This window comes from Plesiocystis pacifica SIR-1 (assembly GCF_000170895.1).
In the GTDB taxonomy this organism is placed as follows: Bacteria; Myxococcota_A; Polyangia; order Nannocystales; family Nannocystaceae; genus Plesiocystis; species Plesiocystis pacifica.
The window spans coordinates 1-84,123 of sequence record NZ_ABCS01000037.1 but is presented as its reverse complement, the minus strand read 5'-3'; the positions used below and the strand labels follow the sequence as shown (position 1 = coordinate 84,123).

General features: G+C 71.1%; 61 protein-coding genes and 2 pseudogenes. 25 read left to right on the top strand and 38 right to left on the bottom strand.

All coding sequences use genetic code 11. From position 1 onward, the window contains the following. Positions 1 to 45 precede the first annotated feature (45 nt). The 3 genes from PPSIR1_RS19755 to PPSIR1_RS19745 all read right to left on the bottom strand — a co-directional run bounded on the left by PPSIR1_RS19755 (position 46) and on the right by PPSIR1_RS19745 (position 2,039). Positions 46 to 498, bottom strand: coding sequence for a hypothetical protein (locus PPSIR1_RS19755; protein WP_006972897.1), 453 nt, complete (start codon positions 496 to 498; stop codon positions 46 to 48). Between the two features lie 10 nt (positions 499 to 508). Next, positions 509 to 904 (bottom strand): RCC1 domain-containing protein, encoded by a 396-nt coding sequence (locus PPSIR1_RS19750; protein ID WP_006972896.1) that lies wholly within the window; start codon positions 902 to 904, stop codon positions 509 to 511. A gap of 136 nt (positions 905 to 1,040) precedes the next feature. After that, complete coding sequence (locus PPSIR1_RS19745; protein WP_006972895.1) at positions 1,041 to 2,039, bottom strand: alpha/beta fold hydrolase; 999 nt, start codon at positions 2,037 to 2,039, stop codon at positions 1,041 to 1,043. A gap of 56 nt (positions 2,040 to 2,095) precedes the next feature. Here PPSIR1_RS19745 and PPSIR1_RS19740 point away from each other — a divergent pair, with 56 nt between their 5' ends. The 3 genes from PPSIR1_RS19740 (at position 2,096) to PPSIR1_RS48060 (ending at position 6,807) form a co-directional block, all read left to right on the top strand. After that, positions 2,096 to 3,700 carry a SulP family inorganic anion transporter gene (locus tag PPSIR1_RS19740; protein ID WP_006972894.1) on the top strand — a complete coding sequence of 535 codons (1,605 nt, stop codon included), beginning with the start codon at positions 2,096 to 2,098 and terminating at the stop codon, positions 3,698 to 3,700. Positions 3,701 to 3,913: 213 nt separating this feature from the next. After that, complete coding sequence (locus PPSIR1_RS46325) at positions 3,914 to 5,116, top strand: serine/threonine-protein kinase (protein WP_006972893.1); 1,203 nt, start codon at positions 3,914 to 3,916, stop codon at positions 5,114 to 5,116. Beyond that, the gene (locus tag PPSIR1_RS48060; RefSeq protein ID WP_006972892.1) at positions 4,999 to 6,807 is read left to right on the top strand and encodes a tetratricopeptide repeat protein; all 1,809 of its coding nucleotides are present in this window, start codon (positions 4,999 to 5,001) and stop codon (positions 6,805 to 6,807) included. Before PPSIR1_RS46325 ends, PPSIR1_RS48060 begins: the two co-directional genes overlap by 118 nt. Positions 6,808 to 6,828: 21 nt before the next feature. Here PPSIR1_RS48060 and PPSIR1_RS19725 read toward each other — a convergent pair whose 3' ends face one another. From PPSIR1_RS19725 to PPSIR1_RS19710, 4 genes are all read right to left on the bottom strand, one after another. Further along, positions 6,829 to 7,035, bottom strand: a complete 207-nt coding sequence (locus tag PPSIR1_RS19725) for a hypothetical protein (RefSeq protein ID WP_006972891.1) — start codon at positions 7,033 to 7,035, stop codon at positions 6,829 to 6,831. A 96-nt stretch (positions 7,036 to 7,131) separates the two neighbouring features. Beyond that, positions 7,132 to 8,370, bottom strand: a complete 1,239-nt coding sequence (locus PPSIR1_RS43240) for an STAS domain-containing protein (RefSeq protein WP_006972890.1) — start codon at positions 8,368 to 8,370, stop codon at positions 7,132 to 7,134. After that, positions 8,367 to 9,557, bottom strand: coding sequence for an FIST signal transduction protein (locus PPSIR1_RS19715; protein WP_006972889.1), 1,191 nt, complete (start codon positions 9,555 to 9,557; stop codon positions 8,367 to 8,369). Before PPSIR1_RS19715 ends, PPSIR1_RS43240 begins: the two co-directional genes overlap by 4 nt. 302 nt (positions 9,558 to 9,859) lie before the next feature. Continuing rightward, the gene (locus tag PPSIR1_RS19710; RefSeq protein ID WP_006972888.1) at positions 9,860 to 13,888 is read right to left on the bottom strand and encodes a serine/threonine-protein kinase; all 4,029 of its coding nucleotides are present in this window, start codon (positions 13,886 to 13,888) and stop codon (positions 9,860 to 9,862) included. Between the two features lie 351 nt (positions 13,889 to 14,239). Between PPSIR1_RS19710 and PPSIR1_RS19705 the strand changes: the two genes are divergently transcribed. Further along, complete coding sequence (locus PPSIR1_RS19705; protein WP_006972887.1) at positions 14,240 to 16,045, top strand: AMP-dependent synthetase/ligase; 1,806 nt, start codon at positions 14,240 to 14,242, stop codon at positions 16,043 to 16,045. A 37-nt stretch (positions 16,046 to 16,082) separates the two neighbouring features. After that, a complete protein-coding gene (locus tag PPSIR1_RS19700) occupies positions 16,083 to 17,606 on the top strand; it encodes a phosphodiester glycosidase family protein (protein WP_006972886.1) in 1,524 nt (507 codons plus the stop codon). Between the two features lie 15 nt (positions 17,607 to 17,621). Here the strand turns inward: PPSIR1_RS19700 and PPSIR1_RS19695 are convergent, their stop codons facing one another. Next, positions 17,622 to 18,959, bottom strand: a complete 1,338-nt coding sequence (locus PPSIR1_RS19695) for an ICP22 family protein (protein ID WP_006972885.1) — start codon at positions 18,957 to 18,959, stop codon at positions 17,622 to 17,624. 83 nt (positions 18,960 to 19,042) lie between these two features. Then, a complete protein-coding gene (locus PPSIR1_RS19690; protein WP_006972884.1) occupies positions 19,043 to 19,924 on the bottom strand; it encodes a hypothetical protein in 882 nt (293 codons plus the stop codon). A 38-nt stretch (positions 19,925 to 19,962) separates the two neighbouring features. Here PPSIR1_RS19690 and PPSIR1_RS19685 point away from each other — a divergent pair, with 38 nt between their 5' ends. After that, positions 19,963 to 20,979 carry a DUF4003 family protein gene (locus tag PPSIR1_RS19685; protein WP_006972883.1) on the top strand — a complete coding sequence of 339 codons (1,017 nt, stop codon included), beginning with the start codon at positions 19,963 to 19,965 and terminating at the stop codon, positions 20,977 to 20,979. 3 nt (positions 20,980 to 20,982) lie between these two features. Here PPSIR1_RS19685 and PPSIR1_RS19680 read toward each other — a convergent pair whose 3' ends face one another. The 4 genes from PPSIR1_RS19680 to PPSIR1_RS19665 all read right to left on the bottom strand — a co-directional run bounded on the left by PPSIR1_RS19680 (position 20,983) and on the right by PPSIR1_RS19665 (position 24,736). Next, the gene (locus PPSIR1_RS19680; protein ID WP_006972882.1) at positions 20,983 to 21,852 is read right to left on the bottom strand and encodes a hypothetical protein; all 870 of its coding nucleotides are present in this window, start codon (positions 21,850 to 21,852) and stop codon (positions 20,983 to 20,985) included. Between the two features lie 139 nt (positions 21,853 to 21,991). Further along, a complete protein-coding gene (locus tag PPSIR1_RS19675; protein WP_006972881.1) occupies positions 21,992 to 23,305 on the bottom strand; it encodes a hypothetical protein in 1,314 nt (437 codons plus the stop codon). A 40-nt stretch (positions 23,306 to 23,345) separates the two neighbouring features. Continuing rightward, entirely contained in the window at positions 23,346 to 24,191 is an 846-nt protein-coding gene (locus PPSIR1_RS19670; protein ID WP_006972880.1) for a hypothetical protein, read from the bottom strand. Then, the gene (locus tag PPSIR1_RS19665; RefSeq protein ID WP_006972879.1) at positions 24,188 to 24,736 is read right to left on the bottom strand and encodes an RNA polymerase sigma factor; all 549 of its coding nucleotides are present in this window, start codon (positions 24,734 to 24,736) and stop codon (positions 24,188 to 24,190) included. The genes PPSIR1_RS19670 and PPSIR1_RS19665 overlap by 4 nt, the downstream gene beginning before the upstream one ends. 124 nt (positions 24,737 to 24,860) lie before the next feature. Here PPSIR1_RS19665 and PPSIR1_RS19660 point away from each other — a divergent pair, with 124 nt between their 5' ends. Beyond that, positions 24,861 to 25,262 (top strand): SpoIIAA family protein, encoded by a 402-nt coding sequence (locus PPSIR1_RS19660; protein ID WP_086001512.1) that lies wholly within the window; start codon positions 24,861 to 24,863, stop codon positions 25,260 to 25,262. An 18-nt stretch (positions 25,263 to 25,280) separates the two neighbouring features. Here PPSIR1_RS19660 and PPSIR1_RS19655 read toward each other — a convergent pair whose 3' ends face one another. The 3 genes from PPSIR1_RS19655 to egtB all read right to left on the bottom strand — a co-directional run bounded on the left by PPSIR1_RS19655 (position 25,281) and on the right by egtB (position 29,808). Next, on the bottom strand, positions 25,281 to 26,414 hold the full coding sequence (locus PPSIR1_RS19655; RefSeq protein WP_006972877.1) for a hypothetical protein: 1,134 nt from the start codon (positions 26,412 to 26,414) through the stop codon (positions 25,281 to 25,283). A gap of 322 nt (positions 26,415 to 26,736) precedes the next feature. Further along, the gene (locus PPSIR1_RS19650; protein WP_006972876.1) at positions 26,737 to 28,401 is read right to left on the bottom strand and encodes a hypothetical protein; all 1,665 of its coding nucleotides are present in this window, start codon (positions 28,399 to 28,401) and stop codon (positions 26,737 to 26,739) included. Between the two features lie 45 nt (positions 28,402 to 28,446). Then, positions 28,447 to 29,808 carry an ergothioneine biosynthesis protein EgtB gene (gene egtB, locus PPSIR1_RS19645; RefSeq protein WP_006972875.1) on the bottom strand — a complete coding sequence of 454 codons (1,362 nt, stop codon included), beginning with the start codon at positions 29,806 to 29,808 and terminating at the stop codon, positions 28,447 to 28,449. Between the two features lie 151 nt (positions 29,809 to 29,959). On the opposite strand from egtB, the gene PPSIR1_RS19640 reads away from it, so the two are divergent. Continuing rightward, positions 29,960 to 30,574 carry a hypothetical protein gene (locus PPSIR1_RS19640; protein ID WP_006972874.1) on the top strand — a complete coding sequence of 205 codons (615 nt, stop codon included), beginning with the start codon at positions 29,960 to 29,962 and terminating at the stop codon, positions 30,572 to 30,574. Positions 30,575 to 30,592: 18 nt separating this feature from the next. Here PPSIR1_RS19640 and PPSIR1_RS19635 read toward each other — a convergent pair whose 3' ends face one another. Continuing rightward, a complete protein-coding gene (locus PPSIR1_RS19635) occupies positions 30,593 to 31,876 on the bottom strand; it encodes a hypothetical protein (RefSeq protein WP_157595735.1) in 1,284 nt (427 codons plus the stop codon). A 48-nt stretch (positions 31,877 to 31,924) separates the two neighbouring features. Continuing rightward, entirely contained in the window at positions 31,925 to 33,007 is a 1,083-nt protein-coding gene (locus PPSIR1_RS19630) for a prolipoprotein diacylglyceryl transferase (RefSeq protein ID WP_006972872.1), read from the bottom strand. A 302-nt stretch (positions 33,008 to 33,309) separates the two neighbouring features. Here PPSIR1_RS19630 and PPSIR1_RS19625 point away from each other — a divergent pair, with 302 nt between their 5' ends. Next, positions 33,310 to 34,671 (top strand): TlpA disulfide reductase family protein, encoded by a 1,362-nt coding sequence (locus PPSIR1_RS19625; RefSeq protein WP_157595734.1) that lies wholly within the window; start codon positions 33,310 to 33,312, stop codon positions 34,669 to 34,671. 39 nt (positions 34,672 to 34,710) lie between these two features. On the opposite strand, the gene PPSIR1_RS19620 is transcribed toward PPSIR1_RS19625, so the two are convergent. The 3 genes from PPSIR1_RS19620 to PPSIR1_RS19610 are packed head-to-tail and all read right to left on the bottom strand — an operon-like array spanning position 34,711 to position 39,375. Continuing rightward, complete coding sequence (locus PPSIR1_RS19620) at positions 34,711 to 35,682, bottom strand: trypsin-like serine peptidase (protein WP_006972870.1); 972 nt, start codon at positions 35,680 to 35,682, stop codon at positions 34,711 to 34,713. Then, positions 35,679 to 37,496, bottom strand: coding sequence for a hypothetical protein (locus PPSIR1_RS19615; RefSeq protein ID WP_006972869.1), 1,818 nt, complete (start codon positions 37,494 to 37,496; stop codon positions 35,679 to 35,681). Before PPSIR1_RS19615 ends, PPSIR1_RS19620 begins: the two co-directional genes overlap by 4 nt. 58 nt (positions 37,497 to 37,554) lie before the next feature. Then, positions 37,555 to 39,375: a choice-of-anchor I family protein gene (locus PPSIR1_RS19610; protein ID WP_006972868.1), complete on the bottom strand. Its 1,821-nt coding sequence runs from the start codon at positions 39,373 to 39,375 to the stop codon at positions 37,555 to 37,557. Between the two features lie 231 nt (positions 39,376 to 39,606). Between PPSIR1_RS19610 and PPSIR1_RS19605 the strand changes: the two genes are divergently transcribed. Continuing rightward, the gene (locus tag PPSIR1_RS19605; RefSeq protein ID WP_006972867.1) at positions 39,607 to 40,926 is read left to right on the top strand and encodes a lycopene cyclase family protein; all 1,320 of its coding nucleotides are present in this window, start codon (positions 39,607 to 39,609) and stop codon (positions 40,924 to 40,926) included. A gap of 24 nt (positions 40,927 to 40,950) precedes the next feature. Continuing rightward, entirely contained in the window at positions 40,951 to 43,959 is a 3,009-nt protein-coding gene (locus tag PPSIR1_RS19600; protein WP_006972866.1) for a hypothetical protein, read from the top strand. Between the two features lie 327 nt (positions 43,960 to 44,286). Here PPSIR1_RS19600 and PPSIR1_RS19595 read toward each other — a convergent pair whose 3' ends face one another. Next, complete coding sequence (locus PPSIR1_RS19595) at positions 44,287 to 46,524, bottom strand: hypothetical protein (protein ID WP_045116351.1); 2,238 nt, start codon at positions 46,522 to 46,524, stop codon at positions 44,287 to 44,289. 454 nt (positions 46,525 to 46,978) lie between these two features. Here PPSIR1_RS19595 and PPSIR1_RS19585 point away from each other — a divergent pair, with 454 nt between their 5' ends. Together PPSIR1_RS19585 and PPSIR1_RS43235 are read left to right on the top strand one after the other, a co-directional pair. After that, positions 46,979 to 47,599 carry an alpha-ketoglutarate-dependent dioxygenase AlkB gene (locus PPSIR1_RS19585; protein ID WP_006972864.1) on the top strand — a complete coding sequence of 207 codons (621 nt, stop codon included), beginning with the start codon at positions 46,979 to 46,981 and terminating at the stop codon, positions 47,597 to 47,599. A 56-nt stretch (positions 47,600 to 47,655) separates the two neighbouring features. Continuing rightward, complete coding sequence (locus PPSIR1_RS43235; RefSeq protein WP_006972863.1) at positions 47,656 to 48,666, top strand: EF-hand domain-containing protein; 1,011 nt, start codon at positions 47,656 to 47,658, stop codon at positions 48,664 to 48,666. Positions 48,667 to 48,720: 54 nt separating this feature from the next. Here the strand turns inward: PPSIR1_RS43235 and PPSIR1_RS19575 are convergent, their stop codons facing one another. From PPSIR1_RS19575 to PPSIR1_RS19565, 3 genes are read right to left on the bottom strand one after another with little or no spacing between them, the layout of a single operon-like run. After that, positions 48,721 to 49,341, bottom strand: a complete 621-nt coding sequence (locus tag PPSIR1_RS19575; protein ID WP_006972862.1) for an RNA polymerase sigma factor — start codon at positions 49,339 to 49,341, stop codon at positions 48,721 to 48,723. A 46-nt stretch (positions 49,342 to 49,387) separates the two neighbouring features. Then, complete coding sequence (locus PPSIR1_RS19570; RefSeq protein ID WP_006972861.1) at positions 49,388 to 49,804, bottom strand: hypothetical protein; 417 nt, start codon at positions 49,802 to 49,804, stop codon at positions 49,388 to 49,390. Positions 49,805 to 49,861: 57 nt separating this feature from the next. Then, positions 49,862 to 52,297, bottom strand: a complete 2,436-nt coding sequence (locus PPSIR1_RS19565) for a protein kinase domain-containing protein (protein ID WP_157595733.1) — start codon at positions 52,295 to 52,297, stop codon at positions 49,862 to 49,864. A 203-nt stretch (positions 52,298 to 52,500) separates the two neighbouring features. Between PPSIR1_RS19565 and PPSIR1_RS19560 the strand changes: the two genes are divergently transcribed. The 3 genes from PPSIR1_RS19560 to PPSIR1_RS43230 all read left to right on the top strand — a co-directional run bounded on the left by PPSIR1_RS19560 (position 52,501) and on the right by PPSIR1_RS43230 (position 60,353). Continuing rightward, the gene (locus PPSIR1_RS19560) at positions 52,501 to 54,378 is read left to right on the top strand and encodes a caspase family protein (RefSeq protein WP_006972859.1); all 1,878 of its coding nucleotides are present in this window, start codon (positions 52,501 to 52,503) and stop codon (positions 54,376 to 54,378) included. A 120-nt stretch (positions 54,379 to 54,498) separates the two neighbouring features. Further along, on the top strand, positions 54,499 to 58,956 hold the full coding sequence (locus tag PPSIR1_RS19555; RefSeq protein ID WP_198154556.1) for an nSTAND1 domain-containing NTPase: 4,458 nt from the start codon (positions 54,499 to 54,501) through the stop codon (positions 58,954 to 58,956). Continuing rightward, the gene (locus PPSIR1_RS43230) at positions 58,953 to 60,353 is read left to right on the top strand and encodes an SIR2 family protein (RefSeq protein ID WP_006972857.1); all 1,401 of its coding nucleotides are present in this window, start codon (positions 58,953 to 58,955) and stop codon (positions 60,351 to 60,353) included. The genes PPSIR1_RS19555 and PPSIR1_RS43230 overlap by 4 nt, the downstream gene beginning before the upstream one ends. Here PPSIR1_RS43230 and PPSIR1_RS19545 read toward each other — a convergent pair. Beyond that, the gene (locus PPSIR1_RS19545) at positions 60,341 to 60,694 is read right to left on the bottom strand and encodes a hypothetical protein (protein WP_006972856.1); all 354 of its coding nucleotides are present in this window, start codon (positions 60,692 to 60,694) and stop codon (positions 60,341 to 60,343) included. The two genes, PPSIR1_RS43230 and PPSIR1_RS19545, sit on opposite strands and share 13 nt — an antisense overlap. A 311-nt stretch (positions 60,695 to 61,005) precedes the next feature. Between PPSIR1_RS19545 and PPSIR1_RS19540 the strand changes: the two genes are divergently transcribed. Beyond that, positions 61,006 to 62,259, top strand: a complete 1,254-nt coding sequence (locus PPSIR1_RS19540; protein ID WP_006972855.1) for a hypothetical protein — start codon at positions 61,006 to 61,008, stop codon at positions 62,257 to 62,259. Between the two features lie 187 nt (positions 62,260 to 62,446). Here the strand turns inward: PPSIR1_RS19540 and PPSIR1_RS48055 are convergent, their stop codons facing one another. Next, positions 62,447 to 62,917, bottom strand: a complete 471-nt coding sequence (locus tag PPSIR1_RS48055) for a hypothetical protein (RefSeq protein WP_006972854.1) — start codon at positions 62,915 to 62,917, stop codon at positions 62,447 to 62,449. On the opposite strand from PPSIR1_RS48055, the pseudogene PPSIR1_RS51290 reads away from it, so the two are divergent. Then, positions 62,904 to 62,978: pseudogene (locus PPSIR1_RS51290) on the top strand (hypothetical protein); the annotation flags it as partial. The gene PPSIR1_RS48055 and the pseudogene PPSIR1_RS51290 overlap by 14 nt on opposite strands. A gap of 120 nt (positions 62,979 to 63,098) precedes the next feature. Then, positions 63,099 to 63,977, top strand: coding sequence for a hypothetical protein (locus PPSIR1_RS19530; protein ID WP_006972853.1), 879 nt, complete (start codon positions 63,099 to 63,101; stop codon positions 63,975 to 63,977). A gap of 222 nt (positions 63,978 to 64,199) precedes the next feature. Here PPSIR1_RS19530 and PPSIR1_RS19525 read toward each other — a convergent pair whose 3' ends face one another. Both PPSIR1_RS19525 and PPSIR1_RS19520 read right to left on the bottom strand, forming a co-directional pair. Then, complete coding sequence (locus PPSIR1_RS19525; protein WP_006972851.1) at positions 64,200 to 66,239, bottom strand: hypothetical protein; 2,040 nt, start codon at positions 66,237 to 66,239, stop codon at positions 64,200 to 64,202. A gap of 28 nt (positions 66,240 to 66,267) precedes the next feature. Further along, complete coding sequence (locus PPSIR1_RS19520; RefSeq protein ID WP_006972850.1) at positions 66,268 to 66,873, bottom strand: hypothetical protein; 606 nt, start codon at positions 66,871 to 66,873, stop codon at positions 66,268 to 66,270. 47 nt (positions 66,874 to 66,920) lie between these two features. On the opposite strand from PPSIR1_RS19520, the gene PPSIR1_RS43225 reads away from it, so the two are divergent. Beyond that, on the top strand, positions 66,921 to 68,747 hold the full coding sequence (locus tag PPSIR1_RS43225; protein WP_086001506.1) for a cellulase family glycosylhydrolase: 1,827 nt from the start codon (positions 66,921 to 66,923) through the stop codon (positions 68,745 to 68,747). Between the two features lie 56 nt (positions 68,748 to 68,803). Continuing rightward, positions 68,804 to 69,607 carry a hypothetical protein gene (locus PPSIR1_RS49425; RefSeq protein ID WP_198154555.1) on the top strand — a complete coding sequence of 268 codons (804 nt, stop codon included), beginning with the start codon at positions 68,804 to 68,806 and terminating at the stop codon, positions 69,605 to 69,607. A 9-nt stretch (positions 69,608 to 69,616) separates the two neighbouring features. Here the strand turns inward: PPSIR1_RS49425 and PPSIR1_RS19505 are convergent, their stop codons facing one another. Further along, the gene (locus PPSIR1_RS19505) at positions 69,617 to 69,931 is read right to left on the bottom strand and encodes a hypothetical protein (RefSeq protein WP_006972847.1); all 315 of its coding nucleotides are present in this window, start codon (positions 69,929 to 69,931) and stop codon (positions 69,617 to 69,619) included. 67 nt (positions 69,932 to 69,998) lie between these two features. On the opposite strand from PPSIR1_RS19505, the gene PPSIR1_RS19500 reads away from it, so the two are divergent. From PPSIR1_RS19500 to PPSIR1_RS19485, 4 genes are all read left to right on the top strand, one after another. Continuing rightward, a complete protein-coding gene (locus PPSIR1_RS19500) occupies positions 69,999 to 70,421 on the top strand; it encodes a CoA-binding protein (protein ID WP_045116356.1) in 423 nt (140 codons plus the stop codon). A gap of 48 nt (positions 70,422 to 70,469) precedes the next feature. Further along, complete coding sequence (locus PPSIR1_RS19495) at positions 70,470 to 70,907, top strand: rhodanese-like domain-containing protein (RefSeq protein ID WP_006972845.1); 438 nt, start codon at positions 70,470 to 70,472, stop codon at positions 70,905 to 70,907. 9 nt (positions 70,908 to 70,916) lie between these two features. Beyond that, positions 70,917 to 71,438, top strand: coding sequence for a hypothetical protein (locus PPSIR1_RS19490; RefSeq protein WP_006972844.1), 522 nt, complete (start codon positions 70,917 to 70,919; stop codon positions 71,436 to 71,438). Between the two features lie 114 nt (positions 71,439 to 71,552). After that, a complete protein-coding gene (locus PPSIR1_RS19485; RefSeq protein ID WP_006972843.1) occupies positions 71,553 to 72,779 on the top strand; it encodes a hypothetical protein in 1,227 nt (408 codons plus the stop codon). A gap of 483 nt (positions 72,780 to 73,262) precedes the next feature. Here PPSIR1_RS19485 and PPSIR1_RS19480 read toward each other — a convergent pair whose 3' ends face one another. The 8 genes and pseudogenes from PPSIR1_RS19480 to PPSIR1_RS19445 all read right to left on the bottom strand — a co-directional run. Next, positions 73,263 to 76,409 carry a tetratricopeptide repeat protein gene (locus tag PPSIR1_RS19480; protein WP_157595729.1) on the bottom strand — a complete coding sequence of 1,049 codons (3,147 nt, stop codon included), beginning with the start codon at positions 76,407 to 76,409 and terminating at the stop codon, positions 73,263 to 73,265. Then, positions 76,397 to 77,485, bottom strand: a complete 1,089-nt coding sequence (locus PPSIR1_RS19475) for a CHAT domain-containing protein (protein ID WP_006972840.1) — start codon at positions 77,483 to 77,485, stop codon at positions 76,397 to 76,399. The genes PPSIR1_RS19480 and PPSIR1_RS19475 overlap by 13 nt, the downstream gene beginning before the upstream one ends. Next, positions 77,482 to 77,871, bottom strand: coding sequence for a hypothetical protein (locus tag PPSIR1_RS19470; RefSeq protein ID WP_006972839.1), 390 nt, complete (start codon positions 77,869 to 77,871; stop codon positions 77,482 to 77,484). The genes PPSIR1_RS19475 and PPSIR1_RS19470 overlap by 4 nt, the downstream gene beginning before the upstream one ends. A gap of 122 nt (positions 77,872 to 77,993) precedes the next feature. Further along, a complete protein-coding gene (locus PPSIR1_RS19465) occupies positions 77,994 to 78,629 on the bottom strand; it encodes an N-acetylmuramoyl-L-alanine amidase (protein ID WP_006972838.1) in 636 nt (211 codons plus the stop codon). Next, on the bottom strand, positions 78,629 to 81,928 hold the full coding sequence (locus PPSIR1_RS43220; protein WP_157595728.1) for a hypothetical protein: 3,300 nt from the start codon (positions 81,926 to 81,928) through the stop codon (positions 78,629 to 78,631). The genes PPSIR1_RS19465 and PPSIR1_RS43220 overlap by 1 nt, the downstream gene beginning before the upstream one ends. Before the next feature lie 566 nt (positions 81,929 to 82,494). Further along, positions 82,495 to 83,352 carry a hypothetical protein gene (locus PPSIR1_RS19455; RefSeq protein ID WP_045116348.1) on the bottom strand — a complete coding sequence of 286 codons (858 nt, stop codon included), beginning with the start codon at positions 83,350 to 83,352 and terminating at the stop codon, positions 82,495 to 82,497. After that, positions 83,349 to 83,771 carry a hypothetical protein gene (locus PPSIR1_RS19450; protein ID WP_006972835.1) on the bottom strand — a complete coding sequence of 141 codons (423 nt, stop codon included), beginning with the start codon at positions 83,769 to 83,771 and terminating at the stop codon, positions 83,349 to 83,351. Before PPSIR1_RS19450 ends, PPSIR1_RS19455 begins: the two co-directional genes overlap by 4 nt. Continuing rightward, positions 83,768 to 84,123: pseudogene (locus tag PPSIR1_RS19445) on the bottom strand (hypothetical protein); the annotation flags it as partial. The pseudogene PPSIR1_RS19445 and the gene PPSIR1_RS19450, both read right to left, overlap by 4 nt.

Sequence of the window (84,123 nt, the reverse complement as noted above, 5' to 3'; positions counted from 1 at the left end):
CCTCCATGTCAGGGCCGGTCCGGTCCGGGCCGGTCTGGGCCGGGCCTAGCTCGCGGCGTCGAGGCGACGCTCGAGCGCTTCGTACTCCGCGAGGCGCTCGGGGCAGAGCTCGGCGCGCATGAGCGACAGGGCGTCCGTCGCTTGCTCGAGCGCAGGCGGGTTCATGGCCAGCGCCTCCTCGAAGCGGACCATCGCCTCGGACAGCCGCTCCTCGTCGTCGAGGGCGTCGTAGTCGTCCTCGGGCTCCGAGGGCTGAGCGCCCTCGTCGCGGCGCTCGGGCTCGGCCGTGGCCGACTCGGGTCGAGTCGAGTTCGCCTCGTCGACGCTCCGCCCCGGGATGAAGGCCCGGGGGCGGGGCTGGGGCCCCTCTTCATCCGCTGCGAGGGCTCGGCCGTCCGCGGCGGGCTCGGCGTCCGCGCGGGCCCCGAGGGTGAAGGTGACGGTGAGGGCGAGGCCGAGGCCGACGACGCTGGTGAGCATGAGCTTGCGCTGGTTCATGGCTTCGCTCCTACATGTTGGCGAGCACGCAGGCGGTGGAGGTCTGGGGCGAGACCGCGGTGATCGGCTGGCCCAGGTCGATGAGCGGGACCGCGTTGGCGGGCTCGTCGTCGCCGTAGTAGGCCTCGGGGAGGGCGAAGCCGAGGCGGCCGTGGTCGTTGCGGCCCCAGCAGCGCAGGTGCTGGTCTCCGAGGACCGCGCAGGTCTTGGCTCCGCCTGCCGCGATCTGCGGGGTGAACTCGCCGAGCTGGCCGGGCTCTACGGCTGCGCTCGCGCTCGCCTCGTCGCTCTCGAATGCTTCGCTCGGCTCGTCCCCGCAGGCCAACAGGCCGAGGCACGACAGGGCGAGGGCGAGACCGGGTGAGCTCCAAAACGTGGGCGAGACGCGACGGGGTGGGGTGGCCATGACTTCTCCTCGAAGGGGGCTCGGCTTGGGCGGCCCCGGTTCACAGGAGGAGTTAGACGACGTCTAAGAAGATTGATCCCCGTAGATGAGTGAGAAGGCTCAACGAGTTGTGAGCCGGTCCCAGACTCGTCGCTCGCTAGTCCTCGTCGTGGTCCCAGCCCGTAGCCCGACCGCGCTCGGGCTCGTCGTCCGCGCTCGAGGGCGCGGCGGCCTCGGCTGGCTCGGCGGCGCGGCCGAGCCAGCCGGCGACCCAATGCCACGCGAGCTTGTTGGCGGGATCGGTGACCAGCGCCATGTGGCTGGGCCGCAGCTTGGCGAGCTCGCCGGGGGCGTCGTCGCGCCCGAGCACGACCAGCTCGCGGGTGGCCACGGGGGCGGTCCAGCGGCTCGCCGACTGCGGCCGGCCCATGATCCAATCGCCCTCGGACACGAGGTGCAGCACGGGGACGTCGAGGGCTTCGAGGGCGGCCCAGTAGTCCGTCTTGCCGTCGACGGAGCACCATCGGTTGCTGCGCAGCCACGACCAGGCCTGGCGCCAGTAGCTGCGCGGCTCGTCGGCGGAGCCAAAGCGAGCCCAGCGGATCGGCAGGTAGCCGACGAGCTCGATGATCATCATGGGGATCCAGTAGAGCAGGCGCTTGAGCAGGCGCCGCCACCACGAGGGCTCGAAGCGGCGGTTCCACATGTCGCAGGCCAGGGCCGCGATGGCGTGGACCCGCGGATCGTTGCGCGTGCCTTGCCAGGCCAGGGAGACCTGGCCGAACAAGCTGTGGCCGACGAGCAGCACGGGCAGCTCGGGCTCGACGGAGGCGGCCAGGTCGACGTAGTGGCGCACGTCGGCGATGAGGTCGTCGTAGGTCCAGTCCCCGCCGTCGCTCGCCACCGGCCCGCTCTCGCCGTGGCCGCGCAGATCCGGGACGAGCACGCGAAAGCCCGCGGCGACGAGCACGGCCGCGAGGGTCGGGCGATCGTCGCGGCGCAGGGTCCAGCTGTCGACCATCATCGCGTGGCCGAGGACGACCACCGCCCGAGCGGCCCGCGGCGCGGAGAAGGCCGGGCGGTAGTCCCACACGCGCAGCAGCCAGCCGTCGTCGGCGCTCAGGGAGTGGAGGACCGGAGGGGGCAGGGGCTGCACGCCGTGGTTGTACTGCGATCGTCTGGACCTGGATAGCCCCGCCTGCGCCCCCAAACATGCTATTTGGGGGCGTGCGCCCCTTTGTCCGCGGAGACGTCGACGGCTTCTTTGGCCTGGCCCTCGACAACCTGGTCCAGCTCCTGCTCATCGACGCCCTGTGCCGCTCACCCTACGTGCTCGGCTTCAGCGACGAGCTCGTGCGCGGGACCATCCTGCCCGGCGCGGCCATCTCCTTGGTGGTCGGCAACCTCTTTTACTCGCGCCAGGCCCTCAAGCTCGCCGAGGCCGAGGGCCGGGACGACGTGTGCGCGCTGCCCTACGGCATCAACACGGTCTCGCTGTTCGCCCACGTGTTCCTGGTCATGCTCCCGGCGAAGATGGCGGCGGAGGCGGCCGGCGTCGACGATCCCTCGCGGGTCGCCTGGCAAGCCGGCCTGCTCGCGTGCCTGGGCTCGGGCCTCATCGAGCTCGGCGGCGCCTTCGTGGCGGACAAGCTCCGGCGCATCACCCCGCGCGCGGCCCTGCTCTCGACCCTCGCCGGCATCGCCCTGGGCTTCATCTCGCTCGGCTTTTTGTTCCGCACCTTCGCCCACCCCATCGTCGGCCTGGCGACCCTGGCGATCGTCTTGCTGACCTACTTTGGCCGGGTCAAGTTCAAGGGCGGCCTGCCCGGGGGCTTCGTGGCCGTGGCCGTGGGCACGGCGCTGGCGTGGGCCATCGGCCTGGCCCCGGACGGCGAGGCGCCCACGGGCAGCGTGGGCCTGATGCTGCCCGTCCCGGTGATCGGCGACGTGTTCGCGGCCCTGTCTCGGCCCGGGATGCTCGCGGCCTACTTCGCCGTCATCATCCCCATGGGGCTGTTCAACGTCGTCGGCTCCCTGCAGAACATCGAGTCGGCCGAGGCCGCCGGCGACCGCTACGAGGTCGTGCCCTCGCTGGCGGTCAACGGCGCGGGCAGCATCGTCGCCGCGCTGTTCGGCTCGTGCTTCCCGACCACGATCTACATCGGCCACCCGGGCTGGAAGGCCATGGGCGCCCGCGCCGGCTACTCCGTGGCCAACGCCGTGTTCGTGACCCTGGTGTGCCTGTCGGGGACCCTGGCGTGGATCACCTGGGCCGTGCCCGTGGACGCCGGCATGGCGATCGTGCTGTGGATCGGGCTGGTGATCACCGCCCAGGCCTTCCAGGCCACGCCCAAAGAGCACGCCCCCGCCGTGGTCATCGGCCTGCTCCCGGGGGTCGCGGCCTGGGGCGCGATGATGGCCAAGAGCGGGCTGCGAGCCGCGGGCATGGGCAACCCGGACCAGCCCTTCAACGAGGCCCTGATCGAAGCCTTCCCGGCGGACACGTGGATCGACGGCGCCTTCGCCCTCGAGCAGGGCTTCATCTTCACGGCGATGATCCTGGCCACGGTCACGGTGCTGATCATCGAGCGCAAGTTCACCGTCGCCGGGCTGTGGCTGGTCGCCGCGGCGGCGCTGGCGAGCACGGGGCTGATGCACGGCTACCGCTGGACCATCGGCGACACCGTGCTCGACGTGTTCGCGCCCTGGCGCCACCCCGAGCGCCTCGGCTGGGCCCTGGGCTACCTGGCCATGGCGGCCGTGCTGTTCCTGGCGCCGACGGTGACCGAGCCCGACGACGCCGCCCACGGGCCGTGACCTCTCCGCCAGGGCGACATCACCGGGGGCGACTCGACCCTGGTGTTGCCGAGAGGTCGTGTGTCATGATTCGCGCCTGCATTGATTGTTGACACTCGAAGCCCGGTGAGGCGTGGGGGCGAGCCCGCTCGGGTCTGCGCGCGCGAGCTCGCGATGGAGCGCGTTCGGCTTGGAGTGTAGCCATTGCATTGCTAGGGGCTGCTACGATGGGTCGTGGGCGCGAAGGTGGGGAGGCAGCAGGCGCGAAAGCGCGAGCGAGAGCTGCTCGAGGGCATCGGCGACTTTGAGGTGCTCGAGCGCCTCGGGGCCGGTGTCATGGGCGCGGTGTGGCGGGCCGTCGATCGCAAGCTCGGTCGGCCCGTGGCGATCAAGCTGCTCTTGCCCCACAAGCGCGGGACCCGGGCCCAGTCGCGCATGATTCGCGAAGCGCGGGCGCTCGCGCGTCTGGTCCACCCCAACGTGGTCGCGGTCTACGAGGTCGGCCTCATCGAGGACGAGGACCCCTGCCGGGCGCCGGTCTACATCGTGCTCGAGTTCGTCGCGGGGCAGACCATGGACGAGTGGATGGTCGAGCGCCGCGGCCGTCGGCGGCCCGGGGGATGGCGCGCCGTCGTGTCCATGTACCAGGGCGCGGGCGAGGGCCTGGCCGCGGCCCATCGCGCGGGGCTGATCCACCGGGACTTCAAGCCCGCGAACTTGCTCATTGACCACGGCACCGGCGCGGTCAAGGTCGCCGACTTTGGCCTGGCGGCCGTCGGTGACCTGCCCGAGTCCGCGGGCTCGACCCTCGGCGGCGGGGTCGACGAGGAGGGCTCGAGCTCGGGTCTGGACCACTCCCGGGACCACGCCCGGCTGACGCGGATGGGGGCCGTGCTCGGGACGCCCGCGTACATGGCCCCAGAGCAGCTCCTGGGCGAGCCCGCGACGGCGGCGAGCGATCAGTTCGCCTTTTGCCTGTGCCTGTGGGAGGCCGTACACGGCGATCGTCCGTGGCGCCATGGCTCCCTCGAGGAGCTGCGCTCGGCCGCGGCGCGGCGCAGCCTCTCGCCGGGGCGTCCGCTGGAGAGGGTCCCGCGCTGGCTCGACCGCGCGCTGCGTCGGGGCTTGGCCCTGGAGCCCGAGGATCGCTTCCCCAACATGGAGGCGCTGCTGCGCGAGCTCGACGAGGGCCCCCGGCGGCCGCGTCGTCGGTGGACGGCGGTCGCGCTCGGGGCCTCGCTGGCGGTGGTCGCCGGGGCGAGCTCGTGGTGGACGGCGGAGCGGGCCGAGCGGACCCCGAACGCGCCCGACCTCGGCGCGTGCGAGGCCGCGCGTTCGCACCTCGCCGAGAGCTGGAACCGGCTCGGGCGCAGGCGCTGCTCGGGGCCTTCGAGGCCCTCGGCGGGCCCTCGGCGCGGCCCGAGGCCGAGGCGGTGAGCCGCTTCGTCGACGCCCGCGTGGCCGTGTGGGCCGAGGAGTACGAGGGCCTGTGCGCGCGCGCGGCCGAGGCCCCGATGAGCGAGACGGACCGGCGCATCAGCGCGTGCCTCGAGCTGCGCAGCGCGGAGCTCGACGCGATCTTGGGGGTGCTCTCGTCCGGGGAGGAGGGCTCCACCGACGGCGGCGTCAGCCTGGCCCACGAGACCCTGACCCTCGGGCCGTGCACGGACTCGAGCTTCCTCCCGCTGCTCCCCGAGGACCCCGAGCTGCGCGCGCGCTTCATCGAGCTGCGCGCTCGCGTGGCTCAGCTCGCGGTGCTCCAGGGCAAGGTCAGCCCGGCCGAGCTCGCGGGCCTGCGGGCCGAGGTCGAGCTCCTCGACCACCCGCCCTTGACGGGGGCTTACGCCCTCGTCGAGGCGCGCTATCGCGAGGTCCAGGGGGACGAGGAGGGCTACGAGCGCGGGCTGATCCGGGCCTACGAGGCGGCGGCCCTCGGCGGCCACGAGCCCCTCGCGCTCTTCGCCCTGGGCCGGCTCGTGTTCCTCATGGCCAAGCAGCGCCGCTTCGACGAGGCCGAGTGGGTGCTGCGCCAAGGCGAGATCCTGGACGCGCGCTGCGGGGCGGCGAACCCCCACGAGTCGGGCACGTGGAAGAACGGCCGGGCGCTCATGGCCTTCCTCAGCGGCGACAAGGAGACCGCGGCCGAGGTCTGGAGGCAGTCGTGGGAGCGCTACTCCAAGATCCCCGGCGGGGAGAACCTGGGCCTGGGGACCCTGGGCAACTACGCCACGGCGACGCGCCACCTGGGCCGGCGCGGCGAGGCGCGGGGGCTCTACCTCCGGGTCATCGAGCTCGAGCGGAAGCTCTACGGCGACGACGACCCCAGGCTGTTTCCGCCCTACCTGGGCCTTTCCCTGGTCGAGTGCGAGCGGGACACCGAGGCCTCGAGCCTGTGGCTGGACGAGGCCGAGGGCGTCGCCAAGATGTCCTCGCAGCGGGCCCTGGTCCTGGCCAACCGCGCGGAGCTCCACCTCGGGCGCGGGGCCTACGGGCAGGCCCGCGACGCCGCGTTGGCTGCGACCGAGGCCTACGCGGCCATCGACAAGCGCGGAGAGCAGGCCTGGGTCGGCTCGGGCCTGTTCGAGGCGGACGCCCTGGCCATGCTCGGGGACTACCCGGCCGCGAGGGCGCGCCTCGAGCAGACGCGCGCCGAGGCCGACGCGACCTACGACGGCGACCTGCCCTACCCGGAGCTCTTCGTGCTGCTCGACGCGACCTTGGCCCTCGAGCAGGGCAAGCTCGAGGCCGCCGAGGCGGCCCTCGAGCGCGGCCGAGGGATGGGCGTGGACGCCATGGACAGCCTGTCCCGAGGGGGGCGCTTTGACTTCCTGGCGGCGGAGCTGGCCCGGCGCCGGGGAGCGTGGGCCGAGGCCGAGGCCCACGCGCGGGCCGGCCTCGACAGGGGCGGCAGCGTCACGGTCAACGTCCACGTGCTCCAGCCGCGCTTGCAGCTGTTGCTGGCGGAGGTGTTGTGGGCGCGGCCCGAGGCTTCGCCCTCCGCGGAGCGCGAGGGCGAGGCGCGGGCGCTGGTGGAGGGGGCCCGGGACCAGCTGCAGCTCGCCGCCCCGACCCCAGGACGCGCGGCGCTGCTCGCCGAGGTCGAGGCGTGGTTGGGCGCGCACGGCTGAGGCTCCGGGGCGCGGCGGCGTTCAGTCGTAGAGCTCCACGGCGCGCCCTTGCAGCGAGGGCCGGCACGGGCGCTCGAGCAGGAGCCGGGCGAGGAGCTCGCGGTAGGCCGCGTCGTAGAGCGCCATCGCGTCCTCCCACTCCTGGTTGCGGAAGTGGGCGTCGACCTCGGCGTAGGGCTGCATGGCGCGCTCGATTCGCTGGGCGTCGGTGATGGGCTCGGGGGGCACCAGCGGGGGCTCGGGGGCGCTCGGCCGTAGTCGGGGGAGGCCGAGGAGGGGAGGGGGGCGGCGGTCGCGCTCTCGACATGCGGGGCCGAGGCGGCCTCAGCGGGCTCCGAGCCGAGTGGCGAGGGCGGCCTGGACCGAAGACAGGGTCTCGACGTCGGACAGCTCGACGCCGAGGCTGGCGAGGGTCAGCGCGACCGCGGGGGTGATGCCGGTGAGGATGCAGTGCGCGCCGATCAGCCCGAGGGCGCGGGCGAGGCTCGTGAAGTGGTGGACCGTGTTGGTGTCCATCGTCGACAGGCCGGTGAAGTCGATGATGACCTCGCGGATCTGCCGGCTGGCGACGGCGTCGAGCAGCTCCGCGGTGATCTGCATGGCGCGCTCGTCGTCGACGGAGCCGATGATCGGGAGGCAGACCATGTCGGGCCACACCTGGATGATGGGCGTGGACAGCTCGGCGATGAGCGCGTCTTTTTGGGCGGAGGCCTGGGCGAGGTCGGCGTTGAGGGCTCGGGCCCGGTAGTGCGCGGCGATCAGGTCGGTGAACAGCACGAGGAAGGCGGCGTCCGCGTCGTCGAGCCCGCTGCGACGCTCGACGACCACGGCGTATTGAGTGGGGAGCCGGTCCGTCGCGCGCGAGTAGTGAAAGTTCTGGCGGAACACCGTGTCGTCGACGGGCGCGTCGGCGCCGGGCGGCCCGAGCCTGTCCGCCTCCCCAGCCATGGCCAGGCACTCCCAGCCCTCGGCGCAGGCCCGATACATGGCGGCGCCCGAGAAGGTCAGGGGCTTGGAGGTCAGGAAGGAGACGGCGGCCGTCGGGAGGGCGTCCGTGTCGATGTCAGCGATTCCCTGGGCGCCAAAGTTGACCAGCGAGGCCATGGCCTCCGTCGTCCACATCGTCCGCGCGGCGAGGTGATCGCGGAGGCTCTGGGTCTCGCGGTCGAGCTTCTCGGCGAGGATCGAGCGATCGTGTCGCTCCCGGGCGAGCTCGAGCTCGCGGTGACCCAGGGCGTCGCGCAGCGCGTGAACCTGGGCAGACTGCTCGAGCCAGGCGTCGGCGAGCTCCGCGAGCACGGGGACGCTGGCCTCGCTGACCTCGAGGCGCCACAGCTCCGGACCCAGCTGGGTCTTTCGCCGGGGCTCGCCCGGGCACAGCAGGACGCCCCGGAGCTTGCTGAGCAAGGGCCCGAGGCGTCGCTCGACCCCCGCCGGGTCGCGGCTCCACAACGCGATGGGCCCCGAGCGCAAGATCCGGCGAGACGGCTCGGGGAGGTGCTCGAAGCCCGGAGGCGCGTCGGCCTCCATGCTCAGGTAGCGGTGGGCAGCTGGCTTGGTCATGGAGCTCGGTCGGGCGTCCTGGGACGACCCAGGAGCGCGACCACGAGTGAGACGTTGTGGAACAGGTTGGTCGAGTAGCTGCCGTCCGCGCGGCGTCGGGGCGCGATCTCTCCGAGGGAGGGGAAGCCGATGAAGGGCAGGTCGGGCAGGTTGTCGCGGATGACCTCGGCCTCTTCGCCGTAGCGCTGACCGAGGAACCACTTGCGGCCGGCGCAGCTGATGGCCAGGCCAGCGACGGGCTCGAAGTCGAGGCGCTCGCGGTCGAGAGCGTCGAGCACGCTGCGCGCACCGGCGAGCAGCTCGTCGCTGGTGACCAGGGCCACGCGCACGTGCTGGCCGACCTCGACGGGGCCGAAGGTCTCGAGGGCGCCGTCGCTCCGCTGCCAGTTGGACACCGAGCGGTACTGCGGGTCGGCCATGTCCGCCGAGGACGCGCACTCGAAGTTGAGCACGCCGATGTCCTGGTTGGTGAAGGTCGAGGCGTCCTTGGCGAGGCGCTTGGCCGTGAACTCGATGGCCGGGAGCCCCTCGATGCGCTCGAGGGTGTTGCCCGTCGCGGCCTCGACGACGCCGCTGGCTCCGACCGCGCTGGCCCCGTTCTCGACCCCGAGGGCGAAGGCTAGCTCGCCGGTCAAGCCGAGCAGGCCGACGGCGTTGGCGCGGGCCTGGTCTCGGTGGATGACCAGGCTGCGCTCCATCTTGCGGTCGTCGGAGGTGATGCCGCCAAACACGGGGCAGTCGAGGACCTCGTTGATGCCCTCGACGACCCGGTTGTCCCCGCACTCGAGCCCGTCGTAGAGGACCATGGCCAGGCGCACGGGGGCCTCGCCGGCCGAGCGCGCGATGGCCTCGGCGGCGCGGCGGGCTACAGCCCGAGAGTCGGCGCCGAGCTCGGGCTCGACGTGGACGTGGACACCGAGGGCGCCCGCGCTGGCGATGCCGAGGGCCGCGACGCCGATGTCCGCGGCCGCGCGGGTCTCGAAGAAGCCGTCGCCGGTCCCCCCGAACACCTCGACGTCCTCGCGCCCGAGGCCGTCGACCAGGCCCTCGTGAAAGTCCACGAAGTCGTAGTGGATCGAGGCGAATACGACGACCAGCTCGGGGGCGAGCTCGGCGAGCTCCCGGCCGACCTCGAAGCCCGCGTCGTAGCTGTCGAGCTTGGTCGAGCTGGCTGAATGTGCACGCATGCTGTCTACCTCCGGGCGATCACAGCACGGCGGGGGAAGCGAAGCAATCCTGACCTCGGGACGGGGGGCGAGGTCTCGAGGCGGTGGCGACCCTCTATCGACTAAAGCTGTCGTGGACGACGCCACACCCTCCCTGTCCCACGTCCACGACCCTGATCAGAGCCGATGAGTGATTCGCCCCCTTGGGGGCGACCCAACGCCCATGCGAAGGCACGAACGTCATTGCCCACCAAGCCAGAGCGGAGGAGCGGACAGCGACGGAGCGCCCCGGTCTCCAGCTCCCTGTGGGGGCAGAGCAGAGCTCAGCGGCGGTAGAGCGGGCTGACCCACTCGACGAAGCGCCGCGGGTCCTGGATCCCCTGGAAGCGCAGGTAGCTCTCCCCGGCCTCGCGCAGCTCCGCCGACTCGTGGCCGTGGGTCATGTCGGCCAGCCGAAGCTGCGCCGCGGCCAGGCGGGATTGCATGCCGAAGCGCTCGAACTCCCCCGCCGCCCGCCGCAGGCTCCGACGGACCAGGTCCTCGTCGCCGCGCAGGGAGTGGAGGGCGGCCCACATCAGCTGGGTCTCGCCGCCCTGGAGGGGGTCGACCTCGTCGGAGCGTTCGCCGAGGGCGCGCTCGAAGGCCTGGACGCGCTTGCCGTCGCCCGGGGCGCGCAGGGCCGCCCGCATGGCGCAGCGGCCTCGGGCGCCGACGACCTGCTCGCGGATCAGCGGGACGTGGTGCATGCCCGAGGCGCGGAGCTGACCGGCGACGCGCTCGGCGAGGGCGAAGGCCTGGTCGAGCTCACCGGCGAACAGGTGGACGTTGATGCCGGACAGGTCGAGGGTCAGGTCGGGGATGGTGTAGCGGGAGGCCTCCCACACCTCGCGGCCCTCATCGAGCAGGCGCTGGGCGGCCTCGCCGTCGTCGAAGTCGAGCATCACCGTCGCCCCGATGCCGGCGAGGGACGCGAGCTCGTGGAGGTTGCCGTGCTCGCTCGCGGTCGTCAGCCAGCGGGGCAGCTCGCGGCGCAGCTCGGCGAGCTCGCCGGTGTAGACGCAGGTCTCGGCGTAGCGGATCGCGGCGTAGGCCCGGACCCAGTCGGCCCCCGGCGCGGCCTGCATGCGCCGGCTCAGCTCGGCGAGGCGCTGGCGGGCCTCGGGCATGCGGTGGCTGAACCACTCGACCATCGCCTCGGCCAGATCGATGGCGCGGTCGAGCTCGGGATCGCGGACCTTGGCCGCGAGCTCGCGGGCGTCGACCAGGCCCAGGCGCGCGCGGTGGAGTTGGCCCGTGGCCGCGTGCACGACGTGCTCTTGGGACAGGACCAGGCCCAGGCGCCGGGGCTCGCCGGCCTCGCGGGCGAGGACCAGGGCGCGGGCGTGGAAGGCCTGGGTCAAGATCACGTCCTGGAGCGCCAGGCCCGTGGCGACGTTGAGCAGCACGTCGAGGCGATCGAGGAGGGCCTTGGGCACCTCGGACTCCTCGCGCAAGATCTGGGGCCTGCGCCAGCGGTCCCGCCACCACAGGCGCAGGCGCTGGCGGAGGATCATCCACACGGCGGCGCGGAAGCTCCGGGGCATGGGCTCGCCGACGTCCTCGAACAGGCCGCGGCTCAGGTCCAGGCCCTCGTCGAGGCGACCGGCGCGGAGCAGCTGCTCGGCGGCGCGGCGGTGCAGGCCGCGGGCTTGCTCGGGCTTGGCGACCACGGCGAGCTCGAGGATGATCTCGGCCGCCGCCGCGCCGTGGCCGAGGTTGATGCGCTGCTGGGCGAGGGCCAGGCGCAGGGCTCGACGCTTGGCCCCGGGGGCCGTCGGCGGCAGCAGCTCGAGGGTGCGCTCGTAGAGCTCGACGGCGCGGGCGAAGGCCAGGGCGTCGGCGGCCGCCTTGGCGGCCTGCTCGGCGAGGGCGGCCGCGCGCTCGGCCTCGCCGCCGCGGGCGAGGTGCTCGGCGAGGGTCTCCCGGTCCGCGCCCAGGGGCTCGATGGCCTGGGCGAGCTCGAGGTGCAGGCCGCGGCGCTCGTCGGCCTCGAGCTCGCACAGCACGACCTCGCGGATGCGGCCGTGGGCGGCGTCGATGGCCTCGTCGCTGGCCTCGCTGGCCAGGCTCAGGGCCGCGCTCCCGCGCAGGTCGAGGCTCCCGTGGGTGCGCGTGCGTCGGAGCAGGCCGAGGCGCACGAGCTCGCCGAGCAGGGCGTCGAGGACGACGACGTCGTTGCCGTGGAGCGCGTCCAGGGCCGGGCGGGGCAGGGGACCCCCGGCGATGGCGACGAGGGCGATGAGCCGGCGCAGCAGGGGGTCGAGGTCGACGATGCGCCGGGCCACGACCTCGTCGAGGCTGACCTGGACCCGGCCCTCGCCGCCCTGGCTGGGGTGGAGGTCCGAGCCGATCGCCAGCTGCCCGAGGAAGAAGGGGTTGGCCCCGGTGCGCTCGACGAGCGCGCGCGCCTGGGCGCGGTCGGTGCCCTCGCCGAGCAGCTGCACGGTCAGCTCGAGGGCGTCCTCGGGGGCGAGGGCCCCGACGTGGAGCTCGCGGACGTCCCGGCCGGCGACGGCGCTCGCCGAGCGCAGCTCGGCCATGGCCTCCGAGCGCGGCTCGAGGTCGTCGCGGAAGCTCAGCACCAAGAGCACGCTCGGCGGCTCGGGGGGCCGCATCAGCGCGGTCAGCAGGCGCACGCTGTCGAGGTCGGCCCACTGAAAGTCGTCGATGGCGAGGACCAGCGGGCGGCGCTGGCTCATGCGCTGGAGCAGGGCCCGGAGCGCGCCGAGGCCCAGGCGGCGCAGCTCCGCGGCCTCGGCTTGGGGCGGCGCGGGGGCAGGGGCCCCAGGCTGGCCTTGGCCTTGGTCCTGGCCCTTGCGCCGCCACACCCCCATGAGCACGGGGAAGATGCGCGTCAGCGCGGCGAGGTTGGGCGGCTGGAGGGCGGCGAGCTCGTGCTCGTGCATGCGCCGCAGCTGCACCGACAATGCGTCGATGAGGGCGTCGACGCCCTTGTAGGGCACGGACTCGCGCTCGAGGCAGCGGCTGCTCAGGATCAGCGCGTCGGACTTGCGCCGGGCTCGGGACAAAAAGCGGCTCAGCAGCGCCGACTTGCCGAAGCCGCTGGCGCCGTGGAGGTGGACGGTCACGGCGGAGCGGGCCTCGCTGAGGTCGCGGAGCGAGGCCTCGAGGTGGGCGAGCTCGGCCTTGCGGCCCACGAAGGACACGCTCGGCCCCGGCCCGCTGACGGCCACCGACATCGACGCGCCCGGGCTGGGCGTGCGCGGCCCTCGGGCGAGGGTCCCCAGCTGGCCCGACGCGCTGTCCCCCGCGCTGCTGCCCGAGGACGACTGCCCGCCCTCGGCGTGGACGAGCGCGGCCATGGCCTCGATCAGCTCGCGCCCCGAGGGCCGGCTCTCGGGATCGAGGGCCATCATCCGCATGCACAGCTCGCGCAGGGGCTCGGGGATGCCGGTCACGCGCGCGCCGGGATCGGGGATCTCGCCGGCTTGCTTGTCGAGCATGACCTGCAGGCTCGAGCCCTTGAAGGGCAGCTCGCCGGTCAGGCACTCGAACAGCATCACCCCGATGCCGTAGATGTCCGCGGCGGGGCCGGCCGTGCCCGAGAGCGCCTGCTCCGGGGACATGTAGGCCGGCGTGCCGATCAGCGCGCCGTCGTGGGTCAGGCCCTCGTCCTTGCCGGTGAGCTCCGAGACCAGGCCAAAGTCGAGCACGACCACCCGGCCCTCGCGGTTGACGAGCACGTTCGAGGGCTTGAGGTCGCGGTGCAGGAACTGCGACAGGTGCAGGTGGTGCACGCCGTCGAGGAGCTGGCGCAGGGCCCGGGCGAGGCGGACGAGGTTGGGCAGCTGCCCCGGCGGCGTACGCCCGCGCACGTACTCCGTGAACGGCGGCCCGTCGACGAGCTCCATGGTGAAAAAGGGCTTGCCCTCCCGGGGGACGACGAGCTCGACGAGGCTGATGAGGTTGGGGTGCTCGACGTCGGCGAGGGCCCGGAACTCGCGCTTGAAGCGGTACAGGGCCGTGGGGCTCGCGCGGCCGAGGACCTTGAGGGCGACGAGGTCGTCCGCGTCCGTCCCGAGCAGCGCGCCGCTGAGCCCCTCTCGACGCCCGAGCCCGCGGCGCTTCGAGGGTCGGGCGGCGTAGACCTCACCCATGCCGCCGGCCCCGAGGCGGCGCACGATCTCGTAGTCGCCGAGGCGATCGCCGATGGCGATGTCGGCCCCGACCGCCGCGCCGCTTCGGGCGATCGATCCAGGGGAGCTCCCCGTCGGGGTGACGTCGAGTGTCCCATGGGCGGTCTCATCGGCCGCCATGGTCTCGTCGGCAGGGTGCTCGGTGCGCTCGCGCATGCGAAAGGGGGCGCGAGCCCGAGGGAGGGCCCGGCCGGGGGTGGGTGCGAGTTTATCGCGGCGAACTCCCGCGGCACGACGTTGGCGCCTCGGTGGGTGTTGCGGGAGGCCAGTCGCGGATCGAGGCAGGCGAGCTCGCGGCGCCCCTGGCCACGAGCGGGCGCTCGCGGCCCTGGAGCGGGCTGTGGTCCCGAGCACGGGAACGCGATCTGGCTATCTCGTGAACCATCCTCACCCTCGCGCAACGCTGTTTGTTCGCCCAGAGGCCTACAAACTACACTTGAATACCCCATCCCTTGTCGGCTAGATCACGCGTGCACGTCTTTTCACGTGCGCAGCTGAGACTCCGCGATGGCCAAGAACTCGATCCTCGACCTCCTCCTCGATCAAACCAAAAGCCGCGGCCAGGAAACGGCGTGCCTCGTCAAGGCCGACGGGAAGTACGGCCCGGTGACCTGGAACCAGCTGTGGGCCGACGCGCGCAAGGTGGGCAAGGCCTTGATCGCCGCGGGCATCGAGTCGGGCGACCGGGTCAACGTCATCGCCCACACCTGCTACCGGTGGATCAGCACGGACATGGGCATCCTCGCCGCGGGCGGGGTGACCGTGCCCATCTACCCCTCCAACTTGCCCGACGAGTGCCAGTACGTCACCGACCACAGCGGCGCGCGCCTGGTGTTCGCCCAAAACGCCGACCAGGTCGCCAAGTTCATCGAGCAGCGCGACAACCTCGCGGGCGTCGTCAAGGTCGTGCAGTGGGAGGGCGAGGTCGCCAGCGACGACGGCTGGGTCATCACCTGGGACGCCTTCCTGGCCGCCGGTGAGTCCGTCAGCGACGAGCAGCTCGACGCGCGCAGCGCGAGCCTCAGCCCCGACTCGATCCTGACCATCATCTACACCTCCGGCACCACCGGGCGGCCCAAGGGCGTGGTCCTGACCCACTCGAACATGCTCTACGAGGCCAAGGCGACCGCCGAGATCGGCCTGCTGCGCACCGACGACATCCAGCTATTGTTCCTGCCCATGGCCCACGTGTTCGCCAAGGTGCTCGAGATCGGCTGGCTGGGCACGGGCCACGTGCTCGCCTTCGCCGAGAGCATGAACACCATCCGCGACAACCTCGGCGAGGTCCGGCCCACGCTCATGGCCGGCGTACCCCGGGTCTACGAGAAGTTCTACGCCGCCGTCGTCGACAAGGGCATGGCGGCCGAGGGCATCAAGAAGAAGATGTTCGAGGGGGCCATGCGCGTCTCGGCGCTCAACGGCGAGCTCGAGGAGAAGGGCGAGAAGCTGGGCCTGATCGACAGCGCCAAGTTCGGCCTGCTCAAGAAGACCGTGTTCTCCAAGGTCGGCGAGGGCATCCAGGCCATCCTCGGCGGCCGCATGCGCGCGATGGTGTCTGGCGGCGCCCCGCTGTCCAAGAAGATCGCGTGGTTCTTCCGCGACGCCGGCATCGTGCTCGTCGAGGGCTACGGCATGACCGAGAGCTCGGCCGCGACCACCATCGGGCGCCCGACCAACAACCGCATCGGCACCGTGGGCGAGGCCATGCCCGGCACCAAGATCAAGATCGCCGAGGACGGCGAGGTGCTCATCCAGGGCCCCGGGGTCATGCGCGAGTACTGGCGCAACGAGGAGGCCACCAAGGAGACCATCATCGACGGTTGGCTGCACACCGGCGACATCGGCGAGCTCGACGACCGGACCCAGACCCTGCGCATCACCGACCGCAAGAAGGACCTGATCATCACCGCGGGCGGCAAGAACATCCCGCCGCAGCGCATCGAGAACGCGGTCAAGGTCCACAAGCTGATCTCGCAGTGCGTCGTGCACGGCGACCGGCGCAAGTTCATCTCCGCGCTGATCACCCTCGACGAGCAGCACCTGACCAGCTTCGCCAAGGACAACGGGCTCTCGGGCAGCTACGCCGAGCTCAGCCAGGACCCCAAGGTCCGCGCCGAGATCGAGCGCGTCGTGGCCGAGTCCAACGCCGAGCTGGCCAGCTACGAGACCATCAAGAAGTTCAAGATCCTCGACGCCGACCTGTCGATCGAGACGGGCGAGCTGACCGCCAAGCTCTCGGTCAAGCGCAAGGTCGTCAGCAGCAAGTTCGGCCACATCTTCGACGGCTTCTACGCCGAGTCGTTCAAGAAGTGAGGGCCTCGGCCCCGGCGTTCGCGGACGGCGGGGCCCGATGAGCGGCGCCGACGGGCGCTCCTGGCTCGAGCCCTGCGCCGAGTTTTGTCGGGCCGAGGGCCTCGAGCCCAGCTTGCTGAAGCTCCTGGACGGCTTTCGAGCCCCGGACCCCCGGGGCGGTCCGCCGCCGCCCCCCGAGCCGCGGGCCCACGGAGACTTCGCCGCGCTCGAGGCCGAGCTCCTGGTCGAGCCCGTGTTCGAGGACCTCGCCGGGGAGCTCGTCGGGGTCGACGCCAAGCAGGCGGCGATGTTCGCCCGGCGCCTGCGCAGCCTCGACGGGGCCTTCGCCGAGGCGCCCGAGGACGCGGGCGCTCGCTTGCTGCGGGTCGGCTTTCGCCAGCGCCTGCGCGGCATCGTCCACGCCCCGGGGCCGCGGGCGCTGCGGCTGCGGGCCCTGGGCGACTTTTACTACAGCCACCTCGCGCGTCACCGCCACCGTCGCCGGGACCTGCCCAGCGTGGTCGAGCGGTTGGGGGCCCTCGCCTTCGAGGCCGTCGCCCCGGGCCTCGAGCACGCCCGCGTCGCGCAGGCCTGCGCCGAGGGTCCCGTGCACCTCAACGTGCTGCGCGTCGATCCCCAGCGCGTGCGCCTGGCCGTGGACGACCGCCGCGAGGGCGTGCGCGCCGGCCAGCCCTTCACCGAGTGGACGCGCCAGCGCGGGGCCACGGCCGCGGTCTCGGGGGGCTTTTTCCTGTACTCGGAGCCGGACATCGAGGCTCCGAGCGCGCGCTACGACCCGGTCGGGCTGCTGCTCGGCGAGGGCCGCTGCCTCAGCCCGCCGGTGTTCGCCCGCGGGGCCCTGCTCCTCGACGCCGAGGGCGGCGTGGCCATCGAGCCCCTGGGCCTGGGCGGGACCCACCTGCGGCTCGCGGATGGCAGGCCCCTCGACGCGGCCGAGGCCGCCCGCTGGAACCGCTCGCGGGCGCGGATCGGTCCCGACGCGCCGAGCCTGGCGATCGTCGGGCGCCGGGTCGTCGCGGTCGGCCGCGGCTTGCCCGTCCCCCTCAACGGCTTCGTGGTGCCGACTCCGGAGACCGTCGAGGTCGGGGCGGAGGTCGCCTACGAGCCCCTGCGCGGCTCTGGAGGGCGCCCCCTCGTCGCCGGGATCGCGGGCGGCCCGATGCTCCTCGAAGGCGGCGCGCTCACCTTGGATCTACGCCGCGAAGACTTTTGGGGCTCCGCGCCGCCGGTCACCTTCTCCCAGGACGAGACCGGCGACCAGAACCTGCTCCCGCGCCTGGCCGTGGGCCTCGACCACGCGCAGCGTTTGGTGTTCGTCGCCGTCGACGGCCGAGACTTTGGCCGCGCCCTCGGCATGACCCTCGGCGGGGTCGGCGAGGTGCTCCAGGCCCTGGGTTGCCACACCGCGACCAACCTCGACGGGGGCGCGTCCAAGCGCATGGTGTTGCGCGGGCGGGCGCTGGATCTGTCGAGCACGGAGCTCCAGGGCAGCGGCGACACGGCGACGGCGGGGCGGGTCCGGCCGGTGCACTCGGCGATCTCGATGTTCGCGGATCGTTGAGCGACTGGCTGAGCGCTAGTCGCCCTTCTTCTTGCAGCCCGAGTACCCCGCCTTGACCTCCCCGCCGCGCTGCTTGGGCGCGTCGGTCCAGTCGAGCAGGCGCCCGTTGTTGCCCAGGGCCTCTTGAATCACCGGGTTCTTGAAGGTGCAGTTCATGCCCTGGGCGATGGTGTGGATGCGCTTGGCGGCCTCGAGCTGGCGGTCGAGGGGGCTGAGGACCCAGCGGGTCAACGAGCGCGGGTCCTTGCGCTGGATGTCGATCCACACGTTGAGGTGCGAGGCTCGCTGGGTGTCGCCGCGGCGGAAGATCACCAGGTTGACGGTCTTGGGATCGACGTTGTTCTCCATCTCGATCAGCCCGGTGTAGAAGTTGCTCGAGCACGCGAGGTTGGTATAGGGGAAGCCGCCCACGCCGTAGATCGGGCCCATGTCGTCGCCGCAGTAGAGCACCCGGGGGGTGCCCAGGATGTCCGCGCCGCCGAGGAAGTAAAACAGCGGCGCGCTCGACAGGTCGGCGTCGGCGTAGGCGAGGAAGATCGAGACCGGTGAAAAGCGCCGGCCCTTGCCGCGGCGCAGGCGGGCGGCGGTGATCAGGTCGACGCGCTGGACGGCGTCGGCGACCGCGGCCTTGGCCGGGAACAGCGAGCGGTACAGGCCCTTGACCGACTCGACGGAGAACAGGACCTCGTTGAAGTCGAAGATCTTGCCGGAGTGCGAGACCTTGGCGTAGCGCTGGTCCTCGGGCATGGCGTAGACGTCGAGCTGGTGGATGTTCCGCCACTTGCGGATGTAGATCGGGGCCTCTCGACGGGCGCGCAGGCGGACCCGGACGGTGCGCACGTGGCCGGTGAAGTCGGACTTGATCGGCTTGTGGCGGCGGTGCGCGCCGTAGAAGTCGTAGACGGCCAGGGGCGCTTGCCAGCTGCGATCGGTGCCGCTCGGCTTGGACTGGATCGGCTGGCTGACGCCGTGGTCGTTGGGGGTGTTGCCCGCGGGCGGGCCGTCGTCGTTGCCGGCGTCGGGCAGCGCGGGTTCGACGGGTTCTTGCGCGTGCTGGCCGTAGTCGTGGCCGTCGGGCTCTTCGAGGTCGTCGGGCGCTTCGTCGAAGCCCGGGTGCGCCCCGAGCCCGTAGCCGCTCGCTGGCAGGGCGTCCTCGGTGTCGCCGTGGACGTGGGCGTCTCCGTGCTCTTGGGGCTCGGGCGTGTTGAAGGCGTCGATGTGGTCTTGTTCGACGCTCTCGTCGAGCTCGGGGAAGGCGTGGTCGAAGCACTCGGAGAGCTCAGCGAGCTCGGGCTTGTCGTTGCCCGAGCCGTACCCGTACCCGTAGTTGTCTGGCGTATCGTCCTGGCCCATGCCCCATCATCGGCCAGGATGGCGCTGGAGTGGAGTTTTCGGCGTTCCTGGGCCCTCACCCCGCGCGCGGGCGGGGTGTTGGCTCAGCGCTCGGGGAGCAAGGCGAAGCGTCGCTGGCGGTGGGGCCAGCGCGCGAGCAGCTCGGGCGTCCCCGCGAGCACGCACCGACGCAGCCGCTGGAGCCGGCTCCAGTCGGCCGCGTGGCGCTCGACGTCCTCGATCTGCGCGAGCAACAAGAGCGCGTCGCTGCGTCGATATTCGTCTTCGAGGGCCCGCTCGTAGTGGGCCTGGGCGGCGCGCTGGTACTCGTCGGGGTCCATCCCCGGGAAGGGGTTGATGGGCATGAGCACCGGCAAGATCATGCCCAGGGCGTGGCCGGCCTTGGCGATGTAGGGGCCGTGGCCGTGGCCCGGGAGGTTCTGGGCGCGCTCGTGGAAGGCGGCCTCGACGGTGGGCAGGGCGTCCGGGCAGGGCACGACGAGGGCGTGGGCGGTGGCCGGGGGACCTCCCGGGGCGCAGACCTCGTGCATCCACGCCGGCCCGAGGCGGACGCGGTCGCGCGGGAGCAGCAGGCCGTGGGCGCCGAGGGCCGACCACAGCGCGTCCGCGGAGGTGTAGGCGCTGCTCCAGTCGACGTGGGCGAGGACGAAGGGTCCCTGGCGCGGGGCCCAGCCGGGGGGCTCGAGCACGAGGCCACGGACGCGGTGGTCGGGGAGCATGGCCGCGGCCAGCTCGGCGGCGCGGGCCTGGGCGCGCTGGGGGGGCGAGGGCTCGAGGCTGAGCGCCAGCCACTCGCCCGCGGGCTCGCCCTTGGCCAGGAGCCAGTCCGCGACCACGGACCAGCTCGGGCAGCTGCCCGCGGCGTCCAGGGGGCGGGCGGACAGCTCTCGGCCCAACGCCGCGAAGATCGGCTCGGCCTCGCGCCAGCGTTCCGGCACGGGGGGGCGCGCGCTCTCGGGGGCCATGGCCGCATGCTACCGCAGACCGCGTCTATGATTGCGCCATGCCTCCCTTTCGCGACTCCGAGCGAGGACCCTCGAGCTCTCCCGACTTCGATCCCCTGCAGCGCTTCCGCGCGCTCTCGGAGGCCTTCGAAGCGGACGCCGGGATGCTCACCGACCGGGTCCCGCTGCGCTTCGTGGCCGTGAACCTGGTGCTCAACCCCCGCGAGCCCGCCGAGCTCGCGGCGGAGGTCCGCGCCCTCCAGGCCCAGTTCGACGCCAACTTGCCGTGGTACTCGGGCATCGCCCCGCCCGTGCGCACGCTGATCGCCGGGGTGATGATCGAGCGCGGCGACGACCCCGACGCCTTCCTCGCCGAGGTCGATCGGGTCCGGCCGATCATGCGCGAGGTCGGCATGCGCCGGCAGGAGATCTATCAGGTGCTGTCGATCCTCGCGCTGCGGGTCAGCAACGAGCTGGGGCCCATCGAGCGCGCCCAGGTCGAGCGCATGCAGGCCATCTTCGAGGCGATGAAGAAGCACCACTGGATGCTGACGGGGCCCGAGGACCTGCCGGCCTGCGCGTTCATGTCGACGCGCAAGGAGGGCGCGGAGGCCCTGGCCCAGCGGGCCACGGACATCTTCTCGGCGCTGCGCAAGACGGCCGGGCTGTGGCGCGGGGACCCGCTGCAGACGGCGAGCAACATCCTCGCGCTCAGCGGCGTGGACGCCCAGTCCATGGCCGCGCGCTTCCGCCTGCTCGCCGAGCAGCTCCACAAAAGGGGCGTGCGCGTGGGCACGGCCGAGTACGACGACGTCGCCGTGCTGTGCTTCCTGCCGCAGCCGGTCGAGCGCGTGGCCGAGACCGTGGCGAACTACCGGGACGTGCTCCGCAAGGACCTGCGCTGGAGCGAGCGCTCGCTGGCGATGAGCCTGGCCGTCAACCTGGCCTTCGTGCGCCTGGTCGGTCAGGACCCGGAGCTGGCGGCCCTGGCCGACGCCAAGAGCCTGCTCGACATGCAGACCATCGTCGCCGCGCGCCAGGCCGCGGCTGCTGCTGCGGCCGGCGGGGCGCGCTGAGCTTTACTGGCGCACGAGCATCCACGACTCGCGGTCGAACTCGCCGTCGGAATTGACCTCGCTGGGCGGAGAGTAGTGCGCCATCGGGACGTGGACCTGATAGTCGACGCCGTCGATGCTCAGCACGCCGATCTCGCCCTCGCCCAGGGTCACCGAGTCGTTGGCGGCGTCGAAGGTGAGCTCGGAGGCCGCCCACCACTCGCAGGCCGCGCCCTCGCCCAGGGTCTGTCGGGTGACCTCGTAGCCCGCGCCGACGAAGGCCTGCCACCAAAAGGGGTAGTTGCGGTGGCTGGTGATCACGAGCTCGCCCTGATCGTCGTAGATGTCGACGTCCTCGATCACGCACATCGTGGGGATGGGCGGCGGCTCGATCAGCTTGCGGCCGATGTGGATCGACAGGCAAGCGGGGAGCTCGGGCTGCCAGTCCTCGTTCCACAGCTCGATGACGAAGGTCTGCGGGTCGGGGACGAGGCACTCTTGCTCGCAGGGGCAGGTGTCGAGCTCCCAGACGCCGGGCTCCGGGTTGCCCGTGACTCGCCCGCTGAACACGAAGTCCTGGCAGTCGTCGGCCACGACGGAGCCCTCGAAGCTGTGGTCGTGGGTGGACTCGCAGGGGCCGTCGCCGCCGCGGGAGTCCGTGGTCGATTCGGACTCGGTCAATTCGCTTTCGGCCCCGGTCGATTCGGACTCGGTCGATTCGGCCCCGGTCGATTCGGACTCGGTCGATTCGGCCTCGGTAGTCGAGCCGGTCTCGGTGGTCGAGCCGGGCCCGTCTCCGGTGCTCGAGGACGCGCCGTCCTCTTCGCCGAACTCGTCGTCGCCCACGGGGACGACCGCGTCGCCGCACCCGCCGAGGGCGAGCGCGCTCCACAACCCGCACGCCCCCACCAACACTCTCGTCCGTTCGCCGATTGATCGCACCGCCTGGTCTCCCGCTCCCCCCATGGTAGAGGAAGACCAGGCGCTGCCGTCCCGAGCGGTGTTGGCGGGGGCGTGTGGCTTGCTCCAACTGTCAGTCGATGAAGGTGTTGGCCATGGCCGCGAGGGCCACGCCGTAGCCCTCGATGTCACACACCGAGTGAACCCCAGCCTCGAAGCCCTGGATGGCCTCGAGCATGCGGACCGGGGGCACGGCCTGGAGCGGGTTGTCGACGTCGAAGGGATCGGGGCCCTCGCAGCCGGGGCCAACACCGAAGCTGTCTTGGAACGCGGGGTCCGTGGCCGAGACGTCCGCGTAGTGGGGGTGGCCGCTCCCGTCGACCCCGGTGATCAGGCCGACGCGCACGGGCAGGCCCTTGTCCGAGGCCAGGGCCTGGAGCACCGCGGTGTAGTTGCTGGGCGGGCTGAGCACGGCGTTCGCCACGTTCGAGGGCTGGCCCTGAGTGTTCTTGTTGGCCGCCTGGCAGTCGAGGTCGTCGGCGTCCCCGGAGCAGTCCACGCCCGCGTTCCAGCACACCGCGCTCGTCGGGAAGGGCGAGTTGGGGTCGGACCAGAACGCCTTGTCGCCGTCGGCGTCGAAGATCGAGTTGGCCACGTCGTTGCCGTTCACCGAGCAGTCGACCTCGTCGGTGATGATGATGATGAGCAGGCCGGCGTCTTCACGGATGAAGCCGAAGCTGCTCTCGCCTTCGCTCACCGAGCGCACGATCGCGAGGTGGGCGGACTCGAGGGGCGACTCGAAGCCGCAGCCGTTGACGCCCTGGGGCAGCAGGCAGTCGAGGGCGGCGATGGCGTCGTCGCCGGCGATGTTGAGCTCGCCGTCGACGCGCTCGAGCCAGGGCTTGCCGTTCGTCGTCGACAGCTCGCCCGGGCTCAGGTCGCACAGATCCGAGCAGCCGACCTCCGTGATGTCGATGGTGTCGGCGAACAGGAAGTCCTGGAGGCGATCGGTGCAGGCGCTGTAGACCAGCTGCCCGCCCTCGGGGGTGCCCTGGCCGCCGGGGCACCAGGGGTTGCCGTTGTCCGTGGTCGTCACGCCGATGCGCCAGTCGACGCCGGCGGCGTCGAGGGGGTCGATGAGGCTCGAGACCGACTTGACGAAGTTGGTCTGGATCGCGCCCATGCTCCCCGAGTTGTCGAGGACCACGAGGATGTCGAGGCTATCGGCCGTCTGGGCGCCGGTGGTCGTGGTGTCGCCCGCGGTGGTGCCACTCTCGGTGGTGTCGCCCCCGGTCGTGCCGTCTTCGCTACCGTCACCGGTGCTCTCGTCGGCGACGTCGTCGGTGCCCTCGTCGTCGATGTCACCGAGGCTCTTGTCCACGATGACGCAAGCGCCGAGGAAGGCGAGGGACAGGATGGGTGTGAGGCTGAGAATGGAACGAGTCATGGCTCGCCGGTGCCATGCGCGGGCGCGGGCGAGTCCGTGGTTATTTTTTTCCGCCGTCACACGCGAGCTCGACCTGGCGGCGCAGCAGCGCGCTCGGCTTCCCTGCGTCGAAGGGCTCTCGGGCGCGCTCAGCCTCGGCGTAGCGGCCGACAGAGCACAGCCGAGCGATGCGCAGGGCCTCGCGCTCGTCGGCGAGGGTGCTGCTCGGAAAGCGCTCACGGTGCTGCTCGAGGAGAGCGAGGGAGCGGGCGGCGGGCGCCTCGCGGGCCTCGCGGAGCAGCGCCAGCTCGGCCGCGAGCTGGGGACCCGCAGCTTCGCTCGCGGCGCTGCGCGGGGCCGCGGGGGAGGGGTGCTCGGCTTCGGTCTCGGGGCTCGGGCTGGGCTGGAGCTTGGGGGCGGGAGGCGCGGGCGCGTCGGCGAGGGGGATCGTCGTCGTCGTCGGCTCGGTCGCCCCCTCCGAGGCGCTGACTTCGGGCGCGCTCAGGGTCGCTTTTGTGGACGCCGGAGCCGTCGGCGCGCGCATGGGGGCCGCCGCCAGCCACAGCGCGCCGAGGCCCGCGGTCGTCAGCCCCGCGAGGGCGCCCGCGGCCTTGGCGAAGTAGAGGACCTTGCCCGCGCCGCCGAGGCTGCTCGCGCCCGGGCTCGACGCGAGCTCGAGGGGCGGGCTCGCGTCGAGGCCCGGATCGAGGTCGAGGTCGGCACCGAAGTCGCCGTCGAAGTCGCCGTCGAAGTCGCCATCGAACTCGGAGCTGGGATCGCAGGTCCCGGCCACGGCCAGCCGCGCATGAAAGTCCGCGAGCATGCGCCCCTCGGCGCCAGGCGGGGGATTCCAGGTCTGCGAGAGATCGTCGATGGCACGCTCGAGGTTTGGATCCGTCGGCGTCATGGCTGCCCTCCTCGGGCCTGGAGCTTCTTGGTGACCTTGGCCCGCGCGGTCCGCAGCCGCCAGTACACGGTGTTGAGCTTCTCGCCGACGAGCTCGGCGATCTCGGGCCCGGTCATGCCCTCGAGCTCGGCGAGCACAAAGACCGTTCGGCTGCGCTCGTCGAGCTCGTCGAGGGCGCGCTCGAGCCGGGCGAGGGCCCGGCGGCGAGCGGTCCGCTCATCTGCGGGGGCCTCGGCCTCGGCGACCAGCGCCAGATCTGGGGGCCGCGATTCGCGGGCCTGTCGGCGACGATGGTTCGCCGCGACCCGTCGGGCGATGCCAAACAACCACGAGCGCGGGGCGAGGGCCCGACTGTCGGCCTGCCAGTCTGCCCACCGCCGGTAGACCACCATGAACACGTCCTGCACGGCGTCCTCGATGCGCGCCTCGGGCACGCCGTGGGCCCGGAGCATGCGCCACACGTAGGCGAACTCGCGGCGGTAGAGCGCGTCGAACTCGAGCAGCTCGGGCTGCGCGGGGCGCGGGCTGGGACTGGGGGCGGACATCGGGTGCTGGGGCCATGCCGGAGGCGGGCGCAATCCGTGGTTAAAAATTTAGCAGGTCGGCGAGTTTCTCTCGTGCGCCAGTGGGAGGGCCCCCACGAGGCCCTGGGGCCCGATCTTCGCTAGCATGCCCGCGAGACGGAGCCCCGACATGGAGCATCGCGTGGACTTGGAAGAGGGCGGCATCTTGCACATCCGCGTGCGCGGGACGCTCTCGCCCGAAGACGTCACCCAGATCGCCGCGCGCATGCGCGAGGCCTTCAGCGGCGGGGACCAGCGCCTGGTGCTCATGGATCAGCGCGAGGCCGAGCCCCGCTTTAGCCGGGAGGCTCGCAAGGCGATCCAGCGCGAGGCCCCGGAGCTGGTCTGGGACCGCGGCGGGCTCTACGGCCTGACCCACTTCAACCGGATGATCTCTCGGGTCATCGTGGGCTTGGTCGGGCGCTCGAAGGAGACCCGGTTCTTCGACACCGAGGACGAGGCCCGGGCCTGGCTGCGCGCGGGCATGGCCCCGCGAGACCCGCCCTGAAATTTGTTCGCGGGCAGGTCAGCGCGGGCGGGGGTCGAGGCGGAGCTCGACGACGGCCAGGGCCCGCACGCCGACGGGGGCGTACTGCCGGACCTGCGAGCCGTCGAGGCTGAAGCCGGTCGCAAACAACGAGGCGACCGCGTCGACCTCGGCGCCGATGGCCACGCGCGCGGGGGCGCTTTGCGGCCCTGGGACCCAGCGCAGGCCGGGGCCGGCCTCGATGGCCAGCCAGGGCTGGTTCGCGTCCCGGGAGCCCGCCAGGGTGTCGAGGGGGCGGCCGCGCACGGCTCCGACTTCGATCCCGGCGCATAGCGGGAAGGACAGCGCGGGCCCGGTGCGCGGCTCGCCGCAGCCCCGGGTGCCGACGAGCCAGCCGTCGAAGTGGGCGCTCCAGCCCTGGTCGAGGTCGAGGAGCACCGGCGGCAACCAGGCGCCGCGCAGCTCCCACCGCCACCCGCGATCGGCGACGATGAAGGCCCCCGCGATCACGCCCGCGCCTGCGCGCAGGGGTCCGTAGCCGCCGCCGCCGAGGAGGGCGAGGCCAAACTCGGGGAGCGGGGTCGAGGGTGCGTCGGCGCTAGCGCTCTCGCTCAGGTTGAGGGCGGGGAAGGGGCGCGCGTCCGGGGGCCCGAGGGGGTCGCGCAGGCGCGGCTGTGGCGTGGCCTCGGGCGACTGTGGCGTGGTCGCCTCGGGCTCGACCGTCGGTGGGGGGGATTGGTCCCGCTGCCGGGGGCGCTGCGTCGGCGGGCGAGCGGTGAGGGCCTCGAGCTGCGTCGCCACGGCGACGGGGTCGAGGAGCACCGCGATCAGCAGGGCCGCCGCGTCGGCCGCGACCGCGCAGCTCTCGGCTTCGAAGGCCTCTCGGTGGCGCCCGATCGGGGTCTGGAGCTCGAGGGTCGTCCGCCAGCGCTCGGCCTGGCCAGGGCTCGCGTCGTGCTCGAGGGTGACCTGGGCCTGCAGGGGGCTGGTCGTGTCGTCTGTCAGCTCGAGCGCGGGCGCGAGCTCGCGCAGCTGGAGCTCGAAGTCCTCTGCGCTCGGACACCCCGGAGCGGCGGGCCAGTCGACGGCGAGTCGCGGCTGGGGCTCAGCCCCGGCAGGCGGGCCCGCGGGAGCGAGCAGGCCCAAGCCCAGCACGAGCGTCCGAAGCAGCATGCGGGCTGGAGACTAGCAGGTCGGGGATTGTCTCGGCGCGGGCCACAGTGCGTCGCCGGCGTGCGAGACCGCGAAGCCAAGACGAAGCTGTACCGGGTGTACAGCGAGTTTTTGGCGACAAAGGACTCGCGCGTTGGGGGCGTGCTGTGGCTCGTGTCGAGGAAGTCCCCGGCCTACCGAGAAAGGCAGCCGCCCACGGGTTCAACGCCAGCTGAGTCCGTGGACGATGCTTTCGTGGATCATGGGTCCCGGCGCGGCCGGGGTGGGCGACTGCTAGCCCATCGACGCGGGGCCGCCAGGGTCGCGGTGTTCGCGGGCGGGGCTAGCCCTCGAACCACTCGAACAGGTGCACGCCCGCGTGCGGGATGTCGAAGATCGCGTTGCCGGCGAGGTCGACGATGGACCAGCCCTCGCCCCAGGGCCCCTGGAAGTCCTTCATCTGCGAGTAGGCGACGCAGCGACCCTCGGCGTCGATGCGGTGCGAGCGGGCGTCGGGGGCCACGAAGGTCACCGGGCCGCGGATGTACTGGGCGCTGTCGTCGGTCAGGGCGTTCGCGGGCGGGCGGCCCCAGGGTGTGTCGCAGAAGTTGTTGTTGCTGAACTTCGAGTGCAGGTAGTGGCTCTCGCCAAACTCGCCGCCGCCCATCCAGCCGACGTCGTGCATGGGCAGGCCCAGGGTCGTCCAGGTGTCGGGGTCGTCCTGGCGCATCATGCTGGCGGCGTCGCCGTCGAACCACACCATGAGCAGGCGCCCGAGGTGGTCGAGGTTGGGGGTCGTGCACTTGGGCAGGACCGTGCCGGGGGGCGGGGTCGGGGTGACCTCCTCGAGCTCGTTGTCCGGGCTGAGGCGGAAGAAGCGATCGCTCTCTCCGGGCTTCCAGGTCCGCAGCAGGGACCACTCGCTCACGAACTCGTAGGGGCGCAGCTGCCAGTCGCCGTGCTCCCACTCGAAGGTCCCGTACCAGCCCTCGGCGAACAGGGCCTCGATGGCCGGGGCGGGGATCAGCTCGATGCTCTCGGGGGCCTCGACGACGATGGTCCAGTCGCCGTTGATCTCGGCCGCGTAGACGAGCTCGCCGCTGGGCGTGAACCGGGCCTGCCAGGCCGCCAGGGGGTAGGTGGGACCGAATTCCTGGCCGGTGCTGACCTTGCGCCAGGCGTAGAACTCCTCCGGGGGCGGCTCTTCTTCGGCGCTGTTGTGGGGGCGGTAGATCGGCAGCCAGTCGTTGGCGCGGATCGTCAGGTGCACGGGCTCGCCCTCGCCCTCGTCGAGGAGCGCGTCGTCCTCGAGCACGACGAAGTGCGGATCGGTGTCGCCGCAGTCGTAGCTCTCGATGACCACGCGGCCGTCGGGCTGGACCGCCGAGCGGGTCACGGTGTGGGGGATGGGCAGGCCCTCCCAGATCGCGTCGCCGGTGTTGCGATCGACCAGGGCCCCGAGCGAGCTCGACGCGCAGTCGTCGGGCATCTCGGCGATGAAGGCCCACTGTCCGGCGCCCGACACCTGGTACTCCACGACGACGTCGTCGCGGACGAGCAGCTCGCTGCCGTCGGCGCGTTGGAAGCGGACCTGGCTGATGTCGTCGTCGCTGCGGGCGCCCGAGCGCACGAGCGCGCCGATGACCTGCCCGGGATCGGCGTCTGCGGACAGGCAGGGCGTGTCGGCCTCGCAGGGTTCTTCGCAGGGCTCGACGCCGCCGGTGTCGGTGTCGGTGTCGGTGTCGGTGTCGGTTTCCGTCTCCGTATCGGTCTCGGTGCCAGTCTCGGTCTCGGTCTCCGTGCTGGTATCGGTCTCCATTCCGGAGTCGGTCTCGGAGCCGGTGTCCGTGTCCGTGCTGGTGTCCGTGTCGCTCCCGGTCGAGTCGCTCTCCGTGTCCGAGTCCCCGACCTCGTCGTCCTGGCCGTCGCCTCTGTCATCCGCGGGGCAGCCGAGGGTGAGCAGCGAGGTCGAGAGCAAGGCGAGGGGAGTCCGCGGGCGCACGCGCATGCGCGGACTGTACCCCGCGCTCACTCGCGCGATGCTGGCGATGGGTTAGCTCAGATCGCGAGCCAAGCGCACGCCCGTGAACTGCCAGCGCTTGGGCGCGTGGAAGAAGTTGCGGTAGCCGACGCGCACGTGGTCCGCCGGCGTGACGCACGAGCCCCCGCGCAGGACCATCTGGTTGCACATGAACTTGCCGTTGTACTCGCCCACGGCCCCGGGCGGGGCGCGGTAGCCGGGGAAGGGGGCGTAGGGGCTGGCGGTCCACTCCCACACTTCGCCGAACACCTGGGCCAGGCCGCTGGTCTCGTCGTCGGCCTCGCGCAAGCTGGCGGCCTCGGGGTGGAGGGCGGCGCTGGCCAGGCCCTCGCCGGTGAGCGGCAAGAGGTTGGCGGTCGCGCGCAGGTCGGTGCCGGCGCGGGCCCGGACCACGCCATCGACGACGCGCTCCCACTCGGCCTCCGAGGGCAGCCGGGCCTCGGACCAGCGGGCGAAGGCGTCGGCCTCGTAGTAGCTGAGGTGGGTGACGGGCTCGTCGAGGCCGAGGGGGCGCTGGCCGTCGAGGGTGAAGATGGACCAGGACCCGGGATCCGTGTCGCTGGGATCCGTGTCGCTGGGGTCGGCGGCGCGCCAGTAGGCCGGGGCGGTCCAGCGCTCGGCGCAGACCGTGTCCCAGCCCTCGGCGAGCCACAGCTGCGGCCGCCGGTAGCCCCCGTCGGCCATGAAGGCCAGGTACTCGCCGCAGGTCGCGGGCCGGCTGGCCACGGCGAAGGGCTCGAGCCACCGCTTGTGCCGCGGGCCCTCGTTGTCGAAGCCAAAGCCGGCCGCGGGCGCGTCGAGGTCTCGGCCGACCTCCACGAGCCCGCCGGGGTCTTCGATCCAGCGCAGCGCCTGGGCTTCGCTCGGCGAGGGCGCTCGGGGCTCGCGGCGGTAGCTGGGCGCGAGGGGGTTGGCCGAGAGGACGTGCAGGATGTCGGTGAGCAACAACTCCTGGTGCTGCTGCTCGTGGTGCAGGCCGAGCTCGACGAGTCGCAGTTGGGCGTCCGAGGCTCCGCGGGCGAGGAGCTCGAGGACCCGCTCGTCGACCCAGCGGCGGTAGCTCTGGATCTCGGACACGGTCGGGCGCGAGAGCAGGCCCCGCTGGGGCCGGGCGTGCATCTCGCCGACGGTCTGGTAGTAGCTGTTGAACAGGAAGTCCCAGCCCGATCGGTACGGGGCGAAGTCCGGGCCGGCGAGCACGAAGGTCTCGAAGAACCAGCTGGTGTGGGCCAGGTGCCACTTCGTCGGGCTGACGTCGGGCATGCTCTGGATGCACTGGTCCTCGGGCTCGAGGGGCTCGGCGAGGGCCAGGCTCAGGTCTCGGACCCGGCTAAAGGCCGCGGACAGGTGTTCGGGGTCGAAGCGGGCCGCCATGGCGGGTCCAGCTTTGCCGTCGTCGACATCCTCGTCAAGCAAGCAGGTCTGCTAGGGCGTGCAGGTACACGGACATCCGGGGAGGAAAAAGTCCGAGTTTTTCGTGACGGGATCACCCGGCGCCGGTTACTGATCCAAAGGGAGACCGAGCATGCCGACCCATCAAGGCCAATCGCAGACTGACATCATTCTCAACGGCGGTGGCAACTCGATCACCGAGGACACCAGCTTCGACTTCAACGCCACCTACGGCCAGCTGGGCGACCTCCAGGTCCTCGACCTCGCGCCGGGCAGCGATCGTCAGTACATGGCCTACGAGCTCAGCGTGCGGGATGCCACGGGGGCGACCGTCGCCACCTTCGCCGCGCGCTACAAGGCCTGGGTCGACCGCGGCTCGGCCGACGGGCGCAAGAGCATCACCATCAACAACACCTTCAACCCCGTGCCCGACGGCGACAGCCCCAATTGGCCGTCCACGGCAGACACCACGGCCGAGCGGGTGTGGAAGGTCGACACCTTCGACGACTCGGGCAACCTGTTCGGCACGGCCCAGGCGAGCTGGCAGGTGCGGACCACCGTCGAGCGCGGGGCGCGGGTGATCCAGACCGTCGTCGACCAGGACGCCAACTTGCTGCGCCTGCACCTGGTCTACCTCCAGGGCAACGTCGTGCTCCTCGACGTGGTCACGACCATGGACGGCGCGGTCACGACCCAGGGCACCGTGGTCGCCGATCCGCCCGACGTGACCGACCGCTTCACGCCTTGAAGTCTGGGCGGCTCCGGGTCAGCTTGGGTCGATGCGGGCCTCGAGGATCACGTGGCGATCGTCGGGGCCGGCCTCGCGCAGCCCCTCGGGGCTGAACTGCAAGCTCGCGTTGGCGAGGTACCAAAAGCGGGTCGCATCCACGAACGCGCCAGTCGTCGGCCCGCCCATGCGCGGGTGGGTGTCGTCGAGGATGCGCGCGCGGACGAGGGCGCGCCCGCTGGCGTCGAGCTCGATGGCCCACACGCGGCCGGGGGAGAAGAGGTTCTGGACGCCGACGAGGGTCGTGCCTGAACGCGCGAGGCCGTCGATGCCGCCCAGCGTGGCCACGCCCGCGCCCTCGGGCAGGGCGAGGCGCTCGACCGCGCCGCTGGTGTCGACGCGGTGGATGCCCTCGAAGTCGGCGACGTAGACGACCCCGGGCTCGGGTCCGGCGACGATGCCGTTGGCGCCGAAGAAGGTGCCGGGCGCCGCCAGCTCGACGAAGCTCCCGGTCGCGCTGGGGTCTTCGCCGGGGGTGTGGACCCACAGGGCGCCAGCGCCCGAGTCCGTGGCGACGACGCGGCCGTCGGCCAAGACGGTGAGGTCGTTGAGGCCCGGGTGCGGCCCGAGGGCGCGGCCGAGGAAGCGGCCCTCGTCGGCCGGGTCGAGCGAGAAGCCCCACACGCCGCCGAGGCCCTGCTCGGCCTCGTCGAGGCTCGGAACGAAGGGGGCGCCGACGGCCACGACCCACAGCTGCTGGCGGCTCGCGTCGACCTCCATGCCGAGCACGCCGAGCAGGCCCTCGGTCCGCGGGGCGACGAGCGCCCGGGTCTGCCCGCGGGTATCGGCGGCGTAGACCGCCCGCTCGTAGAGGCTCCCGACCAGGAGCTCGTTCGTCCGGGGGTTCCAGGCGACGCCTTCGGGGAGCAGGTCGAGGCGGTCGAGCTCCATGGCGACGGCCCCGTGCTCGACCGCCGGGGCGCGAGCCGAGAGCTGCGCGGCGATGGCCTGGAACTCGGGGGTGTCGGCGAGGGCGCCAAAGTCCGAGGCCTCGAGGGGGTAGTCCCAGGTGGGGACGGCCGCGAGGCGCTCGAGGTGGGCGAGGGCCTCGGCGTGCTCGCCCCGGGCCGCGGCCGAGCGGGCGAACACGTAGAGCACCCCGCCGTGCTCGGGGTTCGCGGCGAGCATGGCCTCGAGGCGTGCGCGGACCTGGGCCTGCGGATCGGCCTCGTCCGTCGGAGCGTCCGTCGGCGGCGGAGCGTCAGGCGACGCGCACGCGAGCGAGGTGAGCAGCATCAACGCGAGAGGGCCGGCAGAGCGCATGCGCACTCTCGGCCGACCCTCCGCGGACGGTGAAGGTTTCAGGGACGACTATTCGGCGTCCTCATCCTCATCCTCGCCATCGCCTTCCGGTTCGTCTCCCGGTTCCTCTTCGGCCTCCGACTCGTCCGCGGCGTCCTCGCCCTCGTCCTCGTCGTCGTCCTCTTCGTCGTCGTCCTCTTCCTCGTCCGCGGCGGCCTGGGCCTCGGCCCACTCGATGTCCGCGATGGGACCGTCGGCGGAGGCCTTGCGGCCCACGAAGATCAGCACGATCGCCGCGCCCACGACGAACAGCGAGATGAACTGGCTGGTCGTCATCATCAGCGGGACGCTGGGGTCGAGGCCGAGCTTGGTGGCCATGGCGGCGGTGTCGACCTCGAACACGTAGCCGCGCACGGCGTCACCCCGGAACATCTCGAGCACGAAGCGCGCGATGGGGTAGAGGATGACGTAGTGCAGCATCACCTGGCCGTGGAACTTCTTGTTCCGGGTCAGGTAGAAGTACAGCCACACGAAGATGCTGAACTCGATGACCGACTCGACCATCGGGATCGGGTAGCGCCCCATGCCGCCCGGGATGTGGGCGCCCGTCGCCGCCTCGGGGTAGTGGAGGGAGAAGGGTCCCTCGTGGGCGGCGCCGTAGCAGCAGCCCGCGAACACGCAGCCGATGCGGCCAAAGGCGTGGGCGAGGGCCAAAAAGGGCGCGCCGAGGTCGAAAAAGCGCAGCATCCGGGTCCAGCCCTGACGCATGGTGATCGGGCCGATCTCCTTGACGACCTCCTCGGTCTCCGTGGGCGGGTGCCGGCGGATGACGAAGTGCCAGATCAGGTACCCGACGGCGCCGAGGGGCCCGCCGTAAAACACCAGGCCACCCTCCCACAGCGCGATCAGCTTCCACGCCGGCCCCGCCATGAAGCGATCGAGCTCCGTGAGCACGTAGAGCATGCGCGACGCGAGCAGGCCCCAGATCACGGTCCACAGCGCGACCTTCTCCCACAGCTCGGGGGTCATGAGCTTGATGCGCTCGTTCTCCCTGCCGCCAAAAATGATGGCGAGGAGGAGGCCGGTCGCGACCATGATGCCGTAGGGCGCGATGCCGAAGTCGCCAAAAATTGGAATCTTGTCGGGATACATGGTGGCGAGCGTCTGTTAGCGAAAAGCGCGGGCGCCGTCCAGCGGGCCGTGATCCGCCTGGCCCCCGGCGGGCTGCGCTCGCTTTCGTCCGGCCTACGTGGGCTCTGAGGCGGTGTTACCCGGTGTTGAGGCGGCCCCCCGGCCAGGTGGCCCCCGGCGGCTCCTGGCGGCCGCGCACCCCGCGGGATGGGGAGGCAGGCCCAGGGGAGCCTCGCTCCGGGTGATCGCGCTGCCCCAGCTGGTGTGAACGGGCACGGATGGTCTTTCCTCCAGGGGCGCTGGCTCGTGCGAGCATGGCCGCCATGCCTGCGACGCCCGCGTTCACCCTTCGGGCCTTCGCGCTGGTCGCGGGCTTGGTGTTGGGCTCGGGCTGTTCGCCGCGCGAGGCCTCACCCGACGCGAGCCCGGAGGCGCGCAGGACCTCGAAGCGGGAGGCGGCGCCGTCCGAGCTGAGCCCCGAGGCCGTCATCCCGGCGCGCTTTCACGGCACCTGGCGCTTCGTCCTCGACAGTCCCGGGGGCCGCCTGCCCTTCCTGGTCGAGATCGACGCAAAGGGAGGCGCGCTCGTCGACGAGCACGAGCGCTTCGCCTTCGACGCTGCCGAGGTCCGGGACCAGCAGCTCCGCCTCGAGCTGGCCCACTACGACTCCGTGCTCGAGGGGCGCTGGAGCGTCGACGAGCGCGAGGAGGCGCAGATCGTCGGGACGTGGCGACGCCGAGCCCCGGGTCCGGGCGGGCTGACGCAGATGTCCTTTCACGCCGAGCCCAACGCCCACGAGCGCTTCGTGGTCGAGCACGAGCAGCTCCGCCCGCTGTCCGGGCGTTGGTCCCTGACCTTCTCCGAGGACGACGGCAGCACCTACGCCGGCCTCGCCGAGCTCCAGACCCGCCACGGCCCCGGGGCCGAGCCGTGGGTCGAGGGGACGATCCTCACCGACACGGGGGACTACCGCTACCTCGAGGGGGCCCTGGTCGAGGACCAGCTGCAGCTCGCGGTCTTCGACGGCGCGCACGCCTTTTCGTTTCGGGCCAAGCTCGACGAGGGCGAGCTCGTCGACGGTCACTTTTGGTCCCGGGACAGCTACCACGCGACCTTCGCCGGGACCCCCGTCGAGGCCGGCGCGAGCACGGGGTTGGCCGATCCCTTCGAGATCGTCGAGCTGACCGCGAGCGACGGCCGCTTCCACTTCGACTTTCACCAGCTCGGGGGCGGGAGCCTCACCCAGGACGACCCGCGCTTTGTGGGCAAGGTCGTGCTCGTGGAGCTGTTCGGGACCTGGTGCCCCAACTGCAACGACCAGGCGCCGCTGATGAGCGAGTGGTACGCCGCGTACCGCGGGCGCGGGCTCGAGATGGTCGGCATCGCCTTCGAGTTCTCCGGCGACGAGCAGTCCGACATGGACATGGTGGAGCGCTACGCTCGGCGCCACGACGTCGACTATCCGCTGTTGCTCGGGGGGACGAGCGACAAGAAGTCGGCGGCGCTGCGCGTGCCGGACTTGTCGGAGGTGGCGGCCTATCCGACGACGATCTTCATCGGCCGGGACGGCAAGGTGCGGCGGGTCTACAGCGGCTTTTCGGGGCCCGCGACGGGGGAGGCCTTCGAGGTGTTGAAGACGGAGTTCCGCGAGGAGATCGAGGGCCTGCTCGCGGAGTCGCCCTGACGTGGGTGGCGTCGGCTTTCCACCTCGAGCCGAGCGCCGCTAGCCCGCGTTGCCCTCGGCGACCCAGCGGCGAATGTTCGCCAACACCTGCGCCGTGATTCGCGTCGCCGAGTTGCCCAGGCTCGAGCCGCTCGTATGGATCCCGACCACGCGCCGCCGGCAGCGGTGGTCCAGCATCCACACCGGCGCGCCGCTTTGGCCGATCGCCGTATCGATGTCGTAGTGCAGCTGGTCCGCGTCGACGGTCTTGGCCCGCCGGGCCATCCACCACGCGGTACCCAGGGGCTTGTCCGCCGGGTAGCCCGCGAGGTTGAGGTAGGCCCCGCGCAGGCACGCGTCGGAGTAGACGCCAGTCGCGAAGCTGCCGACCTCGGGCAGGCCCTGGCCCTTGGGCAGCAAGATCGCGCCGTAGTCGTGGCGGCTGTGGGCGTCGACGGTCCAGCCCCGGACGCTGCGCAGCTGGGTCGCGCGGATGCTCGAGTAGGGGCGGTCGTCGCCGTCGCGCCCGGGCACGAGCTCGACGCTCGCCGCCCAGCCGCCCATGCGCTCGAGGTGGACGCAGTGGCCGGCGGTGATCACCGTGTGGGGTCCGGCGAACCAGCCCGTGCCGGCGAACACCTCGCCGGTCTTGGCGTGGATGCGCAGCTCGCAGATGGCCCGCCAGGGGTAGCGGTGGGTCTGGTGCAGGCGCACGCGCTCGTCCTTGCCGATGACGGACTCTTGGGCGTAGCCGTCGGCGGGCGCGAGCAGGCTGTCGATGGCGCGGGGTCGCCAAACGTCGCCCTCGACCTCGTGAGACTCGGCGCGCAGGCGATCGGGGTCGGCGCTGAGCAGCCGGGCCATGGTCCAGCCCGGGAGGGTCTCGAGGCCCAGGGCGGCGAGGGTGCCGGGGGCGAAGGGCGAGCCCTGGGGGTCGTCGCCGCCCTCGCCCTCGTCGGCGTCGTCGCCGTCGAGCTCGATCATCGCGTTGCTGACGGGCGCGTGGGGGTCATCGGGGTGGGGGCGGGTCATGGCGGGGCTCCGAGCGGGGTGGAAGGGCTTGGGAGGCCGGGCCAGGCGAGCTGGAGGCGGCCGTCGGTGTAGACGCGCTCGGCCTCGGACAGGCCGGTGGACGCCTCGCCGTCGAGGCGGCGGTGGACGGTCTCGACGGGGTCGATGACGGGGTCGCGCCCGCGGGTGAAGCTCTGCTCGCGGACGAGGACCAGGTAGGCCTTGTCGAGGAGCAGGGCGCGCGCGCGGGAGGGCATGACCAGGGCGGCGAGGTCCTCGGCGTCGGCGAGCGCCGCTTCATCGAGGGCGCCCCCGTCGACGAGCCAGCGGGCGATCATCTCGCGGTCGCCCCGGAGCGCGTCCCCGGCCAGGGCGCGCTCGAGGTAGACCGCGACCTCGCCCCGCCTCATCCCGACTTGCGGCGCGTCGGGCATGCCCGCGAGGCTCTGGTAGGCCCAGCCCGCGGCGCCCGGGAGCTTGCGCGGGAGGCTGAAGCTCTGGTCCGCGGGGACCCCCAGGCCGGCGTGGCAGCCCACGCAGGCGAAGTGCTCCTCCTCGGTCTGGACCCGCAGCCGACCCTGGTCGTCCTCGATGAAGGCCTGCAGCACCCAGCCCAAGCCGGTGCTCACCCCGTTCAGGGGGCCGCCGCCGTAGGCGGGCAGGGTGCCCTCGGCTGTGCCCTCGGTCCTTTGGCTGCGGGCGGCGAGGATGCGCGAGTCGCTGAGCTCGCGCTTTTTGTAGCTGTAGCGCAGCTCCTTCATGCGCGCGGCGACCATGCCGGGGGCGTCGGGATCGAGGTAGCGGATCGATTGGATGAACTCGGTGCCCTCGGGGTAGATCCCGCGACGCACGCGGTGGCGGTGGGCCCCGCCGACGTAGCGCTCGGGCAGGCCCGCGAGCTCGGTGATGGTCTTTTCGAGGAAGCCGTCGCCGTCGAGGTCGACGCCCGCGACCGTCTCGTCGAGGGGCTCGGTCGGCCAGCGCAGGGCCTCGTCGGCCAAGCCCGGGTCGCTGGCCATGCTCGCCTCGAGGATCGCCAGGTTGATGGCGTAGACGGCCTGGGAGGCCTCGCCCGCCTCGGTCTGGCGGTAGCGCTCGGGCAGGCGGACGGCGACGTCGTGGGTGCTGCCGTGGGTCGGCCAAGAGGAGCCCGGGAAGGGCTTGAAGCGGAACGCTCGCCAGCCGCTGCCGTCGACGGCCCAGCCCCGCTCGTCGAAGCCGGCGACGAAGTCGAGGTCGGGCCGGTAGCCGCGGTAGCTGCCCCGCCTGGGGTCGTCTTTCACGGCGGCCATGAACTCGCGCAGCGGCGTGTAGTTGTCCTCCCGGACCCACGCGAGCACGGTCGCGTCGTCGATCGCCTCGACGGCCGCGCGGCGATCTTCGAACAGGTTGGTCCAGCGGTTGACCTTGCCAGCGTCGGAGAAGGCGTAGCTGGCCTGGCGCTGCCGGTCGTGTCGTCGGTCGGGCAGGCTCGAGCTGCCGTGGCAGACCCAGCAGGGGTTGGCGAGGGCGCCGGACTCGGTCCGCGTGCGCGTGTAGCAAGCCGGGGGGACGGGCGCGTCGGGGTTGGCGCGCTGGCCGATGGTCTCGCGGGCGCGGCGGAGCGGGTCGTCGTCGAGGGGCGGCCCGTCGTAGGCGGGCGCGTCGGGTGCTCGGGGCTTCACCGAGGGAGGGGCGGTCGCCGGGCCTTTCGTCGCGCCGTCGTCGTCGATGCTGTCCACGCGCGTGGGCGCGGGCGCGCTCCCGCTCCCGCCACAGGCCGAGGGTCCCAGCCCAGCCAGGGCCACGGCCGAGAGCAGGACCGGGAGGCCCAGAGACAACGAGGAGCGCGCCATGGCGACCCCAGGGTCGCGCGATGACGGCTCCTCGGCAAGGTCCGGGGACCTGCGCCGACTACTCGGCGAGGATGGTGTAGACGCTGATCGTGCCGCTGACCTCGTTGGCCACGACCAGCAGGGGCTCGCCGGTGGGGCTGTCGTCGGCGAGCACGACCTCCAGGCCCTCGGGGCCCAGGTCGCCGCCCTCGCTGGCCTCGGCGTCGCCGTCCCACTCGCGGGTCGAGTTGTCGTAGACCACCAGGGCCGGGGCCTGGGGGTCGCTCAGGTCGTAGACGACCACGCCGCCGACGCGCTCGAGGCCGACGAAGGCGTAGGGCTTGCCCCACAGCGTGGCGATGGTGGTGCCCTCGGGCTCGGGGCCCTTGTTGTCGCTGCGGCTCTCGAAGGAGTCGTTGTCGTCGTTGTTCGAGTTGAAGTAGTCGGGCAGCGCCGCGGCGGTGGTCTGCTCGAGCTCGTCGCCGCTGTCCCAGACCAGGTTGCCGCTGGCCGACCACACCGACACGGAGCGGCCGCCGAAGGCGTAGAGCTGCTCGTGCTCGCCGTCGTTGTCGGGGTCGCCCATGAGCTCGCTGACGGTCAGGCGGCCGAGCTGCTCGTCTTGCTGGAGCGCGTCGGCGTCGGGGAACACGACCGGATCGAGGGTCAGGTCCTTGACGCGGACCTCCTCGTCGAGGGCGTCGTAGCCCCGGCCGTCGCCCTCGTTGGCGCTGAACACGTAGGTCTGGCCGTCGACCTCGAAGGTCGCGATGGCGTCGGGCTGGTACATGCCGAACACGGGCCAGTTGGCGATGGCGATGGCGCCGTCGTCGTCGCTGGGGTCGAGGCCCTTGCCGGGCTGGCTGTGGTTCTTGAAGCCCAGGGCGACGAGGGCGGTGACCGAGCCTTGGGCGATGTCGACCACGGCCAGGGCGTTGTTCTCCTGGACGGCGACGTAGGCCGTGGTCGAGTCGGCCGAGACGGCGACGTACTCGGGCTCGAGGTCCTGGGCCACGCTCGAGCCCGGGCCGAAGATGCGGATCGCCGGGTCGATGTTGGCCAGGCTAAAGGCGTTGAAGTCGGCGATGACCACGTCGCCGTCGGTCAGCGCGGCGACGTCCCCGGTGACGTCGACGATCGCCACGGAGCCCTCGGGGTCGCTGAGGTAGTCGTCGTCGGGCTCGCCCTCGTTGGCGGTCAGGACCTTGGTCCCGTCGGGGGTGAAGGTGATCATGTCGGGCATGGCCCCGACCTGGACGTCGTTGATGTAGCCGAGGTCGTCGGCGCTGAAGAAGGCGACCACGCCCGGGTCCTGGGCGACGCTGCCCTCGACGGCGACGGCGACCAGGCCGTCGTGGACCGCGACGGAGTTGGCCCCCGCGCCGTAGGCGGTGACGTCGATGGAGTCGATCAGGCTCAGGTTGGCCGGGTCGCCAAAGTCGAACACGTCGACGGTGGCGGTGAAGCCGTTGACCACGAACAGGCGCTGGGTCCCGACGTCGTGGGCGGTGATCTCGGCGGCGCTCTCGTCGAAGACCTCGGTCGCGTAGGTGCCGAGGAGCTCGAGGCCGGTCAGCTCGAGCTCCATGCCGCCGGTCTCGCCGGTGTCGGTCTCGGTGTCCGTCTCGGACTCGGTGGTCTCGGTGTCGGTCTCGGTGTCCGTCTCGGACTCGGTGGTGTCGGTGTCCGTCTCGGACTCGGTGGTGTCGGTGTCGGTCTCCGTAGTGGTCGTGTCGGTGCCCGACTCGGTGGTGGTGTCTTCGGTGCCGACCTCGTCGTCGGTGCCGGTGTCCGTCGAGTCGGCGGCGCCGTCGTCGGTGGTGTCGTCGCCGCAGGCGGTCAGGAGCGAGAGCGCGAGGCAGGGGAGGGACAGGAGCAAGAGGGGGTTGCGCGAATGCATGGTGGTCTCCGAGGGGGCTGAGGCCGCTATTTCGAACACCCCGGTGGCGCTGGCGGGTCTCCTCGATGACGCAGGGGTGAACTCGCGCGCGCTCCGTGAACCGCGCGTAGCGATTGGCTCGCGGCCCGTTGTTGTCCTTTTTGCCGCTTCTCCGAGCTCGCGGCTTGCGAGCGGTGTTTTCGCGGGCCACGCTCGCCCCGTGCGACTTCGCGTCCGCAGCGCGGTGACTCCATGACCGATCTCGACCGAGACCTGTGGGTGATCGGCGCGGGCCCGGCTGGGCTCGCCTTGGCCGAAGCTTGCGCACGCTGCGGGATCCGCCTCGGCGTCGTCGACCCGACGCCCGAGCGCCCCTGGGTCCCCAACTACGGCCTGTGGCTCGACGACGCCGAGGCCATCGGGGTGCGGGAGTTCGTCGGGGTCGAGTGGCCGCGGGCGCGGATCGAGCTCGGTAGCGGCGGGCGGAGCCTCGAGCGGGGCTACGGGTTGATGGACGCCGATGGCCTGCGCGCGGCCTGGGTGGCGCGCTGTAGCGAGGCCGGGGCGGCCTTCGTGGCGGGCTCGGTCGAGGGCGTCGAGCACGACGCCGCCGGGGTCACGCTGGCCCTCGCCGACGGCAGCTCGCTGCGCGGCAAGGTGGTCGTCGACGCGAGCGGGCACGGCTCGCGCTTCGTCGCGAGCGAGCCCGGCCCTGGCCCCGGCTACCAGGTCGCGTGGGGCGAGCTGTGGCCCGTGTCCGCCGTCCCCGAGGCCATGCGCGAGACCATGACCTTCATGGACTGGCGGGCGGTCCCGGGCGAGGAGGCCCTCGACGACGGGCTGCCGCCGACCTTCCTCTACGTGATGCCCGTCGCCGCCGACCGGGTGTTCGTCGAGGAGACGGTATTGGTCGGCCACCCCGAGGGCGAGCCAGGGTCGTGGTTCGAGCCGCTGAAGACGCGCCTGCACCAACGGATGAACCAGGCGCCCGCGGGCAGCCCCCTCGCTGAGCTCCGCGGGCTGCGTTTGGGCGAGGTCCTCGAGGTCGAGCGCTGCGTCATCCCCATGGGCGTGGCGCTGCCCGTGGCGAGCCAGCGGACCCTGGCCTTTGGGGGCGCCGCGGCCATGGTCCACCCGGCCACGGGCTACATGTTCACGCCGACCCTGCGCCGCCGCGACGGCGTGGCCCAGGCTCTGGCGGCGGCGCTGTCCCAGCCCGAGGCCGCCCTCGCCGAGGCCCTGGCCACGGGTCGGCTGCACCGCGCGATGTGGGCGGCGATCTGGCCCGCCGACCGCGTCCGAGCCTGGCGCCTCTACACCTTCGGCATGGGTATCCTCGCCCAGATGGATCGCCCGGCCATCGACGCCTTCTTCACGGAGTTCTTCGAGCTCGACGACGCGCGCTGGCGATCCTTCGTGTCCGCCAGCGCGCCCACGCCGGAGCTGATGGCGACCATGCTGCGCTACTTCGGCGCGGCGCCCTGGGGCATTCAACGGCGCCTGGGGGGCGCCCTGCTGGGCGGCTCGGGGCTGCGCATGGCTCGGGGCTTCGCGGGCTTGCGGCGTCGCTGAGCTCGATCGGAATCCAAGGGGGACATGGCGAACAAAGCACAGGTCGAGCCAGCCCCCGAGTCAGCCCCCGCCGCGACGCTCCGCGAGGCGCTGGAGGCCGCGCTGGAGGCCCTCGCCGGTCCCGAGCTCGACCGCGCCGCGGCCCTCGATCACCTGCTCCGGGCCTGGCGCGCGAGCGGGCGTCACCCCGAGCTCGCCGAGCTCGTCGAGGCCCTGTCCGACGAAGCGCTGCGGGCCGTGGACGGGATCCCCGAGGGCCTGGGCAACGACGACTTTCACGCGACCTGGCTCGCTCGCGCCCGGACCATCACGCCCCTGGAGCTGGGCGCGCTCTTGCCCGGGATGCTTCGCGGGCCCCTGGGCAAGGCGATCCGCGCTCGCTTTGATCGCCTGGTGGTCCACGCGGACGACCCCCGAGTGCTGCGCACCTTCGGCGAGATGATCACCGAGCCCCCGGTGATGTCGCAGTCGAATTTTCCGCTGTGGACCCAGCTGTTCGCGGCCGTGGAGGCCCACCCGGATCCGCGCCTGGTCCCGGTGCTGTGGGCGCGCCTCGACCGCCCGCCGGGTCGCTCGCAGTTTTGGCCGCTGTTTTATCAGCGCTGCCTCCAGACCCTGCGCCGGGGTCTGGGCGAGGCGGGGCTCGACAGCCTGACGCCGCCGGGGGAGCTGGCGGGGGCGCTGGGGGCACGCATCGCCGAGCTGTGGGCGGCCGCGCCAGCGAAGGCCACGACCCACGACTCAGGGCCCGACGAAGGGGCGCGGAGCCGGCAGCGGGCGGCCCGGGTCGAGCTGCTGTTCGCGGCGGTCCACGCCGAGCCCGAGCGCGCCGAGCATCGCATGGTGCTCGCCGACCTGCTCGCGGCCGAGGGCGATCCCCGGGGCGAGTTCATCCAGCTCCAGCTGACCCACGCGCGGGCGCGGGCGGCCGGGCGCGAGCCGAGCCCGGCGAGCCTGGCCCGGGAGGCGCGCTTGCTCGCCGAGCACCGCGACGCCTGGCTCGGCCCGCTGATCGAGGTGCTCGAGGAGGCGGTGTTCAGCGAGGGCTTCCTGACCCGGGCGCGGGCCTACTTCGCGGCCGAGACCCAGCGCGGGGTGCTGGCCTCGCCGCAGTGGTCGACGGTCCGGAGCCTCGAGACCGACGACCTGGCGCTGCTTGGAGATCCGCGCCTGCGCGCCCTCGAGCGCGCCGGGGGCTTTGGCGGGGCCGCGCTGGTGGGCTTGATCTGCGGGCAGCCGGGGGACGCGGCGCTGGCCCGGTGCGCGACCTTGGGGCCCGTCGACCTCGGCGCCGACGAGCCCTCGGAGGCCGATCGCGTCCGGGTCCGCGAGGCCTCGGGGGCGCGCCTGCCCGCCCTGCGCCAGCTGTGGATCGCCCACGTCGATCGCAACACGGCGCCGACCCCCGGGGGCTACGCCTGGCTGCTCGACTCGGCCCTGGGTCGACGCCTCGAGCTCTTGCGGATCAGCGCTCACCCCTGGGCCCAGGGCGGCGCCCGGGGGCGGGCGTCGGACGGATTGCTCGAGGGCTGGGTCCGCGCCCTCGAGCGCTGGCCGGCGCTGCGTCGCCTGGAGCTCGAGCTGCGTCGCTGGCCCATGGCCCTCGTGCGCGGCGGCGGCGGAGCGGGCCCGCGCCGCCTGGAGGTGACCTTGAGCGATCCGCGGACGCCCCAGGGGCGAGCGTCCAAGCGCGAGCTCGTCGAGGGTCTGTCCCGGCAGCTGCGTCCCTTCCTCGCGCACTTCGATCACGTCGAGCTGCGCGTGCCCGAGTCCTCGGCGGGGGTGCTCGGCGGGAGCCGGGAGCCGGCCCTGCGCGAAGCCTTGACGGCGCTCGGCTGCACCACGCTGCGGGTCCAGGTGGGCGCCGAGCCGGGCCCCTTCGGGCCTTCGATGCCGGCTTTTCCGCGTTGGCAGGCGCGCTGGCGCGAGGCCGAGGCGCGGCAGCGGTTTCGTCGTCGGCTCGCGCGCAGCCGCCGAGAGCTCGCCGGTGAAGTGCGCCCGCGGGCGTTGGCCAGGCCGGCGGTCCCCGAGCTGGGCGCGGCGGTGCTGCGCCACACCGCCCTCGACGCGGCCGAGGCCGCAGCCGAGTTCGTCCGCCCCAGCTACGACTGCCCCGGCCTCGCCTTCACCCCGCCGCTTGCCAACGACGTCGTCTTGCTCGCGCACCTCGGCGGGCGCGTGTTCGCCTTCGACGCACAGCTGCGCGGGCGCTGGCTGCTCGAGTACGCCCCCAACGAGTGGCCGAGCCTGAGCGCGATGACCATCGACGCCCGCGCTCGCCTGTGGCTGGGCACGGTCGACGGCGCGGTCGCGGCCTGGGACCTCGCCACGGGCCGCGAGCTCGGCTGGGCCCGCTTCCACGCTGGCGCCGTCTCGGCCCTCGCCACCCTCGAGGGCGCGCACGGGGTCGTGCTCGTCAGCGTCGACGAAAAGGGCATCGTGCACGCGTGGCCCACGGGCATGGGCGGGGCCGAGTTCCCGGCGAGCTTGCTCCCGGGCCACAGCTGGAACCTGCGCCTGGCGGTGTCGAGCCTCGCCGTCGATCCCGGCACGGGGGTGGTGTTCGCCGCGACGCGCTCGGGGGAGCTGCACCGCTTGTCGGGCCTCGACCGCCTGGGCGCGGCCTCGGCTGCCCTCGAGCATCGGCGCCTCCCCGGCCAGATGTGGCGCAACGTCGTCGAGGTGCGCTGCGCCCCGAACGGGGACCACCTGCTCGCGACCACGCCGCGGGACGTCGCCGGGTTGTGGGATCCGGAGGCGGGCTACCTGGGCGAGGTGCCCCAGCTGCGTCCAGGCCCGCTGACCTGGCTCGATCACGAGCGGCTCTTGCTCCTGCGCCACGGCCGGCTGTGTGTGCACGACACAGCGTCGGGAGAGGGGAGCGAAGTCGCTCGAGTCTCGGAGCAGGCCGCCATGGTGGTCGCCCTCGATCGTGGCCGCGATCTGGTTGCGACGGCCGGGCCGACGGGGGTGACCCTGACCTCGGCGACGGGGTGGGAGCTGCTGGCGTCCTTCCTGCCCGAGCCCAACTAGAGCGCGCCCGCGTCCTGAAATGAGCTGGCGGGATGCGTCGCCAAGCCAGCCCATCGGGTCCGACCCGCGAGCCTCTCGTTCGCCTGTCTCTCGAGCTTCGGCGATTCAAAGGCAGCAAACGCGAATCCACGCCCCCCTTCGCCACATCCACGATTCAAAGGCAGCAAACGCGAATCCACGCCCCCCTCCGCCACGTCCACGATTCAAGGCAGCAAACGCGAATCCACGCCCCCGCTTGCGGGGGCGACCACCAGCCTTCTCCCAGGCACGAACCCCATTGCCGACCAAGCCAAAGCGGAGGAGCGGAGCGACGAAGCGCCCCCGGTCCTAGCCGACTGTGGGGGCAGAACAAAGCAGGACGCGCTCGAGGATGGCAAGCTGGGCGCACAGCCCCTCGAGCTCGGCCTGGGACAGGGCGAGGCCGCGGTCGCGGGCGTCGGCGAGCTGACGGCCCACGGCGCACAGCTCTGCGCTCGCTGCATCGCCGGGCTCGAGGGCGCGGAGCTGATCTTCGAGGGACTCGAGGAGCGCGTCCAGGCGGGGAGAGAGCGCGTCCCAGGCGAGGCGCAGCTTCAGGCGCTGGCTGGCGATGGCCGCGATGGCGGCGTGGCGCTCGGGTTGGCCGCGCCGCCAGCCCCGGACGCGCAAGCGGCCACGCCACGCGGACACGGCGATCCACCGGATCCCGCGGAGCATGACCGGGGTGGCGATCAGGCCGAGGGCCACGAGCGGCCCGACGAGCATCCCGAGATCGATGAACTCGACGGAGCCCAGGTCGTCCGTACCGAGGAGGGCGAGGGCGGGGACGACGAAGGCGAGGGCGGTGAGCACCAGAGGGTGCAGCGCAACGTCGACGCACACGCGCAGCTTGTGGCGCTGGCTCTCGGCCCGCCACCGCGTCGAGGTGGGGCGCGGGAGGGCAGGGGAGGGCGGGAGCGCGAGGGCGAGGCTGCGCCGGGCTGACCAGCGCGCGATCACGGTGCCGGCCCACGCGAGCACCGGGGCCGCGGCGATCAGCCAGCCCAGGGCCTCGACGAGGTGGCTGCGCTCGGGCAGCACGCGGCAGTGGTCGACCCCTGGCACGCACAGCGTGACGGCCCAGCCCTCGGCGCGGACGAGGGTCCAGGCCGCGAAGCCCACGCCGAGCACGGCGAGGCAGCCAATGGCGAGCTCGAGGCGCCGCGAGGTCTGGCTCAGCTCGAGGTCCGAGGGCGAGCGACCGCCGCGGAGCCACTCGAGGCCCGTGGACACCAAGGACGCCGAGCGCTGGGCCCGATAGGGGGTCTTGGCCTGCCGCCCCTGGGCGAGGGCGATGAAGCGGCGCAGCTGGTGGTAGAGGGTCCGGCGGGTCTGGGGCGCGATGCGTTGCCCGGGCTCCCACACGTCGAAGAGCTGGCAGTACAGGCGCCGGGCGTCGAGGTGGAGGCGCTCGAGGCTCGCGCGCTCGTCCGCGTCGAGGGCGTCGGCGAAGTGGGGGAGCTGCTCGAGGGCCTGGGCGAAGGGCTCGTCGAGGCCGCGCTCGAGCAGGTTCGCGCTGCGCTCGAGGTGGGCGAGGAGCAGGCTGAGGACAGAGTCGGGCCTCGCGCTGGGGTCGGCCTCCATGTCCGCGAGCAGCTTGCGGGTGCGTCGACGCAGGACCAGCGCGGCGAGGGTGCCGAGCGCGACGACGGCGGCCAGCAGCTCGACGCCCGCGAAGGAGTCGAGCACGACCTCCTCGGGCGGCATCCCGGTGCGAAAGGCCTCGACCAGGACCATCGAGGCGAGGACGCCGAGGACGACCAGCGGCAGGCGCCAGGCGAGGGCGCGCCGGTGCATGCGGTGGCCCTGGGCGGTGGCGGCCGGGTCGGCGCTCATCGCTGACAGCCCGCCAGCGGGGACGCGCACGGGCTCGACCGGGGGGAGGTCGGTGGGCAGCTCGGGGATGCGATCGAGGACCCGCAGGCTCAGCTCGACGACCACCATGCCCACGATCGGCGCGGCGGCGAGCAAGCCGAGCTCGGCGATGCCCGAGAGCGCGGCGGCGGACAGGCCGAAGGTCGCGGCGAAGCCCATGAGCAGCGCGCCGAGGCCCCAGGCCAGGGACAGGCGCCAGACTCGGCCGCGGACGCGCTCGCCCTCTCGCCGGCGCTCGGACAGCGCGAGGGCGTGGGCCTGGAGCAGGAAGATCAGCCCCAGCCAGCTCGGCGTCAGGTAGCCGCGGCGCGCCCAAAACTGCGGGACGACGCAGTCGGGGTGCGTGCTGTGATCGACGGCGATGAACCACAGCCAGTCGAGGGCCTCTTTTTGGGCGGCGAGCAGGGCGAACACGAAGGCGGCGCCGCCCAGGCCGAGCCCCAGGGCGCTGACCAGGACGCGTCGGTCGGCCCGGCGGGCGAGGCCGACGGGGAGCGCGAACGCGGCGAGGACGGCGAACGCGACGAAGGCCGTGCTGGGGGCCAGGAAGCCGTCGGAGACGCGGTACTCCAAGCCGCGCAGGATCCACACCATCGCAGGCGCGACGAGCAACCAGGCGCAGCGGTGGAGCCTCGCGGCGAGCTCCCTCGCGGGCCGCTCGACCGTCTCCAAGTCCGAATCTGAATCCGAGAGAGAGGCGGGAGGGCCGGAGGGAGCCGCGTCGTGGGAACGCACGGACAGGCCAACGGGGGAGGGCGAGCTTTGATCTAGCGCGGAGCCGGGCTTTTTGGGCATGGCGTCAACCCGCCGCCGGGTCTGTCTGAGTCGTGGACGTGGGGCAGGGAGGGCGTGGCGTCGTCCACGACGGCTAAAATAGACAGAGACTGTGAACTCGTTCTCAGTCTCTGAGGGAAGATCGTCGCCGAGCCCCCGATGAAAACATCTTTTGCCAATGTGGGATTTGAACCCACGTCTTTTCGATTACGAGTCGAACGCTCTACCAAACTGAGCTAACGAGCTTGCGTCTTCGATCCGCGTGGGGCTCGGCCTGCTCGGAGTAGCACGGCCGCGGCCGCGAGCAAGGCGTTGCTGGAGGAACCCTCGCGGCTATGCTCGCGGGTCCGCCATGCCCGAGACCGCCGCGTTTGACCCCGCCTCTCCGCCCTGGCTCCGCTGGCCGACCCGGGCCCTCGACGAGACCCACGCCGTCCACCTCGGGCGCTTGCCGGACACGCTGGCCCTGGACTTCGAGACCCTGTGGGCGCTGCACCCCGAGCGCTTCCACCGGATCTCGATCATGGGTCGGGAGACCGCGGTGCCGCGCTGGTCCCGGGCCTACGGCGCCGACTACCACTACTCGGGTCGGACCGACGTGGCCCTGCCCGTGCCCGAGGCCTTCGCGGGGGTGCTCGGGTGGGCGCGCGGGCACATCGACCCGCGCCTCAACGGCTTGCTGCTCAACTGGTACGAGGGCGCGCGCAAGCACTACATCGGCAAGCACCGCGACAGCACGACGGGGATGGTCGACGGGAGCCCGATCGTGACCGTGTCCCTCGGCGCGGCCCGACCCTTTCGCATGCGGCCCTACAAGCGCGCCGGGGCCTTCGTCGACGTCGAGGCCACGGACCGCTCGGTGCTGCTGATCCCCTGGGCGACCAACGCGACCTGGACCCACGAGGTGCCACACCGTGCCGCGGGAGGCCGGCGCATCTCCATCACCCTGCGGGCGTTCTCGGGACCTGGCTAAATTCGCGCAGGTGCGCGATCGATTCGCGGAGGCCGTGGAACCTACGGAGCAGAGCCATGAAGAAGTTCGCCGTGACCGCCCTCGCCTGCCTGCTCCTCCCCGCCCTCGCTGGCTGTGACGAGGGCCAGGACGACTTCGACGACCTCGCCGAGGGGGCCTCCGAGATGGGGGAGGACGAGGAAGGGGACGAGCAAAACGGTCCCGAGGAGACTCGGGAGGAGGCCGGCGAGGGCGAGGAAGCCGGCGAGAGCGCCGGCCAGGGCGAGGAGCCGCCGCCCCAAGAGCCCACCGGCGAGGCCTGCGACCTCTTCGGCACCCCCGTCGAGGAGTGCAGCGACGGGACCTTCGCCTACTGCTCGAACTACTCCGACGGGCCCACGCAGTTCGGCCCTTGCCTCGCCGCCGAGGAGATCGAGTGCTCGCCCGGCGAGCACAAGGACCTCGGCCCGCACTCGGACGAGTGGGAGCAAGAGGTCTGCGGCAACCGCTACGCCATCTGCGAGGTCTGGGAGGGCGAGCCCGAGTGGCGCGAGCAGTACTGCAACACGCCCCTGGTGCTCAGCTTCGACCAGGCGAGCGTCGAGTTCATCGAGGCCGAGGCGACCCCCGCCGCGAGCTTCGACATCACCATGCAGGACGAGGCCTGCCTGAGCACGGACTGGCCCACGGCCGCGACGCCCTGGCTGGCCCTCGACCGCGACGGCAACGGCAGCATCGACGGCGGCGACGAGCTGTTCGGCTCGGGCACGCGGCTGCGGGGCTCCTCGGACCACGCCCGCAACGGCTTCGCCGCCCTCGCCGAGCTCGACGCCAACGGCGACGGCCTGGTCGACGCCCGCGACCCTCGCTTTGGCGAGCTGTTGCTGTGGCGGGACCACGACGCTGACCGCCGCTCGGCTCCGGGCGAGCTGGAGCCCCTGTCCTCGGCCGGTGTCCAGGCGCTGCCCGTGAGCTCGGCCAAGGACGCCGAGTGCGACGCGCGGGGCAACTGCGCAGCGCTGGGCGGCCTGTTCGAGAGCCGCGCTGGCGTGGGCCAGGTGGTCGACGTCTACCTCGGTTGCCAGTGAGCCGGAGCGCGTGAGCCCGAGTCCGTGAGCTCGCCGCGAGATGGGTCCGCCCCCTCAATCGCGGCGCTTGCCCTTGAGGACAGCCTCGCGCGCGCGTTCCAGCCGCTCTTCCAAGATGGCGTCTGACCAGTCTGAGGAGTCCTCGCCGAGCAGCGCCACGAAGGCCTGGAGCAGGGCCCGGCGGGCGCTCGACATCCGCGACTTGACCGTGCCGACCTTCAGCTCGAAGAGCTCGGCGAGCTCGGCCATCGACAGCCCGTGGAAGTAGTGGCACTCGAGCAGGTCCTGCTGGCGCAGGGGAATCTGCTGCATCGCGTCGAGCAGGAGCTGCAGGCGCTCGTCGTTCTCGACGCACAAGGACGCGAAGTTGCGGCCCCCGAGGGCGTACTGGCTGTCGTGAAACTCGTCGAAGTTGCCCTTGGCGCGGTAGGTCTCGAGCACGACGTTGCGGGCGATGCGGAGCAGGTAGGTCCGGACGGAGCTGCGCCCTTCGAAGCGCTCGAGGGCCTCGACCATGCGCAGGAAGACCTCCTGGATGAGGTCCTCGATCTGCCGGTGCGGCACGCGGGCCAAGAAGTAGACGCGCAGGGTGTTGAAGTGACGGGCGAGCAGCTCGCTGCCCGCCTCCCCGTCGCCCTCTCGCCAGCGCTCGAGCAGTCGAAAGTCCGTGTCCACCACCGCAGCTGTAGCACGGTGGTGGACACAGACCCAGGCGTTGCGATCAGCCGCGGGGGCGGTCGGGCTGGGCATCGGGGGGCGTGACCTTGATGTGGATGCTGCGGGTCTTGGTCGTCGGCGGCGAGGCGCCGTCGGTGGCGGTGATCTCGAGGGTCTGCTCCGAGCTCATCGGCCCAAAGTCGTAGTAGGCGTGGTCGCTTCCGCGCGACCAGGTCACCGAGCCGCTGCCGGGGTCGTGCTCGACGGAGATGGTCCAGGTCGTCCCGGAGTCGCTGAAGTCGAGGACGCGCACCTGGACCACGCCGGCGGGGTCGTCGAGGTCGTCGTGCTCACCGTGGAGGGTCTGCCCGTAGTTGGCGAGGCTGTCGGTGCGGTGCAGGAGCTGGAGATCGCTGGAGCCGTCGAGGCTGCCGTCGAGGTTGATGGGGTCTTCTTGGCTGACTTCGAGAGGGGTGGTCATGATTTGTTCTCTTTGGAGGTGGTGTGAATGGGGGTGGAGGTGTCATGCAGGTCAAGGTCAGGGGGAAGGTTGTGGGGGGTCCTCGGCTCGCAGCTGGGCGACGATTCCATCGAGTTGAGTGAGCTGCTCCTCGCTCAGCTCAGTCCTGGCGTGCTCGTAGGCCGGTCCAAACTCACCGAGCAGGGCATGGGCGACGGCGACCAGGAACCAGCCCTTGGCGCGGGTCTGCGGGGTGGCGGCGTGGGTCTGGGGATCCAGGAGCATTTGCTCGAGCGCGTCGCGGCTTTGGGCGAGCACCTTGGGTCGAGTGGGACTTTCGGCCATCTCGACCGCTAGCAGACAAGCCCCCGCGGCCACCTGAAGGTCGTGCTCTTTGTCCTTTTGCGCAGACTCGAGGTACTTCCGAGCTTCGCCTGGAGAGCCCTTTTTGTTGTTGTGCAGGACGCAACCCAGAGCGACGAGGGCCTCGGGGTCGTCGGGCTCGAGAGTGAGGGCGGAGCGGTAGGCGTCTATGGCCCGCTCGCCCCGGCCTTGGCGATCCCAGACATGGCCCAGGTTGACGAGTCCGGCGACGAGCTGGCTCTGGGCGCTTTGGATGTCGCTGCGCAGCGTTAGGACCAGGGTGCTGGTGATGACGCGCAGCTGGAGGCGCTCAGCCTCCTCGTAGGCCCCGTGGTCGCGAGCGAGGAGTGCGGCGAGTTCGTCCCGAGTTGCCTGGCGATGGTCTCCCCAACCCACACGCGCGGCTGCAAGGAGGTCGTCGGTGATGCGCAGTTCGGCCTCGGCGTGCTCGTAGTCGTTCAAGCGCATGAGCGCGGTCTTTAGTGCGCCGAGCTGTGCCTCGAGGGCGCGGGGGATGTCGCCCACGCGAAATGCGTGGTGTCGCGCCTCGAGAAAGGTCTCGACTACGTGCTCGTAGTCTGGGCCGATGAGGGTCTCTGCGGAGGCGCAGCGGAGCCCGAACTCGGCGAGGTCCGCATGGCTCAGCACGAGGCCCTCATGTGCGTTGTCAAAGTCGAGGCAGCTGCTGACGATTTTGGCGTAGCGCTCGTCGAACTCGAGTGGCTCGAACTCCGATTCGAGGACCTCGAGAAATTCCTTGCTGAGCGGAGCTCGAGGGACGCTGTCGAGATCGACCTCGAACTGCGCGAGCTGCTCCTCGAGCGCCTCGCTGGGCGCCTCGCCCTCCTCGACAGCTCGGTTTAGGAGGTGTTTGAGCTTTCGCTGAAGCGCGGCTGCATGCTGTTTACCGGCGAGATCGTCGGTTGCGCAAGCGTGCTGGGTTCGAGCCAATGTCCGATGGATCTTCGTGTCGAGGTTGCCGGCGAGGGGCGTGTACTCGAGGGCGGAGAGGGGATACTGCTCGCGCAGCTCGGTGGCCCCCTCGAACTCGTCACAGACCTCATCGGGCGGGCGCTGGACATAGGCCGTGAGCGCCGATCCAAGCGCAGCCGCAGTGAGGCCAAGGAACATCATCCATCGCCGACGCCGACGCGCGCGCGGCCGCTCGAGATAGTCCTCGAGCGCCTTCACGAGCGTCGCCATGTCCGGGTGACGCTGATCCGGATCCACAGCCAACCCCGTCGCCAACAACTTGCGCAAGCGCGGGTCGAGCTCGGCCCCGCCCAGCGGACCGGCGACGATCGCCCGGAGCAGGGCGTTCGTGGAGGCCCCCGCGAACGGCCGCGCGCCACACAGCGCCTCCCACAGCGCGACACAAAAGCTGAACTGGTCCGAGCGAGCGTCCGTGGCCCTCCCGCGCAGCTGCTCCGGAGGCGAGTAGACCCGCGTCCCGAGCACCTCGCCCGATCGCGTCAAACGGCTCTCCGTCCCCTCATGCTCCGGGTCGAGCGCGGACGCATCGGCGCCCGACTCGGCGAGGGCGAGGGGCTCCCCGAGCACGTGGGCGAGGCCAAAGTCGCCGACCTTCGCCTTGCCCTCGGGCGTGATGAGCACGTTGTCCGGCTTGAAGTCGCGGTGGATGATGTCGCGCTCGTGGGCCGCGATGAGCCCGTGGCCCGCCTCGACGTAGAGGCGCAGGCGCTCCGCGACGCTCAGCTCGCTGGCCTGAAGCTCGCGCAGGGTGGGGCCCTCGACGAGCTCCATGACCAGGTAGACGAGCCCGCGATGGATGCCGACGTCGTGGACGGTGACCACGTGATCGTGGGCGAGCTTGGCCAAGACCTGGGCCTCACGCCGCAGCCGCTCGCGCAAGACCTCGACGTCGGCGCCCGGGAGCGGGGCGATCTGCTTGAGCGCGACGGGGCGATCGAGCTCGGGGTCGTGGGCGCGGTAGACCTGGCCCATCCCGCCTCGGGCGATGGAGTCGCGCAGCTCGTAGCGACCGATCCGCTCGGGCCCGTCGCTGCGCCGCATGCCCAGGCGGACCCGAATTCGCTCGAACATCGCCTGGTCCTCGATGGCCAGGTCGGCGACGGCGCTGGGAACGGTGCCGTCAAAGTCCTCATCTCCATATCCTTCGTCGGTGGCCATGGCGTCCTGGCCATGGTCGCCGAACAATCGGGCGTAGCGAGGCCCGACGGTCTTTGCGGATTTGGGTTTCCCCGACATTCATCGCTACCGTGCGGCTCCGACATGGGTGGATTGAGCCCGGGTCGAATAATTGTGGTGAACATGCTCACGTCAAAGCGGCGAACCCACGCAAACCGGCGCTCCATGGCATACACAGAGTGACCATGAAGTACGCGCTCTTGGTTGGGGTGTCAGACACCGATCCCGCCGAGCCCTTCGACGCGACCCCGAGCCTCGCCGCGATGGAGTCGCTGTTGACCGGGCTCGGAGGCTGGTCCGTCACTCGGATCGAAGGCTCGGAGGCTGATCGTAGCGGCATCCTGGCGGCTCTGGACCGGCTCGAGGCCGTGGCGGAAGAAGCCGACGCGGTGTTGTTCTACTTCTTTGGCCACGGCGGCGTCGTCGAGCTCGAGGATCAGCGGCCGCCGCTCGGAGGTCGCCCCGTCTTCTATGTCGTCGCCGCGCGCAAACGCGCGCAGTGGTGCTTTACGGGAATTCTCGACGTGGAGCTGTCGATGGCATTGGCGCGAATCGAGCGTCGATGCGCCAACGTCAGCGCGATCATCGATAGTTGCTATTCGGCGCAAATCGTGCGTGGGCCCGTCCGAAAAGTGCCGAAGTCGCCCGATTGGGTCCATGCGCTCGCCGCCAAGCAGGAGCCCGCGCGGGCTCAGGCGCTCTTGCATCCAATCAGCCATCCACACATTCCGCGTCTGTGCGCCGCCTCTTCGTTGCGCTACGGGTTTGGTGACGCCGTGCCGGGAGGGAACCTCGGCCGGCTGACGAGCTTGGTCTGTGAGCTCGTGGGAGAGGTCGGAGAGGTCGAGCGGCTGACCTGGGCCGCGCTCGCGGATCGGGTCCGCGAGCGCGCGATCTGGCGCCTGGGTTGCGAAGAGCAGTGGGTCAGCCTCGCGGGTCCGAGTCACCGCTACCTGTTCTCGACGCGGAGCTCGAAGCTGCGGGGAACGGTCGGCTTCGTGCCGCACGCCGACGCGAAGGGACAGCCGCTGCCTTCCAGCCACGGCGGATGGATCCGCGCGGGGCTGCTCCAGGGCGTCGAGATGGGCGATCGTTGGGCCCTCGTCGATGCGCTGGTCGACGGCCGCGGCGAGGCGCAGCGTCTGGCTCGGTTGCGCGTCGTGGCGCTGGACCTCAACCGGGCGCGCCTGGAGCCCGAGGGAGCTGGGGAGGCGTCGGTGGGGTCGAGCGCAGTGTTGCTGGAGGCCGCGCGGCGGGACCCGGTGGCCTGCGAGGATCCCGAGCTGAGCGCGCGCTTGGCCCAGTCGCCGTGGCTGCGCCCCGCCGCGGAGGGCGAGGAGTCGAAGGCCGTGGTCTGCGTCGAGGCCGACGGCGCTCTCGGGCTGAGCTGCGCCTGGGCGGCCTTCGCTGGGCTGCGCGTGCAGGCGGACGCCGAGGGACGGGGCGAGGCGCTGGAGCGTCTCGAAGATTGGGCCCGGGCCCGACGCCTGACTCAGCTGGGTGCGTATGTGGACGAGCCGAGGGCCCGCGCGCGGTTGAGCGTGGCGCCTTCTCCCCGCGCGCGCGCGCGTCCGCTGCGGGGCGATGTACGGCTGCGCGCGGGGACGTGGCTGAGCGCGCGGGTGGAGAGCCTCGCAAAGGCGCAGGGCCTGTTCGTCAGCGTGGTCGTCATCGACGGACGAGGCCGCGCGCGCCTGCTCGACGACGCCGAGCCCGACGGGATCGAGCTGCTGCCCGGGGAGAGGCGCCTCTTTGGTGTTCACCCTGGCCGCGGGCGAGGGGGGTTCGCGCTGAGCTGGCCGGGGGGGACGGACCCGTCGGCGTCGCTGCCCCTGTACGTCGTGGTCCTGGCGAGCCGTCGACCCATCCCGCTGCGACACCTGATCCCGAGCCGGCTCGACCTCGGCATCCCCGACGATCGGCCGCGCCGACGGCGGGCGGTGTCTCGGGCCATTCGCGCGTCTCCGCGACCGAAGACGGGACCCGAGGTGACGCGGGATTGGAGCGTCGAGGTGCTCGAGTTCAGCCTCGACCATTCGGGGGACTCCAGCTCGAATGTGTGAGTTGGCTTGTGTTCGAAACCTGCAAATGCGGTGATCGTGGAGTCGCGCCTGATCACGGTCGAAACGATGGAAATGGTCAATGACACACCGTGCTCGGACGCGTCCTCGCTTCCGCTCGAATTGACGAAGGCCTGGGACCGGGGCGAGCTGGTCCTGTTCGTGGGCCCGGCCCTGGGTCGCTCGGCGGGCCTGGCCGACGCCCAGACCCTCGCCGAGGCAGTATTGGCGAGGGCGGAGTCGTCCCGCCACCTCGAGCGCACGTCGGTGGTCCGCGGATGGATCGCGGACGGTCGCCTCGAGGAGGCCTTCGAGGTGCTCGAGCGTCGAATGGGATCGCGCTTTGTCCGGGGCATCGAGCGGACCCACGGCCTCGGCGAGGAGCGGCGCTCGGCCCTGGCCTCGGCCATCGCCGCGGCCTCGGTCGGGCTGCGAGCGGTCTATACGACCGAGCTGCACCGCGTCCTCGAGCGGGCCCTGGCGGACGCGTGGCCGAGCTTCTCCAGCCCGCAGGCGGATCTGCTGCGTCGCCGCGGGGTCATCGTCAAGCTGTGCGGGACGTTGGAGTTTCCCGAGACCTGGGTGTTGAGCCGGGCAGCGCGCGAGCGCGAGTGGGGGCCGCACACCCTGTGGCGGCGGCTGCTGGCCGCGACGGCGCGCTCGCACTGTCTGTTGATGGTTGGCTTCGAACCGGACGACGAGCTGTGCGAGCGGCTGCTGGCCATCCTCGCGCCGGCGACGGGGGACGCCCAGTGCCCGGGGCACTACATCCTCTTGCCCGAGTGCGGGGCCGAGCGGCGCACGCTGCTCGAGAGCCGCGGCTTCGCGGTGCTGGAGGGGGAGGGGAGCGAGACCCTCGCGCGTCTGGGGACGACAGGCGAGGCCGGGCTCGAGGCGGCGGAGAGCCCTCCGCCGGCGTGTCCCTACCCCGGACTCCAGGCCTTCGACGCCTCCCTCGAGTCGGTCTTTTTTGGTCGCGCGGCCGAGGTCAGCGCGGCCGCGTCGCGCCTGGGCGGCCCGCCCTCGCGGCACCGCCGGTGGCTCGCCATCGAGGGCTCGAGCGGCGTCGGCAAGAGCTCCTTCGTCCACGCGGGGCTCGTGCCCGCGCTGCGTCGGGGCTTCGCCGAGGGGACGCCCACGCGGTGGGCCGTGGCGAGGCTGCGACCCGGCCGAGAGCCCATGCAGGCGCTGGTCGAGGCGCTCGCGGAGGCCCTCGGAGAGCAGGCGCCCATCGACGCGCGGGAGATCTTTGGCGGGTCGAGGGACAGCGGCAGCGATCTGCCGAGCGCCGTGGTCGAGCTCGTGCGCCTGCACCTGCCCCCCTCGATGGCGCTGGCGGTGGTCGTCGATCAGCTCGAGGAGCTGGTCACCCTCGCGAGCCCGCGCGAGCGCGAGCTGTTCGTGAGCTCGATATCGGCGCTGTTGAGCCGCGCGCTGATCTACCTGGTCACGACGATGCGCTCGGACTTCGGCGCGGCCTTGTCGACGACCTCGCCGAGCTTGCTGCGCGTGCTCAACGAAAACGCCGAGCGCTACACCCTCGCGCCCATCTCGCGCGTGGGCTTGCGCGCGGCGATCGCCGAGCCGGCGGCGCGCCTCGGGGTGCGCTTCGACGCGGAGCTGGTCGAGCGCATCGCCAACGACGCGGCCCAGCACACGGGTCAGGGCCGAACCGACGAGGACGGCGTGGTGCGGACGGAAGACGCGGCCCTGCCTCTGGTGGCGCACGCCCTGCGCGGGCTGTGGGACGCCGGCGCGGCGGAGGATGGCGCGGTCAGCATGGCCGAGTACGAAGCGCTGGGCGGGGTCTCGGGGGCGCTCAGTCGCAGCGCGGACGGTCTGCTAGCGAGCTTGGACGCGCGGGAGCTCGAGCGCGTGCGGACCTTGATGCTCGACATGGTTCACCTCGAGGGGGGACGGCTGAGCCGGCGCTCCGTAGCTCGCTCCAGGGCCGTCGAGCTCGCGGGCGGAGGGCCCCGGGGCGAGCGCTTGCTGGGTCGGCTGTCCGGCGAGGGCGGGCCCCGATTGTTGGTGGTCCGGGGGCAGGGGGCCGAGGCCATGGTCGACATCGTTCACGAGGCGCTGCTGCGCGAGTGGGACCGCCTGCGGGCTTGGATCGCCAGCGCGCGGGTTCAGATGGCGCGCGACGAGGCCCTGGGCTGGCGCGCGGCGGCGTGGGCGGAGAGCGGGGCCTCGTGGCGGAGCTTGCCTCGGGGGCCAGAGCGAAGAGAGCTGTTGCGCGGCCACGCGAAGGGGCCGCGGGCCCAGACGCAGCGGCGCTATCAGCAGGCCATGCGCGGCGCGGCGTGGCTGCGCGGGGTGACCTGGGTGGCGGGGATCGGGGGGCTCACGGTGGGCGGGGGGGTGGTCTTGCAGCAATTGAGTAGTGCTCAAGGCGCTCAGTTTCAGACCTCCATCGCGGGTGCTCGCGGCGTTGGGGAGGACTACAGCGACGGAGTGTTTCAAGCGGAGAGCGAAGCCATCTCAGCGCTGGAAGATCAGCGCGAGTACCACGCGGCGCTGACCAGGCTCGTGGGTCTCGACGGTCGTCGCTACGAGGAGCTCCTCGCGGGCGCGATCGCCTGGCCCCTGGTGGCAGGGAAACTCGACGCGCTCGAAGCCCCGCCAGACAGCGCCGCGATCACGGCGCTCGCCGAGGGACCCGAGGGCCTGTGGGTGGGTCGCGCCGACGGAGCCGTCTTGCGCTGGGATTGGGGGGGCGAAGCGGTCCGTGTCGACGGGGCGGACGAGGCCGAGGCCATCGTCAGCATCGCCTTCGACTCCAAGGGCCGGCGCGTGGCCTTGGGGGGGAAGGGCAAGACCTGGTTGGTCGATCGGGAGGGGAAGTCCGTCGCCGCTAGCTTGGCCGGTCGAGCACCGCGCTTCAGCGTTCATGAAGACCGACTGTGGACCCTGGTGGGCAGCTCGAAGAACCCAGACGCGTCGCGCCTCCAAGACTACGACTCGCGCACGGGCGAGCGGCTCGGGGAGGGGTGGAAGCGGCCCGGCCTTCGGGCTTACGGGCAGAACGCCGACGGGGAGCTCGCGCTGGCGTACGGGCGGGGGAGCGACGGGAGCACCATCGAGGGTCCCGGCTTCGAGGCGCTGGCCCTCGACGGGCTCGTGCGGACCTTCGAGTACGTCCCCCCCGATCGCCTCGTCAGCGTGGACTCGCAAGGGCTACAGGTCTGGGACCTCGACTCGGGGCAGGCGCTGAGATCCATGGCGGTCACGAACTACGGCACCCAGCTGCTCGACTGGTCGGAGACGCCGGATGGCGTGCTGCTGTCTGTGTGTGGCGTGACCAACGATGATGATCAGAGGGCGCTGCACCTCGCCAGGTTGGAGTCCGATGGCACGCTCGAGGTGCTGGAACCCCTGGGCATGGCTAGCCCCAACGTCTGCCCGCGTTTCATCCCGGGGACGGCGCTGCTCGTGGCCGAGCGGGAGGTGTCGACGGTGTCGATCTACGACGCTTCCGCTGAGGCCTCTGCCGACAGGGAGCTCGCGCGGCTGTCGACCTCGGCGGAAGTCTCGGCGCTCGCCGTGGCAGGCTCGGGTCGTCGGGTGGTCATTGGCCAGGCCGACGGGGGCGTCTCGGTGTGGGGGCTCGACCGGCGAGATCACTGGTCGCGGCGGGAGCACCCGCAGGGCGTGAGGGCGGTGGCCTTCTCGGCCGACGGGCGGACGCTGTACAGCGGAGACTCGAGCGGGCGGTTGAACAGCTGGGAGCTCCGGGGAGACCTCCAACGTCAACAGCTCGGGGCGGGTATCGTCGCCCTGACGACTCCGGCCCGAGGGGAGATCGGGCGGCTCTTGACGAGGTCGGGGGAGCTGTTCGAGTGGGACGGCATGGGCAAGAACTCGCAGGGAGAGCCCCGATGGTGTCGACCCACGGCCGCGGAGTTCAGCGCGTCGGGGGATCGGCTGGCGCTGCTGTGCAAGAGCGGGCAGGCCCAGGTATGGGCGCTCGACGGCGGTCGGTGGGAGGATATGGCCTTGCCCATTGCCGCGGCCCCGCGGGTCAGCGCGATCGCGCTGGCGCCGGGCGGGGACGCCCTCGCGCTAGGCTACGCTGACGGGCGCCTCGAGCGATTCTCGCTGTCCGAGGACCAGGCGCGCCTCGAGCTGGCGATCGACTCGGCGCACGAGGGCCGCATCGACGCGTTGGCCCTCGACCAGCGCGGCGAGGTCTTGGTCAGCGGAGACTCGAACGGTGATGTCTATCGGTGGGCGCTCGGAAGCTCGGAGCCCGCGCCCGTCGATCGGGTCGATGCGCCGCTCGTCGTGGCCGTGACTACCTCCTCCGACGCAGGCGATCCCTGGCTCGTCGCCTACGGAGGCGGGACTGCGGGGGAGATCGAGTTCAGCGATGGGCGCGAAGAACTCGAGGCGTGCCCTGGCCACGAGCTCCTCAGCCTGGAGTTTTCCGAAGACGGCACCATGCTCGCCGCGGGCTGCGGCGACGGGGAAGTCCACGCCTGGCCCCTGGGCGCCGCGGCCATGCGGCGCTTTGCGTGCGCGCGCCTCTCGGACACGGGCCGAACCCCTGAAGCGTGCGCGGAGACACCCAATCCATGACCATGACCATCGACTTTGACGAACTCCAGGCCACCCGCGAGCCCTTGGTGCTCTACGTCGGCGCTCAGCTGGCGCGCGAGGCCGGTCTGCCCTCCCGCCGCGAGCTCGCGGTCGCGCTGACCCACGCCTTGCCGCGCCAGCTCTCGACCGCGCGAGCGAGGGAGCTGCGGGAGCTCGCCGAGGTGGGCGAGCTCCCCGACGCGTTCACGGAGCTCGAGCGGGAGCTGACCCCCGCGCGCTTTGGCCGCGAGGTCGAGCGCTCGATGCAGGCTCCGCGCTCCGAGCTGCCGCCGCTGGCTCGGGCCGTGGCTCGCCTCGCCCCGCGGCTGCGCGGCGTGGTCACGCCCAACCTCGACCGCGTGCTCGAGCGGGCCTTCGAGTCGCGGCTGGTCCCTCACCTGCGCCCGAGCACGGCCCTGCTGAGTCGGCGAAACTGGCTGCTCAAGATCAACGGCACGCTGCCCGAGCGCGGCTCTTGGGTGCTCACGCGGGAGCAGCACGCGCGCGTGCGTGTTCGGGACCCCAGCTACGCCAACGTCCTGCGCGCCCTGTTCATGGCCCACCCCGTGCTGTTCGTGGGGACGACGGCCGAGGACTCGATCTTCGAGGAGGTGGTCGGCTACGTCCGCGACCTGGCCGAGGGCTCTCCGCCGCGGCACTGGGCCCTGCTGCCCGAGGCGGAGCTCGATCGCGCGACCTCGATCAAGCTCGACGAGGCGGGCATCGCCGCCATCCCCTGCGAGACGCCGGCGGACACCTTGGCGGCGCTGCGGGCTCTCGAGCCCGGTGCTTCGGCGCAGCCCGTCGCGGCGGCGGTGCCTCGACGCGCCCCGCCCCCGCGCGGACCGCTGCGGATCTTGTTCGTCTCGGCGAATCCTGGCGATCAAGATCCGCTGTGTACGGAGCGGGAGCAAGCTGCGATTCAGCGGGCGATCCAGGTGTCCAGGGAGCGGGATCGCATCGAGCTGACCTGTCGCGTCGCGGCTTCTTTCGCCGACCTGTCTCGGGCGCTGCTCGAGGGCGCCTACGAGATCGTCCACATCGCCGGGCACGGCGAGCCGCTCGGGATCATCTTGGACGAAGGCGGCAGCATGCGCGTGCCCATGGCTGAGCTGGGGTCGCTCTTTGACGAGTACTCCGGCCCCGCTGGGGCGCTGCGCTGCGTGGTCCTCAACGCCTGCTGGAGCGAGAGCGCGAGCGAGGCGATCGGGACCGTGCCGACGGTGATCACGATGCGGGGCCCGGTGGATGACGGCGCGGCCCTGGCCTACGCCGAGGGGTTCTACGAGGCCCTCGGCGCCGGGCGTGACTTCGCGGCCGCGCACCGCGAGGGGAGCCGCCGCGGTCGCCTGCGCGCGCCCAGGGGCAGCGCGCCGCAGCTGGTTCAGCGCGGCTGAGCGTGGGCGCTGGCGTGGGTCGGTTGGCGGGGTCGGCCGTTGAGCTCGATCTGGACCTGGCACAAGGCTGTCTGGGCGCGCAGGCGCAGGCCAAAGCCCTTGCGGCGGCCGACCTCTGCGCCGTGCTTGGCCATCGCGGCGGCGGCGGCCACCGCCACGGGGAGTGCCAAGAAGGCTCCCCAATCGTCGATGACGGCGACTCCGACGAAGTAACCTCCGAGTCCTCCGAGCAGGCAACCAATCACGCCGTAGGAGAAGGCGTGGCTCCGCTCGAGCTCGTCGGCTTGGGCGTAGAGTCCGTTGGCGAAGGACTGGATGACGCTGGGGTCGTACTGGATCATGGCGGCGGTCCGGTGATGCTCCGAGCGTGTTGGTTCGTGTCGAGGCAGTGAGCTGACGCGTGAACGAACCGCGAGCGAGCGTCGAACCATCGGGCGACGCGGCGCACCGGAGGGGTGTGGAAACCCGTGAACGAAGTGCGTGCGTGTCGTGTGGGGAGACGCTCCCGGTCGAGGCCCTGTGGTGCCCCCAGTGCGGAGCGCGAGCCGAGGATCCGCTGGAAGTACCGGCGAGCTGGGGCGAGGCGAGCGAGCCAGGCTCGACCCGCTCGCCTCGTCGAGGTCGCCGGGCCTTCATCATTGGCGGAGCGGGCGTGGTGACGGCGGCCTCCGTCGGTGGCGCGCTGTGGTCCGTGAGCCGGCGTCGCGGCTCGGCGGGCTTCCTGGACCAGGGCAGCGCGCTCGGGATGGCGTACGCCCCCGACCTGTCTCGGGTGTACTCGCGCGCCGCCTACGAGCCCGTCGTGGCCTCAGCGGCGCCCTACCGCGTGGTGGCCGAGCGCGCCCGCGCGAGCGTGACCCCCGTGCGGCTGCGGGCCGTCGAGATCGACGCGATGGTCGACGACATCTACCACCGGGACGGCGAGGTGGTGCTGGTGGGGGAGCAAGACGGCATGCTCGTCGGCTTCGCGCATCGCTACCTCGTGGACATGCGCTACCCCACCAACGACCTGCACAGCGACGGTCTGTTTGGGTCTGCGGAGTGGGGCGAGCACGCCCTCGTGCTCGATGGACGGCGCTATCCCTTGCGCCAGCGCGCCGCTCACGAGCGGCCCCGCTCCGGGGACGAGCGGATCACCTGGGAGGCCGTCGGGGAGCACGACGCAGCAATTTTGTACATCCCGCCGAGCTTGGGGGCCTTTGCCCAGCTGCCGAGCCTGGGTGTTCCCGAGCCCGCGCGAGCGCTCCGCGAAGCGCTGAATAATTCTGCGAGCTTGTTTGGTCTCGACTTCGTGCTGGTGTCGTCGGAGGCCTTCGATGATCTGGTCCAGGGGGCGCGGGCGAAGCGGCTGACGCTGCCGGTGTTCTTCGCGGGCGTGGCTCTGGGCGCGCTGTACTTCGGGCCGCTGCTCGGTCAGCTCGGCGTGGCTGCGCTGATCTCGGAGTCGAGCCTGGCCCAGCTCGGGCGCCAGGTCGTCGCCAAGGCGTTGCCCAGCGCGGTCCGGCTGATCCAACAGTGCGCGTCCAAGGACGGCCTGCGCACGGTCGGCGGCGAGGTGCTCGAGCTGCTCGGCGTGGACTGGCCCGAGGACGCCCGCGGCTTGGGGATGATCGCGACCTTCGTGGACGCGATGTTGGAGGGCTCGGAGGGGCAGTTCGTCGCGCACTCGGGGCGGGGCGTCGAAGGGGGGCAGCTGTTCTTCCCCGAGGAGCAGCTGAACCTGAACGTGGAGCTGCTCGGGCGGGGGCTCGCGCGCCTCGATCTGAGCGAGCTCGACGTGTTGCGGGAGTACCCCGAGCTGGTCGAGGCTGCGTTCATCGCCATGGACGCCGGGCGCAACCTGGCGGCGAAGTGGCGCGAGGACGAGGGCTACCGGGAGACGGTGGAGACCCTGCAGCGGGGCTGAGTCTGCTTTGCCCCCACAGCCGCCTGGAACCGGGGGCGCTTGTCGCTGTCCGCTCCTCCGCTTTGGCTTGGTGGGCAATGGAGCTCGTGCCTGGGAGAGGGCAGGTGGTCGCCCCCGCGAGCGAGGGCGTGGAGTGGACGTGGGGGGCGTCGTCCACGACGTCAAGAGTCGACAGAGACTCGAGGTGTCACGCGCCGAGTTGGGCTGCCGCGCTGAGCCAGTAGTAGGTCTCGCCCTCGGATTCGCGCGTCGTCACCCGGCCCTGCTGGACGAGCTTGGCGAGCGCTTGCTCGCGCAGCTCGTCCATGGTCTTGGACACGCCGAGTTCGGCGTCGACCATGGAGGCGAAGATGGTGAGCAAGATGCCGCCTTCGCCGACCGGCGCGACGTCGAACCAGTTGAAGCGGTTCGCCTGGAAGAGCTCGCGCTTGGTCATGGCCAGTCCCTTGCGCCGAGCCTCGGTGAGGATGGCGACGAGGGCCTCCTCGAGCGCGTCGGGCTGAGGCTTGGGGTGGAGGATGTCATCGATTTTCTTGGGCACGACGCCTTCGTGCGCGGGGAAGGGAGCGGGTTTGCTCAGGGGGCGTGAGCTGGCTCGTTCGCTGGGCGCGAACCACCACCCGCGGTCGCGCACGGTCGCGGCGATGGCGAAATTCATCCGCTTCAACAAGTCTCGGCGCGGACTCGGAGTCTCGCTCGGTGTACGGGGAGCTCGGGTCTCCGTCGGGCCCCGGGGCACGCAGGTCTCGCTGGGGGTCGGAGGGTTTCGCTACCGCAAGCGGCTGAGCCCGCCGTCGGCTCCACGCCGGCGGACACCCAAGCGCTCCTCTCACGTCGACGTGCTCGTGCCGCGGTCGGAGGCGGGGCGGATCCTGACGGCGACGGCATCCGAGCTCGCTGCGAGCTCGCCCGATGACAGCCTCGAGGAGCTCCAGACTCGGATGCGACGCGCGAAGCAGTTCAAGTCGCTGGGCTGGAGCGTGCTCGTCGCTACAGTGCTCGCGTACGCCTATTTGGAGGCCCTGGGGATCGTGGTCGGGGTTGTCTTCGGTGGTGTCGCAGGCGTCCTATGGTGGCGGGAGCGGGACGAGCGGCGCGCGTGCGGGCTTTCCTACGACCGCGAGAACCCCGAGATCCTCGCGCGTCTGGGCCTCGCCCAGCAGGTCGGTCAGGCTCTGGCGTCGGCGCGAGGGCTCTGGCACATCCATCACTCCGTCAAGACGAGCGATTGGAAGCGAAACGCTGGGGCCGACACTCTGCTCAGGCGAACGTCGACGAGGAGCGCTGTTGGCAGCTTGGCGGGCATCGTGCTCGATATCGAGGCGTGGTCCGTACCCGTTGGCCCACAACAGCTGCTGTGGCTGCCTGATCGCTTGTTGATCTGGGACGGGCGTAGCCTCGCTGGAGTCCCCTACGATTCGCTCCAGGCAGAGGCGACCGCCACACGCTTCATCGAAAATGGTCGCGTGCCCAAGGACGCCCGCGTCGTCGACAAGACCTGGCAGTTCACCAACAAGCGCGGCGGCCCCGATCGTCGGTTCAAGAACAACCGTCAGCTCCCCGTGGTCGCCTATGGCAGGCTCGCGCTGCGGACAACCTCGGGCCTGTGCATCGACCTGCAGACCTCCACGGTCGAGGCTGCTACCGCTGCCGCGAGCGCGGTACAGGCCCTGAGCGCGCGCGCCCGGATGGACGCGCTGAACCCCGCGCCTAGCTGACGTGGGCCGCGATCGCGTCCTGCAAGCGCGCGTGGATCTCGAGGGCCGGGAGGGCCGCGTCCTCGCTCAAGGCCAGGGCCAGCTCGACGCCCACGCCGGGCACGACCATGCGCCCTCGGCGAGGGCTCGGCGGGCGTCTTGCCAGCAGCGCAGGGCATCGAGCTCGGTCGCGCCCACGCGCTGACGCTATCACGAGCTCGAGCGAGGGCCAGCGCACCCGGCTCAGCGTTGGAGGAGGGCCAGCGCCTCGGCGATGGCGGCGTCCCGATCGGCGAGGGCCGTGTCCTCGGCGAGGGCGATGGCGAGCTGCTCGATCGCGGCCGCGACCGAAGCGTCGCCCGCCTCGTCGAGGGCCGCGAGAGCCTGGACCTCGAGGAGCTGCCTGAGCGCGCGCTGGATCAGCTCGAGCTGCGGGAGCGCGCCGCCCTCGGCCTCGGCCGGGCTGTCAGCCACGCGCGCGAGCAGGTCGATGGCCTGGTCCACGCCGGCCCCGGCCTGGGCGCTCGCCTCGAGGGTCAAGGTCGCGTCGGGGCTGTAGCGGGTCAGCCCGCCGAGGGTCCCGGTGTAGATGGCCCCGTCGATGCCCACCGTGGTCGCGGCGTAGAGGGAGTTCTCGCAAAACTGCGGGTCGGCCTCGACGGCCTCGACCAGGGCCGGGACGCCGGCGAGGGGCCCAAAGGCAGACAGGTCCCCGGCGCACTCCGTGTCCGAGGCCCCCCACAGCCGCGATTCGCCCGTGGCGAAGTCGACGCCCTCGATGCCCCACGCGCCGTCGCGCTTGCCGACGCCGTAGATCAGCCCGGTGGCCGCGCTCATGGTCGGGATGCCGTTGGGCACGCTGACGTCGGGGTTGGCCCACACCGTCGAGCAGGTGCGGGTGGCGGGGTCCCAGTCGACGCGCTCGATGCCCTTGGGGGCCTTGTCGGCCTGGCCGCTCTCGAGGGCCGTGACCAGGTTCTGGACGGCGGCGATGCCCTCGACGATGGTCGGCTCGTCGACGAGGTTGTTGACGACCACGGCCGCGTGGCCGCGCACGAGCACGGACTGCTCGGACACCGAGGCCGTCGCGCTGGGAACACCGAAGCGGATCGGGACTTCACAGGCGATGCGCGGATCCTTGTCGGGGCCGATGGGCTCCCAGTCTGCGGGGACCTCGTCGGCCCACATCAGCACCAGGTGCATGAGCTCCTGGCCGTCGGTGAGGACCACGAAGCGGTCCTCGTCGGCGCGCGTGCCCATGAGGCTGGGCGTCGAGCCGGAGCCGGGGCCGAGGCGCACGGGGCTCGTATTGCCCTCGGCCTCGTAGGTCGCCCGCCAGGTCTGGCCGAGGGCGCCGCCGACCTCGTCGAAGCGGTACATGGCCTCGCTGCTGACCACGAAGATGCCCCCGCGCTCGTCGATGGCGATGTTGTTGGACACGATCTCGAGGGCGTCGGGGTCCGGCGACGCGCCGCAGCTGTCCCCGTTGATGGCGAACACCTGGGTCGCGGCCTCGTCGAAGCCCTCGGGCCCGCCGCGGGTGAGGATGACCTGGCCCTGCTCCGTGACCAGGACCAGGGCGCCGTCGTAGCGCAGGCCGACCCCGGCGATGACGTCCTCGGGAGAGCACAGCCAGCTCTCGGGCAGGAACACGCGGCCGGCCAGGGCGATGCCCGAGTCGGCCACGCCCGCCTCGGCGTCGGCGTAGAAGGACACGAAGTTGGCTCGGGAGACCACGAAGTGGCCGGCCGCGTCGATGAGGGTGTAGGCGCCGGTCACCCCGAGGGGGACCACCGGCGGGTTGTCTTCGCGCTCGGCGGGGGCGTAGAGGTCGACGACTTCGAAGCTCTCGCCGTCGAGCTTGACGATGGCGGTCTCGAGGCCCTGGACGCCGGCCCAGATCGCCCGCTCGCCGCCCTCGTAGGCCGCGGACACCGTCATGATCACGGGGATGCCGGTGACCTCGGCCCGGTCGACGCTGAGGCTCGCGCCGGGGGCGGGGGCGGGCGAGGCCGAGGACGCCTGGGCGTAGCTGCCACGATGCGAGGTGGCCCAGGGGCTCGCGGCGAGGCCCGCGTTGCACAGCGGCTCGTCGACGGCCAGGGGGGTCAGGCACAGGTCCGGGGGGAGCTCGGGCAGGGGGGTCTGGCCGGTGTCCGACTCGCCGGCCTCGTCGTCGCTCTCATCGTCCGAGCCTGTCGAATCCCCGCACGCGCCGAGCGCGAGGGACAGCGCCAGGGAAGGGCGCAGGAAGCTTCGACGGACACCAACCCTGCCAGACATTGAGCAAGCTTAGCAAAGCTCAGGGCGGTCAGTCCTCGCGTCGGCGGTGCGGTGCGGGGTCGGCCTCGGGCAACTCGAGGGGGCCGTAGCAGCCCTCGACGATTGCCAGGAGCTCGCGCAGGTCCTGGGCGCGGCGCTTGCGATCGTGGATCAGGGTGCTGGCGATCCCGCCGACGAAGATGAACGCGGACAGGGCCAGGGCGGCGGGGTGGAGGCCGCCGATCGCGAGGGGAGCGACGGCGAAGGCGAGCCAGCTGAGCACGCCCATGAACGCGCGGGTGCGCTGGTCTGGCGTGGCCGCGAAGTTGCGCGCGCGCAGTTCGAGGCGGGCGCCGCGGGGCGTGGCGACGACGCGGCCTTCGACGGCCGGTCCCACGGTGAAGTCGCCGCTGAACATGGCCTCGTTGGGGCCGTCGTGGCCCGAGCGCCAGGGCTTGTAGAGCACGAAGCCCTCGCCGGTGGCGACCGCGAAGGGCTTCGGCCCCCGGGCTCGAGCCGCTTGCTCGGGCGTCAACACTCGACAGCCCGCTTCGTGCAGCATCTCGACGACGGCCCCCGGGCTAGCCGCGAGCTCGTAGCGGCGCGACCCCGTCGGCGCGGGGAGGTGGCGGTCCAGGCCTTCGAGCTCGCCCATGCTTCGAGACCCTACCAGGGGCGCCGACGAGCCGTGTAGAGTGGGGCATGGTCGCGTTTGGATGGTCCTGGGAGCGCCCCTCGTCGTGGTCCGTACCCGTCGCCTCGCTGGCGGTGGCGTTGGCCGCCTGTCAGGGCTCGGCGACGCCGAGCTCGAGCCCGAGCCCGGCGGCGGAGCTCGAGGCGAGCGCGGCCGAGCCCGTGCTCGTCGATGACTTCGAAGACGGCGACGGCCGCTCGCCCCTCGGGGGCTACTGGTACGTCTATGACGATCAGGGCAACGGCGGCGGCTCGGTCGTCGAGGTGCCCAGGGTCGGCGACGCGATGAAGATGGAGGGGGAGGGCTTCGAGTCCGAGCGCTCCCTCGAGGCCGGCTACCGCCTGGACCAGGGCAACCTGAGCTACCCGCCCTTCGTCGGCATCGGCAACGCCCTCGAGGGCCCGCACCGGGACCTGCGGGCCTTCGCGGCCCTCGAGTACAGCTACCGCGGGGGCGCCCACGAGGTGCGCATCGAGACGGCCAACGTCACCGAGTACGACTTCCACGCCATGCAGGTCCCGGCCTCGTCGACCTGGCGCACGGTCACCCTGGACTTCGCGCTGTTTCGCCAGGGCGGCTGGGGCCCGAAGGTCCCCATGGAGCTCGAAGATACCCAGGCCCTCGGGTGGCAGGTGCGGGGCAAGACCGGCGACGAGGGGGCCTTCGAGCTCGACGACGTGCGCCTGCTGCCGGCCGGCTCTCGCGGCCCCCGCAAGCGGACCCTGACCCTCGACGAGCCCGCCCCGCCCGCGCCGGCGCAGTTGGCCTCGATGGCCATCGACCACCCCCTCCAGGCCACCGCGATGCGCTCTCTGGACCGCGGCTACAACCTGACCAACTGGCTCGAGCAGGGCGCGTTCACGGGGGAGTGGACCTACGGCGAGGCCTTCGTCGAGCGCCTCGCCGCGGCCGGCTATCGCAGCCTCCGCCTGCCCATCGATCTCGACCTCTACGTCCTCGACCAGCCCTCGCGCAGCGCCGGGGACGGGCTGCAGCTCGACCCCCACCTGTTCGAGGTGCTCGACGCCTTCGAGGCCTGGACCCGCGCCCACGGCCTCGGCCTGACCATCACCTACCACCAATACGACGGCTCCTACCGCGTCGGCGACGCGGCCGTCGAGGCCGAGATGGTCGCGCTGTGGGGGGCGGTGGCCGAGCACTTCGCCGACAACCGGCGGCCGGACCTGTTCTTCGAGCTGCTCAATGAGCCCGAGCTCGCCGCCGGCGGGTCGGGGCCGAGCGCGGCGCAGTGGACCGAGCTGAGCTCCGCGATGCTCGCCGCGATCCGCGAGCACGACCGCGATCGCCCCGTGCTGTTCGGCGACGTGAAGTGGTACGACATCGACGCCCTCGTCGAGCGCGAGCCCTTCGACGACCCCAACGTCCTCTACGTGTTCCACTTCTACGAGCCCTTCGTGTTCACTCACCAGGGCGCGAGCTGGGCCGGCATGGGGACGACCGGCGGCGTGCCCTACCCCTACTCCGTCGAGCGCTGGTCCGAGTACCGCGAGGACTTTGGCTTCTCCGAGTTCAACGAGCCCTGGCAGCTCGACTTGCTGCGCAACTACCCGCGCACAGGCAACCGCGAGGCCATGCGCAACCGCTTGGTGCAGGTCAAGGCGTGGGCGGTGAAGCACGGCGTCCCGGTGATCTGCAACGAGTTTGGGGTCTACGCGGCCGCCTCCAAGGAGGAGGACGCCGTCCGTTACTACACCGACCTGGTCGCGCTGTTCGCCGAGCTCGAGATCCCGTGGCACGCGTGGTTCATGCTCATGGACGCCGAGACGGGCGCGGTCGACCCCGACCACGCTCGCGCCCTGCGCCTGGGCGATTGAAGCCTCCGGGCCGTTCGCGCGTCGGTCCTGACATGCCCGAGCGCTCCGCCCGTGCCGTGAGTCTCCCGCCTCTTCGTTCGGGTCCGGGCTCGGCCCTGGCCGCGCCCTTCCGAGTCGCCGCGTGGGAGCTTCGGGAGGTGTTCAGCCACAGGCTGCCCACCTTGGGAGGGGCCACGGGCACGGTGCTCAGCTTCGCGTTGTTGGTCGGGCTGGTGGCCTGGGCGCCAGCGGCTGAGGCCGAGGTCGAGCCCGCCTTCGAGGTCCAGTTCATCCCCGGGACGATCGTCGACGCGTCCGAGGGCGATGCGCTCGACGAGGCGGCCCCGACGGAGAGCCCGGAGGCCGAGGCTTCGAGCGAAGATGCGCCGAATGTCGAGGCGCCGAGCGAGGACGTGCCTCCGCCCGAACAGCCGGTCGAGTCCGTGACCGAGTCGGAGACCAAGCCGGACCGCCCGACACCCACACCGACGCCGACACCCACGCCTTCGCCCGACCCGTCGCCGTCGCCCACGACCAGCCCGCTGACCAACGCCAACGCGTGGTCGAGCGCCGTGGCTTCCGGCGACCCCTGGGCCGCCTCGGTCATGAAGGCCCTCGCGGCCATGCAGGTCCCCGCGTGGGGCGGCCAGATCCCCAAGTCGAGCCCCTATCGCTTCCGCATGCAGGTGTGCACGGACGGGAGCGTGCGTCGGGTGCTGCAAAAGGGCAGCACCGGCGACGCCAACCTCGACGCCAGCCTCAAACATGAGATCGAGCGGCTGAAGCTGCCGCGCATGCCCGCGAGCCTCGCCAAGGGGCTCCCGAGCGACTGTGTGACCCTGGCCTACGGCTTTGCCTGGACACAGTCTGGCGTCCGCTGAGCCCCAGGCTCAGCCGAGCAGGCCCAGGGCGTAGAACAGCCCGAGCACGATCACGAGGGCGACGACCTGGTAGATGACGATCGCCGTCGTGTTCGACTTGCCCGTCTTGGCGTTGTAGGTGTAGCTGCAGTCCTGGCACTTGACGTGGTTGAGTAGCTTTTGACCGACCGCGCCGCCCCACCACGTGAAGCTCGGCATCTCGACGTGGGTGCTGCCGCAGTTGGGGCAGGGGACCCAGCCGTTGGGCATGAGCGAGTCGTAGCCCGGGGTGGGGGAGCTCGACGGATCCTCGCTCGGCGGCTGGTAGAAGTTGGGGTCGGTCATGGATTTAGAATAGCGTAGAGCGAGATCTCGCGCGTAACCCACGGGCTGCGTCGACGAAGTGACCGACATGGACCGTGTCCGAGCCGTCCTCGAGCAAGCCAAGACCGTCGCGGTGCTCGGCGCTTCGCTCCAACCCCAGCGCGCCGGCCACTACGTCCCGGCCTACCTCCACGCCCAGGGCTACCGGATCATCCCGGTCAATCCCCTGCACCAGCGCCAGGGGGAGTCGGCGTGGGGCGAGCCCTTCCGGGCGACCCTCGCCGAGCTCCGCGAGCCCATCGACGTCGTCGACGTGTTCCGCCACCCCGGCTTCTTGCCCGCGCACCTCGACGACTTCCTGGCCATGCAGCCGCTGCCGCGCACTGTGTGGCTGCAAAGCGGGATTCGCCACGAGGACTTCGCCCAGCGCCTGCGCGAGGCTGGCGTGGAGGTCATCCAAGATCGCTGCATGCTCGCCGATCACCGCGTCCTCGGTATCGCGCCAAAGTAGCGCGCTCGGGCGTGAAGGCTTCCCGGCGCGCCCGGTTATGATGGTTCCATGAGCCTGTCTCGCGCGCTCGCAGCCTCCGCCCTGCTCACGCTCTGCACCCTCGCGCCCGCTTGCCGCAGCGAGCCAACCGACGCCACCGCGAGCTCGGCCACGCCAACGAGCGACGCCCTGCCGCCGGGCCCCTACGGCGATCGCGATCCGGCCCTCGCCAAGCAGCTCGTCGACGGCGGCGCGCTGCTCCTCGACGTGCGCACCCCACGAGAGTTCGCCGACGGCCACGTCGAGGGCGCCGTGAACATCAGCCACGACGAGGTCCCCGCGCGCCTCGACGAAATCCGCGAGCTCGCCGGGGGCGACGCGCACCACCCCGTGGTCATCTACTGCCGGTCTGGAGGTCGGGCGGGGAAGGCCAAGGCCGCGCTGCTCGAGGCCGGCTTTGACCGCGTCACCAACCTCGGCGGCCTGTCGGACTGGCCCGCCGAGTAGAGGCTCGAGGTGTCGCGCATCTACGCCTACGTCGGTCCCCCGGAGATTCGCCGAGCCGTCGCGGACACACCCGCGGGCGTGGAGATCCGCGCGCCCGCGGACTTGCTCGGTTGGGCCCGCGCGCAGCCCGAGTGGGACGCCGACACCCTGACCGCGACCTTCGTGGTCACCCTCGCTGGTGTCCTGCGCGTCGCACCGCGCCGCTCCGAGCACGTCGCCTGCGCGGGCGGCCAGGCCGTGCTCGCGGCTGGCGAGCTGACCCTGCGCGCCGAGCCCGAGCTGGCCGTCGAGGGCGTCACCAACCAGTCCACCGGCTACTGCCCCGAGCCCGCGTGCTGGTCGGCGATCCTGCCTCGCCTCGAGGCCCTCGGCGTTCCCCACCCCGCCGAGCTGACGCGGGCCTTCGTATTTCGTCGCTGCCCGGCCTGCGGCGAGCGGAACGTGGTCAAGGAGGGCTGGTTTGTCTGCGACCTGTGCGGGGCGGACCTCCCCGCGCACTGGAACTTCGCAGACTCGGGCGAGGCGCACTGAGTCGTGGACGTGGGGCAGGGAGGGCGTGGCGTCGTCCACGACGGCTAAAGTAGACAGAGGGTCGGCCAGAACTCGTTTTGGCCGACTCTGAGCCTTCGGGAGTATGCTCGCCGCATGGGCCTGTTCTCCAGGTTTCGTCGATCGCCAGCCCCCGAGGCTCCCGGTCGAGTCGTCGTCGTCAGCGAAGGGCTCGAGCGCTTCGGCCAGCGCGAGCTCGCCTTCGCCGTCCAGCTGCGCCCCGGCGAGTCCGGCGAGGCCGTGCGCGCCGAGCTCGAGCAGCTCATCGCCGCCATCCGCAGCCACGCCGAGCAGGGCCAACTCGTCCACGCCGGAGGCTTCACGGCCTTCGGCGCCCCGGGCTTTTTGTCCTCGCGGACCCAGGGCATCGTCTACGCCAACGCCGGCAGCGGCGACCCCGAGCTCCCCGAGTCTGCCCTCGCCGCCGTGCTCGTCGACCCCGACGAGCTGCGCGTCGCCCAGGCCGGCGGCGCCAGCCGAATCCTCGCTCGCCTGGGCCAGCTGAGCTCCCAGTACCCCTTCCCGCAGACCAACGACCGCGACCGCCCGAGCGTCGCTCGCCCCGGCGAGGACAGCAGCCTCGTATTTCAGACCGCCCGCGCCTCCGTGCCCGGCGTGTCGCTGCTCCTCGCCCACGGCGTCCTGCGAATCCGCGTCAGGCCCAGCGCGCGACCAGCCCTGCGCCAGCTCCTCGAGGCCAGCCCCGACGACGCCGCCTTCGCCCTCCTGACCGCGCCCGATGCTGCCGCCAACGCCCAGCTCGTGTGGTTCCCCGGCCAGGGGGGCCCCAGCGCCATCACCCCACCGGGCAGCCAGGGGGAGCTCGTCACCGGGGGCATGCTGGTCGTCGCCAGCGGCCAGGAGCGCGACGAGGTCCGCATTCACGAGGACGGCTTCGCCTGGCTCGCCCATCCGAGCTCCTGGGAACGCGCGCGGGCGTGCCTGCTCGCCGGTGAGGCGCTCGACATGCCGCTCGCCGACCCGAGCTTCGACCTGCGCATCGAGACCCTCGCCGAGGGCTTCTTGCACTACCTCCCGGTCAACGGCGCGCCCGACGAGTCCCTGCGCATCACCCTGCTGACACCTGACGAGGCGCTGCGTCAGGCCGTCGACATCGAGGTCCTCAGCCGCTACGCCAAGGCCGTGCTCGCCGCGATGACAGGGCTGGAGCTTGGGGGAGTGCACGTCACTCTCGCCCCTGGGGAGGCGGCGCGGGTCGAGGGCCTCGGGGTAGACGCGGGCGCAGTCGAGACCGTGCGCGCCGTCGAGGCGCCGAGCGTGCGCGCTGGCGTGGCCTTCGAGGTCCACGCGGGGCTGGGCTGAGCGTCGAGGCGGGGGCTCCCAGAGGTCGCCGTGGACGACGCCATGCCCTCCCTGCGCCACGCTCCCAACGCGGGCGAGCCGCGCGAAGCTTCTCGGCGGGACCTGCAAGGGTCGAACAAAGACAACGACGACTGTTCCTGACAGCTCGGAGGGAGCTCACGAGCTCCAAACCATGGCACCATGATGGCACCGCTCGAGGCCTGAATTGAAAACGGGCAGCTAGAGTGTTCTAGCTGCCCGTTTCGGGATGGAGGCAAGGAGACTTGAACACACTACAGCCGTGAACCCTAACCCCGCGGGATGACTCGTCTTTGGCTGTAGGTGTTCGAGATTACTTGGGTTTTGGCATGGTGAGGGAGTCCTCGAGAGTCCGCTGGAGTCTCGGGGGACCTCGCCTGTTTTGGAGACGCCTTGGAGACGGCCCGGACCTTCAAGCCTCCCCCAGTGGTCGTCCTTAGTAGGAGCGTCATCTCCGAGCCGAGGTCAAGCTGGCTCGCCGAGCTGTCTGAGGAGGTCTTCGAGCTGTCGTACTTGCGCAGAACGGCCCAGATGTTTCAAACCAGTGAGTGAGCGCTCGAGTATTGTTCGTGCCTCTTCGCGGTGGCCTGCCGCCGCGAGTAGCTTGCCCAGATCCAGACCTACATAGATAATGCCCTCGAGGTGGCCCAACTCGAGATTAGCCCGATAGGCCTCGGACAAGCAGTCGTATGCTTGCTGGCTGTCTCCGCCCAGGAGAGCGATTCGGCCAAGGCTCCATAGTGTGTGAGCCTGACCGTCCTTGTCCCCCAGCTTCTCGAACACTTCCAGGCGCTCTTGATGAAGGGCGAGAGCCTCGTCGACCTGGCCCTTGGAGACCCGGATGCGGGCGATGTCTCCGAGGGTGACCGCCCTCGACCGGGCGTCCCCCAGCTTCTCGAACACTTCCAGGCGCTCTTGATGAAGGGCGAGAGCCTCGTCGACCTGGCCCTTGGAGACCCGGATGCGGGCGATGTCTCCGAGGGTGACCGCCCTCGACCGGGCGTCCCCCAGCTTCTCGAACACTTCCAGGCGCTCTTGATGAAGGGCGAGAGCCTCGTCGACCTGGCCCTTGTCGACCCGGATGCGGGCGATGTCTCCGAGGGTGACCGCCCTCGACCGGGCGTCCCCCAGCTTCTCGAACACTTCCAGGCGCTCTTGATGAAGGGCGAGAGCCTCGTCGACCTGGCCCTTGTCGACCCGGATGCGGGCGATGTCTCCGAGGGTGACCGCCCTCGACCGGGCGTCCCCCAGCTTCTCGAACACTTCCAGGCGCTCTTGATGAAGGGCGAGAGCCTCGTCGACCTGGCCCTTGGAGACCCGGATGCGGGCGATGTCTCCGAGGGTGACCGCCCTCGACCGGGCGTCCCCCAGCTTCTCGAACACTTCGAGCATTTCCTGATGAAGGGCGAGAGCCTCGTCGACCTGGCCCTTGTCGACCCGGATGCGGGCGATGTCTCCGAGGGTGACCGCCCTCGACCGGGCGTCCCCCAGCTTCTCGAACACTTCCAGGCGCTCTTGATGAAGGGCGAGAGCCTCGTCGACCTGGCCCTTGTCGACCCGGATGCGGGCGATGTCTCCGAGGGTGACCGCCCTCGACCGGGCGTCCCCCAGCTTCTCGAACACTTCCAGGCGCTCTTGATGAAGGGCGAGAGCCTCGTCGACCTGGCCCTTGTCGACCCGGATGCGGGCGATGTCTCCGAGGGTGACCGCCCTCGACCGGGCGTCCCCCAGCTTCTCGTAGACCTCTAGTTCCTCTTGATGAAGGGCGAGAGCCTCGTCGACCTGGCCCTTGGAGACCCGGATGCGGGCGATGTCTCCGAGGGTGACCGCCCTCGACCGGGCGTCCCCCAGCTTCTCGAACACTTCCAGGCGCTCTTGATGAAGGGTGAGAGCCTCGTCGACCTGGCCCTTGTCGACCCGGATGCGGGCGATGCCTCCGAGGGCAACCGCAGCCCCACGACCATCCGCAGCCCCACGACCATCCAACAAAGCATGTGCCCGCTGAAACATCGCCAGCGCAGCATCTGGGTCGCGCTGGACAACGAACTGGCCATGGTCGAGCAACAAGTGCCCCTCATCTTCATCACTCATTGCTGAGGGCCGGCCCTCTTGCTCGAGGAGCTCAACTGCTTGCTCGAGCAAAACCTGCGCTCGGAGAGCGTCATCCGCGCTCGAATTGCGCTTGGCGGCTGCAGCCGCCCGCAAGAGCATGATGGGGGGGGCACCTCCGGAAGAGGTCGCGCACCCGAGGACGTCCTCAGCCCACGCAGACGCAACCCGAGCACCATAGGCCCGCCGTGCATGGACCAGTGCGGCAGCACCGTGGTCTGCCGCGGTCTGGGCAGAGTCCGCCAAAAGTGCCAAACGAACGAGCTGCCAAGCAGCGGTTCCTCTCGGTGCCCCCGCCGGATTGCTGCGGACGCGCTCTAGCTCCGGCAAGATCGCGGCCGCCAGCCCCTCAGCCTCCGCCCTGGACAGGGCGCCCGCCGGCAGCCCGCAGCAGTGGGCTCGTACGAGGGCGTTGATTCCAAGGCTTTCGCAAGCGGTGTCCGGCCAAACCTCCCAGATACCGAGGGCCCGCAGACGTGCAGGACTATCAACACCGGCTCCAATCAGTTGGGCCAGATGTGGTGCAAGCGAGGCCGGAAACGGCTCCTCAAAGATGGTCGACGCGCGCATGAGTGCCTGCTCACCTGCGCTCAGCAAGCTCAAGAGCTCCCCCAACGCGAGCTTGGCCAAGCGCTCCCGTAGCGCGTCCTCCGTCGGCTCTTCTCCGGTCTCCCGCAAGTGCCGCATGTCATCGATAGCGCGAGTGAATCGCTGGACATCGTTGCACGCCAGAGTGGTCAGCACCGCCAGAATGCCAGCGTTGCCCATGCCCGCGTCAACAGCATCATCGAGGGCCTCCTTACTCAGCGTTCGGTCACCATCACCTGCCGCGAGGATCTGCTTTTCAGCCTCGTGTGTCTTCATCGGAGGGAGAGCGAGCTCCCACAAGCGCGCGGGCGCCAGCGGCTCTCCCCGAGGCCCAGCGAGGCCGAACTCAAATCGTGAGGTCAACAGCAGCGCAGACTCGGTCTCGGCGCGGTCGAAGGCTGAGACGATCGCTCGCAAGACCCCAGCATGTACGGGATCCACTTCATGGCGCCCCCCGGAGACAGGCTCGAGGATACGCTCGAGGTCGTCGACAATGAGGAGGACGGGGCGCAGCTTCGTTCCTCCTCGGCAAGAGCCTTCGAGCAGCGTCCGCAACGCGTCCAAGAAAGTCGCCTCGTCTTTGACCACGCCCGCTCGCCACTCCTCCTCCCACCTCTTCGCCGCGTTGCGGTCAGTCATCCCATCGGCGATCTGATCGAACACGTAGAGCCGGTCGTATCGACCGAACACGACGATCAGATCGTGTGTGGACGAAAGTCGGTCGGCAACTCGTGCAGCGAGGCTCGATTTCCCCTGGAGCCCCACAGCGTGGATCAGTGCCCCTGCATACTCGCGCTGACGCAAGACACGGATCAAAGCCTGCTTCTCCCGTCGACGTCCTACAAACTGCTCGGGCCCCGCGACCTCGCGCTGCTCACCACGGTCGAGGTAGGCCTTCCGGTTCAGGCGCCGCAACCGTCGCGGTGCATCTGCTCGGGCCAGTACACCCCCCCCTCGGCCCCCAGCAATAAACGGGCCAGGTGCCAATGCGCGGACTCTTTCCCCGCTTCTCGGCGCACCTTGCAGAGTTCGACTCGAGCGAAGCCCACAGCTTCTTCGAGACGTCCCCCTTGGGCTAGACGTTGATAGAGCTTGCTGGCAAAAGTCGTCGCCTCGCTGTCGTAGACCGAACCCGCCCAACCCAGCCCTGCTGCGAGGCCCTGGCTCACCAGGGACTCCGCGAGGCTCGTCACATCACCTGCGCCTGCCTGCGCCGTCAGGCAAGCCGATACAAACGCGAGCGGCACGCGCTTTAGCTCGGGAGCTGCTTGCATGAGGTCTCTCGCGGTACACCGCTCAGGGTTGCCCTCGGTGCTCTCCAGTAACAACGCGGGCTCTTCACCGAGTAGACCGTGACACGACAGGTGCACCACGCTCACGGACTGCTCAGGCGTCTGCAGCCGTGAGAGCCGCTCCCCAAACTCTCTGGCCGTTCCAGTCTCCTCTACGAACAGGTCCAAGTGCAGCGACTTCGTCGCGCTCAGGATCGCCTGTTCTTCCCTCTCGTAGTCGAGGCGAACCTGGCCCGTCGGGTCCGCGGCCATGAACAAGACCGAGAGCGCCACGTCTGGTGGCGCGTTCGTCGTTTCAGAGACTACACCCAAGCGACGCCAGACCATCAACCCCACATCGGGTAACAGCGCGAGGTGTCCGACATCATCCGCGAGGATCTCCCAGGGGGCCATGAGCAGTGCCCGTCGCCCATCGCTCCTTTTCCGTCGTGGGACTGAGATCTCGAAGCCCAAAGGAGCGACCGCCTCATCTACGATCGCCGACCAGGCCCGCCCCCCACCATCCAGCCATTGAGTCAGCGCCTGGCCAAGTTCGACTAACGCAGCCGCGTCCTTACGCTTGGTCGCGCGCTCGTAGCGAGTCGTGTACTCGCACAGCTCCTCGAGCCGCTCTCCGTCGAAGGGGATGGCCGTATCCCTTCCATGGGGACCAAACAACCGCAGGTTCGCCCCGTCATAGACCAGTCGCGCGAGGCTCACGGGACCTCCGATTTCTTCAGTTCGATGGCCGCGTCGACGACCTCGCTCACTTCAGCCTCTGTCAACGCCTTCGGCTCGACGCCCAGTCCATCGATCTCCACAGCCTGGCCGCTCTCGAGCCTCCCTCGTACCCACCCCTGAAGCGCGCGCCATTTCGCCGCGACCTTCATGCGCTCAGCCAGATCGATCGTCGCCAGGACAGCTCCCGGTATCGATAAGATCAGGGCCGCGACCGCCACAGGATCTCCACGCACCGTATTCTGGGCGGCGGCGTGTTCGGGGGCGAGCACAACCTCTTCTCCGAAGTTGTCCGCAAACCTCTCAGCCAACTCCTTGGCCAGCTTATCGGCCCCCGGGCCGGTGACACGGATCCGTAGCGTCGACATCGACGCCAGTATCTCAGAATTGCGGCTCAACGACGCCCCGACGGGTCGAGTCTCACTGCTCGATCGGGAGGCGGGTTGCCAGCTCGTCTGTCTTGCGAACTCGGGAAGGGTGCTGGAGCCTCTCATAGGGTCAGCGTGGAGCTACGCCAGGTGTCGGGGATGGGCTTGCCTGCTGCGATCGCGTAGCCATCGCCACCGTCGTCGAGGCCGAGGACGTCGACGCCCCACTGTCCGACGGAGGACCAGATCTCGGGCCCTGGGTCGTTGCCGCGCTTGGGCGAGCTCTGGCGGTGGGCGTAGACGTGGCGAATCCCTGCGGCGCGGAGTTGGCGGAGTAGGCCTCGCCCAGCGAGCACTTGGGCGGCCGTGAGGACATCGCGGCCATAGTCCTCGGGTCGGTACCAGCCACCGTCGACCGAGCGGAGGTTGCCGGCGAACTCTATCGCTACGGAGCGACTGTTGAAGCCGTCGGACGCCGAGAGCCGAGCGGACATGGGATGGAGCTGGCCGATCGTGCCGTTAGGGACAATTATGAAGTGCGCGGTGACCTTCAGGTAGCGGTGGAGGTCATCACCGCGGGAGAAGGACATCTGGTGGAGGACAACCGCGTCGACAGTGCGGCTGCGTTTGCCTCGCTTGCTCGCTGCCGCAAGGGCAGTCAAGTCGACGATCTCGACTCGATTCGAGCGCGCGTGAACCCACAGCGCGGCCACCCCGAAGACTGCAACGGGGGCGAGGCCGATGATGAGCGCGCTCATCACGACCTCTTGGAGAGCTCGATCATGATGCGCCGGGTCTTGGCGTTGATCGGGCCCTTGTAGTTGGCGAGCTTGGCAGCGCAAGCTCGGACGTCGCTGGGGATCTCCTCGTGGCGTTGGACAACGGCGAGGTGGCCAGGGGGGACCTTGAGCAGGACCGAGTGCTTGCCACTTCCGTAGCGGATGACGACCACAGGGCGCTCGTTGTGGGTGGTTGTCATCTCGACCGTGTAGCGGGCGTCGGGGCGGAGGCCGAGGCCCTCGGCGATCTGAGAGCGCTTGCGGAACCGAACGACGTCGTGACGGTTGAACTTGAGGCGGCGAGAGTTCGTCTTGCTCGAGGCTGTCGGGCTCGGTTGTGATGAGGCCTTGGCTGCGGTCTTCTTCTTGGCTGCGGTCTTCTTCTTGGCTGCGGTCTTCTTCTTGGCTGCGGTCTTCTTCTTGGCCGCGGTCTTCTTCTTGGCTGCGGTCTTCTTCTTGGCTGCGGTCTTCTTCTTGGCTGCGGTCTTCTTCTTGGCCGCGGTCTTTTTCTTCGAGGCCCTCTTATGAGACTCTGTAGTTCCCTTACCGCTCCTCCCTGGTCCCTTTAGTTCAGACTGCTTGGAGTCAGCTCCCGCGGCCTCATTGGCGCGCTCTTTATCCTTGTGGGGCTTCTTCTTCACGCTCTTATCCTTCTTGGTCGCCTTCTTTGCTGCTCGTTCCGCATCTCGCGCAGCCCGTTTTGTCGCCTTTTCCTCCTGCTTCAGCTGCTTCGCCGCCCAGGTGAGGCGCCGCTTCGCCTGGCTCACGGCGGCCTTCTCCGAGCCCGTCGGCTGCCCGTAGCTGGAGACCTTCGCCGTGACCTCGGCGAACTCGGCTTCGAGCTTCGCAACATCGAGTTCACCGCCGGTCGATGGATCGAACTGGACCTTGGTCCCGAAGTCGGTCGGGTAGAGGTATCCGAGCCACGGCCCCGCGACACGGTAGCGGACACCCGCGGGCGCTGTGTCGAGGAACTTGCGGATCGTGAAGGTCGCGACGTTGGGGAAGTCGGTGTAGCCCTTCTTGGGATCCCGTTCCGAGGTCGCGGGCATGCTCTTGGTCTCGCTCCACTCCCCGGCCCCGTTCTTGACGCGGTACTCGAGCGTGCTCGGCCGCCAGGCGCCCCACATCGGCACGCCGTTGCGGAGCAGTGCGATGACGATCGTGTCGTCGAGACTCCAGTCCTTGGGCAGCTCGGGTAGCGGGAGACCGGACTGCGTCCGCTTGGCGAGGGCCTCGAGCACCTTCTTGCTCTTGACCGGATTTCCCGAGGCCGTCAGCGGACCCACAGCGATGCCCCCGTCGGGCCCCGGCACCCAGTAGACGCTCTTGTTGCCGACGATGCTCGTCCGGTAGTCGTTGAGGGTGACCTTGGCCTTCTTCAGCGCAGGCCGGAGCCTGGCCTCGTTGACGAGCTTGGTCAGCTTGCGCAGGGTCTCGGGGGAGATCGGACCCCCGTAGCGGAGGTACTTCTTGCCGAGCTCGGCCACGAGCTCATCGAAGGACACCTGGATCGGGAAGATCTGGGGAACCAGCTTGGCGCCCTTGGGCAGCTTGGACTCCCGCCAGGTCGTCGCGCTTTGTCGCCGGCCGTCCTCGAGCTCGACCCAGGGGACGCCCACGGACAGCTCGATCGGCGACAAGGGGTCGTTGTCGCGGAAGACCACCCGCGTCGGCACGAGGGCCTCGAGGGCGCGTTGCTGGTCCTCGAAGTCGATGATCTTGGGCGGCTTGTCGAGCTTCGAAGTCTTCTTGCGGCTACGTCGACGGGCGACGGCGTTGTCGGCCTCGGCCTTGACCGCCTCGATGCCCGCGGCCTTGCCCGGGTAGAACATCGGCGAGTGCTCGGGGTGGCAGAGCATGAACTGCCGCGAGGGGCTCTTGAGGCCCTCTTGCGAGGGCGGGCAGCTGCCGATGCTCTTGCTCTGGTAGGCGGTGCACAGCGTCAGCGAGTCGTCGTGGACGTGGGTGAAGCAAGACGTGCCCGGGATGTTCTTCCAGCCCGTGACGCGGCCCTTCTTGCGCTCGGCTTCGAAGGCCGTCCAGGCGGTCTTGATGTCCTGGATCTGCTTGGGGAGCTTGCTCTCGGTGGTCTTGGCCATGGTCTTTGCTCGCTTGGGCGTTCGGGGGCGCTTCGGGGTCTTTGGTTTGTTGGGGGTCTGAGGCTCGAGCTCGCCGGCGGCTTTGTTGACGTCGACCAGGACGGCGGCGATCGCCTCGCCCTCGTCGGCGTAGACGCCCTCGGCGAAGAAGCCGTGGTCTTTGGGCCCGCGGAGCTTCACCTTGGTCTTGCGGCCGGCTGGAGCGACGCCACGGCGCGAGGAGGAGAAGCCCTGGACCCAGTAGACCTTAAGCCGTCGGCTCTCTCGCTCGTAGTTGCTCAGCTTCGGATGCAGCCGCCAGTACGCGAGGTTGAAGCGACGCTCGGTCAGCTCGCCCTTGCGCTTCGCCTCGCGCACGACCTCGAGCAGCGCGCGGGCGTCGGCCTGGCGGGCGACCTTCCGCGCAGCCTCTCGCTCGGCCCGTTCGCGCTCGTCAGCGTCGGCCTTGGCGTTGAGCTTGTCGAGGCTCAGCACGCCCGTACACAGCCGCGATGCGTCGTCTCGCTCCGGGAAGCGGACATCGTAGACATCGCCGAGCACCCGCTGGGCGATGTTGGTCTCGATGCGGCACAGCTGCGTGTAGACCTGGTCCGCCGGCTTCGACCCGTCGTAGAGCTCTGGTTGTAGAGCCAGACGCATCCGCTCGTTCCAGTCCTCGAGGCGCGCGAGAACCTCGGCGTGGGCCTTCTTGGCGAGCCCGGGCGTCGCGGGCTCGTTCTTGCCGAGCAGCCCCTCAAAGGCTCGCATCTCGTAGCTGCGCCGCGTTTGCCAGGGCGAGTCTCGAACCCTGGCGTCGAGGGTCGCGTCCCGGAACCAGAAACTCCCTCGCCCCTTCGTCACCGCTTCGAGCTGGTTCTTCCACGTCTGCGCGAACTCGGTGATCGTGAGGACCCGGGGATCCTGGTCGATGCTTCGGAGCACGCCACCAAACTCAGCGCGGCCGTAGGTCTCTCCACGCTCAGGCGCTGGCGGCCAGTTACCGGCCTCGAAGGCGAGCTTGCCCCGAACTCGGGCGAGCTCCTCTGTCCCCTCTCCGGGCCGGAGTAGGCGGTGCTTGTTGAGCCACGCGCGAAGCTTGGCGCCCTGGCCCTTGCGCTCTGCGTCCTCCAAGGCCGCGCGCAGCTTGGGCCAGTCGGGATGTCGATCACCCGGCTTGATCCCATGCGACTTGGCCAACGCCGCGACGTCGAGCCCAGCGTCGACCTTTGCGGGCGCCGTAGAGCTGTACTCTACGACGACGGGGACCCCCTTGGCCCGCAACTGCGACGCGACGGCCTCAATCTTCTCCCGCGCCTGCGCCTTCCCTCGCGTCCGCGGGGCGTACCAAGCACAACCCGCCGGCAAGTTCCGCGAAAACCGAAACCGATACGGCGACCGCAAGGCCTTGATCGCCTCCTTGTGCGCCTTGGTCTCCCCGCAAAGCAGCACACCCCCCTCGAGGCTGTACCGCACCACCAGCTCCGCCGGCTTCGTCTCCTCCGGCTCCCCAAACAGACTCCCCGGCCGCTGGATCTCCAGCTCCCGCCCAGGCGCCCAGATCACATCCGGCTTCTCCCGCGTCGACCCATCCGCCTGCCGAAACCAGACCTGCACCTTGTCAGAGAACATCCTCAGCCCACGAATCTCCCGCTCCCCATCTCCGGGGATGCGCACGACATCCGCGACCCGAAGCTCACGCGCCTCGATCTTCATGACTCACCTCCTGATTGTCCCGGCCCCTACACGCGGGCCGTCGCTGGTCCCTAGGGCTGGATGTCGAGCTCCCAGCGCGCCACGAACACGAGCCCCGTCTCCGGGTCTCGATCCAGCGCCCGCAGCGTGACCCCGCCGCGCATGCTGCCCTCGCTGAACACGATCTGCTGGTGCAGCCCCTTGGTCCCGATCAGCTCGAACTTCACGAGCTCCCGATCCACGTACCACTCGATGTCCTCGGTGATGTAGGGCATGACGAGGTCGTAGGGCGTGCCCGGGTGGATCTCGTAGGTCTTCTTGGTCTTGTGGCTCGGCTGGAAGGTCGCCGCCGACTTACCCTGGCTGTCGTAGCCCTTGGCCTCGGTGGGCTTGGGCCGCGCAGCCAGCAAGATCACGCCCCGCGGCACCTCGACCATGTCGCCCACGCGGAAGCCGTGACCGGCGTGGGAGCCGTGGTGCTCGGCGTGCACGACGGGGCCGATGACCCGGGCGCGGACCACCGAGCGCTCCACCGTGCGGACCTTGGCGGTGAGGACCTCCTCGCGCGTCTCCGGGTAGCCGGGCACGGGCTCGGACTCGACGCCGAAGAGCACGACGTCCTCTTGGGTCAGGTGGTCGATCACCTCGTCCTTGGGCGGGGCGTAGCCGCCACCGAAGGCCTCCTCGAACTTCTTCATCACGTCCGCGTCGATCTCGGTGCGCGGGACGTAGTGCCCCCGGGCGCGCCGCTCTTCGGGCGTGACGGGGTCCGAGCCGTCGTCGTCGGCGTCGGCCGGGGCCTCGGCTTCCTCGGCCTCGGCGTCCTTCTTCTTTTGGCGGCGACGGTAGAACCAGTAGGCTCCCCCGCCGATCAGGGCCGTCGCGGCGACCGTCGCCGCCACGATGCCCACGGTCTTCATCGCGGTCATCCGATCCTCCATCCAAAGGTCAGTTGGCCGTGCGTGCCGGGCAGGATGCGCCCAACTCGCACGGCGAGGGCCATGGCCTGGCCCTTGATGTTCACGGTGGGAAAGCCGGCCCCGGCGTCGCTGCGGTAGGCGACGGGGACGCGGCGGGGGGCCTGGACGACGAGCGGGATCTGGTCGGGGTCGGCCAGGGCTGCGTCGACTTCGGCGGGGGCGGGGCTCTCGTCGGCGATGCGCTCGGCGGGGATCCACGCCAGCGTCACCGCCGGGGCGCGGTTCTTGCCCGCGTAGCGCCCGGTGGACTTGTTGAGGGTCACCCACGAGAAAAAGCGCAGCGCGCTCGAGTCCCGGGGCAGCACGGCCGTGTGGAAGGACGGGCCCTCGTCGCCGTCGAAGCGGCGGATCGTCGACCGGCAGATCACGGGACCAGCTCCAGCGCGCCGGGATAGCGCGGCCACGCGAGGGGGATGCGCTGGTCGAGCACCGAGAGCTCGAGGCCCACGGCGAGGGCGGCCTTCTCGGCGTTGTTGCGGGTGACCTTCGAGCGGCCCTGGGCCTCGGCGTAGTCGCCGATCAGCGCGGGCGAGGCCATGCCGCGCTTGATCGCCAGCACGGTCTGATGCTCGGGCGGGAGCTCGCGGAAGCTCGCGCGCTGGACCAGGCGATGGACGTAGTCGACAAAGAAGACCGTCGCGCGCCAGGGGTTGAAGACGTCGTAGGGGGTGACCTTGCCGCGGCGCAGGACCTCGGTGTTGCGGTAGGGCGCCAGCGCCG

Coding starts and splice junctions, on each gene's coding strand:
- PPSIR1_RS19755 (WP_006972897.1), bottom strand. CDS start 498: ATGAACCAGCGCAAGCTCATGCTCACCAGCGTCGTCGGCCTCGGCCTC.
- PPSIR1_RS19750 (WP_006972896.1), bottom strand. CDS start 904: ATGGCCACCCCACCCCGTCGCGTCTCGCCCACGTTTTGGAGCTCACCC.
- PPSIR1_RS19740 (WP_006972894.1), top strand. CDS start 2,096: ATGCTATTTGGGGGCGTGCGCCCCTTTGTCCGCGGAGACGTCGACGGC.
- PPSIR1_RS43240 (WP_006972890.1), bottom strand. CDS start 8,370: ATGACCAAGCCAGCTGCCCACCGCTACCTGAGCATGGAGGCCGACGCG.
- PPSIR1_RS19715 (WP_006972889.1), bottom strand. CDS start 9,557: ATGCGTGCACATTCAGCCAGCTCGACCAAGCTCGACAGCTACGACGCG.
- PPSIR1_RS19710 (WP_006972888.1), bottom strand. CDS start 13,888: ATGCGCGAGCGCACCGAGCACCCTGCCGACGAGACCATGGCGGCCGAT.
- PPSIR1_RS19705 (WP_006972887.1), top strand. CDS start 14,240: ATGGCCAAGAACTCGATCCTCGACCTCCTCCTCGATCAAACCAAAAGC.
- PPSIR1_RS19700 (WP_006972886.1), top strand. CDS start 16,083: ATGAGCGGCGCCGACGGGCGCTCCTGGCTCGAGCCCTGCGCCGAGTTT.
- PPSIR1_RS19695 (WP_006972885.1), bottom strand. CDS start 18,959: ATGGGCCAGGACGATACGCCAGACAACTACGGGTACGGGTACGGCTCG.
- PPSIR1_RS19690 (WP_006972884.1), bottom strand. CDS start 19,924: ATGGCCCCCGAGAGCGCGCGCCCCCCCGTGCCGGAACGCTGGCGCGAG.
- PPSIR1_RS19685 (WP_006972883.1), top strand. CDS start 19,963: ATGCCTCCCTTTCGCGACTCCGAGCGAGGACCCTCGAGCTCTCCCGAC.
- PPSIR1_RS19675 (WP_006972881.1), bottom strand. CDS start 23,305: ATGACTCGTTCCATTCTCAGCCTCACACCCATCCTGTCCCTCGCCTTC.
- PPSIR1_RS19670 (WP_006972880.1), bottom strand. CDS start 24,191: ATGACGCCGACGGATCCAAACCTCGAGCGTGCCATCGACGATCTCTCG.
- PPSIR1_RS19665 (WP_006972879.1), bottom strand. CDS start 24,736: ATGTCCGCCCCCAGTCCCAGCCCGCGCCCCGCGCAGCCCGAGCTGCTC.
- PPSIR1_RS19660 (WP_086001512.1), top strand. CDS start 24,861: ATGCCCGCGAGACGGAGCCCCGACATGGAGCATCGCGTGGACTTGGAA.
- PPSIR1_RS19655 (WP_006972877.1), bottom strand. CDS start 26,414: ATGCTGCTTCGGACGCTCGTGCTGGGCTTGGGCCTGCTCGCTCCCGCG.
- PPSIR1_RS19650 (WP_006972876.1), bottom strand. CDS start 28,401: ATGCGCGTGCGCCCGCGGACTCCCCTCGCCTTGCTCTCGACCTCGCTG.
- egtB (WP_006972875.1), bottom strand. CDS start 29,808: ATGGCGGCCCGCTTCGACCCCGAACACCTGTCCGCGGCCTTTAGCCGG.
- PPSIR1_RS19640 (WP_006972874.1), top strand. CDS start 29,960: ATGCCGACCCATCAAGGCCAATCGCAGACTGACATCATTCTCAACGGC.
- PPSIR1_RS19635 (WP_157595735.1), bottom strand. CDS start 31,876: ATGCGCTCTGCCGGCCCTCTCGCGTTGATGCTGCTCACCTCGCTCGCG.
- PPSIR1_RS19630 (WP_006972872.1), bottom strand. CDS start 33,007: ATGTATCCCGACAAGATTCCAATTTTTGGCGACTTCGGCATCGCGCCC.
- PPSIR1_RS19625 (WP_157595734.1), top strand. CDS start 33,310: ATGCCTGCGACGCCCGCGTTCACCCTTCGGGCCTTCGCGCTGGTCGCG.
- PPSIR1_RS19620 (WP_006972870.1), bottom strand. CDS start 35,682: ATGACCCGCCCCCACCCCGATGACCCCCACGCGCCCGTCAGCAACGCG.
- PPSIR1_RS19615 (WP_006972869.1), bottom strand. CDS start 37,496: ATGGCGCGCTCCTCGTTGTCTCTGGGCCTCCCGGTCCTGCTCTCGGCC.
- PPSIR1_RS19610 (WP_006972868.1), bottom strand. CDS start 39,375: ATGCATTCGCGCAACCCCCTCTTGCTCCTGTCCCTCCCCTGCCTCGCG.
- PPSIR1_RS19605 (WP_006972867.1), top strand. CDS start 39,607: ATGACCGATCTCGACCGAGACCTGTGGGTGATCGGCGCGGGCCCGGCT.
- PPSIR1_RS19600 (WP_006972866.1), top strand. CDS start 40,951: ATGGCGAACAAAGCACAGGTCGAGCCAGCCCCCGAGTCAGCCCCCGCC.
- PPSIR1_RS19585 (WP_006972864.1), top strand. CDS start 46,979: ATGCCCGAGACCGCCGCGTTTGACCCCGCCTCTCCGCCCTGGCTCCGC.
- PPSIR1_RS43235 (WP_006972863.1), top strand. CDS start 47,656: ATGAAGAAGTTCGCCGTGACCGCCCTCGCCTGCCTGCTCCTCCCCGCC.
- PPSIR1_RS19570 (WP_006972861.1), bottom strand. CDS start 49,804: ATGACCACCCCTCTCGAAGTCAGCCAAGAAGACCCCATCAACCTCGAC.
- PPSIR1_RS19565 (WP_157595733.1), bottom strand. CDS start 52,297: ATGGCCACCGACGAAGGATATGGAGATGAGGACTTTGACGGCACCGTT.
- PPSIR1_RS19560 (WP_006972859.1), top strand. CDS start 52,501: ATGAAGTACGCGCTCTTGGTTGGGGTGTCAGACACCGATCCCGCCGAG.
- PPSIR1_RS43230 (WP_006972857.1), top strand. CDS start 58,953: ATGACCATGACCATCGACTTTGACGAACTCCAGGCCACCCGCGAGCCC.
- PPSIR1_RS19545 (WP_006972856.1), bottom strand. CDS start 60,694: ATGATCCAGTACGACCCCAGCGTCATCCAGTCCTTCGCCAACGGACTC.
- PPSIR1_RS48055 (WP_006972854.1), bottom strand. CDS start 62,917: ATGAATTTCGCCATCGCCGCGACCGTGCGCGACCGCGGGTGGTGGTTC.
- PPSIR1_RS19525 (WP_006972851.1), bottom strand. CDS start 66,239: ATGTCTGGCAGGGTTGGTGTCCGTCGAAGCTTCCTGCGCCCTTCCCTG.
- PPSIR1_RS19520 (WP_006972850.1), bottom strand. CDS start 66,873: ATGGGCGAGCTCGAAGGCCTGGACCGCCACCTCCCCGCGCCGACGGGG.
- PPSIR1_RS43225 (WP_086001506.1), top strand. CDS start 66,921: ATGGTCGCGTTTGGATGGTCCTGGGAGCGCCCCTCGTCGTGGTCCGTA.
- PPSIR1_RS19505 (WP_006972847.1), bottom strand. CDS start 69,931: ATGACCGACCCCAACTTCTACCAGCCGCCGAGCGAGGATCCGTCGAGC.
- PPSIR1_RS19500 (WP_045116356.1), top strand. CDS start 69,999: ATGGACCGTGTCCGAGCCGTCCTCGAGCAAGCCAAGACCGTCGCGGTG.
- PPSIR1_RS19495 (WP_006972845.1), top strand. CDS start 70,470: ATGAGCCTGTCTCGCGCGCTCGCAGCCTCCGCCCTGCTCACGCTCTGC.
- PPSIR1_RS19485 (WP_006972843.1), top strand. CDS start 71,553: ATGGGCCTGTTCTCCAGGTTTCGTCGATCGCCAGCCCCCGAGGCTCCC.
- PPSIR1_RS19470 (WP_006972839.1), bottom strand. CDS start 77,871: ATGTCGACGCTACGGATCCGTGTCACCGGCCCGGGGGCCGATAAGCTG.
- PPSIR1_RS19465 (WP_006972838.1), bottom strand. CDS start 78,629: ATGAGCGCGCTCATCATCGGCCTCGCCCCCGTTGCAGTCTTCGGGGTG.
- PPSIR1_RS19455 (WP_045116348.1), bottom strand. CDS start 83,352: ATGACCGCGATGAAGACCGTGGGCATCGTGGCGGCGACGGTCGCCGCG.